The organism is Streptomyces sp. NBC_01445, assembly GCF_035918235.1.
In the GTDB taxonomy this organism is placed as follows: Bacteria; Actinomycetota; Actinomycetes; order Streptomycetales; family Streptomycetaceae; genus Streptomyces.
On record NZ_CP109485.1, the window covers coordinates 2,862,361 to 2,975,399 of the forward strand.

The window sequence follows — 113,039 nt, forward strand, 5'->3', positions numbered from 1 at the left end:
GCCTCCGCTGAAGAGGTTGCCGCGGCTGGCGCCGTCCAGGGTGAGCAGGCCGCCGTCGCCGGTGTGCTCGATGGCGCGGCGCTGGAGTTCGGCGGCGCTGGTGGGCCGGTTGGAGACCTGGACCTCGCGGGTGTCCTTCTCGTACCAGCGGAACGCGGGCACGTCGTAGTTGCTGCCGTGCAGGATGCCGAGCTGGCTGGCGCCCGTCTGACTGGACCAGTCGGTGCGCCAGGGCGTGAGGCGGTGGGTGCCGGCGCCCAGCCAGGCGCCGACGGTGGGCATCACGTCCTGGTTCACGGCGTCGCGCAGGACGTCGTGGCCGACGCCGTCGAGCTGGAGGAAGACGGTGCCGGGGGTGGACGGTCCCGCTCCGGCGCTCCCTCTGCGGCGACGCCGGTCGGCGAGGCGGTGCAGGCGGCGGCGGTAGGCGTCGTCGTCGCGTACGGCGAGGGCTCCCCCGGTGGCGGACGCCACCGCGGACATCACGGCGGCGACCACGACGGCGGTCTCGGGGTTCGCCTCGCCCCGGCCGTCGGGGACGATGGCCAGGGCGAACAGCAGCAGTCCGCCGTTGAGGAAGAAGACGACGAGGCCGAGGACGAGCGCGGGCACCAGGAGCAGAGCGCGCACGAGAAGCGGCCACACCAGCACGGACAGGACGGCGAAGGCCCCCGCGCCGAGCGCGGCGGTGACGCCGATGCGGGTGGCACTGTCGCCGTTGTCCGACTGGAGCTTGAAGTCCGGCAGGATCCCGGCGAGCACGAGCATCGTGACGGTGCTGACCGCCCACACCGCGATCGACCGCCAGCACATGCTGGCGAACCGCCGCCAACGCCCCTCGCCCACGCCTCGCTCACCCTCTCGTCGTCACGTCGTCGACCCCGCGCCAAGCGTGTCATACGAGCGCGATACGTCCGGGTTTTCCCCTGGCTGCGAACACAGGTGCCCGGCGCGGGCGGCGCGGGACGACCGTGGTGCCGGCTCAGCAGCCGTCGTAACCGGCCGTCGGCATCGACATCCGCCGGTGGACGCGCTTCTTCATCTCCGCGTTGTACGACGGCTCGGCGAGGCCCGCGGTCTCCAGGCGGACGCCGCGGCGCTCGCACTCGGCCGTGAACTCGTCGACCGAGCGCAGCGCGGCCCGCAGGACCCGGTCGCTCGGGGCGACGAACAGGTCGACGAGGCCCGCGTCGACGTCCGCCCACAGCACGTCGTGGTCGGAGCGCAGTGAGTGGACGAGGAGTTCTCTGGTCACGACGTAGCCCCGGTCGGCGGCCCAGCGGGCGCACATCGCGTGCTGGCTGCGCGAGTCCACGAGGAAGGGGTCGGCGTCCAGCTCCTCCAGCGGCGTCAGGCTGGCGATCGCCGTGACGCGGACCGCGCCGGCCGCGGTCTCTCCCGCCGTTTCACCCATGGTGTCCCCCTCACCTCCGGTTTCCCGACGACCCTACTCCTGCCCGTAGGCTCGGGGGGAGTCGCACGGAGGAGGTCCTGGAGGTGCCGGTGGAGATCACCTGGTGGGGTCACGCCACCTGCACGGTCGAGGACTCGGGGATCCGCGTGCTGACCGACCCGCTCTTCACGCGCCGCCTCGCCCATCTGCGCCGGCGCCGCGGGGCGCCCCCACCGCCCGAGGCCGCCGTCGCCGACGTCGCGCTCGTCTCTCATCTGCACGCCGACCATCTGCACGTCCCGTCCCTGGCCCGGCTCGCGCCCGGCACCCGGGTCCTGCTCCCGCGAGGGGCCCGGCGCGCGGTGCCCGGCCTGCGCAGGCTCACGCATCTGCGGCTCACGGAGGTCGAGCCGGGCACCCGCGTGGAGGTGGGCGACCTCGTCGTACGCGCCGTGCCCGCGTCGCACGACGGGCGGCGCATCCCGGTGGGACCGCACCGCTCCCCCGCGCTCGGGTTCGTGGTGAGCGGTGAGGCCCGTACCTACTTCGCGGGCGACACCGGGCTCTTCGACTCCATGGCGGAGGCGGTGGGCGAGGTGGATGTGGCGCTCCTGCCGGTCGGTGGGTGGGGGCCCTGTCTCGGGCCGCACCATCTGGACGCGGGCCGCGCCGCCGAGGCGCTCGCCCGGATCGCGCCGCGCAGCGCCGTGCCGGTGCACTACGGGACGTACTGGCCGATCGGCATGGACGCGGTGCGACCGCATGAATTCCACGCGCCGGGCGAGGAGTTCGTGCGGCGCTCCGCCCAGCTGGCGCCCGAGGTGACGGTGCATCTGCTCGGTCACGGCGAGAGTGTGCGGCCGGAGGTCGCCAGGTGAATCCGGTCAGTGGCGCGGGCCACGAGCTGCTCGCCGCCGCGGTGACACACGCGCCGCCGGAGTCCACCCAACAGGCGGTCGGATACCCGTCGCTGTTCCTGCTGATCATGATCGGGGCGCTCGTGCCGGTCATCCCCACGGGGGCGCTCGTCAGCTCGGCGGCCGTGGTCGCCTTCCATCAGACGGCACCGTTCTCGCTGCTCCTGGTGTTCGGTGTCTCCGCGTTCGCGGCGTTCCTCGGCGATGTGGCGCTGTACTGGCTGGGGCAGCGCGGCATGGATTCGAAGAACGGCTCGAAGTGGCTGGCCGCGATCCGCGACCGGGCGCCCGAGGAGCGGCTCGCGCAGGCGCAGGACAAACTCGCCGACCACGGGGTGATGGTGCTCGTCCTGTCCCGGCTCGTGCCCGCCGGGCGCATCCCCGTGATGCTGGCGTGCCTGATGGCGAGGATGCCGCTGCGGCAGTTCGCACGCGGGGACGTCCCGGCGTGCCTGGCCTGGGCCGTGACGTATCAGCTCATCGGCATCCTCGGCGGTTCCCTGTTCAGTGAGCCGTGGGAGGGCGTCGCGGCGGCGGTCGGCCTGACGCTGGTGATCAGCGCGGCGCCCGCCGTGTGGCGGCGGGCGCGCGGGGGCCGCTCAGACGGTCAGCACGCGTGAGGCGCCGACCGGCAGGTCCCACAGGTCCTTGCGCGCAAGTCCCGCCTTCTGCCAGGCGGCCCGTACGCGCGTGAGGGGTTCGAGGACCGGCTCGGCCGAGAGCAGGAACGTGGCCCAGTGCATGGGCGCCATACGGCGCGCGCCCACGTCCTGCGCGGCCTGCACCGCATCCTCCGGATCGCAGTGGACGTCCTTCAGCCACCAGCGCGGCTCGTAGGCGCCGATGGGCAGGAGCGCCAGGTCGATGCCGGGGTAGCGGCTGCCGATCTCCGAGAACCAGTGGCCGTATCCGGTGTCCCCCGCGAAGTAGACCCGCTGTCCCTCCAGGTCGGTGAGGACCCAACCGCCCCACAGGGTGCGGCAGGTGTCGACGAGGCTGCGCTTGGACCAGTGGTGCGCCGGGACGAAGTCGAAGCGCACGCCGTCCAGTTCCGCCGCCTCCCACCAGTCGAGCTCCGTGACGCGGGTGAAGCGGCGGCGGGTGAACCAGCGGCCGAGTCCGGCGGGGACGAACACGGGTGTGTCCCTCGGGAGCCTTTTGAGGGTGGGGGCGTCCAGGTGGTCGTAGTGGTTGTGGCTGATGACGACGGCGTCGACGGGCGGCAGGGCGCTCCAGGCGATGCCGGGCGGGGTGACGCGGGCCGGGGTGCCGAGGATCTTGCGGGACCAGACCGGGTCGGTGAGCACGGTGAGGCCGCCTATGCGCAGCACCCAACTGGCGTGCCCCGCCCAGCTGGCGGCGACGGTACGGGCGTCCACGGTCGGCAGCGGTCCCGGCTCGAACGGCAGGGCGGCGATCTCGTGCAGGGCGTCCGGCGGCGGACGCAGCGCGCCCTCCCTGGCGAACCGGGCGAAGGCGCGCAGTCCGGGCAGCGGCGCCGTCAGGCGGTCGGCGAACGACTTGGGCCACATACGTCCCCCGCCGAGCGGCTTCGGCTCGGCGGGGGGTACGAAGGACGCGGGGGCATCAGCTCGCTGTGCCGTCGACTCGGACTGTTGCGTCATCGAGGACTCTCCCATCCCTTGACGTCGGCCCTGAGATCGTCGAGAGCCGATTCCAACATGCTCAACGCCCGCTGTACGTGCGGCAATTCCAGAGGTTCCGGCGCGGTGAGAGACGTCATGCGCTCCTGCGGGGTTGAGCCGAGGAAGGGGCCGGTGGACAGGCGTACCCGCAGCGCGGCGAGGTTGTCGCCGAAGCGGTGGCCGCCGGGGGTGGGCATGCCGAGCCGCTCGGAGAGTCGGTCCTCCAGGTCCTGGGCGTCGCCGACGCCGCGGGCGGCGAGCGCGGGGCGCAGCCGGTCGAGGTCCGCGTACAGCTGGCGGCCGGCTTCGGGCGGCCGGGCGAGTCCGCCGGAGAGGAGCACCGCGCGGTGCACGGCGACAGCCACGCGCGCGTGGAGCGCGGTCGTGGCGCGCAGGCGCTCGGTGATCCCGGCGGGCTCGCCGAGCGCGTACGTCGCGGCCGCCGCGGCGGGGGCCGGGAGGACCGCGCCGAGCGCGGTGAGGATGTCCAGGACGCGGGCGCGCAGCGCGGCTCCGCGCGCGGTGGCGGGGAAGCGGGCGACGGCCGCGGGCAGGCCGGGCGGCAGGTAGGCGCCGGTGAGGTCGGTGACGACGGTGACGTGCTCGGGCAGCATCTCGGCGGGGCCGATCAGGACGGTGGCGCGGGCCGGGTCGTGGTGCAGGGTGTCGCGCCAGGTCTCGTCGCTGACGATGTGCAGGCCCTCCTCCGCGGCGGCCTCGACCGCCTCGTGCAGGATCTCGGGCGGCGGCACGGTCCCGGTCGGGTCGTCGGCGACGGACAGGACGAGGAGCCGCGGGTCGCCGCCCTCGGCGCGGACGCGGCGTGCGGTTTCGAGGAGGGCGTACGGATCGGGGACGCCGCCGCACTCGGCGGGCGTCGCCACGTGGAAGACGGACCGGCCGAGGAGCCGTGCCTGGGGCTCCCACCAGGCCGGGCAGGGCCGGGGCAGCAGCACGTCGCCGCCGATCGCGGCGGTCAGCGCGAGGAGCAGAGGTACGCCGCCGGGCGCGGCCGCGGTGCCGCCCGGTTCGGTGGGGAGCCCGCGGCGCTGCCAGTAGCCGCAGGCGGCGTCGAGGAGGGAGGGGGAGCCGCCGGGCGGCTCCGGGGCTGCCGGGTCCGCGGCGGCGGCCGCGGCGGCCAGCTCGGGCAGGACGGGAAGGCCGTCGTCCGGCAGCGGCGGCCCGTACCGGACGGGCCCGCGCCCCTCCAGGACCCCGTGGTCGTTCCCCCGCATGTGCCACCTCCACGCGCTGCCAGTCCGCACTGCCGGGACCTCATGGGCACCTCATACCCTCCCCAGCCTCTCCCGAGCCGCACGCTCGCGCGCGGCCTGCACTGGAGGGACGGTGGCCGCGTCCCGGGAGCGGGAGCACGTGGGAATGCGGCGAGGGGAGGGTCGCGCGGAGCTGGGCCGAGTGGGTGACGGGGCGCCGGCGGGGGCGGCGCCGGTCACCCGCGCGCGTCCGTTACCCCCGCGCCCGCTCCACCCTGCGCTCGTCCCAGACGGGCTCGTCGGACTCGCGCAGCCGGCCGTCGCTGCCGAAGACGAGGTAGCGGTCGAAGGAGCGCGCGAACCAGCGGTCGTGCGTGACGGCGAGGACCGTGCCGTCGAACGCCTCCAGGCCCTCCTGGAGCGCCTCCGCGGACTCCAGGTCGAGGTTGTCCGTCGGCTCGTCGAGGAGGAGCGCCGTCACTCCGGCCAGTTCGAGCAGCAGGATCTGGAAGCGGGCCTGCTGGCCGCCCGAGAGCCGCTCGAACTTCTGCTCGGCCTGGGCCGTCAGCTCGTAGCGCCGCAGCCGTCCCATCGCCGCGCCGCGGTCCTTGGCGTGGTCGAGCCAGAGGATGTCGAGCAGGGTGCGGCCCTGGAGCTCGGGGTGGGCGTGGGTCTGGGCGAAGTGGCCGGGCACGACGCGCGCGCCGAGCCTCCACTCCCCCGTGTGCGCGACCGTGTCGTCGGGGTTCCCGGCGAGCAGGCGCAGGAAGTGCGACTTGCCCGAACCGTTCGAGCCGAGGACCGCGACCCGCTCGCCGTAGAAGACCTCCAGGTCGAACGGTTGCATGAGGCCGGTCAGCTCAAGGCCCTTGCAGGTGATGGCCCGCACCCCGGTGCGGCCGCCGTGCAGGCGCATGGTGATGTCCTGCTCGCGCGGCGGCTCCGGCGGGGGTCCCGCCTCCTCGAACTTGCGCAGGCGGGTCTGCGCCGCCGCGTAGCGGGACGCCATCTCGTGGCTGACCGCGGCCGCCTGCCGCAGGTTGAGGACGAGCTTCTTCAGCTGGGCGTGCTTCTCGTCCCAGCGCCTGCGCAGCTCCTCGAAGCGCGCGAACCGCTCGCGCCGCGCCTCGTGGTACGTCGCGAAGCCGGCGCCGTGCACCCAGGCGTCGGCGCCGGCGGGGCCCGGCTCGACGCTGACGATCTTCTCGGCGGAGCGGGCGAGCAGTTCCCGGTCGTGGGAGACGAACAGGACCGTCTTACGGGTCTCGCGCAGCTTCTCCTCCAGCCAGCGCTTACCGGGCACGTCGAGATAGTTGTCCGGCTCGTCGAGGAGGAGGACCTCGTCGGTGCCGCGCAGCAGCGCTTCGAGGACGAGTCGTTTCTGCTCGCCGCCGGAGAGCGTGCGGACCTCGCGGAACTGGGCCGTGTCGTACGGGATGCCGAGGGCGGCCGTGGTGCACATGTCCCAGACCGTCTCGGCCTCGTAGCCGCGCGCCTCGGCCCAGTCGGACAGGGCCTGCGCGTACTCGAGCTGCGCCGCCTCGTCGTCGACGGTCATGATCAGGTGCTCGGCCTTGTCGACGGCCTTCGCCGCCTCCCTGATCCGCGGGGTCGCAACCGATACGAGCAGGTCGCGCACGGTCGTCTCGTCGCGCACCGAGCCGACGAACTGCGACATGACGCCGAGCCCTCCGCCGACGGTGACGGTGCCGCCGTGCGGCTTCAGCTCGCCGGAGATCAGCTTGAGGAGCGTCGTCTTTCCCGCGCCGTTCGGCCCCACGAGGGCCACCACGGAGCCCTCCCCCACCCGGAAGGAGACATCACCGAGCAGCGCCCGCCCGTCCGGCAAGTAGTACTCGAGGTGCGCGGCTTCCAGATGTCCCATGGTCCGCATTGTGGGCGCCCGGCCGGGTGAGGAGCAAAACGATTTCGGCACGCCCTTGGGGTGCGGGGTCCCACGACGGGTACACGTGCGCAATGTGCGCTGACCTCGACCATCTGACCACCTGGCGGACCGCGCCCCCTGCGGGCCCCGGCCTGCGCGGCCGGCTCGCTGCCCTTGACCTGCGTGTTTTCGAGTATGCGGCGCGCCGGCACTGGCCGGGCGGCGACCGTGTCCTGCCCCGGCTGAGCCGCAGTGCGAACCATGGGGTGCTGTGGTTCGCGGTGGCGGGCGCGCTGGCGGTGGGCGGTTCACCGAAGGCCCGCCGCGCGGCCGTGCGCGGGGTCGCCTCGCTCGCGGTGGCGTCCGCGACGATCAACACGCTCGGCAAGCGTTCGGTGCGCAGGCCGCGGCCCGCGCTCGACCCGGTGCCGCTGGTGCGGCGCCTGAAGCGGCAGCCGGTCACGACGTCGTTCCCGTCCGGGCATGCGGCGTCGGCGGCCGCGTTCGCCGCGGGCGTCGCGCTGGAGTCCCGCCCGCTGGGCGCGCTGGTGGCGCCCCTCGCGTTCTCCGTCGCCGCGTCCCGTGTCTATACGGGCGCCCACTTCCCGGGCGACGTCCTCGCGGGCGCCGCGCTCGGGGCGGGCGCGGCCTTCGCGGTACGGGGCCTCGTGCCGACCCGCGACCAGATGCCGTCGCCGGGCCGGCCGCTGGTGGACGACGTGCCGAAGCTGCCCGGCGGGGAGGGCCTGGTGATGGTGGTCAACACCGGTGCGGGCAGTCCGGACCAGGCGCGGACGCTGCGCGGCCTGCTGCCGCACGCCGAGATCGTCGAGGCCGAGGGATCCGATCTGCCGGCCGCGCTGGAGAAGGCGGCGACCCGGGCGCGGGCGCTCGGGGTGTGCGGCGGGGACGGCACCGTGAACACGGCGGCGGGCGTCGCCCTGCGCCACGGTCTGCCGCTCGCCGTGCTTCCGGGCGGCACGCTCAACCACTTCGCGTACGACCTGGGGATCGAGGACCCGGGTGATCTGTCGCGGGCCGTCGAGGCGGGCGACGCCGTGGCGGTCGACGTCGGCCGCTTCCGGTCGTCGGCCACCTCCGGGATCTTCCTCAACACCTTCAGCCTGGGCGTGTACCCGGAGCTGGTGAAGGAGCGCGAGCGCTGGTCGCGGCGGATCGGCGGCCGGCTCGCCGACGTGGTGGCCGCCACGCACGTGCTGCGCCGCGACCACCCGCTGCAGGCCGAACTGGACGGTACGCGGCGGCCGTTGTGGATGGTGTTCGCCGGGAACTGCACGTATCGCCGGATGGGGCTCACGGCGGGCCGGCGCGCGGACCTCGCGGACGGCCTGCTCGACGTGCGCGTGGTGCACGGCGGCCGACTGCCGGGCGTGCGACTCCTTGCGGCGGCGTTCGCGGGACCGCTGTCCCGCTCCCCGTTCCACGCCGCGGTCCGGCGCACGCGGCTGCGCATGGACCACATCAGTCCCGGCACGCCACTGGCCTTCGACGGTGAAGTCGGGCCGTGCGGACGGGAGTTGACCATCGACAAGCAGCACGAGGCGCTGCGGGTCTACCGGCCGCTGACCATACTGTGACACGTCCAAGTGGGTCCGCATCATGAGATGGGCATCTCAATATTCGGAGGGGCGGCGTACGGTGAGCCCACTGGGTTCACCGCTCACCGATCTTGCGAAGGGGTCCACCATGCCGAAGGAGACCGCTGTCTACACGCACGGCCACCACGAGTCCGTGCTGCGCTCCCACACCTGGCGCACCGCCGCCAACTCGGCGGCGTATCTGCTCGGTTCACTCAAGCCGCACATGAAGATCCTGGACATCGGATGCGGCCCGGGGACCATCACCGCCGACCTGGCTGCGCTGGTACCCGAGGGACATGTCACCGGCGTGGACCAGGCCGCGGGGATCCTCGACCAGGCCAGGGCGACGGCGGCCGAACGCGGCCTGACCAACGTCGACTTCGCGACCGCGGACGTCCACGCGCTGGACTACCCGGACGACACGTTCTGCGTCGTGCACGCCCACCAGGTGCTCCAGCACGTCGGCGACCCGGTGCAGGCCCTGCGCGAGATGCGCCGGGTCACCAAGCCCACCGGGTTCATCGCCGTCCGCGATTCGGACTACGCGGCCATGACCTGGTACCCGAACGCGCCGGCCATGGAGGACTGGCTGGACCTGTACCGGCGGGTCGCCCGCGCCAACGGCGGCGAGCCGGACTCGGGCCGGCGCCTCAGATCCTGGGCGCTGGAAGCCGGTTTCGACGCGACCGACATCAACTCGTCATCCTCCACCTGGTGTTATGCCACACCGGACGAGATCGACTGGTGGAGCGGCCTGTGGGCGGACCGCACCCTCGCCTCCGCGTACGCCGAGCGCGCGACGGAGAGCGGCCACGCGACGACCGGACAGCTGGAAGCGATCTCCGAGGCGTGGCGGACCTGGGGGAAGCAGCCCGACGCCTGGTTCTCGGTGCTGCACGGCGAGATCCTGTGCCGCAAGACGGATCGCGAGGGCGCTGCGAGCTGAGCCGAGCGATGCGGGACCCGTGCCGCCGGCCTCCGGTGACACGGGCCCCGCCGCCCGCGCATGACCGATCCCCGGAAACGATCACGCGTCCGCGCGTGGCCAACTACGCTCACCGCCATGGAGATCCTGGGAACCACGCTGCGAATCTGCGTCGAGGACCTGGAGTCCTCGGTCGCGTTCTACGAACGGCTCGCGGGCAGCCGGGCCCTGCGCTTCGAGCGCGGCGGTGTCTCCGTCGCGGCGGTCGGCTGCTTCCTCCTGATGAGCGGGCCGAAGGAGGAGATCGACGTCCTGCGCAAGGTCTCGGCGACGATCGCCGTCCCGAACGTCGACGAGGCGCACGCCGTCCTCAGCGCGTCCGGCGCACGCGTCCTCGCCGGGCCGGTCCCGACGCCCGCCGGCCGCAATCTGATCGCGATGCACCCGGACGGCTCCGTCTTCGAGTACGCCGACCGGCAGGGCCAGGCCCAGGCATAGCGCGAGGCCGCGGGCCCGTCACCGTATCCTCGCCCGGGCAGGCGGGAGTGAGGACGGTGGACATGGCGGGCAGCGACGGTGACGGCGGGGAGACCCGGGAGGCCGGGGAATCCGTGAGGAGGGGCGGCGCCCGGCCGCCGCTCGGCTCGCGCGCGCGGGACGCGATCCGGCAGCGCATCATCGACCGGCGCTACCCGCAGGGCTCCCGGCTCGTCGAGCGCGAGGTCGCCGAAGAGCTGCAGATGTCGCGTGTCCCGGTGCGGGAGGCGCTCCGCTCGCTCGTCACCGAGGGCCTGCTCGAACTTCTGCCGCACAGCGGGGTACGCGTACGGCGGCTGGCGCGGGCCGACGTGGAGCATCTCTACGAGGTGTGGGAGCCGCTGGCCGTACAGGCGTCCCGGCTCGCGGCCCGGCGCGTCGCGCGGGCCGCGCCGCAGGAGCCGGAAGGGCTCGGCGCGCTGCGCGGGACGCTGGACGTGGCGGAGCGCGCGGCCGCGGCGGACGAGGGGGCGCGCGAGGTGGCCGCGCACACCGCATTCCACGAGGGCATCGTGACCCTGTCCGGGAATCCGCTCCTTGCGCGCACCATGGAACAGCTCGGCTGGCAGCTGCAGCTGCTGTTCGGCCTGCGCGAGGAGCCCGCCCATATGCGGGCACAGCATGCGGTGATCTTCCGGCACATCGTCGCGGGCGACGAGGAGACCGCCGCGGCGAGCACGCTGCTGCACGTGCGCGACAGCCGGTCGGTGGCCCTGCGCTCACTCTTCGGTGACGAGGGCGATGACGGCCGGGGGGACGGCCACGGCGACGCTTTGTATACCAGCCTCTATTAGATTCTGTTCCGGTTGACCAGAATCCGGGCAGAACATGCAGGTCAGACCTGAGCGGAATCATCCCCTCCTTGCCCGCTCCCCCATCTTGGTATACAAAATGTCGGGCCAACCGATCCCTCCCGCCATCCGCCGAGGAGCCCCGCATGTGCGTCGAGAACTGCCCCCCGCCGTCGAACCGGCTGACCCGCCGAGGCGTACTCGCGGGTGCCGCCGCACTCGCGGGCACCACCGCCGCCCTCGCCGCCGCGCCCGGCGCGTCCGCCGCCGCCCCTATGACGCGCACGTCCGCCACCCGCTCCGGAAACGCCCCCCGCGGCGGTGACCTCGTCATCGACGGCGGCACGCTCCTCGACCCCGCGACGGGCAAGGTCACCGAGGACGCGGTCGTCGTCATCCGCGACGGCGTCGTCCGCGCGGCCGGCCCCCGGGCCCGCGTCGACGTCCCCGAGGGCGCCACCGTCCTCGACGCCCACGGCCAGTGGGTCCTGCCCGGACTCGTCGACTCGCACATCCACCTGAACACCGCCGCCGAGGCCGCCAAGACCCTCGCGCTCGGCGCCACCACCGCGCGCAGCGGTTCGACGAACTTCTACCAGGACATCGCCGTCCGCGAGCTCTCCCGGCAGGCCCCGGGCCTGGCCCCCCGACTGCGCGCGTCCGGCGTCTTCGTCACCCCCGACCTCGGTGACACGATCCTCGCGGACCCCGACCTCACCCCGCTCGCCCGCCTCAAGGGCGGCGTCACCTCGACCGAGGCGCTGCGCCGCGTCGTCGAGGTCAACCTGGCCCGTGGTGTCGACACCGTCAAGACGCGTGTGAACCCGCGCGCCGGCCTGGCCGAGCAGGACCCGCTGGAGCAGGTCTACAGCCGCGAGCAGCTCTCCACGATCGTCGCCACCGCCCGCCGCGGCGGCAAGGACGTCCTGTGCCACAGCTACAGCGAGATGGGCTGCCACGACGCCGTCATGGCCGGCGTCAAGTCCGTCGAGCACGGCGCGTTCATCAGTGAGCGGACCCTGCACGAGATGCGCCGCCGTGGTACGTACTTCACGCCCACGATGGTCGCGATCGGCGGCATGATCGGCGACCCCGACCCGGTTCTCGACGAGCGCGGCCGCACCTACCTGCCGAAGCTCAAGGCCGCCGCGAAGCTCGCCCACGAGCTGGGCGTGGGCCTGGTGTCCGGCACGGACTCGTCGGGCGGCTCGGTCGAGCCGATCGGCGCCGAGATCGAGATGATGCACTCGGCCGGTCTGTCCGCGCTCGACGCGATCCGCACCGCGACCACCAACGCGGCCCGTCTTCTCGGCTTCGAGGGCCAGGTGGGCCGTCTCGCGCGCGGTTACGCGGGCGACGCCATCCTGCTGTCCGGCAATCCGCTCGCCGACGTGTCGGTGCTGAAGAAGCCGGTGCGCGTGGTGCGGGCGGGTGTTGCCGTATGAGCGCCGTCGTCTTCAGGAACGTACGCCCGCTCGGTGCGGCGGAGGCCGTGGACCTCGCCGTCGTCGACGGGGTGATCGTCGACGCTCCCGCGCCCGAGGGTGCCGAGATCGTCGACTGCGGCGGCCGGATCGCGCTGCCGACCCTGGTGGACGCGCACATCCACCCGGACAAGACCGCGTGGGGCGAGCCCTGGGTGTCGCGCAAGCCCGCGTCGGGGATCGCCGAATTCGCCGCCGCGGACGCCGAGTTGTACCGCTCGCAGACCACGCCCCTCAAGGACCGCGCCCAGCGCCTGATGGCGCACGCGGTCACCCGGGGCACCCGGGCGATGCGGGCCCATGTCGATGTCGCGCCCGCTTTCGGCCTTGCCGGAGTCGAGGGTGTCGGCGCCGCGCGTGAGGCGCTGCGGGACGCGGTCGACGTGCAGATCGTCGCGTTCCCGCAGCACGGCGTCCTGCGGGCGCCCGGCACCGCGGAGCTCCTGGAGGAGGCGGCCCGCACCGGTGGCATCGACATCGTGGGCGGCATCGACCCGATCGGGTTCGACGAGGCGCTCGACGCCCAGCTCGACCTGGTCTTCGGGATCGCCGACCGGCACGGCGTGGGCGTCGACATCCACCTCCACGACCAGTCCGTCCCCGGCCTGACCGCGGTGCACGCGATCATCGACCGGACCAGGGCGCTGTCCCTCCAGGGCAAGGTCAGCATCAGTCACGCGTTCTGCGTGCCCAGCCTCGAAGGGGTCGCACTCGACCGCATGGGCGCGGAGTTGGCGGACGCGGGGATCTCCCTGACGACCGTGGCGCCGTCGCGGCCGCTGGTCCTGCCCACGCGCCGGCTGCGCGAGCTCGGGGTGCGGGTCGGGCTCGGCTCGGACGGGGTGCGCGACTCGTGGAGTCCGTTCGGCAACGCCGACATGCTGCACCGGGCGCATCTGCTCGCCCGGGCCCAAGGGGCGCGTCTGGACGAGGAGTTGGCCGACGCCTTCCGCGTCGCCGCCGATGACGGCGCCCGTGTCCTCGGCCTCCCCCACCTGGATCTGTCCCCCGGCTCGCCGGCCGACTTCTTCCTGGTGCGCGGCGAGTGCCTGCCCCAGGTCGTGGTGGACCTGCCCGCGCGTGACCTGGTGGTCAGGGCGGGCCGGGTCGTGGCCAGGGACGGCGAGCTGCTGCTCCCCTGACCACACGCGCCGCCGCCCGCCGGGTCAGGACTCCCCGGGCCGCATGCTGAAGTCGTACTGGGCGGGCAACCGTTCGCCCGGTGCGGCGAGGCGTGCCCACAGTTCGGCGATGACCTCCGAGCCCTCGCGCAGGTCGGCGACCTCGAAGCCCTCGTCGAACACGGCCCGTGCCGCCTCCTTGTCGCCCTCGGCGAGGAGGAGCCGAGCCTCGACGAGCCGGAAGCGGCCGCGGGCCCGGGTCGTGGCGTGCAGCCGGTCCCAGACGGTGCGGGCCGCTCCGGGACGCCGGGCCGCGAGCAGCGCGTCGATGGCCTCGCGGCCCAGCGCCGCGGTGGCCGCCGTCCAGGCCTCGCCGTCGTCGCGCCGCTCCTGGCACAGATCGTCGAAGGCCTCGGCGTAGCGGTCGGCCGCGCGTTCGCGATGGCCCGTCTCCTGGTCGGCGACGGCCAGGCAGCGCAGCAACGGCCAAAGAGACGGGGCGAGTTCCAGGCCGCGCTCCCAGCTGCGTACGGCCTGGGCCAGGTCGCCCGCGTGCCATTGGGCGACGCCGAGGTGGTACTCGGTGAGCGGCTGCGCGGGCGCCGTCTCCAGCATGTCCCGCCAGTGCGGCGCGACGAGGGTGGGCCCGGGCGGTCCGACGCGGCGCGGCTCGGGGATGGAGCCGGTGCGCAGGAGGTCGAGCCAGGGTGCCTGCGCCGGGCCGAGGGTCGACTCGGTGAAGGGGGTGCCCGGCAGCTTGAAGTCGCCGCGCAGCACTTCGAGGGCGCCCCACCCGGAGCCCTCCGCGAGCGACTCCTTCGGCTCCGCGTCGGCGTGCGGGCGCCAGGCCGCGTAGGCGGCGTCGACATCCGCCCTCGGCAGCGCGGCTTCGAGGCACTCCTCGACCTCGCCGCGCGCGGCCGCCCAGTCCTCGGCGGAGTGCACGGCGTCGGGCGCCGCGGACAGCGGCCCGTACGACTCCAGCCAGGCGAACTCGCCCTCGGCGTCCAGGCGTACGTGCTCCAGCTGTGTACGGGCGAGGCCCGCCTGTATCTCGGCGTAGCCGCGAGTGCCCGGCTCGGTCAGCCACTCCTGCCAGCGCCGCCCGCCCTCGCCGTGGCCCCACAGGAACAGCTTGCGGCCGCGCAGCAGGTCGGTCGAGGTCTGTACGAGCCCGTGCCCGTCGTCGTCGAGCGCGGCGATCCAGCGGCGCTGGCCGTCGGGGACCTCGTAGAAGTAGTCGGCCGGGAATTCGCCGCTGAGGGGGTAGGTGCGGTCCACGCCGTCGGACTCCGGGACGGGGACGCGGCGCAGGCTGCGCTCGTAGCCGAAGTGCCAGGCCTCGTCGGCGGGGGCGAGGACGCGGTGTTCCTCGGGGACGGCGATGTTCGACCACCAGTAGACGGGCGCGGGCCGTTCGTGGGGATTGCGTATCCGCACCCCGACGTGGAGGAAGTCGGATCCGGCGGGCAGCCACAGGTCCACCTGGAACGGCAGGTCGCGCAGGCGCTCCCACTCCCACAGGCGCAGCATGTCGCCGCCGTCGGGCGCGGTGACACGGGCGGCGTGCAGAGGTGCGCAGGACAGGGTGGTGTGCCCGGTCGCGCCGATGTTCCACTCGATGCCGCCGGAGAACCAGGCGCCGTTGAGGGCGAAGTCGGCGGGCTGGAACACCGGGTTGCGGTACAGGAGTTCGCGTCCGGTGGGCTTGTGGAACATCGAGTGGACACGGCCGCCCAGGCCCGGCAGGACCGTGACGCGCAGCCGGTCGTTCTCGATCACGAGCGTGTCGAGGGTGAGGGCGGCGCGCTCGCGCCCGTAGCCGTTCTTGAGCCGCTCCGGCAGGACGCTGCGCAGCTTCTCGTAGCCGATCTGGCGGGCCATGTCGCGCGGCATGCCCTGCTTGGAGCGGTCGTCGACTTCGTGGAGTTCGTCGAGGGGCCGCAGCGGCGGCAGCGGGTCGGGGGCACCCACCGCCACGCCGGGCAGGGTCAGTACGTCGCGTCGAAGGGTCGTCCGCTCGGCCTGCGAGTCCGTCAAGTCCGCCTCCCGGTTCATGGGGCCCGCCGTCCGCACGCGGTGTGCCCCGACGACCATGGAACAGGCTCGCCCCCGAGCTGACCAGGGGCTCTCCAGGTCAGAATTGAGCAAAGCCGCATTTACGGAAGAAGATCAGCCGGAAGCACCGGGCATCTCGGCCGTGAGCGCCCAGCGCTCGTGATCGCGCCAGGCGCCGTCCACGAAGATGAAGTCGGGCGAGTAGCCCTCCCGGCGGAACCCGGCGCGGCGGGCGAGCGCGATGGACGCCTCGTTGCCCGGCTGCATGTTGATCTCCAGGCGGTGCAGTCCGAGGGGGCCGAAGGCATACCGGACGACGAGGCCGAGGCCCTCGCTCATGATGCCGCGGCCCGCCGCGTGCGCGAACACGCCGTAGCCGAGGGCGCCGCTGCGGAAGCCGCCGCGGACGATGTTGTTGATGTTGATGAAGCCTGCGATGCCGCCACCGCCCCCGTCGTCCGTCCGCTCGCACACCAGGAATCCGCAACGGGTCGGATCGTCGATGAGTGCGCCCGCGTAGGCGGCGTAGGTGTCGGCGGCGGTGGGTGGGAAGAGCCAGGGGTGGTGCAGGTCCGCGCTCTCCCGCGCCCGCGCGGTGAACTCTTCTCCGTCCACGAGCGTGAAGGGGCGTATGCCCACGTGGGGGCCTTCGTCGAGGAAGCGGCGGCTGGTGGCAGACATCCGGCCAGCCTACGCCGCGGCCGTGGGGCGGCAGCGGGTTCGTGTCACTTGCGCCTGCTGATGCAGTAGCCGCCGCAGGTCGCCCCGATGACGGCGACGGCGCCGAGCGCCGGATGGAGCGGCATGGACACTTCGGGGATCAGCAGGCGGATCCTGACCTGCCAGGTGCTCTCGAAGACGAAGACGACGACGGGGACGACCCGCACGATGACGGCGATCCGGTCCGGTGAAGGTGCCGGTGACGCCGCTCCTGTCGGAGCTCGCCGTGTCCTTGGGACTCATCCGGGGACCCTTCCGTCGGAGCGACGCGTGCCTTCCCCGCCCAGCATGGACAGCCGGGCGGGGTTCGCGCACGGCGGGGTGTCCCTCCGGGGCGGGGCGCGCGGCCGTACGGGTGACGGCCGCGGCCCCGGGTCGCCCTACTGTCCGACGACCGGCAGCTCCAGGACGCCGGTGTCCTCGGGCGCGCTGGTGACGGTGACAGGCTTGATGCCCTTGTTGCCGCCGTACGCGTCGTCGCTCGCCGCGATGACGAACTGGAGGCGGTGCCCCGTCTCGTAGCGGTGGACGATGCCGGGCAGCGACACCGTGAAGGAACGGGTCACGTCCGGCACACGGACCGGTGCGACCAGTCGGTGGACGAGTGTCTTGCTGCCGTCCGGCGCGATGTCGTACAGCTTCGCGAAGAGGACGAGTTTGTCGGCGGCGTCGTCCGAGTTCTGGACGCGCTCGGTCTTCGGTGAGACGACCTTGAGGGTGGCCTTCGGGGAGCCCACGACGTCGGTCGTGCTGGTCAGCGGCTCGCTGGTCCAGCCGAGGTAGGTGCCCGCGGTGTCGCGCGGGGCGGGGTCGGGCAGGCCGATCAGGCCGGCGAGGGAGGACTCGGAGTGGCTGGTGGGGATCAGCCAGTTCGCGTACTCGCGGCTGCCGCGCGCGACCTTCGCCCGGTTGTCGACGAGCTTGCCGTCGCCGGACAGAAACAGCTTCCGGCTCAGGGCCGGGACGCTCTGCGCGGTGGCGTAGGTCCGGTCCGGGTCCGTGATCCAGTCGCGGTAGTAGGCGAACGCGGGGCCGGTGTCGACGTCCTTCTTGTGCTGGAGGTAGCGGTCGAACCAGGCGAGGATCCGCTTGCCGACGTACGAGGTCTCCAGGTTGCCCTGCGCGAGGTTGAGTTCGCCGCTCGCCGGATCCGTCAGGCCGCCGCTGTGACCCCAGGACTGCCAGATCATCTTGGTGGTCGTGCCCTGTGCCTTGAGGGTCCCGTACGTGGCCTGCGCCTCGTTCAGGTTGAAGAGGCTGTCGGACTGGCCCTGCACGAGCAGTGTCGGCGCCTTGACCCGCTTCAGGTACGAGACCGGGGAGACGCTGCGCGCGTAGTCGAGCATCGGTCCCGTCTTGTCGGACGGGTAGCGGCCGGAGTTCAGCGTGCTGATCGTCTCGCAGGCATCGGTGACGAAGTGCAGGCAGGTCAGCTTGTTGATCCGGGACGGGTCGAGGGACGGTTCGAGGAGGGGCTGGCCCTCACCGATCAGGTAGAAGCCGTTGGTCCACTGCCACTTGAAGGAGCCGGGGACGGAACGGTCGGCGGCGTTGTTCGGGTCGAGGGAGTACGCCAGGTCGTTCCAGGTGATCATCGGGACGAGCGCGTCCACGCGGTGGTCGACCGCCGCGGTGGCCAGCTGGATCGCGCCTCCGTACGAGCCGCCGATCATGCCGACGCGGGGGTCGCCCTTGCCGTCCTCGGTGACGTAGTCGGCCTTCGTGCCGTCGTCGGCCGCGCGGGTCCCGGCGAGGAAGTCGACCAGCCCGGAGGCCGCGGCGCCGTCGATGCGGGGGTCGTCGAGCGAGACGAGGCACCCCGACTTGCCGAAGCCGAGTCCGGAGTAGACGAGTCCGACGTAGCCGCGCGCGGCGAAGGCCTTGCCGATGGCGTCGGTCGAGCCGTCGGACTTGCTGCCGCCGAAGCCGTTGGTGGCGAGGACGGCGGGTGCGGTGTGGGTGGCGTCGACGCCGGCGGGCCGGTAGAGGTCGGCATCGACGACGCAGCTGCGGCCGCCGGCCTGGACGGTGAACTTCAGTGCGGTGACGGTGTATTCGCCCGTCTGCTGCGTCTGCGGCGTCGCGTTCGCAGGCGCTGCGAGGGCGAGGGGCGCGGCGACCATGGCGCCGAGGGCCAGCGCCAGGGGTGATCGCGGTCGGGATCGGGGCACGGCTACCTCCACGCTGAGGAAGACCCACCGGCTACCGACCGGTAAGTCTGGGCGTGGTCATGTTGTGACACGTGTCATACGCGGGTCAATCACCGGGACGCGTGTTTCTTGACGAAGATTCAGTAACCGAAAGATTCAGGCCAGCGCGGGCACATCCAGGCTCAACGTCCCGGCATCCGCGTCGAGTTCACCCGTGATGCCGAAGGGGATCGTCAGCGCCCCCTCGCAGTGCCCGAAGCCGAACTCCTCGACGACCGGTACGCCGAGACCGCCGAGCCGGTCGGCGAGCAGCGCGCGCAACCCGTCGTACGCGTCGCACTCCGCCCAGGATCCGAGCAGGATCCCCGAGACCCCGTCCAGCCAGCCGGCGCGCAGGAGTTGGGTGAGGTAGCGGTCGATGCGGTACGTCTCCTCGCCCGTGTCCTCCAGGCACAGCAGCCCGCCCGCGGCCGAGGGCCGGGCGTGCGGGTTGCCCAGGTCGGCGGCGAGCAGACAGAGGCAGCCGCCGAGCGTGACGCCGCGCGCGGTACCGCCCACGAGCGGCCGTCCGCCGTCCACCGACGTGATGGTCTGCACGGTCTCCGGTGCGAAGAGCGTGGCCTTCAAGTGGTCCTGCGCGCGGGCGCTCTTGAGGAAGTCCGCCGCCGCGACCATCGGTCCGTGAAGGGTCACGAGACCGAGCCGGGCGGCGAACGCCTCGTGCAGCGCCGTGATGTCGCTGTACCCGACGAACACCTTGGGCCCGGCCGCCCGCATCTCGTCCCAGTCGAGCAGGTCGGCCATGCGCTGCACGCCGTATCCGCCCCGCGCGCACAGGACGGCGTCGACGGACGGGTCGCACCAGGCCCGCTGGAGACCGGCGGCGCGCTCGGCGTCACCGCCCGCGAGGTAGTCGAACTGACCATGGACCGTGCGGACTTGGGGTTCGACGACGGGCTCGAGGTCCCAGCCGCGCAGGATGTCGAGACCTGCCTCCAGCCGTTCCTCGGGCACGGGTCCGCTGGGCGCGACGACGGCGACGCGCGCTCCGGGGGCGAGGCGTGCGGGTCGGGTCAGCGGTGTCGGTGACGTCACTTGGACAGCTCCAGCGTGGGGATCCCGGTCGGATGGAGGCCGAACACCTGGGCGTACAGGGAGAGTTCGGACTCCAGGACGCGGATCATGGTGTCCGCGCGCCGGAACCCGTGGCTCTCGCCCTCGAAGGCGATGTACGCGTGCGGGACGCGGCGCCCCTCCAGGCGGGCGAGGAAGCGCTCGCACTGCGCGGGCGGGCAGATCACGTCGTCGAGGCCCTGGAGCAGCAGGAACGGCGCGGTGAGCCGCTCCGCGTGCTCGGCCGGCGAGCGCTCCACGTACCGCGCGGGCACTTCGGCGAGCGGTCCGACGAGCGACTCCAGGTACTGGGACTCGAAGTCGTGGGTCTCGCCGGAGCCCCAGGCCGTGAGGTCGAGGATGGGGTAGAGGATCGTGCCGCAGGCGTAGACGTCGGTGCCGGTCAGGGACGCGGCCGTGGTCCAGCCCCCGGCGCTGCCGCCGCGGATCGCGAGCCGGTCGCGGTCGGCGGTGCCCTCGTCGGCGAGCGCGAGCGCCACGGCGGCGCAGTCCTCGACGTCGACGACGCCCCACTGTTCGCGCAGGCGGTTGCGATACTCACGGCCGTATCCGGTGGAGCCGCCGTAGTTGACCTCGGCGACGCCGATGCCGCGCGAGGTGAAGTAGGCGATCTCCAGGTCGAGTACGAGGGGCGAGTGCCCGGTGGGGCCGCCGTGTGCCCACACGACATAGGGCGGGAGTTCGTCGTCGGGCGCGGCGTGGGTGGGGCTGTGCGGCGGATAGATGTGGGCGTGGACGTCCCTGCCGTCGGGGCCCGCGAAGGTGCGGATCTGCGGCTCCGGGCAGTACGCGGGGTCGACGGCGTCGGTGTGCGCGGAGCCTACGACGCGCGCCCGGCCCGTAGCCGTGTCGAGCTCCACGACCTCGTGGCCGGTGCGGGGGCTGGCGGCGATGCCGACGACGCGGGTGCCGTGCACGGCGAGGGCCGGGCTCCACTCGGTCCAGGGTCCGGCCGTGTCCACGACCTCGCCGGTCGCCGGGTCGAGCACGCCGAGCGCGGTGGCGCCGACGCCGTGGACGACGGCGATCAGGCCGCTCTCCAGCGGGGCGAACCAGCGGTGGCCGATCTTCCAGAGCGGCCCCCCGAATTCCTCCTCGCGCGGGCACAGGGCCCGCGGTTCGCCGTCCGGGCCGACGCGATAGAGGTTCCACCAGCCGCTGCGGTCGCTGGAGTAGACGAGGGCGCCGTCCGGAGCCCACTCCACCTGCGCGACGGACTCTTCGGGCCCGCCGAACGCCGTCCTCGCCCCGCTGAACGTGCCTCCCTCGGTCACGTCCGCGACGACCAGCTCCGTGCCGTCCCACGGCATGCGCGGATGGTCCCAGGCGAGCCAGGCGGCGCGGCGGCCGTCGGGCGAGAGGCGGGGTCCGGTGACGAACCGGTGACGCCCGTCGGAGAGTTCACGCACGGCGGTGCGGTCCCCGGCCGCGCTTCCGTCGAGGGGCACCGCGGCGGCGACGCGGCGCACGTCGGTCGGCCCCTCCCCGGTGAACTCCTCCAGGACGCACCACACCTCGCCCCGGTCGAGGTGGATCTGCGGATCGGCCCAGCGCAGCCCGTCCCCCACCGCGGAGACGGGGGTGAGCGGGCGGGGTACGGCGCCGGGGGCGTCGGGCTCGTAGGCGTAGAGCCGCTGGTCGGCGAAGTCGACGAACACCACCAGCGGACCGCGCGGGCCCTCGGGGCGCCCGGCGCCGGCCCACGGCTGGCCGCCGTACTCGATGACGCGGCTGCGCACGTTCCACGGCGCGGGCAGCACGGTGTGCTCCGAGCCGTCGGCGCGCCGCCTGACCAGGGCCCGCCGGCCGCCCTCGCCGGGGCGGGGCTCCGTCCACCACGCCTCGTCGCCGACGAAGCCGACGTACTCGGGCTTCCCGTCGTGCGCCGCGGCGAGCGCGGCCGTGATCGGCGACGGCCACGATCCGTAATTCTGGATCAGCACCAACTTGTCCACGTCCCCCATGACTTCAGAGGCCCCCATGTTCTCCACGTGCAACGCCATTTCCTAGACCGTCTCCCCAACCGATGCCGAAACCCGCCCGACGGTGCCTACGCGGACCGCAGGAAGCGGTCGAGCACGCGGACGCCGAAGTGCAGCGCCTCCACCGGGACCCGCTCGTCCACGCCGTGGAAGAGCGCCTGGTAGTCGAAGCCCTCGGGGAGCTTCAGCGGCGCGAAGCCGTAGCCCGTGATGCCGAGCCGCGAGAACTGCTTGGCGTCGGTGCCGCCCGACATGCAGTACGGCACCACGTGCCCCTCGGGCGCGAACTCCTCGACGGCCGCGCGCATCCCCGCGAACGTCGGCGCGTCGACCGGCGCCTGGAGCGCGACCTCGCGGTGCTCGAACACCCAGTCCACATCGGGTCCGGTGAGCCGGTCGAGGGTCTCGCGGAACTCGTCCTCGCCGCCGGGCAGGTACCGGCCGTCGATGTACGCGCTCGCCTCGCCGGGGATCACGTTGATCTTGTATCCGGCGGACAGCATCGTCGGGTTGGCGCTGTTGCGGACGGTCGGCGCGACGAGCGCCGCGGCCGGGCCGAGCTTGGCGAGAAGTTCGTCGGCCGAGAAGTACGGGGAGTCCACGCCGGCGTCGATGCCGTACAGGGCGGCGAGTTCGGTGAGCGCGGCGGCCACGGTCGGGGTGAGCCGCACCGGCCACTCGTGCGCGCCGATCCGCGCGACGGCGGCGGCGAGCCTGGTGACGGCGTTGGCGTGGTTCACCTTCGAGCCGTGGCCCGCCTTGCCGTGCGCGGTGAGCCGGAGCCAGCCGGTGCCGCGCTCGCCCGCCGCGATCGGGTAGATCTGCTTGCCGTAGCCGTCGTGGAAGGTGAAGGCGCCCGATTCGCTGATGCCCTCGGTGCAGCCCTCGAAGAGGCCGGCGTGCTGGTCCGCGAGGAAGCCGGAGCCGTCCTCGGCGCTCGCCTCCTCGTCGGCGGTGAAGGCGACGACGATGTCCCGGCGCGGGCGCACCCCGGCGCGGGCCCATTGCCGGACGACCGCGAGGATCATCGCGTCCATGTTCTTCATGTCGACCGCGCCCCGGCCCCACACGACCCCGTCGCGGACCTCGCCGGAGAACGGGTGCACGCTCCAGTCGGCGGCCTCCGCGGGGACGACGTCGAGGTGGCCGTGGACGAGCATCGCGTCGGCGGACGGGTCCGTGCCGGCGATGCGCGCGACGACGTTCGTGCGCCCCTTCGTGCGTTCGAGGAGGGTGGGCTCAAGACCGGCTTCGGCGAGCTTCTCGGCCGCGTACTCGGCGGCCGGGCGCTCCTGGCAGTCGCCGCCCCCGCGGTTGGTGGTGTCGATGCGGATCAGCTCGGACGTGAAGGTCACGACCTCGTCGAGCGCCTGATCGTCCACCTGAAATGCCTGGTCAGCCATACTGTTCCTCCACCGCGGCCGAGACGATCGTGGTGACCGCCTTGAAGGTGCGGATGCCGTCGTACATGGTGTCGTTCGTGTAGGAGATCCTGCGCTCGCCGGTGCACCGGACTCCGGGCACCACCGTCGCGGCCATCGACAGGTGCTCGGCGTCGAATTCGAGCTCGATGGTGAACGGGCCGCCCTCGACGGGCTCGTGGCGCACGGCGAGCGCCGCCGCCTCCTTCGCCGCGGCCCTGACGTCGGCGGCGGTCCGCTTCGGCGTACGACAGACAGCCGCATACCGGGACACATAGTCCTTGACCGCGACCTTGCGGGCCTCTGGCGCGTAGCCGAGCGCGTCGTCGCAGGTGAGGTCGTCGCCCGTGACGAGGACGACGGGCACGCCGTACTCGGCGACGACGTGCGCGTTCAGCAGGCCCTCGCTCGCCCGTACGCCGTTGATCCAGACGCCGGTGATGGAGTTGGCGAGGTACGTGTGGGCGAGGACGCCCTCCGTGCCGGCGCCCGTGTGGTAGCCGATGAACGCGATGCCGTCGACGTCGCCGTGCTGGACACCCTCGACCATGGAGAGCGTCTTGTGGCGGCCCGTGATCATCTCCGCGCGCTCGTCGAGCTGCTCCAGGAGCAGATTGCGCATCGACCAGTGGGCCTCGTTGATGAGCACCTCGTCGGCGCCCCCGTCGAAGAAGCCGAGCACGGCGGCGTTGACGTCCGAGGTGAACATGGACCGGCAGCGCTCCCACTGCGGGGTGCCGGGCAGCACGTCCCCCGGCCAGGTCACGCCGGTGGCGCCCTCCATGTCGGCGCTGATGAGGATCTTCATGGCGCAACACGGTACGCGTCAGGGAACGCGCAGGCCAGAGCCACCCTGAGAGCCAGAGGTCCAGTCCACCGAAAGGCGGCGGGCACCCCTCCGGTCGGCGGATGCGCCGACGTCAGGACGCGGCCGGGTCCCGGCGCTCCTCCACCTCGTCCGACTTCATCGCCCGCGTCTCACTCTTGAGGATCCGGAGCGACTTGCCGAGCGCGCGCGCCGTGTCGGGCAGTTTCTTCGAACCGAACAGGCCGATGACCACGATCGCCACAATGAGCAGGTGCCAGGGCTCAAGACCGTTGCGGAACATTTTCGCCCCACCCTTCGTCTCTTCGGACGAGGTGGGCACCACGGACGGCACCCACCAAGAAGCTTGCTACATTGCGCAACTGTACAACCCCGGATCCGAGTGAGGGCGCACCCCATGGCAGGCACCCGTGAGCAGTTGGCACCCGCGCGCCGAGGCGGCGGCGCCAAGTCCCCCGCACGCGCGGCGCGACCGAGGCGCAGCCGCGTGCGCTTCACGCTCGCGATAGCCCTGTCCCTGCTCGTCCTCCTGACGGGCGGCGTGGGCTGGGTGTATCTGAAACTCGGCGGCGACATCAACACGTTCAGCTCGGACGGCATCTCCGGCGACCGCCCCGACGCCGACGCGTCGAAGGGGGAGAACGTCCTCGTCATCGGCTCCGACGCGCGCACCGGGGGCAACGAGGCACTCGGCGGGGGCGACAAGGGCGACATCGGCCGCTCGGACACGACGTTCCTGCTGCATGTCTACGCCGACCATCGCAACGCCGTGGCGGTGTCCGTCCCGCGCGACACCCTCGTCACGATCCCGCCCTGCAAACTGCCCGACGGCAGTTGGACCAGCACGCGGCCCGACACGATGTTCAACGCGGCGTACTCGACCGGCGAGACCGCCGGCGGGAACCCCGCCTGCACGCAGAACACGGTGGAGAAGCTGACGGGCCTGCGCGTCGACCACACCGTCGTCGTGGACTTCAAGGGCTTCGCCGCCCTGACCGACGTCGTCGGCGGCGTGAAGGTGTGCCTGCCGCAGCCCATCTACCAGCGCGACCTCAACCCCCATCGCACGACCCCCGGCAAGCTCCTGTTCCCGCGCGGCGAGCAGAGCGTCTCCGGGCAGAAGGCCCTCGACTACGTCCGCCTGCGGCACGGCATCGGCGACGGCTCCGACATCGGCCGCATCAAGCGGCAGCAGGCCTTCGTCGGCAGCCTGATCAAGGAGATCAAGAGCAACGGCCTGACGCCCACGAAGCTCCTGCCGCTCGCGAACGCGGCCACGCGGTCGATGACCGTCGACCCCGGCCTCGGCTCCGCCGACAAGCTCCTCTCCTTCGCGATGTCCCTCAAGAACGTCGACCTGCACAACACCAAGTTCGTCACGATCCCCTGGCGCTACGAGGGAAGCCGCGTCGCGGTCGTCGAGCCGGACGCCGACGCGCTGTGGGCGTCGCTCAGAGAGGACCGGACACTCGACGGGAAGGACGCCAGCGGCAAGAAGGGCGCCGGGCCGAGCGCCTCACCCGCGCCCTCCGCCGCGCCGGATCCGGGGGACGGCATCCGCGTCACGGTCTACAACGGAACGACCGTCATGGGACTGGCCGCCCAGGCCGCGCGCGCCCTTGAGGACGACGGGTTCACCGTCACCGGCACGGCGACCGCGAACACCCGGAACCAGACGACCACACTCATCCAGTACGGCCCCGGCGAGAAGGCGCGAGCGGGCACGCTCGCCCAGCGGTTCCCGGGCGCACGCCTCGAAGAGACCTCGACCACGGGCATCAAGGCGCTTCTCGGGCAGGACTACGCGGACCATCCGTCGACCGCCGCGACGGCGTCGCCGGAACCCACCGGCATACCGTCCGACGTCTCCGACGACGCCCGCTCCGCCGACGACAGCCTGTGCTCGAACCTGTCCTACGGATGACGCGCCACGGCTGGGCACCACGGCTGAACCGATGCAACCGACCGGGACCGTTCAGCGTCTTCACCTCTGTCTGTACAGTTGCGCAAATTCGCAACGCACAGCCAAAGCACAGCCAAAGCACAAGCACCACACATCACCGAGGGGAACGACGCACACGTGGGCATCATCAGCTGGATCATCCTCGGCCTCGTCGCCGGAGTCATCGCCAAGGTCCTGCTCCCCGGCCGCGACCCGGGCGGCCTGATAGGCACCACCCTCATCGGCGTCGCGGGCGCGTTCGTCGGCGGCTGGATCTCGTCGCGGTTCCTGGACCGCCCGATCGACAACCAGTTCTTCGACGGGACCACCTGGATCGCGGCCATCGGCGGCTCGCTCGTGCTGCTCATCGGCTACCGCCTGCTCTTCGGCAACTCGCGCGACTGACGGGCCGGTCGATCCCCCATGGGCCCAGGCCCGCCGGCGTCACCGTCCGGGCCGGTGCGCCTCACGAGCATCCCTCCCCGTTCGGCGCACGGCGCCGGTGAGGTGCTGCTCCACGACGAGGGCGGCGCGCTCGTCGGCCAGGTCCGCTTCCGGCTGTGCGCGCCCTGCCGCACGGGCCGGCTCCTCGGCATCTGGATCCTGGAGTCACGCCGACAGGAGGGGCTCGGCCGGCGGGCGGTGCGGGTCGCGCTGGCCCAGGGTCACGGCCACCGCTGGAACACCACCCTCCAGACCCGCCCGGGGCGCGGCTTCTTCCTCGCGGTGACCGCGCACGAAGGCGTCCCCCTCGGGCGCGGCCGGCCTCTCTGCCCGCATCTCCTGGGCCCCTTCGGCGACGCCCTGCGCCGCCTCGGCCTGCGGCGGCTAGTGTGTCCGCCCCACGACGAGCCAGCGTGAGGGGAGCTCGATGCGGGTGCCGTCCGGTGTGTACTCCGTGGTGGTGAGCGGGAGTTCGCCGCTCGCGAGCACATCGAGGCCCGCGGTGCGTACGTAGTCGGGGACCGCCGCGTCGGACACCTCGCCGGGTGCGATGCCGTGCGCGAAGACCGGTGCCAGCTTCGCGGGCGGGCCCGTGGGGCTCTGCGCGAGAGACATCAGGACGGGCCGGGCGGCCTCGGCGAGCTCCACGACGAAGGCACGGCCGCGCTCGCCGACGAGCGCCGCGATGCCGTCGACGAGGGCCTGGCGGTCGTCGGTCTCGCACTGGTGGAGCACGCCCCGCATGTACACGTTCGCGTCGCCGAGCTCGGAGTGCAGCTGGTGGGCCTCGGTCTGCTCGGTGGCGTCGAGCTGCCGGAAGTCGGCCCGGCCCGCGGGGTCGGCGCGCCGGGCGTGGCCGAGGGCGGCGTCGGAGAGGTCGGCGCCGACGACGCGGGGGCAGCGGTCGGCGAGGAAGCGCGTCTGGGTGCCGTTCCCGCAGCCGAGGTCCACGACGGGAAGGCCCTCCGTCAAGTGCGGCTCGAACAGGGCGAGATGAACCTTCGCGGTGAGGGCGGGCTCGGCGTCCCAGAAGACTCCGCCGGGTTCGCCGGGAGCCTCACGCCAGAAGCTCTCCCAGGCGTCCTTGTACCGACTCGTCACGCTCATCTGCAGCTCCCGGGGTGCGGTGGCACGGCAAGATCGGTCTACCGCGCCCCGGGCCCGCCCACAAGCACCCGGCGCATACCTTCACGCCGCATTCGATACGGGTACGCCCGATGCGCTCCCTCGCCAACTACGCTCGCGGCAGAGCCAGTTCGAACCACACGGTCTTGCCGGAGCCCGTACGACTCGTGCCCCACTCCCTGGCAAGGGCGCTCACGACGCGCAGGCCGCGCCCGAACTCGTCGCCCGGGCCCGCGTTGAGCAGCGTCGGCAGCCTCTGGTCGTCGTCCTCGACCTCGCACACGAGGGTCCCCGAGCGCACCAGGCGTACCTCGACGCTGCGGGTGCGGGCGTGCCGTACGGCATTGGCGACGAGCTCCCCGGCCATCATTTCCGCGGGGCCGGTGAGCGCGCCGAGTCCCCAGGCCGTGAGCTGGTCGCGGACGAGGGCGCGCGTGCGGCGCACCTCGGCGGGGTCGGGGGTGACGCTCCAGTCGGCGACGTCCTCGGGCGCGATGCCGTTGAGCCGAGCCATGAGGAGGGCGACGTCGTCCTTGCGGCCGCCGCGGCCCGCGTCAGCAAATGTCACAGCCAGGGATCTGATGATGGTGTCGCAGGCGGCGTCCATGGAGGCCGCGGGGTGGGCGGCGGACTCGCAGAGCGTGGCGAGGCCGACGCCGATGTCCTCGCCGCGCACCTCGACGAGGCCGTCGGTGCACATGACGAGCCGGTCGCCGGGCGCCATCGGGACGCGGACCGATTCGAAGGGGACGCCGCCGACGCCGATGGGCGCGCCGGTGGGCAGTTCGAGCAGCTCGCTGCGGCCGTCCTCGGCGCGGACGAGGACCGGCGGGATGTGCCCGGCGTTGGCGAGCTCCAGCTCGTTCGCGATCGGGTCGTAGACCGCGTACAGGCAGGTCGCGAGGTAGTGCTCGCCGAGGCGCTGAGCGAGGTCGTCGAGGTTGCGCAGGAGCTGGGCCGGCGGCAGGTCGAGGGCGGCCATGGTCTGGACGGCGGTGCGCAACTGGCCCATCATCGCCGCCGAGTTGAGCCCGTGGCCCATGACGTCGCCGACGACGAGTGCGGTCCGCGAGCCCGGCAGCTTGATCGAGTCGAACCAGTCGCCGCCGACGCGGCCGAGGAGCGTGCCGGGCAGATAGCGGGTGGCGATGTCGCAGCCGGGCATGTGCGGCTCGATGTGCGGCAGCATGCTGTCCTGGAGGGTCTCGGCAACGCTCTCCTGGTACGTGTACATGCGGGCGTTGTCGAGGACGAGGCCCGCGCGGGCGGCGAGTTCGGCGCCGGTGACGCGGTCCATGTCGTTGAAGACCGGGCGTTCCCGGTGGCGCAGCAGGATCATGAACCCGAGGACGACGTTGCGCGCCTTCAGGGGCACCACCAGCATCGAGCGGTCGGTGATGAGGGGCCTGATGTCGCGCTTCTCGAACTGCGACGCGATCGCGTTGCCCATCTCCTCGGTGATGCGCGGGACGAGGACGGGCTGCCCGGAGGTCATGCACTGGAAGAACGGCGTGTGCGCGGGGAACGGCATGGACTCGCCGACGGGGACGACGTCGTCCCAGCGGCCCGGCTCGTCCGTGTGCTCCAGGGCGACGCGGTGCCACAGGGTGGTCGCGTCGGGCGGGCCTTCGGGGAACCCCTCGCCCGCGACGACCTGTTCGCGCAGATAGGTGCCCGCGACGTCCGTGAAGCGTGGTACGACGGCCCGGCTGACCTCGATGATCGTGCGGGACAGGTCGAGGGACGAACCGATGCGCCCGCTCACCTCGTTGAGGAACTCCAGGTGTTCGCGGACTGCGGCGTACTCGAGGTCGTCCGCGTCGTCGTCGGGTGCGCGGCGCGGCGCGGGCAGTCCGGCGGCGGCCGCGCGGGCGGCCTCCTCCCTGCGGGCCTTGCGCTCGGTGCGCCGGGGCACGCCCCAGTCGGCGGTGACGGGTACGCGGTCGTGGAGGCTGAACTCCAGTACGGGATAGCCGAGTTCGAGCACCTGGGAGACGATGCGGGCGCTCTCGCCGACACTCATGCTGGGCAGGATGGCGGGGAGTCCGCGGGCCAGCTCGTCCGCTCCGGGGAAGTCGGTGTGCAGGGCGAAGCCGGGCGCGATGCGCTCCAGGGGATGCCCGTCGGGCACGTCGTCGGCGTGCAGCCGGCCGGCGTCGGCGGCGAGTACGAGCAGCTTCTCGGGACCGGGGCCGACGAGCGGGTAGGCCCACCACAGGACGTCGATGCGCTCCCGGCGCGGAGCTTCGAGGCGGGCGCGGCCCGCGGCGGGGTACGAGGCCCGCCCCTCGAGCGAGGACTCCAGGCCGGGGCCGAGCCCGTCGTACGCGCCCTCTTCCCCGTACGCCTCGGAGTCGGGGCCGTCGGGCAGTGCGCCGGAGACGGGCAGCAGGTCGGTGGCGGGGCGGCCGACGGCGTCCTCGCGCGCGGGGCCGAAGAGGCGGCGCGCGCCGGTGCTCCAGTGCGAGACGAGTCCGGACTCGCCGACCACGACGACCGCCAGGGGTACGCGGCCGGGCACGGGGCTCTGCGGGGCCGTCCCGGTGCCACTGTGCATGGCCTGCGCTCCCTTCCCCGCGCGGCGACCGAGCGTCATTGGTTCGGCCCTTTCCCGTTCCACGGTACGCGGTACGGGGGTACAGGGGGCTGCATCGGCCGAATTGAACGGGCGTTGCGCGCCGGGGCCGGGCACGCTGCCCGGCCCCAACACTCAGTCCTCGTGGCCCAGTTGCAGGTCACGCTCCGTGCGGCCGCCGCCCGCCATGTGCAGCACCGTGGCGACCGGCGGGTAACCGGCGGCGATCACGGTGTACTCGCCCGACGACAGGTCGACGAAGCGGAACGTGCCGTCGGCGCCCGTCGTGAGGGTGTCGACGACGTTGCCCGCCGCATCGAGGAGGGTCACCCGCGCGTCCTCGACGGGGCGTCCGCCGCCGGCCCTGACCGTGCCGCGCAGCACGGCGCCGCCCGCGAGTTCGACGTCCTGGCGGGTCTCGCGCGCGGCCATCACGGTGACGGGGAGCGCTGCGGGGCGGAACGCGGGCGCGCTCCCGGCGAGCGTGTACTCGCCGGCCACCAGCTCCGTGATGACGTAGCCGCCTTCGCGCCCGCTGCGGGTCGTGGAGACGACCTCGCCGTGGACGTTGGTCAGGGTCACGGTGGCGTCGCGCACGGGCGCACCGTCTGCGGTCAGCACACTCCCGGCGAGCCGCCCGGCGCCGCCGAGGACTACGTCGAGGTCGACGGGCCGCTCCCCCACGGTGACGGTCACGGCCTGGGGCTGGTGTCCGCCCGCCGCCGCGATCAGGACGTAACTTCCGGCGCCGGGCGTCGACAGGGCGTACCGGCCGTCGTCGCCGCTCGCGCCGCGTCCGATCTGCTGGCCGCCGACGTCGATGAGGGTGAGCGCGGCGCGCGGCACCGCGGTCCCGTCGGGGTGCTGGACGATGCCGCAGACCGGCACGCCGGCGCCGTACGAGGTCCGGGCCTGGGACGGGACTGAGGTGGTCTCGCCGCTCGGGGCGCTGTGGGGGGCGGCACTGGACAACAGGGGTGTCTCCTTGAGGAAGAAGGCGATCACGAGGCCGAGGACGAGCACCGGGACGAGGTAGAGGAAGATCCGGGGCATGGCGTCGGCGTACGCCTGGATGTAGCCGTCGCGCAGCGCGCGCGGCAGGGCGTGGACGAGCTGCGGGGTGATGGACTCCGGGTCGGGCAGGCCCGCCCCCTTGGGCAGCCGGTCCGCGAGGGCGTCGGCGAGCCGGTCGGCGAAGAGCGTGCCGAAGATCGCGGCGCCGACGCTGCCGCCGATCTGCCGGAAGTAGTTGTTGGCGCTGGTCGCGGTGCCGATGTCGGCGGGGCGCACGGCGTTCTGCACGGCGAGGATCAGCACGGGCATGATCAGGCCGATGCCTGCTCCGAGTACGGCCATGTAGAGGCTGTAGTGCAGTCGCGGGGTGTCGACTTCGAGGCGGGACAGGAGCCACATGCCCGCCGTCGACAGGGCCCCGCCGAGGATCGGGTAGATCTTGTAGTGCCCGGTGCGGCTGATGAGCTGGCCGGAGACGATCGAGGCGATGACGATGCCGCCCATCATCGGCAGCATCAGCAGCCCCGACTCGGTGGCGCTCGCGCCGTCGACCATCTGGAGGAAGGTCGGCAGGTAACTGGCCGCTCCGAAGAGGGCGATGCCGATGACCATGCCGACCAGGCTGGTGATGTTGAAGACAGGGTCGCGGAACAGCCGCAGCGGGATGATGGGTTCGGCGGCGAAGTGCTCGGCGACGACGAAGAGCACAGCCGTCACGGCCGCTCCGGCGGCGAGCCCCAGGATGACCCGTGAACCCCAGGCGTATTCGGTACCGCCCCAACTGGTCAGCAGAACGAGGCAGGTCGATGCCGCCGCGAGGAGCAGGGCCCCGAGGATGTCGAGTTCGGCCTTGACCCTGGGCCGGGGCAGTTTGAGTACGACGGTGACGACGGCGAGCGTGACCAGGCCGAAGGGCACGTTGATGTAGAAGCACCAGCGCCAGGTGAGGTGGTCGGTGAAGTAGCCGCCGAGCAGCGGGCCCGCGACGGACGCGAGGCCGAACGCGGCGCCGATGAGGCCCATGTAGCGGCCGCGTTCGCGAGGCGGCACGATGTCCGCGATGATCGCCTGCACGCCGATCATGAGCCCGCCGGCGCCGATGCCCTGGACGGCGCGGAACGCGATGAGTTCGTCCATGTTGCGCGACCAGCCGGCCAGCGCGGAGCCGACGACGAAGACGGCGATGGCGAACTGAAAGACGCCCTTGCGGCCGAAGAGGTCGCCGAGTTTGCCGTAGATCGGCAGGCCGATGGTGGCGGTCAGGAGATAGGCGGTGATCGCCCAGGACATCTTGTCGAGGCCGTGCAGCTCGCCGACGATCTTCGGCAGCGCGGTGGCGACGATCATCTGGTCGAGCGCGGCGAGCAGCAGCGCCAGCATGAGCCCGAAGAAGACCATGCGGACCCGGCTCGGGCCGAGGCCGTGATCCGGGAACTGCCGCTGCTCCACGGCCGGTTGGGGCTCGGGGGCCGGGGTCGGTTCCGTCGCCGGCACCGGCCACGGCTCACTCGTCACCAGCGTCGTCGTGCCCACCTGTCGCTCCCCTCGTCGCGCCTGCGCCGCATATTTCTCGCATTACGCGACAACTGCGGGCAAGCGCGACGAGCGGCGGCTCCGGCGGGTTCCAGGCGCGAATGCGCCGGTGGGAGCCCTACGGCGTACAACCGCGCGCGAACGGAAAACCACTCGAAACGGTGAGCACTACATCGGGGTACTGCACCGGCGCACTACACCGGGGTTACTTCTCCACCTCGGCGGCGAGCTTCGCGAGGACGGCGTCGTAGATGCGGCCGAGGCCCTTGGGGGCGAAGGTCTTCTCGAAGAAGCCGCCGATGCCGCCCGCGCCGTTCCACACGGTGCTGACGACGACGCGGGAGGCGCCCTCGCCGGAGGGGGTCACACGCCAGGTGGTGACCATCGAGGAGTTGCGGTCCTTCTCGACGAGCTCGCCGTCGGTGGGCTCACTGACCTCGAGGAGGCAGTCGCGGACCCGCTTGCTGGTGGCCTGGAGCTTCCAGTGGACGAGCGTGCCCTCGCCGTCACCGCCCTCGCGGACCTCGTACTCGCTGAAGTGCTCGGGCAGCAGCTTCGCGCGCGTGCCGCTGTAGTCGGCGAGCGCGTCGAATACGTCGTCCGGCTTGGCGGCGATGACCCGCTCCGTGATGGCCTCGACCTGCGCCATGGCACTTCCTCCAGCAGTCGGTGTTCTCGGTGTTCGAGAGGGAGGCCCAAGCCAACCACCCTCCTGGGTGGCCACCAAAATCGGGGTCGCACGATCAAGGGAACATGTGTTCTATTCTGTGCCCAGTGCTAGCTAGGAGGCGTCATGCGCTGGGAGAACCTCACGGAGAATCCGGCCGAAATCCCGACAGGGAGGGTCACGGACGCCGCGCTCTTCGGCGCGGACAACGTGATCACCCGCACGTTCAACACGCCTGAATTCGCGGGCGTCACGTTCCACGAGATCCGGGCCAGGTCGATCGTGAACCGCGTGCCCGGCGCCTCGCGCATGCCGTTCGAGTGGACGGTCAACCCGTACCGGGGCTGCACGCACGCGTGTGTCTACTGCTTCGCCCGCAAGACGCACAGCTATCTGGACCTCGACACGGGCCTCGGCTTCGACAGCCAGATCGTCGTGAAGGTGAACGCGCCGGATCTGCTGCGCCGCCATCTGGCCTCGCGCCGCTGGCACGGCGAGCACATCGCGATGGGCACGAACGTGGACTGCTACCAGCGCGCGGAGGGGCGCTACCGGCTGATGCCGGGAATCATCGAGGCGCTCAGGGACTACGCGAACCCGTTCTCGATCCTCACGAAGGGCACGCTGATCCTGCGCGACCTCGACCTGCTGCGGCAGGCCGCCGAGGTCACCGACGTCGGCGTCTCCGTGTCCGTCGGCTTCGTCGACCGCGAGCTGTGGCGCACGGTCGAGCCGGGCACGCCCGCGCCGGAGCGGCGCCTCGACGTCGTCCGCGCCCTCGGCGAGGCCGGCGTCGGCTGCGGGGTCCTGATGGCCCCCGTGATCCCGTTCCTGGGCGACCACCCCGGGCAGCTGCGGGAGACCGTACGGGCCGTCGCGGCGGCCGGGGCGACCTCCGTGACGCCGCTCGTGCTGCATCTGCGGCCCGGGGCGCGCGAGTGGTTCATGTCCTGGCTCGGCCACCACCACCCGCACCTCGTGCGGCGCTACGAGCGGCTGTACGCGGAGGGCGCGTACGCCCCGAAGTGGTATCAGCGCCGGATCACCCGTCAGGTGCACGAACTGGCCGAGGAGTTCGGCATCGGCCCCTCGCGCGCGGAGGCCCCGCGACGCCTGCGCGCACGCCAGGAGCCGGAGCCCGCCCCCGCGGCCACCCAGCTCACGCTTCTCTGATCGCGCCCCTCCCGGACACGTACACGCCAATCGGGTCAACTCTGCATAGAACAGGACGTTCTCGGCATGGATTCGGGGACCATGCCGCGGGGGCCGCGCGCTCGCGGCCCCGAACCCTCCATCCTGGGAGGCCCGATGAAGAAACGCGTAGCCGCCGTGTGCGGCGCCGCCACCATGGTGGCCGGCATGCTCGCCGCGGCTCCGGCCGCCGCCGCCCCGACCCTTTCCGTCCAGCGCGCAGCCCTCACCTGGAAGGACTGCGGCACCAAGAAATACCCGACGCTCCAGTGCTCCTCGGTGCGGGTGCCGCTCGATCACAACCGCCCCGCCGGCAAACAGATCACGCTCGCCCTGTCCCGGGTCCGGCACACCGCGAAGACGTCGCAGGGCCCGCTCCTGGTGAACCCCGGCGGCCCCGGCGGCAGCGGCCTGGCGCTGGCGGGCTTCGTGGCACGCGAGCTGCCGAAGAGCGTCGCCGCCCAGTACGACGTCGTGGGCTTCGACCCGCGCGGCGTCGGCAAGAGCAAACCGGCCCTGAACTGCCGGCCCAAACACTTCGCCACCGTGCGCCCGCCCAGCGTGCCGTCCACCCCGGCGATCGAGCGCGCCAACCTCGACCGCGCGCAGGCGTTCGCGAAGGCGTGCACCACCAAGTACGCGAACGTGCTCCCGTACTTCGACACGGTGAGCGCCGCCAGGGACTTGGACGCGATCCGCGCGGCGCTCGGCGCGCAGCAGCTCAACTACTTCGGCTACTCGTACGGCACCTACCTGGGCGCCGTCTACGCCAAGCTCTACCCGCAGCGCGTGCGCCGCCTGGTGCTCGACTCGATCGTCGACCCGGGCGGTGTCTGGTACGACGACAACATGGGGCAGGACCACGCGTTCAACGCCCGCCACCAGGCGTTCCTCGCCTGGGTCGCGCGGCACGACGCGACGTACAAGCTCGGCAAGGACCCGGCGCAGGTCGAGGCCGAGTGGTACGCGATGCGCAACGCCCTGCAGAAGAAGCCGGCGGGCAAGAAGGTCGGGGCCGCCGAACTGGAGGACACCTTCCTGCCGGGCGGCTACTACAACGGCTACTGGCCTTATCTGGCCGGGGCGTTCGCGGCGTACGTGAAGGACAAGGACCCGGCCCCGCTCGTCAAGACGTACAAGGAGCTCGGCGCCGTCGACGCCTCGGGCAACAACGGCTACAGCGTCTACACGGCCGTGCAGTGCCGCGACGCCGGGTGGCCGCGCGACTGGAACCAGTGGCGCGACGACAACTGGCAGGCGTACGAGAAGGCGCCCTTCTCGACCTGGAACAACGCCTGGTACAACGCGCCGTGTGCGTTCTGGCCGATGAGTCCGCTGGCGCCGACGGACGTGTCCAACGACGAGCTGCCGCCGACGCTGCTCTTCCAGGCCACCGACGACGGCGCCACGCCCTACGAGGGCGGGGTCGCCGTCCACCGCGAGCTGCGCGGCTCCAGCCTGGTGGTCGAGCAGGGCGGCGAGAACCACGGCGTCAGCCTGAGCGGGAACGCCTGCCTGGACCGGTACCTGGCCGACTATCTGCGGACCGGGAAGGTGCCGCGCGGCAGCGGCGAGGCCGACGCGACGTGCAAGAAGCTGCCGGAGCCGAAGCCGCTCGCGAAGAAGGGCAGGGCCGCCGGTCCACCCCCGTCACGCGGCATGCGCCTGCACGGGCTGATGGGCTTCCGCGGCTGAGCAACTCCCTGTGATGCACACCCTGGCCGGGGCGGTGTCCGCCGGGTCACGATGGGCGCATGAGCACCCCTCGAACCCACGACACCGCCCTTGCCGCGTTCCCGGCGGCGGACATCCACGTCCGGGACATGGCCGACGCCGACTGCGAGGCGGTGGCGGGGATCCGGATCCGCGGCTGGCGGACGGCGTACGCGGGCCTGATGCCGGCGTCCTATCTGGCCGCGCTGAGCATCGAGGAGGACGCGGCGCGCAGCCGCGAGCGTCTCGCGCAGGCCGGCTCGTCGGTGGTGAACGTCGTCGCGGAGCGCGCCGGCGACCTCGTCGGCTGGGCCTGCCACGGCCCGTCCCGCGACGACGATCTCCCGCCCGGGGAAGCCGAGTTGTACGCGATCTACGTGCACGACGGGCAGCTGTCCACCGGCGTGGGCCGCACCCTCCTGGACACCTGCCTGGACCGCTGCGCCGACGCCGGCTACGAGCGGATACGACTGTGGGTACTCAAGGGCAACGCTCGCGCCCGCAGGTTCTACGAGCGCGCCGGGTTCACCCCGGACGGCGCCGAGGAGCCGTTCGAGGTGGACGGGGAACCTGTACCGGAAGTGCGCTACGTGCGCGCCGTCCGCCGCTGACGCTCGGGCTTCAGCTCCAACGCTGCTCGGGCAGTCGCGCGAGCGCGCGCACCGCGGCCTCCGCGAGCGCCGGGTGGGCGAGGGCCGCGGTCAGGGCGGGACGGGCGCGGGCGTCCCCGAGGCTGCCGAGCCCCTCCACGCACGCGAGCGCGACCGCGCGGTACGGATCGCGGGGACCGAGGCGCCGCTCCAGGGTGGTGATCAGCGCGGGCGCGGACTCGGGGGCGCGCAGCGCGGCCAGGAGCCGCACCGGGTGCAGCGCGTACGCGACCCGCAGCTCGTTCGTGGCGAGCGCCGCGGCCGCGCGCGCGGTGCGCGGGTCGCCGAGCGCGGCCAGAGCGTGCGCGGCCGTGGCACAGCGTGCCGGGTCGCGGTGGTTGAGGAGCAGGACAAGCGCCTCGAAGGCCCGGCGGTCCCCGGCCGCTCCGAGGCGGTACGCGGCCAGCTCACGCGCCCACAGCGGCTGCCCGGGCTCGGTCAGCACGGCCGCCAGCTCGTCGAGGTCGCCGGTCGCCGCGATCCGGTCGAACAGCGGGGAGGCGCCCGACTCGGCCCGTAAGCGCTCCGTCACCGATCGCAACTCTTCGTCCATGCGGTCCAGCGTAGACAGGCCTCGGGCCCCGGCGACGTAGATCACAGAGACTGATGAACGCCGAGGGCTGGCGCGCTCGTTACTCGCCGGTTAACCTCAATTGAGCGGGGCACACTCCCCGCACCCCACTCCTGGCGGCCTGGTGACGCAGCCGCCGAGAGTGTCAGTCGGTTCGGTGCCTCAGGTACCGCAGTACGGCGCGGCTCCGGGACAGAGCCCCGCCGGATCTCCATCTCACCGGTTCACCGGACGCCTGTGTGCGTCGCGTCCGGGCTCGAATCCCCGCACTCGGTACGCCCGTAGGCGTATCCGCTTGTGCCCCTCAGTCGTCACTCCTCCCTCCTGGAGTCCTCAGATGGACGCTCCCCTGTCCCCCGCTTCCCCGGCCACCCTCCCGACCGTCGCGGTCGTCGGTCTCGGCACGATGGGCACCGGCATCGCCGAGGTGCTCGCCCGCGCCGGCCGTGAGGTCATCGGCATCGACATCAGCGAGGCCGCGGGCGCGCAGGCCGTCGCCGCGCTCGAGGCCTCGACGGCGCGTGCGGTGCGCCGCGAGCGCCTCACCGAGGACGAGCGGCGGGACGTCCTCGCCCGGTTCCGCACCTTCACGGACCTCCAAGCCGCGGCCGACGCCGACCTCGTCATCGAGGTGGCTCCCGAGTCGTACGACATCAAGCAGCAGATCTTCCGGGACCTCGACGCCGTCGTGCGGCCGGAGACGATCCTCGCGACCGGCACGAACGCCCTGTCCGTGACGCGGCTCGCCGCCGACTCGGCCCGCCCGGAGCGGGTCCTCGGGCTGCACTTCTTCAACCCGGCGCCCGCGATGAAGCTCGTCGAGGTGGTCTCGTCGGTGCTCACCGCGCCCACGGCCGTCGCGGCGGTCACGGATCTCGCCGTCGAACTCGGCAAGGAGCCCGTCGCGGTGGGCGACCGGCCCGGCTTCGTCGCCGACGGCCTGCTGTTCGGCTACCTCAACCAGGCCGCCGCCATGTACGAGGCGAAGTACGCCTCGCGCGAGGACATCGACGCCGCGATGAAGCTGGGCTGCGGCCTGCCCATGGGCCCCCTCGCGCTGCTCGACCTCATCGGCATCGACACGGCGCGCACGGTCCTCGACGCCATGTACACCGAGTCCCACGACCGCCTGCACGCGCCGGCGCCCGTCCTCAAGCAGCTCAGCGAGGCGGGTCTGACCGGCCGCAAGTCGGGGCGCGGCTTCTACACGTACGCGGAGCCGGGCAGCTCCGAGGTCGTGCGGGACGCGCTCACCCCGCTCGCGGGCGAAGTCGTGGACGGCGCGCGCACCATCCGCTCGGTCGGCGTCGCGGGCTCCGGGACCATGGCGTCCGGTATCGCGGAGGTCTTCGCGAAGGCGGGCTACGACGTGGTGCTCGCCGCCCGCAGCGAAGAGAAGGCCGAGAAGGCCAAGTCCCGTATCGGCAAGTCTCTTTCGCGCTCTGTCGACAAGGGCCGCATGACCGCGGAGGCGGCGGCGCAGACCCTGGACCGGATCACTCCGGCGGGTTCGTACGACGCCTTCTCGGACGTCGACCTGGCGCTCGAAGCCGTCGCCGAGGACCTGGAGATCAAGCAGCAGCTGTTCGGGACGTTCGACAAGGTGTGCAAGCCGGGCGCGGTCCTCGCCACGACGACCTCGTCGCTGCCCGTCGTGGCCTGCGCCCGCGCGACCTCGCGCCCGCAGGACGTCATCGGCATGCACTTCTTCAACCCGGCGCCCGCGATGAAGCTCGTCGAGGTCGTGCGGACCGTGCTGACCGGCGACGACGTGCACGCCACCGTCCGTGAGGTGTGCACGAAGATCCGCAAGCACCCGGTGGACTGCGGTGACCGCGCGGGCTTCATCGTGAACGCCCTGCTGTTCCCGTACCTGAACAACGCGATCAAGATGGTGCAGGAGCACTACGCGACGCTCGACGACATCGACGCCGCGATGAGGCTCGGCGGCGGCTACCCGATGGGGCCCTTCGAGCTCCTGGACGTGGTCGGCCTCGATGTCTCGCTGGCCATCGAGAAGGTCCTGCACCGCGAGTTCCGCGACCCGGGCCTGGCCCCCGCGCCGCTGCTCGAGCACCTGGTGGCCGCGGGCTGCCTCGGCCGCAAGACCGGCCGCGGCTTCCGCGAATATGCCCGGCGCTGACCAGCCCACGGGCAGCGGCACCGGACGGCCCACCGACTGGGGCGGCCTGCTCCGGCCGCCCGGTCTCGCTCCCCCCGCCCGTGCCCCGGGTGGGGGGAACCCCGCTCGGGCGCACGCCACCGCGCATATGCAGTACGTTCATGGCATGTCCAAGGCCGCCAAGTCCTCCCGAACGACGCCCACGCCCGACGCTCCTGAGAGCGCCGCGGGCTCCCGTGCCGCAGCCCAGCGGCTCAAGATGCGCCGGGAGCTGGCGGCCGCGGCGATGGAACTCTTCGCGACCAAGGGCTACGAGGCCACGACGGTCGACGAGATCGCGGCCGCGGCGGGTGTGGCACGGCGGACCTTCTTCCGCCACTTCCGCTCCAAGGAAGAGGCGATCTTCCCGGACCACGACGACACCCTGATCCGGGCGGAGGCGGTCCTCAACGCGGCGCCCGCGCACGAGCATCCGCTCGACACGGTGTGCCGCGGCATCAAGGAAGTCATGAAGATGTACGCGGCGTCGCCCGCCGTGTCCGTGGAGCGCTACCGCCTCACACGCGAGGTACCCACCCTGCGCGAGCGCGAGATCGCCTCGGTGGCCCGCTACGAGCGGCTTTTCACCCGCTATCTCCTGGGCCACTTCGACGAGCACGCCCACCAGCACGGCAATGACGACCCGCTGCTCGCCGAGGTCGCCGCGTCCGCCGTCGTCACCGCCCACAACCACGTGCTGCGGCGCTGGCTGCGGGCCGGCGGCCAGGGTGACGTGGAGAACCAGCTCGACCACGCCTTCGCGATCGTCCGCAAGACGTTCGGTACGGGCATCGGGGCGGGCCGGGACACCGCCACCGCTCCGGCGGCCTCTGCGTCCACGGGTGGCGACGTGCTGGTCACCGTGGCGCGCACGGACGCGCCGCTGGACGAGATCATGGGAACGATCGAGAAGGCGCTGCGGGAACGCGGCTAGCCGCCCCGTCGGCACTGCATGAACTGTGCTGGCCCCAGGGGCTGTTGACGCCCCATCAAGAAGACCGGCCCGCGCGGCGCGCTCTCCGGCGCGGCTCCCGCCCGGAGAACGCCGCTGCCCCCAGCCGGTCGTCCGGCGCCCTCTCCGGCGCGGCCTCCCGCCCGGAGAGCGCCGCCACCCCCGGCCGTCCGGCGCGATCTGTGCGCCCGGCTTCCGGTAGGCGGCGGCACTCTCCCCACCGAGCAGGGTCGGGGCCCCGTCCGGCCGCAGGTGCGCGATCCGCGCGCCGCCCTCGCCGCTCCACCTCGCCGCCCGCATAGCGGGCCCCCTGGAGGCCGCTGTGGACCCTCTCCGGGGCCTCTGAGACGCAGGCCAGAGCCGCCGTCGGCCTCCGGTGCCATCGAGCCGCACCACCTCTGACCTGCACTGATCGATCATCGCTCAAAAACTTGTGGCACCCAGTGTCTTGCCGACTGGCACGCGGTGCCATACGTTGAAGGTGTCCGGGCGGCCGGCGTGCAGAGAACTTCCGTACGTCGGCTGTCCCCGCAAGCCACCCAATCCGTGGCGAGCGCGCCCGGACGCCTGCGTCACAGGCAAACTTCTCGCGCCGACCAAGCGCTGCCGTAGCAACACCCCGCCGAACCGACGGCACCTCTCCACCCACACAGCAGCACTCCACACCGACGTAACCCTCAACGTCCCCCTGGGACGCATCGCCGGAGGCAACATCGTGAAGGAAATCCTGGACGCGATTCAGTCGCCGGAGTCGACCTCCGCCGACTTCGCCGCTCTGCCGCTCCCCGAGTCGTACCGCGCCATCACCGTGCACAAGGACGAGGCGGAGATGTTCGCCGGCCTCGACACCCGGGACAAGGACCCCCGCAAGTCGATCCACCTGGACGACGTGCCGGTCCCGGAACTCGGCCCGGGCGAGGCGCTCGTGGCCGTCATGGCCAGCTCCGTGAACTACAACTCGGTCTGGACCTCGATCTTCGAGCCGGTGTCCACCTTCAGCTTCCTGGAGCGCTACGGACGCCTGTCGGAGCTCACCAAGCGCCACGACCTGCCGTACCACATCATCGGTTCCGACCTCGCGGGCGTCGTGCTGCGCACCGGTCCCGGCGTCAACGCCTGGAACCCCGGCGACGAGGTCGTCGCGCACTGCCTCTCCGTCGAGCTGGAGTCCTCGGACGGCCACAACGACACGATGCTCGACCCCGAGCAGCGCATCTGGGGCTTCGAGACGAACTTCGGCGGCCTCGCCGAGATCGCGCTCGTCAAGTCCAACCAGCTGATGCCGAAGCCGGACCACCTGAGCTGGGAAGAGGCCGCGGCCCCCGGCCTGGTGAACTCCACCGCGTACCGCCAGCTCGTCTCGCGCAACGGCGCCGGCATGAAGCAGGGCGACAACGTCCTGATCTGGGGCGCCAGCGGCGGACTCGGCTCGTACGCCACGCAGTTCGCGCTGGCCGGCGGCGCCAACCCGATCTGTGTCGTCTCCAGCCCGGAGAAGGCCGCCATCTGTGAGGCCATGGGCGCCGAAGCGGTCATCGACCGCAACGCCGAGGGCTACAAGTTCTGGAAGGACGAGCACACCCAGGACCCGAAGGAGTGGAAGCGCTTCGGCAAGCGCATCCGTGAGCTCACCGGCGGGGAAGACGTCGACATCGTCTTCGAGCACCCCGGCCGCGAGACCTTCGGCGCCTCGGTCTACGTGACCCGCAAGGGCGGCACGATCGTCACCTGCGCCTCGACGTCCGGCTACAACCACGAGTACGACAACCGCTACCTGTGGATGTCCCTCAAGAAGATCGTGGGCTCGCACTTCGCCAACTACCGCGAGGCGTGGGAGGCGAACCGCCTGGTCGCCAAGGGCAAGATCCACCCGACGCTCTCGAAGGTGTACTCCCTCGAGGACACCGGCCAGGCCGCCTACGACGTGCACCGCAACCTCCATCAGGGCAAGGTCGGCGTCCTCGCGCTGGCCCCGAAGGAGGGCCTGGGCGTCCGCGACCAGGAACTGCGCGCCCAGCACATCGACGCCATCAACCGCTTCCGCAACATCTGAACCCCCGAGGAGTAGCGGAACATGACTGAGCGCCAGAAGGACCGGCCGTGGCTGATGCGCACGTACGCCGGTCACTCCACGGCTGAGGCGTCCAACGAGCTGTACCGGCGCAATCTCGCCAAGGGCCAGACGGGTCTGTCGGTCGCGTTCGACCTGCCGACGCAGACCGGCTACGACCCGGACCACATCCTCGCCCGCGGCGAGGTCGGCCGGGTCGGGGTGCCGGTCTCGCACCTCGGTGACATGCGCAGGCTGTTCCAGGACATCCCCCTGGAGCAGATGAACACCTCGATGACCATCAACGCCACCGCCATGTGGCTCCTGGCGCTCTACCAGGTCGTCGCGGAGGAGCAGGGCGCGGACATCACCCAGCTCCAGGGCACGACGCAGAACGACATCGTCAAGGAGTACCTGTCGCGGGGCACGCACGTGTTCCCGCCGGCTCCCTCCCTGCGGCTGACGACGGACATGATCGCGTACACGGTCCGGCACATGCCGAAGTGGAACCCGATCAACATCTGCAGCTACCACCTCCAGGAGGCGGGGGCCACACCGGTCCAGGAGATCGCGTACGCGATGTCCACCGCCATCGCCGTTCTCGATGCCGTACGCGACTCAGGACAGGTCCCCGCCGAGAAGTTCGGGGACGTCGTGGCCCGCATCTCCTTCTTCGTGAACGCGGGTGTCCGCTTCATCGAGGAGATGTGCAAGATGCGGGCGTTCGGGCGGATCTGGGACCAGATCACACGCGAGCGGTACGGCATCGAGAACGCGAAGCAGCGCCGGTTCCGCTACGGAGTCCAGGTCAACTCCCTGGGCCTGACCGAGGCGCAGCCGGAGAACAACGTCCAGCGCATCGTCCTGGAGATGCTGGCCGTGACGCTGTCCAAGGACGCACGCGCCCGCGCCGTCCAGCTCCCGGCCTGGAACGAGGCGCTCGGCCTGCCCCGCCCCTGGGACCAGCAGTGGTCCCTGCGCATCCAGCAGGTCCTCGCGCACGAGAGCGACCTGCTGGAGTACGAGGACATCTTCGCGGGATCGCACGTCATCGAGAAGAAGGTCGACGAGCTCGTCGCCGACTCGTTCGCCGAGATCGAGCGGATCCAGGAGATGGGCGGCGCGATGGCCGCCGTCGAGTCCGGCTACCTCAAGTCGCAGCTCGTCTCCTCGCACGCCGAGCGCCGGGCACGGATCGAGGGCGGCGAGGAGAAGATCGTCGGCGTGAACATCCACGAGTCGACCGAGCCGAACCCGCTCACCGCCGACCTGGACGCCGCGATCATGACGGTGGATCACCAGGTCGAGTCGCGGGTCGTGCGGGCCATCGACGAGTGGCGCACCACGCGCCAGGAGTCGAGCGACCGGCAGGGCATGGGCGACCCGTACCACTACCCGACCACCCAGCAGGCCGTGGAGCGCCTGAAGGAGGCCGCGGCCGGCACCGAGAACCTGATGGAAGCCACGCTCGAATGCGCCCGAGCGGGTGTCACCACCGGCGAGTGGTCACAGGCACTGCGCGAGGTGTTCGGCGAGTTCCGCGCCCCCACAGGCGTCTCGTCGGCACCGGTCGCCGTCACCGCCGAGGCGGGCACGCCGCTCGCCCTCGTCCGCGAGAAGGTCCGCCGCACCGGCGACGAGCTCGGCGGCAAGCTGCGCCTCCTGGTCGGCAAGCCGGGCCTCGACGGGCACTCGAACGGCGCCGAGCAGATCGCCGTACGCGCGCGTGACGCGGGCTTCGAGGTGGTCTACCAGGGCATCAGGCTCACGCCCGAACAGATCGTGTCCGCCGCGCTCGCCGAGGACGTGCACTGCGTCGGCCTGTCGATCCTCTCCGGGTCGCACGCCGCGCTGGTGCCCGACGTCCTCGACCGGCTGCGCGAGGCGGGCGCCGCCGACATCCCCGTGATCGTCGGCGGCATCATTCCCAACGGCGATGCCGAGGACCTGAAGCGCGCGGGCGTGGCCGCCGTCTTCACCCCCAAGGACTTCGGCATCACGGAGATCATCGGACGTATCGTCGACGAGATCCGGCAAGCGAACAAGCTCGACCCTCTGGAGGTCCCCGCATGACCGCGCCCATCAACCGTCTCCGTCCCCGCCGCTCGTGTCTCGCGGTCCCGGGATCGAACCCGCGCTTCCTGGAGAAGGCCCAGGGTCTGCCCGCCGACCAGGTCTTCCTTGACCTGGAGGACGCCTGCGCGCCGCTCGCCAAGCCGGAGGCCCGGCACACCATCGTCAAGTTCCTCAACGAGGGCGACTGGACGGGCAAGACGCGTGTGGTGCGTGTGAACGACTGGACGACCGAGTGGACGTACCGCGACGTCGTCACGGTCGTCGAGGGCGCGGGCCAGAACCTCGACTGCATCATGCTGCCGAAGGTCCAGGACGCCCAGCAGATCGTCGCGCTCGACCTGCTGCTCACGCAGATCGAGAAGACGATGGGCTTCGAGACCGGCAAGATCGGCATCGAGGCGCAGATCGAGAACGCGCAGGGCCTCAACAACGTCAACGCGATCGCGACGGCCTCCCAGCGCGTCGAGACGATCATCTTCGGCCCGGCCGACTTCATGGCCTCCATCAACATGAAGTCCCTGGTCGTCGGCGAGCAGCCGCCCGGCTACGACGCCGACGCCTACCACTACATCCTGATGAAGATCCTGATGGCCGCCCGCGCCAACAACCTCCAGGCGATCGACGGCCCCTACCTGCAGATCCGCAACCAGGAGGGCTACAAGGCGGTCGCGAAGCGCGCCGCGGCCCTCGGTTTCGACGGCAAGTGGGTGCTGCACCCGGACCAGGTCGCCGCGGCGAACGAGATCTTCTCGCCCTCGCAGGAGGACTACGACCACGCCGAGCTGATCCTGGACGCGTACGACTTCTACACGTCCGAGGCCGGCGGCAAGAAGGGCTCCGCGATGCTGGGCGACGAGATGATCGACGAGGCCAGCCGCAAGATGGCCCTCGTCATCTCCGGCAAGGGACGCGCCGCGGGCATGCAGCGCACCTCCAAGTTCGAAGCGCCGGAGGCCTGAGCACCATGCAGTTCGGACGCACCTACGAAGAGTTCGAGGTCGGCGCGGTCTACAAGCACTGGCCCGGAAAGACCGTCACCGAGTACGACGACCACCTCTTCTGTCTCCTGACGATGAACCACCACCCGCTCCACATGGACACGAACTATGCGGAGAACACGACGGACTTCGGCAAGAACGTCGTCGTCGGGAACTACATCTACTCGCTGCTCCTCGGCATGTCCGTCCCTGACGTGTCGGGCAAGGCGATCGCGAACCTCGAGATCGAGTCGCTGCGCCATGTCGCGCCGACCTTCCACGGCGACACGATCTACGGCGAGACCACGGTCCTCGACAAGACGCCGTCGAAGTCGAAGAACGACCGCGGGATCGTCTACGTGGAGACCAAGGGCTACAAGCAGGACGGCACGCTGGTCTGCGTGTTCCGCCGCAAGGTGATGGTCCCCACCGAGACGTACATCAAGGAGCGCGGCGGCGAGCAGCCCGGCCGCCCCCAGCTCAAGGAGCAGGAGAAGTAGCCATGGCGCGACTCGCCCAGACCGCCGGTCTCACCGACGTCCAGCAGGAGATCCTCTCCACCGTCCGCGACTTCGTGGACAAGGAGATCATCCCGGTCGCGACCGAGCTGGAGCACCGCGACGAGTACCCGCAGCAGATCGTCGACGGCCTCAAGGAGTTGGGCCTGTTCGGCCTGATGATCCCGGAGGAGTACGGGGGTCTGGGCGAGTCCCTTCTCACGTACGCGCTGTGCGTCGAGGAGATCGCCCGCGGCTGGATGTCGGTCTCCGGCATCATCAACACGCACTTCATCGTGGCGTACATGCTCAAGCAGCACGGCACGCAGGAGCAGAAGGACTACTTCCTGCCGCGCATGGCGCTGGGCGAGACGCGCGGCGCGTTCTCGATGTCGGAGCCGGCGCTCGGCTCGGACGTGTCGGCGATCTCGTCGAAGGCGGTGAAGGACGGCGAGGAGTACGTCCTGAACGGCCAGAAGATGTGGCTGACGAACGGCGGCTCGTCGAATCTGGTGGCCGTCCTGGTCAAGAGTGACGAAGGACACCCGGAGGGCACGGCGCCCCACAAGTCGATGACGACCTTCCTCGTCGAGAAGGAGCCCGGCTTCGGAGAGGTCCGTCCGGGCCTCACCATTCCGGGGAAGATCGACAAGATGGGTTACAAGGGCGTCGACACGACCGAACTCATCATGGACGGACTACGCATTCCGGCCAATCGGGTGCTCGGCGGCGAGACCGGCCGAGGGTTTTACCAAATGATGGACGGAGTGGAAGTCGGCCGCGTGAATGTCGCGGCACGTGGCTGCGGTGTCGCGCAGCGTGCGTTTGAACTGGGAGTTTCCTACGCCCAGCAACGCCACACGTTCGGCAAGCCCATCGCCCAGCACCAGGCCATCCAGTTCAAGCTCGCGGAGATGGCTACCAAGGTCGAGGCCGCCCATGCGATGATGGTCAACGCAGCACGCAAAAAGGATTCCGGGGAACGAAACGACCTCGAAGCAGGGATGGCGAAGTACCTCGCCTCCGAATACTGCAAGGAAGTGGTCGAGGACGCCTTCCGGATCCACGGCGGCTACGGCTTCTCCAAGGAGTACGAAATCGAGCGCCTCTACCGCGAGGCCCCGATGCTCCTGATCGGTGAAGGTACCGCCGAGATCCAGAAAATGATCATTGGCCGCCGCCTGCTCGAGGAGTATCGATTCCAGGGCTGAATGTCCGCTACAGGGTGTTTTGTTCGAGAAGAAGATCACACCCTGTCAGCACTCTTCAGCCGCCGACTCAGCTTCCTGGCTTGCCCAGTTGTGGCTCGCAACCGATAGCATCCCGGAAAAGCCGCCGTCCCCCCGTACAGAGCGCGGCATCATCCGCTACGAAGGTCATCCATGCCCCACAGCCAAACCTCTGCACCACGCGACGGCGTCCTGGGTGGACGCATTGCGCGCGGAGCATCGCCGTGGCTCCTGCCGACCGTCGCCACAGCCGCCCTGAGCCTGGCCCGTTCGCGTCGCTCCAAGAAGGCCGCCGCAGTAGCCGTACCCGCCACCGCTCTGGCGGCCGGCATGCTGTGGTTCTTCCGCGACCCCGAGCGTGAGATCGCCCCCGGCCGGGTCATCTCCCCGGCCGACGGCGTGGTGCAGAGCATCATGCCGTGGAAGGACGGGCGGACCCGGGTCGCGATCTTCATGAGCCCGCTGAACGTCCACGTCAACCGCGCGCCGCTGGCGGGCACGGTGACGTCCGTGGAGCACATCCCCGGCGGGTTCGTCCCGGCGTTCAACAAGGAGAGCGAGAACAACGAGCGCGTTGTCTGGCACTTCGACACCGAGCTCGGCGACATCGAGATGGTGCAGATCGCCGGTGCGGTCGCCCGCCGGATCGTCCCGTACGTCCCGCAGGGCACCAAGCTCGAGCAGGGCGAGCGCATCGGTCTGATCCGCTTCGGGTCGCGCGTCGACATCTACCTCCCCGAGGGTGTCGAGGTCGCACTCGAGGTCGGCCAGAAGACCGTGGCTGGGGTGACTCGCATTGACCGTGACTGATCCAGAGACGCAGGCCGGGTGGGTGCCCGAGGCCGAGGAGGCGGACGAAGCGGAGGAAATGCCGCTTTCACTGCGCCTGTCGATAGCGGACACCCTCACGCTCGGTAACGCCACGTGCGGCTTCATGGCGGTGTACTTCACCACCACCGGCATCCTGATCCCGCACCTCCAGGGCAGCCAGGAGTCGGGCATGGCCCGGCACAGCGCGGCCACGGCCGTGATCCTGATGCTGGCCGCGGCGATCTTCGACCTGTTCGACGGCCTGGTGGCGCGCAAGCTCCGCTCGTCGCCGATGGGCGCCGAGCTGGACAACCTCTCGGACCTCATCAGCTTCGGCCTCGCACCCGCGTACTTCGTCCTCGTGTACGGCATGGTCGCGGACGACGCGCATCAGCGGGTGGCGGCGGTGGGCGCCATCGTGGTGCTCCTGGCCGTCGTGCTCAGGCTCGCGAGATTCTCGTGCGTGACGGTGAAGGACGGCACCTTCCAGGGCATGCCGAGCCCCTTCGGGGCGCTCACGGTCGTGTCGATCGTGCTCCTCGAGCTGCCGTTCGTGGCCACGGTCCTCGCGATCATCGGTACGGCCTGGCTGATGGTGAGCCGTGTCGAGTACCCGAAGCCGCGCGGTCCGCTTGCGGTCGCGATGCTGGGGTGGATCGTGGCGGCGATGGGGCTCCTGGCGGCCTGGGCGTTCGACGCCCCCGGCGGCCAGCTGCTGCTCCAGACCGGCTGCGCGCTCCAGCTGGTCCTCGGCGCCGTGATCCCGCTGTTCGCGACGGCCCGGAGGGTGAACAACTTCCGGGACAACCGCCGCGAGGCACGCGCCGCGCAGCTGCCGTAACCCGTACCCGTACAGCCGAAGGGCCCCGAACCGCTTGGTTCGGGGCCCTTCGGCTGTCTCAGGGAGCGGGGTGCAGGCCGGTGCCGGGCAGGCCCGGGCGTACCAGGACCTTCACGTGGTCGTCCGGCTGCCGGAGCGTGTCCAGGGCCGCGGACACGCCGCCGAGGCCCACCCGGCCCGTCACGAGCGCGACCGCGTCGATCGTGCCGTCCGCGATGCGGTCCAAGGTCCTGCCGAACTCCTCCGGCGGGTACGCCATGCACATGGTTACGGTGATGTCCTTGTAGAGGCCGACGACGGGGGTGAAGACGTCCTCCGTCATGCAGGCCCCGATCAGGAGCACCCGCGTCTGACGCGGCGCCCTGTGCAGGATCTCGTTGAACATGCCGGCCCGGCCCGAGCACTCCAGGACCGTGAGCGGCGTGTCCGCGGGCGCGGCCGCCCGCCAGGCGTCGAAGGGGTCCTGTGCGGCCGGGTCGACGCACACGTGCGCTCCGAAGCGCTCGGCGAGAGCACGCCGCCTCGGGGACGGCTCCGATACGACGACGGGCGCCACGCCCCGCTCCACGAGCGCGGCGACGGCTCCGAGGCCGATCGGCCCCGCCCCGATGACGACGGCCCCGGAGCCGGGCTCGGGCGCGGCCCGCGCGACGTTCCCGAAGCCCACGGCGAGCGGCTCGGTTCGCGCTGTGGCTGACGTCGCACACCCCGGACCACGCGCGGCTCATCGAGCGAGCCTGGAACCTGGCCGCGGTCCGGGAGAGCCATGAGCGGTTCGCGGAGCGCTTCGGTGACCTCCGCGCGGCAGAAAACGCGTCCGGCGACGCGGCGGCTTTCGTGGCCAGGACCCGGCTGGTGCACGCCTGGCGCGGGACGTTCGAGCGGGATCCGCGGCTTCCGGGCGCGCTGCTGCCGGACGACTGGCCGGGCCGCGCAGCGACCCGGCTGTTCGTCGACGCGTGGCGGGCGCTGCGGGAGCCCGCCGACCGCTACTGGCGCGGCCTCACCGGGGATCAGGCCACAGGCGGTGTGTAGCCCTTGGCGACCTCCGACTCCTGCGCCTCGCGTACGACCTTCATCCCGCCGGTCACCGACTTGTCGGGCTGAAGGATCACCGACTGGTTCGAGGAGGGGGCCTTCGGGTCGCTGAAGTTCTGGGTGACGCCGAAGCCGTTGTCGAAGGCGTCGATCGTCAGGAGCGCCTTGTCGACGCCTTCGCGGGTGAGGTCCTTGCTCGCGCAGGCCTTCTTCAGGGCGTCACCGAAGACGGAGGCCGCGGTCCAGCCGGCCACGACGCCGTTGTCGAGGGAGTCCTTCGGATAGGCCGCCTTGTAGTCCGCGACCAGCTTCTGCGCCTTGGGTGTCTCGGCGCCGATGGGCAGGGACGGGGACGCGACGTAGTAGTTCTTCATCAGCGCGGGACCCGCCTGGGTCGCGAGGAGCTGCGGGGCGAAGGCGGAGTTGTTGCCGATGACGGGCACGTCGAAGCCGCCGGCCGCGGCGACCCCGACGAGGGAGGCCGCCTGGCGCGGGCCCGCACTGATCACGATGCCCTTCACGCCTGCCTTCTTCAGGGCGGCGACCTGTGCCGTCATGTCGTTGTCCGTCGGCTTGATCTTCTGCTCGACGACGGTCAGGCCGGACTTCCCCGCCATGTAGCGGGAGCCCTTGAGCGCGCTCTCGCCGTAATCGCCCTCGAAGTAGACGTGCCCGAGCTTGTCGCCCTTCTTGAGGCCCTTCTCCTTCATCAGGAAGTCGATCGCGTTGATCGTCTCCAGGTCGTACGTGGAGCCGATGACACGCACGTACGGGCTGCCGAGCAGGCTCGCCGACCAGGCCTGCGGCAGGACGAGGCCCTTGTCCTGGCCGTCGATGCGCTGCTTGACCGCGGCGACGAACGGCGAGCCGATGAACTGGGTGAAGCCGAGCACCTTCGGGGCCAGTTCGGTGTATCCGGCGACGGCCTTCTGCGGGTCGTAGCCGTGGTCGCGGACGGTGAGGGACAGCTTGTAGCCGCAGATGCCGCCGGCCGCGTTCGTCTGCTTCACGTACAGCTGCTGCGCCTGGGTGACGCTCTTGCCGAGGGTGGCGTAGACGCCCGTCATGTCGGTGAGGGCGCCGAGCGTGATCGTTTTCCCGGAGATGCCCTCTCCGGTCCTGACGCCGCCCGCGCCCGCCTTGCCGCCCTTGTCGCCGTCACCTCCGGTGTCCTTCGCCTTGGAGCTGCACGCGGTGAGTGCGAGCAGGGTGGCGGCCGCCAGCGCGGCGGCCCTGAGGGTGGTTGCGCGGGACGTCATGTGTCCTCCTGGGGAGTTGGCCTGCCGTGCCGGGCGGTGATCCTCACCAGGCCGCCGGGCAGGAAGAGCACCACCGCCACGACGGCGGCGCCGTAGAGGTACCGGGCCGCCTCGCCCGGTGCGATCCCGCCGGTCCCCGGCGCGGAGACGAGCGGGAGCAGATCGCTGTAGCGCGTGAGGATCTGGGGCAGCAGCGAGACGAAGGCCGCGCCGATGACGGCGCCCGACACCGAGCCGAGCCCGCCGATGACGATCATGGCGAGGTAGTCGAGGGACAGCGTCATGCCGAAGTACTCGGGCACGGTCCGCTGGAAGACGAGCGCGAGGAGCACCCCGGCGAGGCCCGCGTACATCGACGACAGGACGAAGACCGACGCGCGGTAGCGGGCGACGGGCACACCGATGACCCCGGCGGCGACGCGGTGGTCGCGGATCGCGTTCATGGCGCGTCCCGGGCGGCCGCGCAGCACGCCGCGCGCGAAGAGTCCGCCGGCCAGGAGCAGTACGAGCCCCAAGTACCAGAGTTTCTCCGCGGACCCGAACGGCACGGCGGCGACGACGAGTTCACGGTCGTCGAAGGTGAGCCCGAACAGGTGCAGGGGCGGTACGTCGCGTCCGTTGAAGCCGCCCGTCAGGTCGCGGGCGTTGAAGAGCACGTGCTGGCCGATGAAGATCAGGGCGAGGGTGGCGATGCCGAGGTAGGCGCCGCGCAGACGGCCCGCGATGGGGCTGAAGACGCCGCCCGCGACCCCGGCGACGAGGACCGCGAGGACGGCCGCGAGCCAGGTCGGCAGCCCGAGCCCGGTCAGGCCGTCGGCTCCGTCACCGTCTCCGGCGAACACGCAGTACCCGTACGCCCCCACGGCCAGGAAGAACGCGTGGCCCATGGAGAGCTGGCCGGTCGCGCCGGTGAGGAGGTTGAGGCCGGTCGCGCCGATCGCGGCCGCCATCGCGAACAGGCCCGCCTGGAGCCAGAACCGGTCGACGTAGAAGGGCAGGGCGAGCAGGAGGACCGCCCCCGCGGCCCACACGTAGGTGCGGCGGCGGGCCAGGAACGCGGGCCGGCGGACGGACCTGCGCGCGGGCTGCTCGGTGCGGGTGACGGCCTCAGACACGGGCGGGCTCCTTCGTGCCGAAGAGGCCGGCGGGCCTGATGAGCAGGATGGCGGTCATCACGAGATAGGGCGCGACATCGCCCAGCCCGCGCCCCATGAAGGAGAGTTCGCTCTGGTAGCCGGTGGCCATGGACTCGGTCACACCCACGAGGAGGCCACCGACCAGTGCGCCGGTGGTGGAGTCGAGGCCGCCGAGTATCGCGGCGGGGAACGCCTTGAGGGCGGCGAGCGACGTGGCGCGTTCCAGGCCGGGGGTCGGGAAGACGGTGAGGAAGAGCGCGGCCACGGCCGCGAGTCCCCCGGCCACGGCCCAGGCGCCGAGCGAGACCCTGCCCAGGCGTACGCCCATCAGCGCGGCGGTCTCCTGGCTCTCGGCGGCGGCGCGCATCACGACGCCCCACGACGTGTACCGGAACGCCAGCAGGAAGACCGTGATCAGGAGCGCGGCGACCACGAACGCGGCGATCCGCGTGTGGGCGACGGAGACCTGGCCGACGGTGAGCACGTCGTCGCCCCACGGGTCGCCGAGGGAGAGGACGTCGGTGCCGAGGCGGCGCGTCAGCTCCGTGGTGAGCAGGATGTCGACGCCGATGGTGACGATGGCGAGGACGGCGTGGTCGGAGCCCCGGTAGCGGCGCATCACGAGGAACTCCACCGCGGCGCCCACGACGGCGGCGCCCGCGATCCCGGCGAGCAGCGCGGGCCAGAACCCGAGGCTCTCGTGCAGCGACGCGGTGATGTATCCGCCGGCGAGGAGCAGCGAGGCGTGCGCGAAGTTCACCACTTCGGTGGCGCGGAAGATGACGACGAAGCCGAGGGCGATCAGGGCGTAGACGGCTCCCAACGAGACACCGTTGAGGAGGAGTTCGACGAAGGTGCTCACGACGCGGTTCCCTCTCCCAGGTAGGCACGGACGACGGCGGGGTCGTTCTGTACGTCGTCCGGGGTGCCGTCGGCGATGAGCCGGCCGAAGTCGAGCACGGTCACGGCGTCGGCGAGCCGCATCACCACCCCCATGTCGTGTTCCACCAGGACGATCGAGATGCCGAGGCTGTCGCGGACCCCGGCGATGACACCGGCGGTACGGGCGCGCTCCCGCGCGGTCATCCCGGCGACGGGCTCGTCGAGCAGCAGGAGGCGCGGCTCCATGCACAGGGCGCGGGCCAGTTCGGCGAGCTTCTGCTGCCCGTACGGCAATGAGCCTGCGGGGCTGGCGAGTTGGTGCTCGATGCCGACGAACGCGGCGATCTCTCTGACGCGTTCGCGGTGCCTGCGCTCCTCGCGGGCGGCGGCGGGCAGCCGCAGGCCGGCGGCCAGGAACCCGGCGCTGGTCAGCCGGTGCCGGCCTAGCATCAGGCAGTCCTCGACGGTGTCGCGGGGCGGCAGCGCGAGGTTCTGGAAGATCCGGGCGACGCCGAGGCCGGCGATGCGGTGGGCGGACATCCCGGTGAGCTCGTGCTCGCCGAAGCGGACGCTGCCGGCGGTGGCGCGGTAGACACCGGACAGCACGTTGAAACAGGTCGACTTCCCAGCGCCGTTGGGCCCGATGAGGGCGTGGACGGTACCGGGGCGGACGGTGAAGCCGACGGCGTCGAGGGCGGTGAGGCCCGAGAAGCGGACGGTGAGGTCGCGGACGTGGAGGGGCGGGATGTCGGGCGTGCCGGGGGCGGGCCGCGCGTCGATCGGGTTCCGGCCCGACTCCTGCTGCATCCGTGCGGGCTCCGGGGTCATCGCGGGCCTCCCCAGCGGGGCAGGGACGGGAGCGTCTCGGCGCCGCGGGTCGCGTCGGCGGCCGCCGTCTCGTCCACGACCCCCAGGTAGCGGCGGCGGATCTCGTCGGACGCGGCGAGGTCCGCCGCCGGGCCCTCGACCGCGACCTCTCCGACGTCGAGGACGTATGCCTGCGAGGCGAGGCGGAGCGCGAGGGCCGCGTTCTGCTCGACGAGCAGGACCGAGGTGCCCTGCGCGTTGATCTCCAGGACCGTCTCGGCGATCCGCGCGGCCATCAACGGCGCGAGGCCCAGGGACGGTTCGTCCAGGAGCAGCAGGCGCGGCGAGGCCATCAGGGCCCTGCCCACGGCCAGCATCTGCTGCTCCCCGCCGGACAGGAGCCCCGCGCGCTGGGCTGCGCGGTCGGCGAGGACCGGGAACAGTTCGTGGACGCGGCGCAGGGCGGTCGCCTTCGCGGCCCGGGAACCGGCGGAGCCGAGCGCCCCCGCGCGCAGGTTGTCGGCCACGGTCATTCGGGCGAACACCCGCCTGCCCTCCGGGACTTGGGCGATTCCGGCGGCGACGACCCGGTCCGGGGCGAGCCCGTCCAGGGGCCGGCCGCAAAAGCGGATCGTGCCCGCGGTGACCGCGCCGCGCTGGAAGCCGAGGGTGCGCGAAATCGCCCTCAGGAGCGTCGACTTGCCGGCTCCGTTGTTCCCGAGCACCGCGACGACGGCGCCCTCGGGCACATACAGGGACACGTCGCGCAGGGCGCGTACGGGCCCGTAGCCGACGGACACGCCGTCGACGACCAGTCCGGAATCTGCCACCCGTACCCCCTAGGTGCCGTGTCTCAGGTGCCGCCGCTCAGGTGCCGCCGCTCGCCACATGGAGCGGGCCGGTGCGCCGCGTGGCGCTCACCCCAGCACCGCCGGGGCGGCCCGTCCACGGGCCGCGGGCGAATCGCTGCGGGTGACCAGCGCTCACCGGCGTCGGTTGTGCACGGGCACAACACCCCGCGTCAGGGGCCTGCCGGGCGCGGCCGTGCGGTGACATCCTCCGCACGGGACCACCTCGCGACGCCCTTGCCGCGGTGGACCGTGGGGAGGGGCGATGAGCAGGCGCAGGCCTCGCACCGGCCAGGACTGGAGACTTCTGAGGGAGACGTGCACGGAGTTGCTGGAGCGGGTGCCGGAACTGGTGGACGAGCATCTGCGCCAGCTCTCCGCGTACTCGGAGGTGTACGGGCGGGTGCTGCCGTACGACGTCCAGTGGCGCGAGGCCGAGGAGGCGATGCGCATCGGCATCGAGACGATCGTCGCCCCGCGCACGACGCCCCGGCGGGACCTGGAGTACGCGGAGGAGTCGGGCCGGCGCCGGGCCGGTCAGGGGCTGCCGGTCGACCTGCTCGTGCACGCGTACCGCAACGCGGGCTATCTGGTGTGGGACGCGCTGCTCGAGAGCCCCGCCGGGCAGGACCCGGAGAAGCTGGCCGTGCTCATGCGGTCGGCGACGATGGTGTGGGCGGCGGTGGACGCGCAGGCCGCGGCGGCGGCCGAGGCGTACCGCGCTACCGAGATGGAGCTGCGGCGGCGCACGGACGAGCAGTTGCAGGCGCTCCTCGACGCGCTCCTCGAGGGCAGGCCCGCGCCGGGCCTGGCGGCGCGGGCCGCCGCCGGCCTCGATCTGCCGGAGCATGGCCCGTACGCGGTGGTGGTGCTGCGCGTCGACCGGCGCGACGGGCGCGAGGCGTTCCACCGGCGGATCCAGAACCCGGGCTTCCGGTTCATCTGGCGGATGCGGACGGACTGCGAGGTCGGTGTGGTCGCGCTCGGCAGCGGCGAGGGGCTGGACGAGCTGACGGCGCTCCTTGACGGGCGGTGCCCGGGGCCCGGCGGGGTCAGCCCCGTGGTGGCCGGGCTCGCGGAACTGGGGCACGCGCGGCGCCTGGCCGAACTCGCCCTGCGCACCTGCCCGCCGGACGCGACCGGGATCGTCCGGCTCGACCGGCGCATGCCGACGGCCCTGGTGGTCAGCCAGCCCGAGCTTGCGGGCCGCCTGGTCACGGACGTGTTCGGCGAGGTTCTCGCGCTGGAGCCGGGCGACCGGGCGGTGCTGCTCGAAACGCTCGACGCGTGGCTGTCCTGCGAGGGCTCGGCGGGCCGGGCGGCGGGCCGTCTCTACTGCCACCGCAACACGGTCTTCAACCGGCTGCGCCGCCTCGAACAGCTGACGTCCAGGTCACTGTCCCGGCCGCGCGACCTGATGGAGATGACCCTGGCCCTCGACGCCTACCGGCTCTCGCCGGGGTGAGGACCAGCCCTCACCCCGGCGCGCGTCGGGTCACACCAGGAAATCGCGGGCGATCCGCTCCGCCACGGTCTCCAGGATCGGGCCTGCCTCGGCGATGCAGCGGGCCACGTCCGGCTCCACGTCCGTGAGGGCGTAGGCGCGGCGGATGCCCGCGCGGCCCAGGGCCTCCGGGGGAAGGGCGAGGCGGCCGCAGACCGCCACGACCTCGACGCCCGCCGCGCGGGCCGCCGCGGCGACGCCCGCCGGGGCCTTGCCGTGGAGCGTCTGCTCGTCGAGGGAACCCTCGCCCGTGATGACGAGGGTGGCGCGGGCGAGCGCGGGCGCGAAGCCGAGGACGTCGAGCATGACCTCGATGCCGGCCCGGAAGCCCGCTCCCAGGCCGACGAGGGCGCCGTAGCCGATGCCGCCGGCGGCTCCGGCGCCGGGCGATTCGGCGCATTCGAGTGCCTTCGGGCCGATCGACTTGGCCAGGACCCGCGCGAAGTGGGCCAGCGCCGCGTCCAGGTCGGCGACGTCGTCCGACGTCGCGCCCTTCTGCGGGCCGTACACCGCGGGCGCGCCCTTCGGGCCGGTCAGCGGGTTGTCGACGTCGCTGGCGAGGACGATCTCCACGTCGGCCAGGCGCGGGTCGAGCCCCGAGAGGTCGGCCGTGGCCAGGTCGGCGAGGGGCCCGCCGCCCGGGCCGACGGGCTTGCCGTCCGCGTCCAGGAAGCGTGCGCCGAGCGCGGCCAGCATTCCGGCGCCGCCGTCGGTCGTGGCGCTGCCGCCCACGCCGAAGACGATGGAGCGGGCGCCCGCGTCGAGCGCCGCGGCGAGCAGTTCGCCGGACCCGTACGTGGTCGAGGTCAGCGGCGCGAAGACGCCTTCGGGCAGCAGCTGGAGCCCGGACGCCTCGGCCATCTCGACGACGGCCGTGCCGTCCCGCAGGGCGTACGCCGCCGTGACCTCGTCACCGAGCGGCCCCGTGACCCGGACCTCGCGGCGCTCGAAACCGGCCGCCACGGCCGCGGCCACCGTGCCGTCCCCGCCGTCCGCGACGGGCACGGACTCGACCGTCACCCCGGGCGCGATCCGCCGCAGGCCGGCCGTGACCCGCTCCGCGACCTGCACGGCCGTGAGCGAGCCCTTGAACTTGTCCGCGGCGATGAGCACGTGCTCCGCCGTCACTCCAGCGTCCGCCACCTTGCATTCCCCTTGCTTTCGCGCCTTGCTCGCGCAAGGCAGTCGCGCCGCTGCGACCTTAACCGGAGGTGGGGGCCGCTGCCCATGGCTGTCCGGTCCGCGAAACGGCGCTCCCGGACAATAAGTCCCGCTATACATACTCAAACCGGGGCACCATGAGCGCGGAAATGATCGATCAGCCGGGCGCGGTGCCGGACGATCCGACGCACGGCCCGGAACGCCTCGCCCCACCGCGGCCCCTCATCGGGTACACCAAAGACATGACCCCAGTGGGCAGCGACCTCCAGGACCGGGTGCTCGGCGGCTGGCTCGGCCGGATCGCGGGCAACATGCTCGGCAAGCCGGTGGAACAGGGCGAGCACTGGACCCGGGCGCGCATCGACAGCTATCTGCGGCGGGCCGCCGCCCTGCCGCTCACCGACTATCTGCCCGAACCCGCCGACGAGTCCGACGGCCTCGCGCTGCGCCCCGAGTGGCGGCGGTGCGTACGCGGACGGATCCACGGCAGCTGCCGGGACGACGACGTGGACTACGCGATCCTCGGCCTGCACCTCCTGGAGACGCACGGCTTCGCCTTCTCCACGGAACAGGTGGGTGATCTGTGGCTGATGAGGCTGCCGTATCTGCAGACGTTCACCGCGGAGCGGGCGGCGTACCGCAATCTCGCGAACGGGCTGAAGCCGCCGCTCACGGCGACGTTCGACAATCCGTACCAGGAGTGGATCGGCGCGCTGATCCGTGCCGACATCTTCGGCTGGACCTGTCCGGGCGACCCGCACCGCGCCGCCTCCCTCGCGCGCCGCGACGCGGTCCTGTCCCATACGGGCAACGGCGTGTACGGCGCGATGTGGGCGGCGGCGCTCGTCGCGGCGGCGTTCACGGCGCCGGGCCCGCGCGCCGCGCTCGACACCGCACTCACCGTGATCCCGGCGAGCAGCCGACTTGCCCGTACGGTGCGCCGCACTGCCACGCTCCACGAGTCGCGGCTGAGCTGGGAGGAGACGCTCGCGACGCTGGAGGAGGAGACGGCCGGGCTCGGCTGGATCCACACGGTCCCGAACGCGGCCGTCATCACGGCCGGGCTCCTGTACGGCGACGGGGACTTCACCCGCACCCTCGCGCTCACGGTGCGCGGCGGCCTGGACACCGACTCGAACGGCGCGACGGCCGGGTCCGTGGCCGGTGTGCTGTGCGGGGCTGCGGCGATCCCGGCGCAGTGGAAGGACCCGCTGGAGGACCGGGTGCGCAGCGCGGTGTTCGGGTTCGACGGCGCGCGGATCAGCGAACTCGCGGCACGTACGGTCGAATTGGCCGAGGCCTGATCCGGCGGCCACGGGCCCCGGCACACGGTCGTTAGGCTTCCCTCATGACTGCCTCTGCCGAGTTCGCCGCGTACATCGCGGGCCTCCCCCGCGTCCTGTGCGGCGCCGCCGCACTCTTCCGTGACTCCGAGGGGCGCGTGCTGCTCGTCGAGCCGAACTACCGCGACGGGTGGGCGCTGCCGGGCGGCACCGTCGAGTCCGACACCGGGGAGACCCCGCGCCAGGGCGCCCGGCGCGAGACCGCCGAGGAGATCGGCCTCGACGTGGAGCTCGGCCGGCTGCTCGCGGTCGACTGGGTGTCCGGCACGGCCGCGCGTCCGCCGCTCGTGGCCTATCTGTACGACGGCGGGGTCCTGGACGAGGACCGCTTCAAGGCGATCAAGCTCCAGGAGGAGGAACTGCTCTCCTGGCGCCTCGTGGACGGGCCCGACCTGCCGGAGTATCTGCCGGGCTCACTCGGCCGCCGCGTCCTCACAGCCCTCGACGTCCTCACGCGGGGCGAAGGAACGGCCGAACTGGAGGACGGCAACCGCGTGAGCTGACCCGGCCCGGTGCGACGCGCGCCGATATCGCCTCGCGGTCCGCCCGGAGGGGCGCCTACCCTCGGCGGCATGAGCACGCAGCCTCTCGTCGCGATTCTCAGTGGTGCAGGCATCTCCACGGACTCCGGGATCCCGGACTACCGCGGGCCGAACGGTCTGTGGCGGCGCGACCCGGAGGCGGAGAAGCTCGTCACGTACGAGTACTACATGGGCGATCCCGAGATCCGGCGCCGGTCGTGGCAGATGCGGCGGAAGAACCGGACCCTTGCCGCCGAGCCGAACGGCGCGCACCGGGCCGTCGCCGATCTGGAGCGGGCCGGTGTGCCCGTGCGGGTGATCACGCAGAACGTGGACGGGCTGCACCAGCTCGCCGGGATGCCCGCCCGCAAGGTCCTCGAACTGCACGGCTCCGCACGGAGTTTCGTGTGTACCGGCTGTCATGCGCGTGGGCCCATGGAGGACGCCCTCGCCCGGGTCGAGGCTGGGGAAGACGATCCGCCGTGCCTGGAGTGCGGGGGGATCCTCAAGTCGGCGACCGTGATGTTCGGGGAGCGGCTCGATCCGGTGGTGCTTGGTGAGGCCGTCGCGATCACCAAGGCGTGTCAGGTGTTCGTCGCCGTGGGGAGCAGCCTTCAGGTGCAGCCCGCCGCCGGGCTCGCCGGTGTTGCCGCGGATCATGGGGCACGGCTCGTCATCGTCAACGCCGAGGCGACGCCGTACGACGAATTGGCCGACGAAGTCATCCGCGAACCCATCGGCACCGCGCTGCCGAAGCTGCTGCGCCGACTCGGCATGGCGCACCCCTAGGGCCAGTCCGGCGGACCCCGCGACGCCGAGCTGATCCGCCGGACAGGCCCTAAGGGCGGATCCCGTCGCAAGCGATGGACAGATGCCGCGGCCCGCGCAGCACGGCGTTCTGCCGGTACGGCGGCGGGTCCTCGAGCAGACGTGGGTTCTCCAGCCTCCGGGCCAGTTCCGACAGAGCGAACTGGGCCTCCAGCCGGGCGAGAGGTGCGCCGAAACAGCTGTGGATGCCGCTGCCCAGGCCGAGATGCTGGATGTCCCCGCGGTCCGGGTCGAAGCGGTCCGGATTCTCGAAGCGCTGAGGGTCGCGGTTGCCGGACGCCAGGACCAGCCAGAGGGAGGCGCCCTTGGGGATGGTGACTCCGCGGACCTCGATGTCGGCGAGGGTGGTGCGCTGCGGCACCAGTTGTACGGGCGGCTCGAAGCGCAGCAGTTCCTCGACGATGGGCACGGCCAGCCGTGGATCCGCACGCAGCCGCTCCAGGACATCGGGGTTGCGCAGCAGGGTCAGCATTCCGTTGGTGATCAGGTTGACGGTCGTCTCGTGGCCCGCGATCAGCAACAGCGCCGCAGTGCTGAGGAGTTCCATCGTGGTCATCGAGCCGTCTTCGCCCTTGGCCGTCGCCAGCTCCGAGAGCATGTCGTTCCCGGGCTTCTTGCGGCGCTCCTCGATCAGGCCGGCCAGGTACATGCCCAGTTGCATCCGGGCGTCGTGCGAGGTCTTGCCCCGCTCGGTGGGATCCGCGTCCGGGTCGGGGTCCAGGCTCGCGGCGATCGTGTCCGCCCAGGTGTGGAAGCGCGCCTCGTCCTCGCGCGGAATCCCGAGCAGCCGGCAGATCACTGTCACGGGGAAGGGGTAGGAGAACTGGTCCACCAGGTCGATCCGGCCCGGATCGCCGAGGCCGTCGATGAGGCCGGAGACGATGCCATGGAGTTCTCCGCGCATCCCGTCGACCCGGTGGGGGGAGTGCGGCGGGCCGAAGGGCCGGTTCGTCATGCGTCGCAGCCGGTCGTGTTCCGGAGGGTCGAGCCGCAGGAAGCTCGGCGGCAGGGCGCTCTCGTCCTCCTGGGACGACTCGGCCAGCGGGTCGCGGGCGGTCGAGGCCAGATTGCGGGCGTCGGAACTGATCCGGGGATCGTGCAGGAGGCTGCGGATCTCGTAGTAGGTGCTGACCACGTACGGCCCGTCCTCTTCGTGGAGGACCGGCGTCTTCCGCAGCTCTTCGTAGATCGGGTACGGATTGGCCCGGTTGGCGTAGTCCAGGATCTGGTGCAGGGGGGATTGCGTCATGGCGAGTCCTCGTGGCCGTGCTGCGGGTCAGTGCGCAGGGGTGAACGTCATCCGGCGGTCGGCCGGCGAGTATCCGCTGAGGGTCACGGTGGGGCCGTGAGTGGGGACCGACGGGTCGGGGTAGTCCGCGTCCATCGGCTGCTGACCCTCCGAGCGCCGGTCGACCGTGAGGAACGGCGGCGGGAACGGCGCGGTGGTCTCGATCAACTCCTGGTAGAACGGCATCCACCGGCCATGGTCGAAGGCGACCGCACCGATGACGCGCCCCTGGTACCCGTAGACGCCGACGAAGCGGTGCTCCTCGAGCAAACCCTGGGAGATGAAGATCTCCGTCCCCAGTGACGGCACCCCGACCGACTTGATGTTGACTCCGAACTGCGAGGACCAGAAGGCAGGCATCCACATGTGGGGGAGCCGGTCGGTACTTTCGCTCAGCATGTTGTGCGCCGCGATCCCGGCCTGGGCCACGGCATTGCCCCAGTGCTCCAGGGACAGGAACTGGTAGCCGAACAAGGCGTGCGGGGAGCGGGCGACGTCGCCCGCCACATAGATGTCGTCGGTCACGATTCCCCGGATGTCGAACGCGCGGCAGCCGGCGTCGCACGCGATCCCGCGAGGGCCCGCCCCGAGTCCGGATCCGGCGAGCCAACCGGTGTTGCGGGTGGCGCCGAGTGAAACAACCACCACGTCGGTCTCCACGGTGGAGCCGTCGGACAGGTGCGCGGCACGCACACGTCCCGAGGCGTCGCCCTCCAGAGCGGTCACCATGACTCCGCACCGCAGGTCCACGCCGTGCTGGCGATGGAGTCCGGCGGCGACCGCGCCGACCACCCCGCCGAGTGCGCCGGCCAGGGGCGCCGCGGCGCGCTCGGCGACGGTGACCGGGAGGCCGCGTTCGCGGCAGGCGGAGGCGATCTCCGAGCCGGTGAACCCGGCGCCGATGACGAAGACCCGCTTGGGTCCCTCGTCGAGCCGCCGTGCGAGCGCGGCTGCGTCGTCGCGGGTCCGCAGCACGAAGACGCCGTCTAGTTCCGCCTCGGCCTCGCGAGGCCACGGTCGCGCCCGTACCCCGGTGGCGATCAGCAGCCGGTCGTACGGCACTTCGTCGCCGTCGGCCAGCCGCACCCGCTTGGCGGGCATGTCCAGGCCGGTGGCCGGGACCCCGAGCCGCCAGGTCGCGTCGACGGACCGGCGCCTGGGCAGCGAGGTACCGTCGGCGGTCGCCTTGCCCAGCAGCACCTGCTTGGACAGCGGGGGTCGGTCGTACGGCTCGTAGGGCTCGTCACCGATGATGGTCAGGGAGCCCGCGAAGCCCTTGTCACGCAGGGTTTCCGCAGCCCGCAGGCCGGCCAGCGAGGCGCCGACGACGACGATGCGGCCTTCGCGCTTGAGCCGTTCCAGTGATCCGTCACCGTTCACCGGACACCGCCTCGGCCGGGGCGTCCACCGCATCGACCAGGATGGCCTGAACGGGGCACGCTGCGGCGGCCTGGGCCAGCTTCTCGCGCTGCGCCTGGTCGGCCTCCGGGTGGTACAGCAGCGCCTCCTCGCCGTGCATGGCGAAGACCTCGGGCGCGAGGAACGCGCACTGCGCATACCCCTGACAGCGGTTCAGGTCGACGGCAATCCTCACCACGGGATCGGTCCTCTCCAACGGCCCGCTCAGCCCCCTGTGACCACCCTCGGTGTCCGGACGGGATGCGGCGACGAGAAGGCGACCGTTCGAGTGAGCGGTGTGGCCGGCTCAGGTCGATGTGGCCGGCTGTGGCCGGGCGGGACGCCGACGCCGCAGGATGTTCAGGCTGACGAGCAACGCCCAGGCCGGGAAGACCAGTTCGGACCAGGGCAGGTTCGCTCCCACCACGAGCAGCGTAAGGCCCGCCAGGTAGCCGAGGGCGACGAGCGGGCGCGGGACGGTGCCGAGCCGGCGGCCGATGGTCGAGGTCGTGATGATGAACACGGCCGCCATCCGCATGGCGTACGTGGTCAGCAGGGCGTAGGCGAAGTGCCGGCCGAAAGGAGGGTTCTGCTGACTCTCGTCGAGCACGGTTCCCGCTGCCGCGGCGGCGCCGAACAGGGTGGCGACGAAGACCAGGCCGCTGCCCAGGAACACGGTGGAGACGAACCGGTCCTCACCCTCGCCGGCCTGCTCGCGCAGGGCGCCCATGAACCACAGGAAGGCGATCCCGGCGAACGGGAGCAGCGCCAGCGCCGTCCGCACCGCGCTGCGCTGTCCGGCATCGACGGTTACCTCGCCCCCGCCGTTGCCGCCGGGCAGAGCGATGCGCATCAGGACGATCGCCGCGGCCATCAGGATCGCGAACACCACCCCGGCCACCCCGGCGGCCCAGGGTGTCGCGAGGCGCTCGTGCTGTCGCTCCATGGTCTCCCGCTTTCTGCCTGGTCCTCCTTCGTACAGACACCAGCGATCCGGGGCTCGCGCCACCGGGGTCACTCGGGAGGAAGACAGCGATGCGCCAAACAGGCCATGGGTACCGGGGACGCGATGACGGACGCCGTCGCGCGGGTCGAGGCGGGCGAGGACGATCCCGCCTGTCTGGTGGGCGGGGGGATCCTGAAGCCGCCGACCGTGATGTCCGGGGAGCGGCTCGGCCCGGTGACGCTGGGCGAGGCGGTGTCGATCGCCAAGGTGCGCCAGGTGTTCTTCCCCGTCGGCAGCAGCCTCCAGGTGCAGCCCGCCGCGGGAGTCGCGGGCCTCGCGGGCCTCGCGGCGGACAACGGCGCGGGTCGTCATCGTGAACCCCGAGCCGACGCCGTACGACGACCAGGCCGCCGAGGTCGTGCGGGAGCCGATCGGGACGGCGCTTCCTCGGCTCCTCGGCGAGCTGACCCCGTAAGGGATCCCGCGTAAGGGATCCGGAGTAAGGGATCCGGAGTAACGGATCCCGCTAGAACAGCGCCGCGCCCTGTTCGAAGTCGAGGAGGCGCTGCTTGCGTTCCAGGCCACCGCCGTAGCCGGTCAGGCCGCCGCTCGCGCCGATGACGCGGTGGCAGGGGACGATGACGCCGACGGGGTTCTTGCCGTTGGCGAGCCCCACGGCGCGGGACGCGTTCGCGTTGCCGAGGGCCTCGGCGAGCTCCCCGTAGGTGCGGGTCTCCCCGTACGGGATGCGCTGGAGCTGCTCCCAGACGCTGCGCTGAAAGGGCGTCCCTTCGAGGCGCAGTGGCAGGTCGAACTCTTTCAACTCGCCCCGGAAGTAGGCCTCCAGCTGGTCGATGACCGCCCCGAAGGGCCGGCCGTCGCGCTCCCCGAAGGTCTCCTCGGCGGGGCGGTGGCGCTGGTCTGTCATGTAGAGGCCGCTGAGTGTGCCGTCGGTGGCGACGAGCGTGAGCGGCCCGTAGGGGCTGTCGAGGACGTGGTGCTTCTTGCCGGTCATGATGCCGAGTCCCTTACGCGGGGAGGAAGTTGATCGGATGGTCGTCGGTGGCCCACAGGTACTGGACGGCGTACGCGCGCCAGGGGCGCCAGGACGCGGCGCGCGCGGTGAGGGCGGCCGGGGTGTGGGGCAGCCCCAACTCCTGTGCGGCGCGCCGCATTCCGAGGTCGGTGGGCAGAAAGGCGTCAGGGTCGCCGAGGGCGCGCATCGCGATGACCTCGACCGTCCAAGGACCGAATCCGGGCAGCGCCATGAGCCGGGCACGGGCCTCGTCCCAGTCGCTCTCCGGGCCGAGGACGAGGGTGCCCTCCGCGAGTTCGCGCACCAGTGTGGTCAGGGTGGTGCGGCGGCTGCGCGGCAGGGCGAGCGCCTCGGGGTCGAGGGCCGCGAGGGACGCCGGTGAGGGGAAGAGATGGGTGAGGCCGCCCTCAGGGTCGTCGACGGGCTCGCCGTGCGCGGTGACGAGGCGCGCGGCGTGGGTGCGGGCGGCGGCCGTGGACACCTGCTGGCCGAGTACGGCGCGGACCGCGAACTCGGGCTCGTCGACGGTGCGCGGCACCCGGCGGCCGGGCGCCTTGTCGACGAGCGGGGCGAGCAGCGGGTCCGCGCGCAGCTGCTCGTCCACGGCGACGGGGTCGGCGTCCAGGTCGAGCATGCGGCGGCAGCGGCTGATCGCGACGGTCAGATCGCGCTGGTCGGTGAGGACGAGGCGGCAGCCGATGTGGTCGGGGGTGGGCGTGAGGGTGACGATGCCGTGCCCGTAGGGGAGGCGCAGCGTGCGCCGGTACGCACCGTCGCGCCACTCCTCGACGCCCGGTACGGCGGTCGCGGCGAGGTGGCCGAAGAGGTTGTCGGGGTTGAGCGGGGCGCGGAACGGGAGGCGCAGCGTGATCGCGCCGGGTGCCGTGGCACCGTTCCTGGGCGCGCGGGTGCGCAGCTCGCTCGGGGAGAGCGCGAAGACCTCGCGGACCGTGTCGTTGAAGGTGCGGATGGAGGAGAAGCCGGCGGCGAAGGCGATGTCGGCCATCGGCAGGTCGGTCGTTTCCACGAGGATGCGCGCGGTCTGGGCACGCTGGGCGCGGGCCAGGGCGAGCGGGCCCGCGCCCAGCTCGGCGAGGAGCTGGCGCTCGACCTGGCGGGGGCTGTAGCCGAGGCGTCCGGCGAGGCCGGGGACGCCCTCGCGGTCGACGACGCCGTCGCCGATGAGGCGCATGGCGCGGGCGACCAGGTCGGCGCGCTGGTTCCACTCCGGGGAGCCGGGGCTCGTGTCGGGGCGGCATCGCTTGCAGGCCCGGAATCCGGCCTGCTGGCAGGCGGCGGCGCTGGGCAGGAAGGTCATGTTCTCGGGCTTCGGAGGCACTACCGGGCAGCTGGGCCTGCAGTAGATCCGGGTCGTCAGGACGGCGGTGAAGAACCAGCCGTCGAAGCGGGCGTCCTTGGACTGGACGGCCCGGACGCATCGGTCGGTATCGGTGTGCATGCAGTAAGCATCGCCGATGGCCACCGCCCTGGCTGGCGAGAATCCGACATCGACGTGCGGGCCGCGCGGGCCCTCGGCGGGGAGCGGTCAGTCGGCGAGGGCGTCGGCGAAGGCCGCGTACGCCCTGTCGTCGAAGAGGACGAACCGGACTTCTTCGACGGGTGGCGTGGCGACCTCTCGCACGGTGCGGACCGCGATGCGCGCCCCGTCGTCCAGCGGCCAGCCGTAGATCCCGGTCGAGATCGCGGGGAAGGCCACGGTCCGGGCGCCGAGCCCGGCCGCCACACGCAGCGACTCGCGGTAGCAGGAGGCGAGCAGCTCGGACCGGTCCAAGGACGCGGACCAGACCGGGCCGACGGTGTGGATCACATGGCCGGCGTCCAGATTCCCGGCCGTGGTGGCGACCGCCTGCCCGGTGGCCAGACCTTTGCCGTAGGACGAGGCGCGGAGTCTGCGGCACTCGGCGAGGATCTCGGGGCCGCCGCGCCGGTGGATCGCGCCGTCGACCCCGCCGCCGCCGAGCAGCGAGGAGTTGGCCGCGTTCACAATGGCGTCGGCGGTCTCGGCGGTGATGTCGCCCTTGACCAGGGTGATTCGGGTCATGACGCGCGGATCCTCCTCCACACGGCCTTGGCCGCGTTGTGCCCGGACATGCCGTGGACGCCCGGCCCCGGCGGGCTCGCGGACGAGCAGATGAAGACGGCGGGGTGCGGCGTCGTGTACGGCGACAGGGACAGCTTCGGCCGCAGGAGCAGCTGGAGCCCGCTCACCGCGCCGCAGGCGATGTCACCGCCCACATAGTTCGCGTTCCGCGCGGCCAGCTCGGGCGGTCCCGCCGTGGCCCGCGCCAGGATCCGGTCGCGGAACCCGGGCGCGAAGCGCTCCAGCTGCCGCTCGACGGCGTCGGTGAGGTCGCCGTCCCAGCCGCTCGGGACATGCCCGTACGCCCAGAAGACGTGCTTGCCCGCCGGCGCCCTGGAGGGGTCCATGACGCTGGGCTGGACCGTGATGAGGAAGGGCTTGTCCGGGGCACGGCCCTCGCGGGACGCGGCGTGCAGGGCCGCCGCGATGTCGCGGCTGCCGGGCCCGACCTGGACGGTGCCCGCGCTCCTGGCCTCCTTCGCGGTCCACGGCACGGGTCCGTCGAGCGCGTAGTCGAGCTTGAAGACGCTCGCGCCGTACCGGAAGCGCTCGTAGTAGCTGCCGAGCCCGGCGATGCGGGCGAGCGCCGTGGGCGAGGTGTCGAAGATGTAGGCGCGGGCGGGCGGCAGGTCGTCGAGGCGCTTGATCTCGTAGTTCGTGTGGACGGCTCCGCCGAGGTCCTCGAGGTACGCGGTGAGCGCGTCGGAGATCGACTGTGAGCCGCCGCGGGCGACGGGCCAGCCGCGCGCGTGGCCGGCGAGCGCGAAGACGAGGCCGACGGCTCCCGTTCCGAGGCCGCCGAGCGGGGCGATGGCGTGGGCGACGAGGCCGGAGAACAGGGCGCGCGCCCTGTCGTCGCGGAAGCGGCGCATCAGCCATGTGGACGGCGGGAGCCCCGTGAGCCCGAAGCGGGCCAGGGTGAGCGGGTCGCGCGGCAGGGAAGTGAGCGGCAGCGCCATGAAGTCCCGTACAAGCGCGTCCCACTTGGGCAGGAGGGGCGCGACGAGACGGCGGTAGGTGCCCGCGTCGTGCGGCCCGAACGAAGCGGCCGTCTCGGCGACGGAGCGTGACAGCACGGCCGCGCTGCCGTCCGGGAAGGGATGCGCCATGGGGAGCTCGGCGTGCAGCCACTCCAGGCCGTACCGGTCCAGCGGCATGCCCCTGAACGCGGGCGAGTTGATCCCCAGAGGGTGAGCGGCCGAGCACGGGTCGTGGCGGAATCCGGGGAGGGTAAGCTCCTCGGTGCGCGCGCCTCCGCCGACGGTGTCCCTGGCCTCGAAGACGGCCACGGAGAGGCCTCGGCGGGCCAGCTCCACGGCAGCGGTCAGTCCGTTCGGTCCCGCACCCACGACGACGGCATCGAGCATCGACGGCACCTTCGGACTCCTTTGTCAGCCGAGGCCACTGGCCGCCAGGATATGCCGGAGGGCTGACAGAGCCGGGGCGCGGGGCGTTCCCGGACGGGCTGCGCGCAGGTGCGCCGAGGGTCGTCGCAGGTCATGGGCGCGGGCCCTGCCAGGGCGCCCGGCCGCCGGGTCACTCGCCGCCGAGCAGGTCCACCACGCGCCGGGCGGTGGCCTTGTCCCGGGCCGCCGTGAACGGCAGTGCGTTCCCCCCGGTGATCCGGAAGGGCTCGCCCGCCTTCGTCCGGTGCGTGCCGCCCGCCTCCTCGACGAGCAGCAGCCCCGCCGCGTGGTCCCACGCGGCCTCCCACGAGAAGGCGGTGGCGTCCAACTCGCCGCGGGCGACGGCCAGATACTCAAGGCCGGCCGAGCCGCACGGGCGCGGGCGCACCCCGTCGGTCCACAGGCCCAGGAGGTCGCGCTTCTGCGCGTCCGTCGTGTAGTCGGGGTGCGACGTCGCCACGTCGATGGGCTCGTCCGCACCGGGCGAACCGGCGTGCAGCGCCTCGCCGTTGAGCCAGGCGCCCTTGCCGCGGACCGCTACGGCGAACTCGCCGAGCGCGGGTGCGAACGTCCAGGAGGCGAGGACCGTGCCGTGCTGGGCCAGCGCGACGAGCATGCAGAACCCGGGGTCGCCGTGGACGAACTGGCGGGTGCCGTCGACCGGGTCGACGATCCACACCGGGGCGTCCTCGCCTATCGCGTCGTAGACCGCGTAGTCGGCGTGGACCGCCTCCTCGCCGACGACGACGGAGCCTGGCAGCAGGGCGCTCAGCTCGCGGGTCAGATACTCCTCGGCCAGCCGGTCGGCGGTGGTCACGAGGTCGTGCGGGCCGCTCTTCTGGGCGACGTCACCCTCGGCGAGCTGCCGGAAGCGGGGCATCACCTCTGCGGCGGCAGCGGCGCGCACGGCGCGCTCCACCTCGGTGACCCCGTGTACGAGAAAGTCGTCGATGCTTTCCGTCGTTTCCTGTGCTTCGATCATGCCTCCATGAGAGCACGCTCCACTGACAACCCGTACCCGCCCGGTGTACGAGGGGTGGAATCCCGTTGAATACCGCGGAACCCCACCCCTGGTACATCGATCCGTACGCCGCCTGATCCGTCAGCGGCCGACGGCGTACCCCTGCATCCCGCGCGGGTTCGCCGCGGCCGACAGGACGCCGGTCTCCGGGTCGCGGGCGACGGCGCACAAGCGGCCCTCCGACCAGGGCTCGCCGACCGTCACGTCGTGGCCGCGGCGGCGCAGCTCCTCGATGACGTCCTCGCCGATGCGGGACTCGACGGTGACGCTGCCGGGCCGCATGCCGCGCGGGTAGAAGGAGCCGGGGAAGGAGTCGTTGTGCCAGTTCGGGGCGTCGACGGCGCCCTGGAGGTCGAGCCCGCCGCGCACGGCCGCGCGCAGGGCGACGGCGAGGAAGAAGTGGACCTGCCACTGGTCCTGCTGGTCGCCCCCGGGCGTGCCGAACGCGAGGACCGGCACACCGTCCTTCAGGGCGAGCGAGGGTGTCAGGGTCGTACGGGGACGGCGTCCCGGCGTGAGCGAGTTCGGCAGGCCCTCGTCCAGCCAGGCCATCTGGAGACGGGTGCCGAGCGGGAAGCCGAGCTCGGGCACGACGGGGTTCGACTGGAGCCAGCCGCCGGACGGCGTCGCGGCGACCATGTTGCCCCAGCGGTCGACGATGTCGAGGTGGCAGGTGTCGCCGCGGGTCGCGCCGTCCGCGGCGACCTCCTGGTCACCGCTCTTGGCGACGGTGGGCTCACCGGCTCCGGCGCCCGCTACCCCCATGGCGTCGAACCCGCCCTCCCCCGCCGCCACGGCGTGCGCGTGCGCGGAGATCCGGGGCTCGGTGCCGCGCGGGCTGCCCGGCCGCAGATCGTGGGACGCCTTGTCGCCGACGAGGGCGCGGCGCGTGGCGTTGTACTCGTCGGACAGGAGCTCGGCGACGGGCACGTCCTCGGGACCGGCGTCCCCGTACCAGGCCTCGCGGTCGGCCATGGCGAGCTTGCAGCCCTCGATGAGCAGGTGGACGTACTCGGCGGAGCCGTAGGCGGGCAGCTCGTCGGGGAGCAGGGCGAGCTGCTGGAGGAAGGCGGGGCCCTGGCTCCAGCCGCCGGCCTTGCACAGGGTCCAGCCGTTCCAGTCGTACGTGGCGGGCGCCTCGTAGGTGGCGGACCAGCCGGCCAGGTCGGCGGCGGTGAGCGTGCCGGTGTGGTGGGTGCCGCTGGTGTCCATGGTGGGCCGGCCGGCCTGCCGGACGAGGGCCTCGGCGATGAAGCCCTCGCGCCAGATCGCGCGGGCGGCCTCGATCTGCGCGACGCGGTCGTCGCCCGCGCTCTCCTCGGCCTCCTCGATCACGCGCCGCCACGTCGCGGCGAGCTGGGGATTGCGGAACAGCTCGCCGGGCTTCGGTGACGCGCCGTCCTTGAGGTAGACCTCGGCCGAGGAGTGCCACTCGTTCTCGAAGAGGGCGCGCACGGTGTCGACGGTCTCGCCGACGCGCTCCACGGGCGCGTGCCCGTCCTCGGCGTACCCGATGGCGTAACTCAGCACCTCGGACAGGGACTTGGTGCCGTGGTCCTTGAGGAGGAGCATCCAGGCGTCGAAGGCGCCGGGCACGGCGGCGGCCAGGGGGCCGGTGCCGGGGACGAGGTCCAGGCCGAGGGAGCGGTAGTGGGCGACGGTGGCCCCGGCGGGCGCGACGCCCTGCCCGCACAGGACGCTGACCTCCCCGTCGGCGGGAGCGAGGATGATCGGGACCTCGCCGGCGGGGCCGTTCAGGTGCGGTTCGACGACGTGCAGGACGAAGCCCGCGGCGACGGCGGCGTCGTAGGCGTTGCCACCGCTCTCCAGGACGGCCATGGCCGACTGGGAGGCGAGCCAGTGGGTGGACGAGACCATGCCGAAGGTGCCTTGGAGGGTCGGCCGGGTGGTGAACAAGGGTGGTGCTCCTCGGACGTCAGGCGGATGCGGGGCGGCTGTGAGGGATCGTACGAAGTGACTCGTCGGTGTCCGCGGTTCGGGGTGCCGCGGCGTCGGGGGCGGTGCCGTCGTCGGCGACGAGGTGGCAGGAGACCTCGCGGCCGCCGTCCGTGCCTTCGAGGGTGCGCAGTGCCGGGACCTCGGTGCGGCAGCGGTCGACGGCGAGCGGGCAGCGCGTGTGGAAGCGGCAGCCGGGCGGCGGCGCGAGCGGGCTGGGCAGTTCGCCGCTGAGGACGATGCGTTCGCGGGTGCGCTGGGTGACCGGGTCGGGCACGGGCGCCGCGGACAGGAGGGCCTGCGTGTAGGGGTGCTTGGGGTCGGCGAACAGCTCGGCGGTGGGGGCCTGTTCGACGATCTGGCCCAGGTACATGACCGCGATCCGGTCGGCGAGGTACTCGACGGCGGCGAGGTCGTGGGTGATGAACAGGCAGCCGAAGCCGCGGTCGCGCTGGAGGTCGGCGAGCAGGTTGAGGACGGACGCCTGGACGGACACGTCGAGGGCGGAGGTCGGCTCGTCGGCGACGAGGAGCGCCGGGTCGACCGACAGAGCGCGGGCGATGGAGATGCGCTGGCGCTGGCCGCCGGACAGCTCGTGCGGGTGCCGGTCGGCGTGCTCGGGGCGCAGGCCCACCTGGGCGAGGAGTTCCGCCACGCGCGCCCGTGCCGCCTCGCCCTTCGCGATGCCGTGCAGCCGCAGCGGTTCGGCGACGATCTGCCCGACGGTCATGCGCGGGTCGAGGGACGACGAGGGGTCCTGGAAGACGAGGTGGAAGTCCTTGCGCAGGGGGCGCAGGGCGCGCCGGGACATGGTCGTCACGTCGGTGCCGTTGATGCGTACGGTGCCGCCGGTGGGCTCGTCGAGGCGTACGGCGCAGCGTCCGACGGTGGACTTGCCGCTGCCGGACTCGCCGACGAGGCCGACGACTTCGCCGCGGCCGACGGTCAGGGTGACGCCGTCGGCGGCGCGTACGGTGCCGCCGGACGCGGTGAAGTGCCGCTCCAGGGCGTCGAGTTGCAGGACCGGGGTGCTCACTGTGCGGCCTCCTGGAGGGTGTTCGGGTGCCAGCAGGCGGCTCTGTGCGGGGCGCCGGCTCCGGCGTCGTCGGTGACGGACTTGAAGCCGGGCCTCGCCGTCGTGCACTGCTCGTCGGCGCGGGCGCAGCGCGGGGCGAAGGTGCAGGCGTCGGGCTGGGAGTCGAGGCTCGGCACGAGGCCGGGGATCTCGGGCAGGCGCCGCTTGCCGCCCCCGTCCGCGGCGGCCGAGGCGCCGGGCCGCAGGACCGCCGAGAGGAGTCCGCGGGTGTACGGGTGGCGGGGCGCCGCGAACAGCTCGTCCACGGGGGCCTGTTCGACGGGCCGGCCCGCGTACATGACGAGGACGCGGTCGGCGATGTCGGCGACGACGCCGAGGTCGTGCGTGATGAGGACGATCGCCGTGCCGAGGCGTTCGCGCAGCGACTGGAGGACCTCCAGGATGCCCGCCTGCACAGTGACGTCGAGGGCGGTCGTCGGCTCGTCGGCGATGAGGACGGCCGGGTCGCAGGCGACCGCGATGGCGATCATCACGCGCTGGCGCATACCGCCTGAGAGCTGGTGCGGGTACTCGTCGACGCGCTGGGCCGGGGCGGGGATGCCCACGAGGTCCAGGAGTTCGACGGCACGCGCGCGTGCCTCCTTCTTGCTCAGCCCCTGGTGCCGGCGGAGCACTTCACCGATCTGCCGGCCGATGGTGAGCACCGGGTTCAGGGAGGTCATCGGCTCCTGGAAGATCATCGCGATGTCCTTGCCGCGGATCTTCCCGTACGCCTTGTCGTCGCCGCCCGCGAGTTCGCGTGTCCCGAGCCTGATCGACCCGGTGATGTGCGCGGTGGGCGGGAGCAGGCCCATGACGGCCATGGAGGTGACGGACTTGCCGCAGCCCGACTCGCCCACCACGGCGAGGACTTCGCCGGCCGCGAGGTCGTACGAGACGTGGTCGACGGCGTGGACGGTGCGGGTGTCCGAACGGAAGGACACCGAGAGGTCGCGGACACTCAGCACGGGGTCGGGGCTCATCGGGTCGCTCCACGGGGGTCGAGGACGTCGCGCAGGCCGTCGCCGAGCAGGTTGAACGCCAGGGTCGCGGCGACGACGGCGAGGCCGGGGAAGACCGCCATCCAGGGCGCGGGCGCGAGGAAGGACTGGGCGGACGACAGCATCACGCCGAGGGACGGCTCGGGCGGCTGCACGCCGAGACCGAGGAAGCTGAGCAGGGCCTCGCCGATGATCGCGGCGGGGATGCCGACGGTGGCCTGGACGACGAGCGCCGAGGTCGCGTTGGGCAGGACGTGGCGGAACAGGACGGTGCCGTCCCCTCCCCCGTTGGCGACGGCGGCGGCGACGTAGTCGACGTGCTTGAGCCGCAGGGTCTCCGCGCGGGTGATGCGAATGACCGCCGGGATCTGCGAGATCCCGATCGCGATGGTCGCGTTGGTGAGGGACGGGCCGAGCACCGCGGCGAGACCGACGGCGAGGACCAGGAAGGGGAACGCGAGCATCGTGTCGGTGACGCGCGAGACGACGCTGTCGGCGAGCTTGCCGTAGTAGCCGGCGAGCAGTCCCAGGGGGACGCCGACGACGAACGCGAGGATCACGGCGAGGACGCCGACCTGCATGGACGCGCGGGCGCCGAAGACGACGCGGGACAGCTGGTCGCGGCCGAGGTCGTCGGTGCCGAGCCAGTGCGACCAGTCGGGCGCGGCGAGCACGTTGCCGAAGTCGGGCTGCGCGGGGTCGTACGGGGCGATCAGCGGCGCGAAGAGCGCGGCCAGGACGAACACGCCGGCGATGACACCGCCGGTCATCGCGAGCCGGTTCTTGCGCAGGGCGCGCAGCTTGGCGCTGCCCGCGGCGCGCGAACGTACAGCTGTCAGGGAAAGGGCCGTGGTCACTTGGCGCCTCCGAGCCGGATGCGCGGGTCGATGACCGAGTACGCGACGTCGACCAGCAGGTTGATGAGGATGTAGGCGGCGGAGGTGCACAGCACCACGCCCTGGAGGGTCGCGTAGTCGCGGGTGAAGACGGCGTCGATGGTGAGCTTGCCGAAGCCGGGCAGGACGAAGATCTGCTCGGTGACGACAGCGCCGGAGATGAGGTGGCCGAGCTGGAGTCCGAGCACGGTCACCACGGTGACCAGGGAGTTCCTCAGCGCGTGGCCGCCGATGACCTCGCGGCGCGACAGGCCCTTGGCGCGGGCGGTGCGCACGTAGTCGGCGGAGAGGGAGTCGAGCATCGCGGCCCTGGTCTGCCGCATGACGACGGCGGCGAGCCCGGAGCCGAGAACGATCGCGGGCAGCACCATGCGGCGCAGGTTGTCGAGCGGGTCGGTGCCGAAGGGGACGTATCCGGAGGCGGCGAAGACCGGGACGGCGATGGCGAAGGCGAGGACCAGGACCATGCCGAGCCAGAAGGTGGGGACCGAGAGGCCGAGCAGGGCGAGGCCGTTGGCGATCCACTCGGCGGGCCTGCCACGGCGTACGGCGGCGACGATGCCCGCGCCGATGCCGAGGACGACCGCCAGCAGGAGCGAGAGCGCGGCCAGTTCGAGAGTGACGGGCAGGGCCTGGCCGATGGCGTCGGACACCGGCAGGCCGGTGCGTGACGAGGTGCCGAGATCGCCGGTGAGGGCGTGCCCGATGAAACGGCCGTACTGGATGACGATGTTGTCGTCGAGCCCGTACTCGGCGCGGATCGCGGCGAGCGCGGCGGGGCTGCGCTCCTCGCCGGCGAGGGCGAGGGCCGGGTCGCCGGGCAGGGCACGGATCCCCGCGAAGACGACGATCGAGACGAGGAAGAGGGTGATGACGGACTGGCGTACGCGGGTCAGCACGTACGCGGCCATCGGATGGCCCGCGAAGAGGGCGGACCGCCCCTTCGGCAGGGCTATGTGGCTGGTCGTCACTTGGCGTACCCCGCATCCTTCACGCGGACGAGGCCGTCGCCGTAGACGCGGATGCCCGCGACGTCCTTCCCTGCGACGACGTAGTTCTTCTGGCGGTAGAGGTAGACGAGCGCGTGGGCGTCGTTCGCGCGGCGGGTCAACTCGCCGTAGATCTTGGCGCGTTCGGCGGGGTCGGCCTCGGTGCGGCCGCGCTCGATCAGGGCGTCGGTCTCGTCGTCCGAGAAGCCGTAGGCGTTCATGGCACCCTTCGTCTGCAGGAAGCTGGCGATGTTGCCGTCGGGATCGAGGCGCCCGGACCAGCCGCTGGTGAAGGCGTCGTAGTGACCGGAATCGGTCTCCTCGAGCATCGTCGCGTACTCGGTGGGGCGCAGGGAGACGGCGAAGCCGGCCTCCTTGGCCATGGCCTGGACGACCTGGCCGAGACGGCTGTTCTCGGGCGTGGTGGAGGTCTTGAGTTCGATCTTGAGCGGGGTCTTCACGCCTGCGGCCTTGAGCAGCCGCTTCGCCTTGGCGACATCGCGCTTGGGGCAGGCGGAGGCCGCGACGCCGGGCGCGATGGCGGATTCGGGCGAGACAGGTCCGCAGGCGGGCTCGTACATGCCCTGGAAGACGACCTTGTTGATCAGGTCGCGGTCGATGGACAGCTCGAAGGCCTCCCGGACGCGCACGTCGCGGGCGAGGGGGGTGTCGAGCTTGCCGGGCTTCTGGCCGAGGCCCTTGACGTTGCCGACGTTGAGCCCGATGCCCTGGTAGCCGAGCGAGGGCGAGTTGAACAGCTGGAGCTTGGGCTCGGTGAGCGCGCTCTTCACATCGACCGGGGCCATCTGGTCGCCGATCTGGACGTCTCCGGAGCGCAGGTTGGCGAGGCGGACGCTGCCGTCGGGGATCGGCTTGTAGATCACCTTGTCGAGGTGGACGTCGCGCGCGTCGTAGTAGTTCGGGTCCTTGGCGAGCACGATGCGGTCGCCGCCGACGCGCTCGACGAACTTGAACGGGCCGACACAGGAGGGGTGGTTCGTGAAGTTCTTGCCGTACTTCTTGAGCGCTGCCGGGGACATCACCATGCCCGAGCGGTCGGCGAGTACGGCGGTGAGCGGGACGTAGGCCTGCTTGAGGGTCAGCTTCACGGAGTACGCGCCGGTGGCCTCGGCGCCCTTGAGCGGGGCGAGTTCGGTCGCGCGGGCCGATCCCGGCAGGTCGCGGTGGCGCAGCAGCGAGGTGACGACGGCGGCCGCGTCGAGGGAGGTGCCGTCGCTGAACTTCAGGCCCTTGCGGACGGAGAAGGTGACGGTGCGGCCGTCCGCCGAGGTCTTCGGCAGAGCGGTGGCGAGCTGCGGGACGACCTTGCCCGCCTCGTCGACGTCGTAGAGCTTCTCGCACATCCCGGCGAAGACCGTGCGGCCTACGAGGGTCTGGGCGAGCGAGGGGTCGAGTTTGTCCGGGTCCGCGTTGAGGGCGACGGTGAGCGTGCCGCCGTCCCGTACGGGCCGGTCGTCTGTCATGCGCTCCCCGCCGACCTCGGTGGCCGAGGACTGGAGGGAGCCGCAGCCCGCCGTTGTGGACAACACCAGGGCAACTGCCGTGACGGCAACCGCTGTTCGGCGCACGAGGAGATACCTCCGCCAGGGGACGAGTGTGCGGGACATCCTGTGGATGATCCGTGTGTGATCAAGGAATACCGCAGAACGTATTTCGCATACAGTCCACAGGCAAGAGGGTTGTCCGCATGGCGGAACACATTTGATGAAGATTGAATAACCGGTCCCGACAAAGAAGGTCACAAGACCCCAACCGGCCGGAACGGGCACGCCCGACCGGAACGGGCACAGGATGTCGGGTCCGAGACCATGGGCCCTCCCTAGCGTGAGCGATGTCAACAGGAAGGAGCCCGGGGTGCTTGACCGGCTCAACGAGGCCATGGACCACATCGAGCGCCACCTCGACCAGCGCATCGAGATCACCGAGCTGGCCCGGATCGCGGCGACGTCGGAGTACCACTTCCGGCGGATGTTCTCCGCACTCGCGGGGCTGCCGCTCTCCGAGTACATCCGGCGCAGGCGGCTGACCGTCGCGGGCGCGGAGGTGCTCTCCGGGGAGCGGACGCTCCTCGAGATCGCGGTGCGTTACGGCTACGGCTCGGGCGAGGCGTTCGCGCGGGCCTTCCGGGGCCTGCACGGCGTGGGCCCCGGCGAGGCCAGGCGGACCGGTGCGGCCCTGCGGTCCCAGCCCCGGATGTCCTTCCGGCTCATCGTCGAAGGGAGCGGCACCATGCGATACCGAGTGATGGAGAAGCCCGAGTTCTACGTGGTCGGCAGGAAGGCACGGGTCCCCCTCGTTCACGAGGGCATGAATCCGGCGATCGCCGACTTCATCCGGGGCATCGACAAGGAGACCGTGCGCCGGATCCACGCGCTGTCCGACCAGGAACCCGAGGGGATCGTCTCGGTGAGCGACGACCTCGACCCGAGCCGCGCGGAGGGCACCGAACTCGACTACTACCACGCGGTGGTGGCCTCCGCCGCAGGCCCTGACGACCTGGACACCCTCATGGTCCCGGCGGGCACGTGGGCCGTCTTCGACAGCTCGGGCCCGTTCCCGCAGACCCTCCAGCACCTGTGGCGTGACGTGTTCACGCAGTGGTTCCCGTCCAACCCGTACCGGAGCCGTCCGGGCCCCGAGATCCTCAGCACGCGCCTGTCACCCGACGCGGCACAGGCGGACGCCCAGCTGTGGATCCCGGTCGAGCGGGAGTGACGCGAGCGACCCCGCATGTCACTGCGTACGTGCGGTGACAAGGCCCGATCCGGTCCCGGGCCCCGCCTGGGCGGCCGGCACGGCCGTGGGCCCGGCGTGTGTGCCACGCTGCTCCACGCCGCGTCCACGGGCGCGGGCCTCCTCGACGACGTCGACATCGCCTTGGTCGTCCATCTGATCGCGTACGGCGCCTTCGCCGCGATCGACCGCATCGAGCCCGCCCTGCCCCTGCCCGCCCTCATGGTGAGGCCCTGACCGCGTACGCGGAGGCCTCTTTGGGGTGAAGGCCCGGTGATGCGGACGCACTGAACTGCGCATGGTGCGCATGAGGGGCAGGGGGCGGTGTTGTCCCGGGGCAACTCGTGTGACACTGGCGTCCCCTCCCCCTCGCACAAGGGGCGTACGCCGTGCGTTCTCTCCCTCTCCCCCTCGCGCTGACCGTGCGGGTCCTGCCGGTCGTGGTTCTCGCGTGCGCCGGCTGGGCCTGGACCTCGGGCCCGATGGCGGATTCGTCCCGGCAGCCCGCCGCTGCCCCGCAGCCCTCGACGAAGCGTGCCGCGCAGTCGGCGGCGTCCGCGACCAGCCGGGCCTACGACAAGCCGCCCGAGCCGTGCTCCGCCGTCACGGCGAAGACGGTCGCGGAGCTGGTGCCTAAGGCCGACCCGGCGGGCAAGGAACTCGCCGCCGCCGACCGTTCGCTGCGCCGCGGCTGCTCGTGGAGCGCGCTGAAGGACTACGACTACCGCTGGCTCGACGTCTCCTTCGAGATCAAGGAGTCGGCCGCCGCGGCGGACACCGCCTTCACCGCGCGAGGCAAGGGCGACACGGCGCCCGGCCTCGGTGACGAGGCCCGGATCACCGTCGCCCTCACCTCGCACGACAAGCAGAACACCCGCGAGGCGGTGGTGACGGTCAGGGCCGGCAACGCCCTGGTGACCGTCACCTACAACGGCAGCGACTTCGAGTCCCACGGCGCGCCCCCGACGGACGGCATCTACAAGGGCGCCCTGAAGGCGGCCGGGGACGCGGTGGCAGAGCTGACCGGCAAACCGACCGGTTAGATCCGGACCCCACGCGCCTTGGCCAGGGCCACGTAAAGGATCAGCGAGGACCCGAGCCCGACCGCCCAGCCGTAGTCCGCGAGTGGCTTGAGGAACGGGATGAGGCCGTCCACCGGGAACGGTCCCTGCTTGGAGCCCTGCGCGTCGACCGTCGAGTACGAGCCGCCGACGGCGAGGACACCGCCCACGGCGAAGGCGATCACCGCGTTCCAGTTCCAGCCGCCGGAGTACCAGTAGCGGCCGTTCGGCAGATACAGGTCGGCGAGGTGGAGCACGGTGCGGCGGATGATCCAGTAGTCGGCGATCAGGATGCCGGCGACGGTGCCGAGCAGTCCGCCGACGACGCCGAGCCAGGTGAAGATGTACAGCTCGGGCGTGGAGGTCAGCTTCCACGGCATGACGAGGACGCCGATGACACCGGTGATCAGCGCGCCGGTGCGGAAGTTGATGAGCTTGGGCGCGAGGTTCGCCAGGTCGTACGCGGGTGACACGACGTTCGCCGCGATGTTCACGGAGATGGTCGCGACAAAGACCGTGATGAGCGCGAACAGCAGCCCGAAGACGTTGTCGGTCTTGCCGGCCAGCGCGACCGGGTCCCAGATCGCGGCGCCGTAGACCTTCTCGGACCCGGACGTCACCAGGACGGACATCAGGGCGAAGAGGGTCATGGTCGTGGGCAGGCCGAGGGTCTGGCCCCAGACCTGGGCGCGCTGTCCTTTGCCGAAGCGTGTGAAGTCCGGGATGTTGAGGCTGAGCGTGCTCCAGAAGCCGATCATGCCCATCAGGCCGGGGAAGAAGATCTTCCAGAAGTCGGGTCCCCAGCCGACCTTGGACGGCTCGTCGAGGAGCGGGCCGAAGCCGCCCGCCTTGTTCGCGATCCACACGAGCAGGACGACGGCGCCGACGAGGACGAACGGCGCCGCCCAGTTCTCGAAGCGGCGCAGGGTGTCCATGCCCCGGTAGATGATGGCGAGTTCGAGGACCCAGAAGAGGACGAAACAGAGCCACAGGGTCCACGGGTAGCCGCCGACGTGCGAGACGTCGGCCCAGCCGCCGAAGACCTTCCCGAGCAGGACGAACACGCCCTGCCCGCCGATCCACGTCTGGATGCCGAACCAGCAGCAGGCCACCGCCGCCCGGATCAGCGCGGGCAGGTTGGCGCCGCGCAGGCCGAACGAGGCGCGGGCGAGGACGGGGAAGGGTATGCCGTACTTGGGTCCCGCGTGCCCGGTGAGCAGCATCGGCAGGAGCACGATGACGTTGGCGAGCCCGATGGTGAGGACGGCCTGCTTCCAGTCCATGCCGAGCGCGACGAGGCCGGACGCGAGGGTCCAGGACGGGATGCAGTGGGCCATGCCGATCCACAGGGCCACGAAGTTGTAGGTGGTCCAGCGGCGTTCGGCGAGGGGGACGGGGCGCAGGTCGTCGTTGGCGTAGCGGCTGTCGGACGGGTAGGCGTCGGCGCTGAGGTCGATGCCGCCGCCCGCGGGCAGCGTGGGTGGCGCGGTGTCGGTCATGAGCAGGCCATTCGTTCGGGAGCCGGGGGCTCGGACAGCGGGGAGGTGCGAACGGGCCGTGCGGGTGCGGGCGGTGGGGACCCTGGCGGGGAGAGGGACCGGGGGTGTACGGAGGTGGGGCTCAGGCGTTCACCACGCCTCAGGAGTTCACCGCCGGAATCACGTGCTCCCCGTACGCGTCGATCACCTCCTCCTTCGCGTCGTGCATGGCGTAGAGAGCGAACTGGTCGACGCCGAGGTCCCGTAGGGCGCGCAGCTTCTCGACCTGGTCCTGTGCGGTGCCGATGAGGCAGAACCGGTCGACGATCTCGTCCGGTACGAACGCCGTGTCGGGGTTCCCGGTCCTGCCGTGGTGGGCGTAGTCGTAGCCCTGGCGGGCCTTGATGTAGTCGGTGAGTTCGTCGGGGACCATCGAGGAGTGCTCGCCGTACTTGGTGACGAGGTCGGCGACGTGGTTGCCGACCATGCCGCCGAACCAGCGGCACTCCTCGCGCGCGTGGGCGAGGGCCTCGGGCGAGTCGTCGGCGGTGACGTACGCGGGCGCCGCCACACAGATCTTCACCTCGGACGGGTCGCGGCCCGCGCCGGCGGCCGCGTCCCGCACGGCCTTGATCATGTACTGGGTGAGATACGGGTCGGCGAGCTGGAGGATGAACCCGTCGGCCTCCTCGCCGGCCATCTTCAGGGCCTTGGGCCCGTACGCGGCCATCCAGACCGGCAGTTGGGCACCGTCCCGCACCCACGGGAAGCGGACGACCGTCCCGCCGAGGTCGGCCTCGTCGCCGCGGCCGAGCGCCCTGATGACCTTCATGGCCTCGCTGATCCGGGCGAGCGTGTTGGGCTTGCGTCCGGCGACGCGCATCGCGGAGTCGCCGCGGCCGATGCCGCAGATGGTGCGGTTGCCGTACATGTCGTTGAGGGTGGCGAAGGTGGAGGCGGTGACCTCCCAGGTGCGGGTGCCCGGGTTGGTGACCATCGGGCCGACGGTCAGGTGCGACGTCTCGGCCAGGATCCGGCTGTAGATGACGAAGGGTTCCTGCCACAGCACGGCCGAGTCGAAGGTCCACCCGTGGGTGAAGCCCCCGCGCTCGGCACGCTGCATGAGGGAGACGACGCCGGAGGCCGGGGGGTCGGTCTGGAGGACGAGTCCGAAGTCCATGGGATCCACCACGTTTCTAGTTCAGGTACTGGCAGGTGGAGCGCGCGGTGTACACGCCGTGACCGGCACGGCCCGTGAACTCCCGCTCGGAGATGACGAGTTCGCCGCGCGAGAGCACGGTCTCGACGCGGCCGGTGATCCGCTTGCCCTCGTACGCCGAGTAGTCGACGTTCATGTGGTGGGTGTCCGCGGAGACGACCTGCTCGGCGTGCGGGTCGTAGATGACGACGTCGGCGTCGGCGCCGGGCGCGATCGTGCCCTTCTTCGGGTAGAGGCCGAACATGCGGGCCGGTGTGGCGCAGGCGATCTCGATCCAGCGGCGGCGCGAGATGTGTCCGTCGACGACGGCCTGGTGCAGGAGGTCCATACGGTTCTCGACGCCCGGCATGCCGTTGGGGATCTTCGAGAAGTCGCCGCGGCCCAGTTCCTTCTGCCCGGTGAAGCAGAAGGGGCAGTGGTCGGTGGAGACGACCTGGAGGTCGTTCGTGCGCAGGCCGCGCCACAGGGCCGCCTGGTGGTCCTTGGGCCGCAGGGGCGTGCTGCACACGTACTTGGCACCCTCGAAGTCCGGCTCGGCGAGGTTGTCGGTGGACAGGAAGAGGTACTGGGGGCAGGTCTCGCCGAAGACGTTCAGGCCCTCGTCGCGGGCGCGCGCGATCTCGGCGAGCGCCTCCCGCGCCGAGACGTGCACCACGTACAGGGGCGCGCCCGCGACCTGGGCGAGCTTGATGGCGCGGTGCGTCGCCTCGGCTTCGAGGAGCGCCTTCCTGACCTCGCCGTGGTAGCGCGGGTCGGTCTCGCCGCGCTCCAGGGCCTGCTGCACGAGGACGTCGATCGCGATGCCGTTCTCGGCGTGCATCATGATCAGGCCGCCGTTGTCGCCGGCCCGCTGCATGGCACGCAGGATCTGCCCGTCGTCGGAGTAGAAGACTCCGGGGTATGCCATGAACTGCTTGAACGACGTGACCCCCTCGGCGACGAGCAGGTCCATCTCCTTGAGCGTGTCGTCGTGCACATCGGAGACGATCATGTGGAAGCCGTAGTCGATCGCGCAGTTCCCGTCGGCCTTGGCGTGCCAGGCGTCCAGGCCCTCGCGCAGGGTGTGCCCGACGGTCTGGATGGCGAAGTCGACGATGGTGGTCGTGCCGCCCCAGGCCGCCGCACGGGTGCCCGTCTCGAAGGTGTCGGCGGCGAAGGTGCCGCCGAACGGCATCTCCATGTGGGTGTGCGCGTCGACGCCGCCCGGGATGACGTACTTCTGGCGGGCGTCGATCGTCCGGTCCGCGGTCCAGGATTCCGCGGCGTCGCTGCCGGCCGCGGCGAGGGCGGCGATGCGCCCGTCCTCGATGAGTACGTCGGCGTGGATCTCGTCGGCGGCGGTGACGACGAGTCCGCCGCGGATGACGGTACGGCTGCTGCTCATGCTCCCTCTTCCGTGTCTACGCTGCCTACGGGTTGGTCAGCGGCGTGTATGCGCCCGGGGCGCGGTCGCGGTAGAACTGCCAGCGGTCGCGGACCTCGCGCAGCTTCGCCATGTCGAGGTCACGGACGACGAGTTCGGGCTCCTTGTCGCCCGCCACCTCTCCTACGAACTGGCCCTCCGGGTCGACGAAGTAGCTCGTCCCGTAGAAGTCGTTGTCGCCGTACTCCTCCTGGCCGACGCGGTTGATCGCGCCGACGAAGTACTCGTTCGCGACGGCGGACGCCGGCTGTTCCAGCTGCCACAGGTAGCCGGAAAGGCCGCGCGAGGTCGCCGACGGGTTGAAGACGATCTGCGCGCCTTCGAGGCCGAGCGCGCGCCAGCCCTCGGGGAAGTGCCGGTCGTAGCAGATGTAGACGCCGACCTTCCCGACGGCCGTGTCGAAGACGGGCCAGCCGGAGTTGCCCGGACGGAAGTAGAACTTCTCCCAGAATCCCCTCACTTGAGGGATGTGGGTCTTGCGGTACTTGCCGAGGTAGGTGCCGTCGGCGTCGATCACGGCGGCCGTGTTGTAGAGGACGCCGGGCTGCTCCTCCTCGTACATGGGCAGGACCAGGACAATGCCGTGCTCGGCGGCGAGTGCCTGGAAGCGGCGGACGGTGGGACCGTCGGGGATCGCCTCGGCGTACTCGTAGAACTTCGCGTCCTGCACCTGGCAGAAGTACGGGCCGTAGAACAGCTCCTGGAAGCAGAGGACCTTCGCCCCCTGCGCGGCGGCGTCGCGGACGGCCTGTTCATGGACCTGGATCATGGACTCTTTGTCGCCCGTCCAGGCGGTCTGGAAGATCGCGGCGCGGATCACGGTGCTCATCGGGGACCTCCGGTCGCTCGGTGTGCCGTGAGCCTAGGAAGTCTCTGCCGCGTACCGGAGTTGCACCGTGTCACGTCTGGAGCCGTACGGCGTTCCACGCTGTCACCCTCTCTGCGCGTCGTGGGCGAGGAGGGCGATGTGGACGGACGCGGCCTGCTCGAAGTCGTCGAGGTCGAGCCCGAGGAGCGACTCGATGACCTCCAGCCTGCGGTAGAGGGCGGGGCGGCTCATGTGGTGGAGCTGCGCCGTGCGCGACTTGTTGCGCCCCGTCGCGAGGTAGGTCCGCAGGACGGGCAGCAGGCCCGGGTCGTCGGCGTACAGGAGCCCGTCCAGCTCGCGTTCGGTGAAGGCCTGGACGTGCGGGTCGTCGCGCAGGAGCCGTACGAGGCCCCGCAGGCGTACGTCGCGAAGGCGCACGACGGGCGGGACGTCCGGGGTGCCGGCCGCGGCCTGCGCGATGTGCAGGGCCTCGCGCAGCCCGGCGGGCACGTCGTCCCAGGCGGTACAGGGCTCGGCGGCGGCCACCACGACCGGCTCCCCCGCCCCTGCGCGCAGTCGGGCCGCGAAGTGTTCGGTGAGCGGTCCCGGGGCCTGGTCGCGGGCGAGGCTGAGCAGGACGGCGGTGGCCCCGTCCGCGAGTTCGGCGGCGAGTCCCGGCAGCCCCAACAGGCGTAGTACGCGGTCGAGTTCGGCGGGGTCGCCGTCGCGGACGACGAGCGGGGCGAAGGTGCGGCGGTTGACGGGGAGGCCGGCGGCCCTGGCCCGGGGCAGGAGCTGGCGGGCGGGTACGACGCCGGAGACGAGGTCGGTGAGGATGCTCTGCGCGGACTGCTCCTCCCAGGTGTGGGCGGCGCCGCCGAGCATGCGGTGCAGGACGAGGGCCTCGGCGGCGCGTTCGGCGAGGAGCCGTCCGGTGGGGCCGTCGCCCCGGTAGCCGCACAGCACGACGCTGCCCCAGCGCTCGCCGCGCCCGTCGAGGTCGGCGCGGTACCAGTCGGCGCCGTCGGCGCAGCCCGCCCGGCGCGCGATGCGTTCCCAGTCGCGCAGCACGTCGTCCACGGCGGACCGCTCACCGGCGGTGGCGAGGACGCGGTGGGCGAGATTGGCGACGACGACGGGGCAGCCGCTGTGCGCGGCGACCTCGTCGAGGAGCCGCTGGAGCGGGGCGCCCGCCGTGATGAGTCCGGTCAGCGCGGTGCGGATGCCCTCGGAGAGGCTGACGGCGGCGAACTTCCGTCGGACGAGCCTCGACTGGACCTCCTCCGTGAGTTCGGCGAAGGGGAACGGGCGGTGCAGGACGACCATCGGCAGGCCGTACCGCTCGGCCGCGCGCCGCATGTCCTCGGGGGGCGCGGGGAAGGCGCGGCCGAGCCCGAGGACGACGGCGGCCGCCTCGGCGCGGTGCAGGGACTTGATGTACTCGGTCCTGGCGTGGGCGTTCCCGGCGAGGAGGACTCCGGTGGTGAGGACCATCTCGCCGCCGCTGAGCATCACCCCGACGTCGGCGGCCTCGGCGACGTGCACCCAGCGCACGGGCCGGTCGAGGTGGCCGGCCCCCGCGACCACCTCGGGGTCCCCGGCAGCGATTCGCTCCAGGGCGAGTATCTGCCGTACGGACAGGGCGTGTTCGGCGTCGGTGACGGTCATCGGGGCCCCTTCCTTACCACCACTGCCTCAGGCCGGCAGACCCGCTGCCTCGGGCTAACAGACGCTGCGCAGGGCCCGTTCCAGGATGGCCGCGCCCTCTTCCGCCTCGGCGACCGTGAGCGTCAGCGGCGGCGCGATGCGCAGCACGCTGGTGTTGTGCCCGCCGCCCTTGCCGACGAGGAGTCCGGCCTCGCGGGCCGCCTCGATCGCGCGCGACGCCGCGTCCGGGTCGGCCTCGTCCGTGCCGGGTTTCACCAGCTCGATGCCGATCATCAGGCCCCGGCCGCGCACTTCCCGTACGCACTCCGTCGTGGCTCCGACGGCCCGCAGCCGCTCGATGAGGAGGCCGCCGACGCGGCGGGCGTTGCCCTGGAGGTCGTGTTCGAGGAGGTAGATGAGATTGGCGAGGCCGGCGGCCATCGTCACCGGTGAGCCGCCGAACGTCGAAATGGAGTTGGAGTCCAGGCAGTTCATGACCTCGGCGCGCGCGACGACGCCCCCGATGGACATGCCGTTCCCGATGCCCTTGGCGAAGGTGAGGATGTCGGGGGGACCGTTCTGCCCGTGCGCCTGCCAGCCCCAGAAGTGCTCGCCGGTGCGGCCCCAGCCGGTCTGCACCTCGTCGGCGATCCACAGGATGCCGTGCTCCTGGAGCACCTCGCGGAACGCCGCGTACAGGCCGTCGGGCGGCGACGTGAACCCGCCGACGCCCTGGATGGGTTCGGCGATGAGCGCGGCGACGCCTCGGGTCTGGCCGAGGATGTCCCGCAGGTCGTCGACGCAGGCCTCGATGAACTGGGCGTCGGTCAGCTGGGCGTACGGGCCCCGGCTGCGCACCCCGCCGTGGACATACAAGGTCTGGAGCGGCGAGAGGCTGGTCGGGGACCAGCCGCGGTTGCCGGTGATGCCGACGGCGGAGAAGGAACGGCCGTGGTAGCTGTTGCGCATCGCGAGGATCTGGTTCGAGCGGCGGTACGCGGTGGCGAGCAGCAGCGCCGTGTCGTTGGCCTCGGTGCCGGAGGTGGTGAAGAAGACGCGGGCGTCCGGGATGCCGGACAACGAAGCGACGCGCTCGGCGAGTTCGACCATCTGCCGGTTGAGGTAGAGGGTCGAGGTGTGGATGATCCGTCCGGCCTGCTCGCTGACCGCCTTGGTCACCTCGGGCAGGGCGTGCGCGGTCATCGTCGTCAGGATGCCGCCGAAGAAGTCGAGGTACTTGTTCCCGGCGGCGTCCCAGACGTGGCGGCCCTCGCCGTGGGTGATCTCGATGGGGCGGTCGTAGTACAGGGCGAGCCAGTCCGGCAGGACGGCGCGGTGACGGGCGTGGAGGTCGGGGGTCATCAAGGTCGCACGGGTCCCTTCGTCGGCTCCTTCACGAGTGACAGTGGTCATGGCTGCACCAGCCCTTCGTATGCGTCGGGCCGGCGGTCCCGGTAGAACGCCCACTGCTGGCGCACCTCGTCGATGAGGCCGAAGTCGAGGTCCCGTACGAGGAGTTCCTCGTCCTTGTCGCTCGCGGCGTCGCCCACGGTCTGCCCGCGGGGGTCGACGAAGTAGCTGGTGCCGTAGAAGTCGTTGTCTCCGTACTCCTCCACGCCGACGCGGTTGATCGCGGCGATGAAGTACTCGTTGGCGACGGCCGCGGCGGGCTGTTCCAGCTGCCACAGGTACCCCGACAGGCCGCGGCTCGTGGCGGACGGGTTGTACACGAGCTGGGCGCCGTTGAGCCCGAGCTGGCGCCAGCCCTCCGGGAAGTGCCGGTCGTAGCAGATGTAGACGCCGACGCGGCCGACGGCGGTCTCGAAGACGGGCCAGCCCAGGTTTCCCGGCTTGAAGTAGTACTTCTCCCAGAAGCCCTTCACCTGCGGGATGTGATGCTTGCGGTACTTGCCGAGGTACGTGCCGTCGGCGTCGATCACGGCCGCGGTGTTGAAGTAGAACCCGGACTGCTCGACCTCGAAGACCGGCACGACGACGACCATCCCGGTCTCGCGGGCCAGCGCCTGCATGCGGGTCACCGTCGGCCCGTCCGGCACGGGTTCGGCCCACCGGTAGTGCTCCGCCTCCTGCACCTGGCAGAAGTAGGGGGCGTTGAAGACCTCCTGGAAGCCGATGATCCGGGCGCCCTGCCGGGCTGCCTCCCGCGCATGTTCCTCATGCTTGGTGATCATGGATTCGGTGTCGCCCGTCCAGGTCGCCTGGACCAGCGCGGCGCGTACGACGTGGGCCATGTGCCGCTCCTTTGCCTGTTGCCCCCGCCGGGGGACGTCAGAGAGCCTCTACGCCCGTAGACACAGGCCGTAGAGGGACGAACGTAAGCCTCACCGGCGGCCTTGCCAAGACCATCGCCGTTAACCGACGGAATCGATCATGTTTCGCACCCGTGCGGGTGACGAGTGAGCGGGCGAGGGTCTTTGGGGGAGCCGGGGACCGACGACAACACCGCGAGGTGCGGTGCCAGACCCCGCGAGCCCGGCCTGATCCGAACGAGAGGCCCTACGTGGGGAACCCGGCGACCCTGAGGGCGTGCACGACGTCCCAGTACCGCTCGTCGGATACTCCGCGCGCCGCCTCGACGAGCAGCGGGACGAGGCGGCCCGGGTCGTCGTGCACGCTGCGGGCGGCCTCTTCGGGGGTGCGTACGCGGATGTAGGCGTCGAGGAGCGCGCGGGTCTCGCGGTGGCGGCCCTCGCCGGTGAGGCGGAGCACGGACGCGCCGATCTCGGTGGCGGGGCGGGCCACCCCCTGGCGCAGGATCTGCTGCGCGTCGGCGGTGCGTCCCGCGGCGGCGAGCGCGTCGGCGGCGGCCACGAGGAGGTCCGCCGGGAGCGAGGCCGTCTCCCAGAGCAGGGTCGCCCAGTCGGCGCCGAGGCCCGCGCGGTTCAACTCGGCGGCGAGCAGCGGGAATCGGGCGGCGGGCCAGTGGGCGGCCTCGACGAGCGCGCCGTGTGCCTCCCCGCCGCGGCCCTCGGCGCGCAGCCGCAGGAGGGTGCCGACGCAGGCGGCGATGGCGGCGCGAGCCTCGCTGTCGAGGCGCTGCGGGGCGGGCGGTGCCGCCTCCTGCCCCTCGACGGCTCCGGCGAACCGGGCACCGCGCGGGCTCGCGGCGGAGTCCCGTAACGGGCCTTGAGCGGCTGGGGGTGTGGGGTCGACGGTCGACTCGGTCGCACCAGCGACAGGGGCCTCGGCCTCGTCGAGCATCCCGGCGAAACGGGCGCTGCCACGGGGGCGGCGCTTGCGTTCCTTGGGAGGCTTGGAGCGTCCCGGAGGGTTGGGAGGTGCCGACTGCGGGTGCTGCTGCGGTACGGGGAGGGGTGACGGCCGTGGCGGAGGTGGCGGCTGCCGGTCCAGGTCCGCGATCCTGCGGTGGAGCTCCGCGCAGCGGGCCGTCGCGCGTTCGTGGTCGTCGCGCGCCCAGGCCAGGTCGAGGCGCATCGCCTCGGCCTGTTCGCGCGTGGCGGCCGTGTGCAGGAGCTGCGCCAGTTCCACCTGCCGCTCGGCGGCGTACCGCTGCTCGCGGAGCATCACATCGAGCCGGTCACCGAGCAGGTCGCGGCCGCCGGGCCGTGCGTCGAAGGCGGTGAGCGAGGCGCGGTGCAATGCGCGGGCCCGTACGGCCTCTGCCCCTACTCCCGCGTCCGCCGCCGCCTCGTAGGACCCGCCGCCCACGCCCAGATCCTGGAGCAGGGCTTCCATGACATCCCAGGGGGGCACCTCGGCGCCGGTGAGGCAGGCCCGCATCCCGTCGGGGTCGCGCTGCCAGAAGATGCCGCACCAGCCGGCGTCCTGGTCGAGCCGGGCCAGCAGGTTCCGCAGGTACACCGCGAACTCCCGGACCTGGTCAGGGAGTTGTTCCACTTCCATCACACGCCGCCCGATCCCTCCGCAGAGTGGAGTCTTCCGGTTCGGAAGAAAACACCCTCCGTGTTTCGGGGGCGCTACGGGCGCTTTTCCGGGGCGGCACCGCCCTCACTCGCCGCAGCTAGACAGTCACCAGCGAGCAACTCGCGACGATCTCGTCCATGGAGAGGCCGAGAGTCCGGGCGAGGGCCGCGACCGTGAAGAACGCGGGCGTGGGCGCCCGGCCGGTCTCGATCTTGCGGAGCGTCTCGGCGGACAGACCCGCGCTCGCGGCGACCTCCACCATGCTCCGCCCGCGCCGGGCCTCGCGCAGCAGGAGGCCGAGCCGCTCACCGCGCTCGCGCTCTTCGGGGGTCAAGGGGGTTCGGACCATGGGACCAGTCTACTGGCAGAACCCCCATTCAAATACCGGTATTGTAATTGGCATGGTGGAACTCAAGACAGACACATCGATCGACGAGATGCGGGAAGCGGGCCGGGTCGTGGCCCAGGCGCTCGCTGCGGTCCGCGAGAAGGCGGCCGTCGGGGTCTCGCTCCTGGAACTGGACGCGGTGGCGCACGGCGTCCTGCGCGCGGCCGACGCGGGCTCCCCGTTCCTCGGCTACCGCCCCTCGTTCGCCCCGACCCCCTTCCCCGCGGTCCTGTGCGCGTCGGTGAACGACGCGATCGTGCACGGCATCCCCGACGGGTACCGGCTGCGCGACGGCGATCTCCTCTCGGCCGACTTCGGCGCCGAGCTGGGCGGCTGGGCCGGCGACTCGGCGATCAGCTTCACGGTCGGCAAGGCACGCCCCGAGGACCTGCACCTCATCGAGACGGCGGAGCGCGCGCTCGCGGCGGGCATCGCGGCGGCGGTCGTCGGCAACAGGATCGGGGACATCGCCCACGCCATCGGGAAGGTGTGCCGGGCGGAGGGATACGGCATCCCGGACGGCTTCGGCGGGCACGGCATCGGCCGCAAGATGCACGAGGACCCGCCCGTCCCGAACGAGGGACGGGCGGGCCGGGGCATGCGCCTCAAGCACGGCATGGTGCTCGCGATCGAGCCGATGGTGATCGCCGGCGGCATGGACGACTACTACGCGGCCCCGGACGGCTGGACCCTGCGCACAGGAGACGGCACCCGCGCCGCCCACGCGGAACACACGGTGGCGATCACGGACGCGGGGCCGCGGATCCTTACGGCGCTCTGAGCGCGCCGCCCGCCCGGCTCCGGCTCAGTTGTCCTGAAGGAACTTCTTCGCCAGGGAGTCGCCGAGGGTCACCGCCGCGCCGTGGCTCTCGATCGGGGACGTCTGGTTGTTCTTGAACACGATGTACGTGACGCCGGAGTCCGTGCCGCCGGTCTCCGGGTCCGGGTCGATGCCGAGGGCCTTCGCGGTGGCGTAGGACGCCTCGCCGATGATCTGGTTCGGGCCGGTGTCGCCGACGACCGCGTACTCCACCTTGTTGTTGTAGATGACGGCCACGACGCCGCCGCCCTTGATGCCGGCTCCCGCGTAGTTCCAGATGCTGCTGGAGCTGGGCACGACGACGTAGGGGAGCTTCTCGGCGCTCAGCGCCTTGCCGTCGGACTGATGGAAGGCCGTGTCGTCCTGGAACCAGGGGTCTGTGTCGGCGTTGCACTGCGTGGTGATCTGGCCGTCGCAGTCGATGTCCATGTCGGCCTTCCAGAAGACCGCGCCGTTCTTGCCGCAGACCGGCACGGTCGCCGAGGTCTCCTCGTCGGTGCGGTACTTGCCGTTCGATATCTGCGAGCAGGACGTGACCTTGGCGAGCAGGTCGGCCGCGCTGACCGTGCCTTCCTGGGCGCGCTGGGGGCCGGTCTCGCCGGCGGTGGCGTTCGTGGGGAGGAGAGCCGTGGCGAGCAGCGCGGCTCCGGCGGAGGCGGTGAGGGCGAGCGTTCGGGTACGCACGTGGGGGACCCTTCTGTTAGGAAAGTTTCCTTACCTTCGGGGCCCAAATCTGGCGCCGCCACAGGTAGGTGTCAACCCCTCGAATACGCCAAGAGGCCCGCGTTTCCCGCCAGTTGACGTCTCTCCCACGTCAGCCGACGGGACCCGCGGGCCCCTCACCGCACGTCTGGTCAGCCGCCGGAGGCGGGCCTCACCACCATCGCCGAACCGCCGCCGCGCCGCACCTTCTCGGCCGCGGCGAGCCACTTGCCGTTCTTCAGGCGCTGCACGCCCGTCGCCGCGCCGATCTCCGGGTTCTGCTTGAAGACGTGGCCGAGCGCCTCCAGGCGCGCTCTCGTCGGCGAGTCCCACAGGCCCGGTTCGAGCTCCGTCGCCGCCGCGTTGCGCTGGCTGGCGCGGGGCGCCGCGATCGCGTCCACCAGGGGCAGCCCGCGGTCGACGAAGCCGGTCAGCGTCTGCAGGACGGTCGTAATGATCGTCGCGCCGCCGGGCGACCCGAGCGCCACCACCGGCTGGTCGTGCCGGTCGAGGACGATCGTCGGGGAGATCGACGAGCGCGGGCGCTTGCCGGGCCCCGGCAGGTTCGGGTCGTGGACCGCGGGGTTGGCCGGCGCGAACGAGAAGTCCGTGAGCTCGTTGTTGAGCAGGAAGCCGCGGCCCGGGACGGTGATGCCGCTGCCGCCCGTCGACTCGATCGTCAGCGTGTACGCGACGACGTTGCCCCACTTGTCGGCGGCCGTCAGATGAGTCGTGTTCTCGCCCTCGAAGGTCGTCGGGGCCGCCTTGTCGCCGGGCTCACCGCACTGGCCCGGGTGCCGCGGGTCCCCCGGCGCCAGCGGGCTCGTCAGGACCGCGTCGTCCTTGATGAGGCACTCCCGCGAGTCGGCGAACCGCTGCGAAAGCAGCTCCTTCGCCGGTACGTCCTCGAAGTCGGGGTCGCCGACCCAGCGCCCGCGGTCCGCGAACGCGATCCGGCTCGCCTCGATGTAGCGGTGCAGATACTGCTCCTGCGTGGCCTTCGACAGGTCTGTGCGCTCAAGGATGTTGAGCGCCTCGCCGACGGTCGTACCGCCCGAGGACGACGGCGCCATCGAGTAGACGCCCAGCCCGCGGTACGAGGTCTTCGTCGGGGCCTGGAGCTTCGCCCCGTACGCCCTGAGGTCCTTGACGGACAGCCGGCCGGGCCGCGCGACCCGGCCCGACGCCGGGTCCACGGGCGGCTTGTTCACGGTGCGTACGACGTCCTTGCCGATGTCGCCTCGGTAGATGGCGCCGACGCCTTCGTGCGCCAACTCCTCGTAGGTGCGGGCGAGATCAGGGTTCTTGAACGTGGAGCCCACGACGGGGAGCGCGCCACCCGGCAGGAACAGCTCGGCCGTGGCGGGGAAGTCCTTGAACCGCGCCTGGTTCGCCTCGGTCTGGGAGCGGAACGTGGCGTCGACCGTGAACCCGTCCCGTGCCAGCTTCTGCGCCGGCCGAAGCACCGAGCCGAGCCGCTCGCTGCCCCAGGTGTCGAGCGCGGTCTGCCAGGTGGCGGGCGTGCCCGGCGTCCCGACGCTCAGGCCGCTCGTCACCGCGTCGTTGAAGTCGAGGGGCTTGCCGTTCTCCAGGAACAGGCCCGAGTCGGCGGTGAGAGGGGCCGTCTCGCGGCCGTCGATCGTGTGCACCTTGCGGGTCTTCGCGTCGTAGTACACGAAGTAGCCGCCCCCGCCGACGCCCGCGGAGTACGGCTCGGTGACGCCGAGCGCCGCGGCCGTGGCGACGGCGGCGTCCACCGCGTTGCCGCCCTTGCGGAGGACCTCGATCCCGGCGGCGGACGCGTCCGCGTCGACGCTGGAGACCGCGCCGCCGTAGCCGACGGCGAGCGGCACCTTCTGTGCGGACGCGTGGGGCGAGTGGTTCGCGTCGGACGCCGGGGCCGCGGCGGCACCGACCGTCACCAGCGTGGCCGCGACAGCCAGCCCCGAGAGATTCCGAAGACTTCGCAGGCTCCGCGGCTTCCCCGGATACCCAGGATTCATCCGATTCCGCGCAACAGGACGTCTCATCCGTACCTCCAGTCAACAGCCCTCCGCGCAGCGTAACTTCAGTTCCGCATGGCGTCAGGACCCCCTCGAACAAGGATCCGTCCGCCCGCTAGCATGCGCCCCCATGACTGAAGACGTGCGCAACATCGTCCTCGGCGTGATCGCAGCCGGGATCAGCGCCGCCCTTGGCTGGCTCGCCCGCACCTACTTGTGGAAGCGCAAACTCCGCCGCAGGCAGGCCTTCTTCGGGCTGCCCGACAACTCCGAGTCGCTCCTCGTGGTCAACCGCGAGGCGGGCGGCCCCGAGCTGACGGTGAAGCGTCACGACGTCTTCGCCCTGCTCGAACTCTCGGCGATCATCAAGGACTGCGGGGCGCACGCGCAGGTCGTCGCACACGACACGACCCAGCAGGGCTTCGGGGAACGCACCGAGTTCTGCGTGGGCGGACCGGCGTCGAACCGCCGGATGGCCGCCCATATGCACAGCCTCCTGCCGGGCATCCGCGTCAACACGGACCCGGAGCCCGGCCCCGACCGCGGCGCGTTCCAGATAGGCAGCGAGCGCTACCGCCTGGAACCGGGGATCACGGAGTACGTGCTGCTCGCCCGGCTGACAGCGGGCCAGGGGCAGGGCTCGCGCCCGGTCTTCCTCTTCTGCGGCCAGCTGCCGATCACCAACCAGGCGGCCACCCGCTATCTCGCCCGCCACCACGAGCGACTGGCCCGCAAGCACGGCGGCAACGCGTTCGTGCTCCTCCTGAAGGTCGTCAACTCCCAGGCGTACGGCCCCGATGTGGTCGAGCTGGTCGGCGACGTCACCCGCGCCGCCCAGGCGCCGGCCCCCGCGGCCACGCCCCGCGCCTCCTCGCACCGGGCGAAGTGACCCGCTCCTGACCTGGGGCGCGGCGGACGCCGTTGAACAACAAAACATCGTTACCCGTACGTAACTTACCGATGGGTTACCTACGGTAAGACGCCACGGTTACCGTCGGGTCACTTTGCACTGACACGAGTGAGGAGTGACCCGTGGGACAGCCGCGACACCCGCGCAGAGCGCTGCGTACGACCACTGTTGGTGCCGTGTCCGCGACCCTGATCGCCGGGGCGGCGCTGGGCCTGGCCCCCGCCGCGCAGGCGGCGCCGGGGCCGGGCGTGCGCTTCGTCGACATCACCGGCGCCGGCAGCACGGTCCTGAAGGCCAACGTCGTAGCCCCCTCCGACACCTCGCGCAGATACCCGGTCGTCGTGCTCCCCACGAGCTGGGCCGTGCCGCAGATCGAGTACCTCGCCCAGGCCAAGCAGCTCGCCGACTCCGGCTATGTCGTGGTGAGTTACAACTCGCGCGGCTTCTGGCAGTCCGGCGGCGAGATCGAGGTCGGCGGCCCCGAGGACATCGAGGACGCCTCGAAGGTCATCGACTGGGCCCTCGCCAACACCCAGGCCGACCCGGACAAGGTCGGCATGGCGGGAGTCTCCTACGGCGCGGGCATCAGCCTGCTCGCCGCGGGACACGACAAGCGCATCAAGGCCGTGGCCGCGCTCAGCGGCTGGGGGAACCTGATCGACTCGATCTACTCGGGCCGCACCCAGCACTTCCAGGCCGCCGCCCTGCTCTCCGGCGCCGGCTATCTCACGGGCCGCCCGAGCCCCGAACTCCAGCAGGTCATGAAGGACTTCCTCGGCTCGAACCTGGCCAAGGAGGACGACATGATCGCCTGGGGCAAGAAGCGCTCCCCCGAGACGTACATCGACAGCATCAACAAGAACGGCGCCGCCATCCTGCTCGGCAACGCCTGGGGCGACACCATCTTCCCGCCCAACCAGTACGCGGACTTCTACGAGAAGCTCACCACGCCCAAGCGCCTGGAGTTCCGCCCCGGCGACCACGCCACGGCCGAGGCGACCGGACTGCTCGGGCTGCCCAACGACACGTGGGAGGACACGCACCGCTGGTTCGACCACTACCTCAAGGGCGCCGGCAACGGCGTCGACCGCGAGCTCCCCGTCCGCATCAAGTCCCGCTCCACCGGCGCGTACGAGAGCTACCCCGACTGGAAGTCGGTCGGCGCGACGAAGAAGAAGATCGCCCTCGCGGGCACGACCACGATCCACACGAACGTCGACTCGGGCGCCAACGGCGGGCTCCTGGAACTGTCGAACATCCTCGACCAGTTCCTGCGGCTGCCCCCGACGGCCTCGGTGCCGCTGCTGCCGCGCCGCTGGGCGGGCGTGTGGCAGTCCGAGAAGTACACATCCGAACAGCATGTGCGCGGGACGGCGAAGCTGCACACCACGCTCACCCCGACCAAGGAGAGCGGAACCCTCGTCGCGTACCTCTACGACGTGGGCCCGCTCGGCCTCGGCAAGCTGGTCAGCAACGCGCCGTACACCTTCCACGGCAAGACACCCGGTGCTCCGTTCGGCGTGGACCTGGAGTTGTTCTCCACGGCCTACGACGTCCCGGCAGGGCACCGGCTCGCCCTGGTCGTCGACACGGTCGACCCGCTCTATATCGAGCACAACCCGACCGGCGCACAGCTGACCTTCTCCTCGCCGAAGGACGACCCGTCATACGTGTCGATCCCCCTGCGCAAGCAGTGATCTCCGGCTGCTGCCGGGCGGGCATGGCCCTGTGGTCTCTGCAAGGAGCCCCTGCTACTGCACCCCCGGCAGCAGCGTCCCCGGTTCGGCCGGGGCGACGTCGACCGCCTCGACCTTGGGGTTGCGCCGCTGGCGCTTGGACACCCACTGGGCGAACCACGAAAGGAGCATGCACATCCCGATGTAGATCGGAGAGATCACCATCACCACGGGGATGAAGGGCAAATCGTAGTCGAGGTTCGAGGCGATGAGCTTCCCGGCGTGGAGGAACTCCTCGTAGGTGATGAGATAGCCGAGCGAGGTGTCCTTCAGAGCGACCACCAGCTGGCTGATGATGGCGGGCAGCATGGCACGTACGGCCTGCGGCACGAGGACGTGCGTCATGACCTGGGTCTTGCGCATGCCGAGCGCGAACGCGGCCTCGCCCTGGCCGCGTTCGACGGAGATGACGCCGGAGCGGAAGACCTCGGCGAGCACCGAGCCGTTGTAGAGGGCGAGCCCGGCGACGAGGGCGGGCAGCGGCTGGACCTTCAGCGCCACGAAGATGAAGAAGATCATCACCAGGACGGGCATCGCGCGGAAGAACTCCACGACGAGCGTGGCGAGCCAGCGCACCGGCCGGTGGTCGGACAGGCGCCCCACCGCGAGCACGGTCCCGAGCACGAGGGAGAGCACGGCGGCCATGGCGAACGCTTTCAGCGTGTTGCCGAGCCCGCGCAGGAGCAGCTCCTGGATGCCCTTGTACTCGAACGGCATCCACTTCGTGTACGTGAACTGGTCGGTGTCGAACAGGAGGTAGAAGATCCAGGCGAGCAGCCCGAGCACGATCAGCGTGGACAGCACCCCGTACAGCCGGTGCCGGCGCTCGGTCCTCGGTCCCGGTACGTCGTAGAGGGCCGTCGCGTCGTGGGCAAGAGCTTTCATCGGGGAACTCCCCAGCGCTTCTCGAGCACGTTGAAGATCGCGCTGATGGTGAGGGTGATGATCAGGTAGCCGACGGCGATCCAGAAGAACGTCCAGATGATGTTGTAGCCCAGCTCGCTGAGGGTCTTGTAGGTACCGAGCAGCTCGTTGACGCTGAACGCGCCGGCGATCGCCGAGTTCTTGGCGAGGGCGATGAGGGTCGAGCCGACAGGCGGGATGACCGACCGGAAGGCCTGCGGGAGAATGACCATCGACAGCGTCTGGCCGAACGTCATGCCGAGGCTGCGGGCCGCCTCGCCCTGTCCCCTCGGCACGGTGTTGATGCCGGAGCGCAGGGCCTCGCAGATGAACGCCGAGGTGTAGCAGCCGAGCGCGAGGATCGCGAACACCTTGAAGGGCAGCACGAGCCCGAAGCGCGGCAGGCCGAGAAGTACCGCGAAGAACAGCAGGGTCAGCGGGGTGTTGCGCAGGATGTTGACCCAGACCGTGCCGAAGACACGGAAGGAGCCGACGGGCGCGACCCGGAACGACGCCATCACGAAGCCGAGGACGAGCGCGAGGATCGAGGCGTAGACGGTCAGTTCGACCGTCCCGAGGAACCCCTTGGCGAAGGTGGAGAAATTGCTGGTCAGTACGGACACGAGGCCTCCTCAGTTCGCCGGGTAGCGGTCGATGGGGGGCGGCTTCGGCGCGGGTACTCCGGAGAGGCCGAGCGTCGCGTCGTACGCCTTCTTCCAGTCGCCGTCGTTCTCGCGGGTCTGGAGCGCGGTGTCGATCGCGAACCGCAGCGCGTTGTCGCTCCTCGGTACGCCGATGCCGTAGGGCTCCTTGGAGAACGGCTTGCCGACCAGCTTGAGTTCGTCGGGCGCCTTGGCCGCGAAGCCGAGCAGGATGGCGTCGTCGGTGGTGACGGCGTCGACCTGGTAGGTGAGCAGGTTGTCGACGCAGACCGAGTACGTGTCGTACGCGACGAGCACCGCCTTCGGATAGTCCTTCTGGATGCGCTGGTAGGGGGTCGAGCCGGCCGCGGAGCAGACACGTTTGCCGTCCAGGTCCTGCGGTCCGTTGATGTCGTGCTCGTCGGTGCGGACGAGGAGCGACTGGCCGGCCATGTAGTAGGGGCCGCCGAAGCCGACGAGCTTCTTGCGGTTGTCGTTGATCGTGTAGGTGCCCACGTAGTAGTCGATCTGGCCGTTCTGCAGTGCGGTCTCGCGGTTGGCCGAGGCGATCGTCCTGAAGTCGACCGACGAGGGGGCGAAGCCGAGGGACGCGGAGATCATCTTGGCGATCTCGATGTCGAAGCCGGAGTAGACGCCAGTGGCCGGGTCCTTCTCGCCGAGGTAGGGCTGGTCCTCCTTGGCCCCCACGACGAAGTGCCCGCGCTTCTTCGCCTTGCGCCACGTCTTCGAGTCGGTCAGCTCGAACCCTTTCGCCACCTGGTACTCGGGCAGTTGCGCGTCCGACGGGCCCTTGGCCGGCGGGCTGCCCTCCTTGCCGCAGGCCGCCGCGGCCAGGGCGGTGAGGGCGAGGGCGGCGACGGCGCGGAACACACGTGTCTTGCGCAGCATGGATCGGTCCACCCCCGTCAGTGCTTGAGGATCTTGGAAAGGAAGTCCTTGGCCCGCTCGCTGCGCGGGTTGGTGAAGAAGTCCTCGGGGGTGCGGTCCTCGACGATGCGGCCGTCGGCCATGAACACGACGCGGTTGGCGGCGGAGCGGGCGAAGCCCATCTCGTGGGTGACCACGACCATGGTCATGCCGTCGCGGGCGAGCTGCTGCATCACCTCAAGGACCTCGTTGATCATTTCCGGGTCGAGGGCCGAGGTCGGCTCGTCGAAGAGGAGGGCCTTGGGGTCCATGGCGAGGGCGCGGGCGATGGCCACGCGCTGCTGCTGGCCGCCGGAGAGCTGGGCGGGGTATTTGGCGGCCTGCGAGGCGAGCCCCACCCGGTCGAGGAGTTCTTGGGAGCGCTTGTCGGCCTCGTCCCGCTTGCGGCCCCTGACCTTCGTCTGGGCGAGGGAGACGTTCTGCAGGACCGTCTTGTGCGCGAAGAGGTTGAAGGACTGGAAGACCATCCCCACCTCGGCCCTCAGATGGGCGAGGGCCTTGCCCTCCTCCGGAAGCGGTTGTCCGTCGAGTCGGATGTTCCCCGACTGGATCGTCTCGAGCCTGTTGATCGTCCGGCAGAGCGTCGACTTTCCCGATCCAGAGGGGCCGATGACCACCACCACCTCCCCCTTGCCGACGGTGAGGTTGATGTCCTGGAGGACATGCAGCTCCCCGTAGTACTTGTTGACGTCACGCAGCTCGATCAACGGATCGACGGCCATGGCAAGACCTGCCCACTCTCAGCTGTGTCGGTCCGCGCAAACTACCCACGTCAATTTGGGACTTGACCGGCGACACGCACGTATGGCCATTAACCGTATTTGCGGTTCTACGTCTCCGAGGCCTCGGCGTAGAACTGCGACAGTTCGGGCGCCCCACTGGTCGCCCATTCGTGGCCCGCGGCGACGACGTCGACCTCGCGGCCGGAGGGGAGCCGCACCACCGGCTGCCCGTTGGGCCAGATCACCCATGCCGCCTCCGGCACCTGGCGGACGAGGACCGTACCGAGGTACAGGCCCGCGTCGTTGCCGAGCCACGGCAGCGCTTCCTCGTCCTCGCGCCAGCGCGGCACCAGTTGGTCGAGCGCCTCCAACGACGCGACGGAGTCGTCCAGTTCGACCCCGGCCTCGTGCGCCTGCGAGCGCAGCAGCTCACACTCGGAGAGAAGTTCGGCGATCCCCTCGGCCCCGCCGTCACCCTCGGTGAAGACGGCCACGCCGAAGGCGGAGCCGTGCTTCCTGCGCCAGTTGTCCAAGAAAGGGATGTTCATACCGCTCACCCTGACATCCCCGCAGGCCGTCGCACCACAGGGCGCGCTGAGCTCCATTACGGAGAGTTCGGGCCACGTTCGCACGCGGCTCATTGACGCGAACCTGTCTCCTCTTTAGCTTCATGGCTCACCTGTCACGTCTCACCCACCAGTGGAGGGAGTCGGTCGTGCGCCGACGCGTCTGGGGAACGGCAGCTGTACTGGCGCTCTTTACGGGCTTCGCCCCAACCGCCGTCGCGCAGGCCGCCCCGCACAGACCCGAGCCGCTCCCCCTGGAGCGGCTCTTCGACAACAGGGCGGTCAGCTCCGACGACGGGGCCGGGGAGGCCGACTTCGACGGCTCGGGCAGCTCGCTCTCCGCCGCTGACCTGTCGGAGGCCGGCTGGACTCCCGGTCGCGCCTTGGGTGTTGAGGGCGCCCGCCTCACCTGGCCGCGCACGGCGGCGACCGGCCCCGACAACGTGCGCGCCGACGGCCAGCCCGTCCGCGTGCACGGCCGGGGCGACGCGCTCGCCTTCCTGGTGGCCGGAACGGGCGGCGACGCGGCCGGTAGCGGCACCGTGCGTTACCGGGACGGCTCGCGCTCCACGTACCGCCTCACCGCGCCCGACTGGCGCACGGGCCCGCTCGCCACCAAGTCCGTGGCGCTCCCCCACCGCAACACACCCGGCGGCCAACTCGCCGAGCAGACACGGCTGTACGTCGTCACGGTGCCGGTCGCCAAGGGCCGCACGATCGCCTCCGTGGACCTGCCCCGGGACCCGGGCACCCCCGATCTGCATGTCTTCGCCCTGTCGGTGCGCTCGCCCGCGCCGGGGTGGACCGGGACCTGGTCGGCGTCCACCGCCGGATACGCGGCCGTCGGCCCCTGGGCGGACCGCACGGTGCGGCTCGTCGTGCACACCAGCGCGGGCGGGCCGCGCGTGCGGATCCGGCTCGACAACACGTTCGCGTCGGCGCCGGTGCGGGTCGGGAGCGCGACGGTGGCCGTGCAGGACGCGGGCGCCGGGGCCAAGGGCAAGCCGGTGCCGCTAACGTTCCGGGGCGCGGCGGGTACGGAGATCCCCGCGGGGGCGCAGGCGTTCAGCGACCCGGTGGGCTTCGATGTGCCGGCCGGCGCGAATCTGCTGGTCAGCTTCCATCTTCCGGAGGCGGTCGCCACGGCGCCGGTGCACAGCCAGGCGATCCAGCGCTCGTACGTGAGCCTGCCGGGCGATCACGCGGCGGAGGCCACAGCGGCCTCGTACACGTCGACGATCACATACTGGCCGCTGCTCACCGGTGTCGACGTGAGCGGCGGACCCGGGTCGGTCGTCCTGCTCGGCGACTCCATCACGGACGGCGTGAAGTCGACGCCGGACGCGAACCACCGCTGGCCCGACGTGCTCTCCACCCGGTTGCGCGAGCAGCACGCGGTGCCGCACTACGGAGTCCTGAACCAGGGGATCTCGGCGAACCGGGTGACGGGCGACCGCTATCCGGGGGACGGCGTCTCCACGGACACGGGCGGTGTGAGCGCGCTGCACCGCCTCGACCGTGACGTGCTGTCCCAGACGTCGGCCCGCACGGTCGTCGTCTTCCAGGGCGTCAACGACGTACGGGCCGGCTTCAGCGGGGCCCAAGTCGTCGCCGGGCTACGGGAGATCGCGGCGCGCGCCCACGCGCGGGGCCTGCGCGTGGTCGGGGCGACGGTCACTCCGTGCGAGGGCGAGACCCTGTGCACAGCCACGGCGGACCGGGAACGGGAGGTCGTCAACGCGTATGTGCGGGACAGCGGGGGCGACTTCGACGCGGTGGTCGACTTCGACGCCGTGGTGCGCGATCCGGCGCATCCCGCGCGGATGCGGCCCGAGTACGACAGCGGGGACCATCTGCACCCGGGGGACGCGGGGCTCGACGCGATGGCCCGGGCGGTGGATCTCGGGGCGCTGAAGCCGTAGAGCTCCGGCCCAGCCCCCTCGGATCACAGAGGTCCTAGACCTCCAGGTCCACGACCACCGGGGCGTGGTCCGAGGCGCCCTTGCCCTTGCGCTCCTCGCGGTCCACGTACGAGTCCTTCACGGACCCCGCGAACGCCGCGTTCCCGTAGACGAGGTCGATGCGCATGCCGCGGTTCTTGGGGAAGCCCAGCTGGCGGTAGTCCCAGTAGGTGAAGGGGTGGTCGTACTTCAGGGGCCGCGGGACCACGTCGGACAGGCCCGTCTCACGGAGCGCGGCGAGCGCGGCGCGCTCCGCCGGGGTGACGTGCGTGGCGCCGTCGAAGAGGGAGATGTCCCAGACGTCGTCGTCCGTCGGCGCGACGTTGTAGTCGCCCATCACGGCGAACGGGCGGGAGCCCCCCGCGTCGCCCGCGACGGCCGCCTTGAGCGCCTCGAACCACTGGAGCTTGTACGCGTAGTGCGGGTGGTCCACCTCGCGGCCGTTCGGCACGTATACCGACCAGACGCGCGCCGGACCGCACGTGGCGGAGATCGCGCGGGGCTCGTGGGCGCCTTCGTAACCGGGGTCGCCGGGCAGGCCGGTCACGACGTCCTCCAGGCCGACGCGGGAGATCAGCGCCACGCCGTTCCACCGCCCGTTCGCGTTCACCGCGGACTCGTAGCCCAGCTCGCGCAGCTCGTCCGCGGGGAACTGCTCGGCCGTGCACTTGGTCTCCTGGACGCACAGCACGTCCGTCCCGGTGCTCTCCAGCCAGGCGAGGAGCCTGGGCAGCCGGGCGGTGATCGAGTTCACATTCCACGTAGCAATCCGCATGCCCACAACCTACCGGGCGGGTACGACAACGCCCGCCGAACCCGGGACGGCCGCCGGCGGGGCGCGATGGACAGCACGCGACAGGCAGCACGCGATAGGCGGCGCGATAGGCAGGCTACCTTGCAAGTTTCTCTGTTTGAAAGTTAGCCTGTCGAAGCATCTCCCCCGGATCCGCAAGGAGCACCCCCCATGCCCGCCACCACCCTCGACGAGCGCACCGCCCTCGTCCTCATCGACCTCCAGAACGGCATCCTCGGCCTGCCGACCGTCCACCCCGCCGACGGAGTCCTGAAGAACGGGGCCACGCTCGCGGACGCCTTCCGCGCCAAGGGCCTGCCCGTCGTGCGGGTCCGCGTCGCCTGGTCCCCCGACGGCGGCGACCTGCCGGTGAGCCGGTCGGCCGCCCCCGGGCTCACCCAGGCGCCGCCCGCCGCGTTCTCCGAGTTCCCGGACGAGCTCGGCCCGCTCGGCGACGACATCGTGATCACCAAGCGGCACTGGGGCGCCTTCACCGGGACGGAGCTGGACCTCCAGCTGCGCCGCCGCGGAGTGACGCAGATCGTGCTCGCGGGGATCTCGTCCTCGATCGGCGTCGAGTCCACCGCCCGCTCCGCCTTCGAGCTGAGCTACCACCTCACGGTGGTCGAGGACGCGACGACCGACACGGACGCCGCGTCCCACGAGCACAGCTTCGGCAAGATCTTCCCGCGGATCGCGGAGCTCGCCACGACCGAAGAGATCGTCGAACTCCTCGGCCGGTAACGGGAGTTCACAGCCCGCCAGGGTGCTCAGAGCGTCGCGTACTCCTCCGGCGTCAGCCGCAGGTTGTCCGTCCCGCCGAGCGCCCTGATCTGCCCGTCGTAGATGGGCCAGGCCAGGTCGGTCAGCAGCGCGTCATGGATGTCGTACGCGCGCTGCGGGCCGACCTCGCGGAGGTAGTCGATGACCTCGGCGATCTTGTTCCAGGGGGCCATGACGGGCACGAGGAGCGTCTCGACAGGCTGGTCGGGGACGGTGAACGCGTCGCCGGGGTGGAAGACGCGGCCGTGGTCGATCAGATAGCCGACGTTCGTGATGCGGGGGATGTCCGGGTGGATGACGGCGTGCAGTTCGCCGTGGACCTGGATGTCGAAACCGGCCGCCTCGAACGTGTCGCCGTGCCCGACCGTGTGCACCCGGCCCGGGAACGCCGTCGAGATCTTGTCGGCGACGGACTTCAGGGTCCAGATCTCGGTGGCCGGGTCGGCTTCGAGAGCCACCCGCAGCCGGGTCTCGTCGAAGTGGTCGGGGTGCTCGTGCGTCACGAGGATCGCCTCGGCGCCGACAGCCGCGTCCTCCTCGCAGAAGCCGCCCGGGTCGATGACGAGCGTCCGCCCGTCCTTCTCCAGGCGGACGCAGGCATGGATCTTCTTCGTGAGCTTCATAGGAACCATCCTGCGCTCCCGGCCCGCGTCCGGCCCGTCCCGGCACCCGGTCGTCTACTCCTGCGGCGTGGTCTCCTCGCGGATCACGGCCTGGGCCACCTTGAACGCCGAGTTCACCGCGGGCACGCCGCAGTACACGGCGGCCTGGAGCAGCACTTCCTTGATCTCGTCGGCGGTGAGGCCGTTGCGCAGGGCGGCGCGGGTGTGGAAGGCCAGCTCTTCGAGGTGGCCGCCGGCGACGAGCGCGGTGAGCGTGACGCTGCTGCGCATGCGGCGGTCGAGGCCGGGCCGGCTCCAGATCTCGCCCCACGCGTAGCGGGTGAGGAACTCCTGGAAGTCGCCGGAGAAGGCATCCGCCGAGGCCAGCGCCCGGTCGACGTGCGCGTCGCCGAGCACCTCGCGGCGCACCTTGAGACCGATGTCGTGCCGGTCGGGCCGGACCTCCGCCTCGGGCTGGGCCTCCGTGGGCCCGATCTCCGCCACGGGGGCGACCGGCGGGGGCGGCGGCGCGAGGACGGGCTTGACGGGGGCGGCGGGGATCGCGTGCTGCCCGGTCTCGTACGCGGGCTGCCAGGCGGTGGAGAAGTGCCGTACGAGGAGGTCGGTGACGGCGGCGGGCTGCTCGACCGGGGCGAGGTGCGAGGCGGCGGGCACGACGGCGAGCCGCGCGTCCGGTATGCCGGCGACGAGTGTGCGCGCCTGGGCAGGGCCCGTCACCTGGTCGTCGGAGCCGACGAGGACGAGCGTGGGGACGCCGATGGAGCCCAGCTCGGCCCGTACGTCGAAGGACGCGAGCGCCTCGCAGGCGGCGATGTAGCAGCCCGGGTCGGTGGTGCGCACCATCTGCACGGCCCAGTCGGTGATCGCGGGCTGGGCGGCCGCGAAGCCGCTGGTGAACCAGTGCTCGGGGGACGTGCGGGCGATGGGGTCGAGGCCGTTGCTGCGGACTATCACGCCGCGCTGGCGGAACTCGTCGGCGGTGCCGAAGCGGGGCGAGGCCGCGATCAGCGCGAGGGAGGCCACGCGCTGGGGGTGGCGCAGCGCCAGCTCCGCGCCGATGGCGCCGCCCAGGGAGCAGCCCGCGTAGCCGAAGCGCTGCACGCCGAGTTCGTCGAGCGTGGCCAGGAGCCGCGCGGCGAGGTCGGCGACGGAACCGGCCGGGTGGGCGGGGGCGCCGCCGTGCCCGGGCAGGTCGAAACGGAACACCCGCCACTGCCGGGCGAGCTCGGGTACCTGCCGGTCCCACATGTGCCAGGTGGTACCCAGTGAGGGACCCAAGATCAGGACTGGGGCGTCTTCTGGCCCGTCAAAGCGGTATTGCAGGGTGTTCTTCGGTGTCTCACTCACGCCCTGCACGGTCTCACATCTCACAATTTCTCACACGACTGGGTGGACACCCCGTGCAGGCCATCCCACCTTGTGGAGGCTTCGCGAAGATCCTCCACGTCCGGCTTGACGTACCACCGCTTGGCGGCCTTCACGTTCGTGTGACCGGCCCACGGCAAGGGCGGATCCCGCTCACCGGCAAGGGACTTGGTGTCCTTTTCCGCGATGTGCCGACCAAACCCGCCGCAGGCCGCAGTCGACCGGGCGCGGGCCATGACGCCGACGGGTGAAAGATCATCAGACGGAGCCGATCGGAACCTCGGTTGACCTTCACCTTGGGGGAGGCCACAGCATCGGTGGGGCCGTGCGATGTGCTCGGCATGAGTGAGGAGTGCGCATGGGGTTGCTGAGCATCGGGGCGTTCGCGAAGGCGTCGCGGCTGTCACCGAAGGCGCTGCGTCTTTACGACGAGCTCGGCCTGCTGCCCCCCGCTCGCGTCGACCCGGTGACCGGCTACCGCCTCTACGCGCCGGAGCAACTGGACCAGGCTCGACTGGTCGCCTGGCTCCGACGCCTGGGGATGTCCCTGACCCGCATCCAGCACGTCTGCACGCTGGAGGCGGGCCCGGCGGCCCAGGAGGTCCGCGCGTTCTGGGCCCAGGTCGAGGCCGACACCGCCGCACGGCGGGACCTGGCCACCTTCCTCATCAACCACCTGTCCTGGAAGGACCCTGCCATGTCCCCGACCACCAAGCCCCTGGGAATCCGTTACGCCGCACTGTCCGACACGGGCCTTGCCCGCGAGAGCAACCAGGACACCGCCTACGCCGGGTCCCGCCTGCTCGCCGTCGCCGACGGCTACGGCAGCCAGGGCGCCCCCGCGAGCGCGGCCGCCGTTGAGGCACTCAAGTACCTCGAAACCGACGGCGTCCCGGCGGGCGATCTCCTCAACGCCCTTGAAGACGCCGTCGAACAGGCCAAAGAGGCCGTGCGCGGCGTCGCCCGGACCGGGTCTTCACCCGAGGAGGCCGGCACGACACTCACCGCGATGCTCTGGACCGGCTCACAGCTGGCCCTCGTCCACATCGGCGACTCCCGCGTCCACCTCCTGCGCGACGGAGAGCTGTTCCAGATCACGCATGACCACACCATGGTGCAGTCGATGGTCGACGAGGGCCGCCTCACCCCGGAAGAAGCCGCCTCCCACCCCCAGCGCTCGCTGTTGATACGAGCCCTGGGCCAAGGAGCCGACGCCACCCCCGACCTGCGCCTCCACGACGCCCGGGAGGGAGATCGATACCTGCTCTGCTCCGATGGTCTGTCGACCGTCGTGCCGACCGAGGAGATCCACCGGGTTCTCTCCGAGATCAGGGAGCCCGAGCAGGCGATCCGCGAACTCGTCGCCCTCGCCAACGGCTCCGGCGGTCCCGACAACGCCAGCTGCGTGATCGCCGACGTCATGGAGCTCCAGCAGTAGGAGCGTGCAGCATGCACGTCGAGTTGCGCCGGAAGGTGGATACCGTGATGAGTGATCAACGACATCATCGTGGCGTGGGACCGCATTGAATCCTGGTCGAAGGTCGGCGCACCGAACTCTTACGCGTGGCTGCGCCCACCTGCCACACCGGAGCAACTCGCGGCAGCGCAGGCCCGGATGGTCGTTCCCCGGGTTGAGGACGCACGGGTCGTCGTTCAGCAGGCGCCACTTGTAGGGGAACCCGTTGCCGCCCATCCGGCGAGGGCGCGGGGCTCGCCGTGTTCTCGCTGCTCGTCGTGGGCGGTACGTGGTGGATCACGCGCTCACCGGCCCCTGTCCCCCGCGGGAACGGGCGCCGGTCAGCGCGGCCCGCGCTACGGCGTCGTCGTCGACACCACGTACACGAAGGGCTTCGCCGGGTTCTCCCGGTTCACCACGATGTCCAGGGTCGGCTCGGGGTTCTTCTGCTTGTGGGTGAGGCCGCGGTACGGGCCGGGGCCGTCGAAGGTCCAGCCGACGACCTTCTGGTTGCGCGGGCTGATGGTGACCTCGTCCTCCTGCAGCTTGGACGAGCTGGTCCCGATGGTCTTCAGGAACTTGTCGAGGCCCGAGTCCGTGGTGCGGAAGCGGACGTAGAGGCGGCTCGTCCTGAGGTTGTTCGTCTCGTAGTACGCGACGCCCTTGGCGGAGGAGACCGGTATCGGCACCTGGTACAGCCGGCGCTGGACCTTGGAGGGCCAGCCGATGGTGAGGCCTGTCGCGGAGTACTTGGCCTCTTTGTCCTTGCCGCTGTTCCGGCTCTGGTTCGCGGAGATCACCAGATAGCCGGCGGGCACGCCGATGAGCAGCACGATCGTGAGCAGCGTCAGCGCGCGGCGGCGGATGACCCTCCGGCGGTTCCCAGGGGGGCGCTGCCCTTCGTCGGGGGACGAGGGCTGGCGTGGCACGGTCATTACTTGGGTCCCTGGGTCTCGCCGGCGGCGCTCGCCGGGCTTTGCGGGCCGAGGCCGAAGCCCTTGCCCTGGTGGTAACGCTCGTAGCGCTCGTACCGTTCCACGCGCCGGCGCTTGGCGCGGCGGAAGCGGCGGGCGACGAGCCGTGCGAGGTCCGCGGCGCCGACCATACCGGCCTCGGGGCCGAGCTGGGCGCGGGCGATGCGAGCCTCGGGGCGGTAGCCGCGGCCGGTGAGGTGGCGCCTGAAGGCGTCGCGGGCCGGGCCGATCAGCAGGTCGTCGGCCGCGGAGACGCCGCCGCCGATGACGAAGCAGGACGGGTCGAGGGCGGCCGCGAGGTTCGCGATGCCGACGCCGAGCCACTGGCCGATGTCCTGGAGCAGCTCGATGCACATGGCGTCGCCCTCGCGGGCGAGCTCCGTGATGAGCGGGCCCGTGATGTCGGAGACGTTGCCCTTGACGCGCTCGATGAGCCCGTACGCGACCGGGGAGTCCGCGGCGGCGAGCTCGCGGGCCTCGCGCACGAGGGCGTTGCCGGAGCTGTACTGCTCCCAGCAGCCACGGTTGCCGCACGGGCAGCGGTGGCCGCCGGGGACGACCTGCATGTGGCCGAACTCACCGGCGACTCCGAACTTGCCTCGCTTGACCTGGCCGTCCTCCAGGATCGCGCCGCCGATGCCGGTGCCCAGCGTGATCATGACCAAGTGGTCCTCGCCACGGCCCGCGCCGAAGCGCCACTCGGCCCAGGCGGCCGTGTTCGCGTCGTTGTCGACGAGTACGGGGACGGAGAGGCGGCTGGAGATCCGGTCCCGGAGGGGCTCGTTACGCCAGGACAGGTGGGGCGCGAACAGGATGCGGTTGCGGTCCGCGTCGACCCAGCCGGCCGCGCCGATGCCGACGGCGTGCACGTCGTGCCGGTCGGAGAGGTCGAGCACCAGCTCCGTGATCGTGTCCTCGACGACCTTGGGGCTCTTGGACTTGTCCGGAGTCTCCGTGCGCAGGGTCTCCAGGATGTTGCCGTCGGCGTCGACGACACCCGCCATCACCTTCGTACCGCCGATGTCGATACCGACGGTCGGGACGCGCGGCGCCGTCAGGTGGGAACGGCGCTCACGCGTGCCGACGGTCCGCAGGACGGTGGCTCGTGCGGAGCCGCGGTGGGCGAGGTCGCGGTAGGTGCTCATCGCGCCGATTGTGCCATTTCGCTGCCGCGGGGGCGTATCCGAGCGGTACCGGTCACTCGTGGTGGGCGTGGCGCTACCGCAGGTCCCTTTTCGTCTGCGGGTCCGATGTGGCGGGTCGTGCCCCGCGGCGGAGCCGCAAAGTGGCACAGCCACGCGCCCCTACGGGGCGCACTGCCTACGGAGCGCCATGCCTACGGAGCCTCCCGGCCCTCCAGCTCGTGGCGCAAGTCGTCCAGTTCGCTGCCGCCTGCCATTTGGCGGGTCAGTTCGTCGAGGGTGATCTCGTCGCGGGCGTAGCTGCCGAACATCGTGCCCCTCTTCAGGAGGACGAAGCGGTTGCCTACGAGGTACGCGTGATGCGGGTTGTGCGTGATCAAGACCACGCCGAGGCCCGCGTCCCGCGCGGCGGCGACGTACTTCAGGACGACGCCGGACTGCTTGACGCCGAGGGCGGCGGTCGGCTCGTCGAGTACGAGGACCTTGGCACCGAAGTAGACGGCGCGGGCGATCGCCACGCACTGGCGTTCACCGCCCGAGAGGGTGCCGATGGGCTGGTCGACGTCGCGCAGGTCGATGCCCATGCGGAGCAGCTCCGCGTGGGTCGTCCTGCGCATCAGGTCAACGTCCAGCCGCTTGAAGGGCCCGGAGCCCTTCGTCGGCTCGGAGCCGAGGAAGAAGTTCCGCCAGACCGGCATCAGCGGAACGACGGCGAGGTCCTGGTAGACCGTGGCGATACCGCGGTCGAGGGACTCGCGCGGATTGGCGAGCCGGGTCTCCTCGCCCTCGATGCTGAAGGAGCCGGAGTCGTGCCGGTGCAGACCCGCGATGATCTTGATGAGGGTCGACTTGCCCGCGCCGTTGTCGCCGAGGACGCAGGAGATCTCGCCCGCGTGCACGACGAGGGAGACGTCCTCCAGGGCCCGGATGTTGCCGTAGTACTTACTGACGCCATCGAGCTCGACCAGCGCCGTACGCTCTGCGGTCTCGGTCATTTCGTCGCCTCCGCGCGCTTGCGGACCCACGCGTTGAGCAGGGTCGCGAGGAGCAGCATCGCCCCGAGGAAGAACTTGAACCAGTCCGGGTTCCACTCGGCGAACACGATGCCCTTGCTCGTCATGCCGAAGATCAGGGCGCCGATGGCCGCGCCGACCGCGGAACCGTAGCCGCCGGTGATCAGACAGCCGCCGATGACGGCCGCGATGATGTAGATCAGCTCGTTGCCGACGCCCTCGCCGGACTGCACGACCTCGAACGAGAACAGCAGGTGCTGCCCCGAGATCCAGGCGCCGAAGGCGACGCCCATGTACAGGCCGATCTTGGTCTTGTTGACCGGGACACCGACGGCGCGGGCCGCATCCTCGCCGCCGCCGACCGCGTAGATCCAGTTGCCGACGCGGGTGCGCAGCAGGATCCAGGTGGCGACGACGATCAGGGCGAGCCACCACAGGATGGTGATCTTGAAGTCGACTCCGCCGACGGTGAGCGTGGAGGCGAAGACGTCCTTCGCGGAGGAGAAGCCCTCCATGTCGGAGATCGACTTGGTGGAGACGGTGCCGCTGATCAGCTTGGTGAAGCCGAGGTTCATGCCGGTCAGCATCAGGAACGTGCCGAGCGTGATGATGAAGCTCGGTGGGTCCGTGCGGGTCAGCATGACGCCGTTGAACACGCCGATGGCGAGCGTGAACAGGAGCGAGACGCCCACACCGACCCAGACGTTGGCCGTCATCTGGTAGCTGAACATCGACGAGACCAGCGCGGACGTGGTGACCATGACACCGGCGGAGAGGTCGAACTCGCCGCCGATCATCAGCAGGGCCACGGGTACGGCCATGATGCCGATCGTCGACGACGCGTACAGGACCGTGGCGAGGCTGGAGGCCCGCAGGAAGCTGTCCGCGAAGATCGCGAAGAAGAGGAAGACGGCGATGGCGCCGACGACCGAGCCGAGTTCGGGCCGGCCCATGAGCTTGCGCAGCGGTGACGTCTTCAGGAGCCGCTCGTCCGTCAGCGGCGGGGTCCCTGGTGCGGCGGCGCTCATCGTGTCCCCCGGTTCGTGTACTCCTCGAGCTTGGCCGCCTGGTCCTTGGTGATGATCTGCGGTCCGGTGAGGACCGGCTTGCCGCCCCCGAGGACGTCCGCGTTGTAGCGGTAGAGCCAGAGCAGGTCCACGGCCTCGTACCCCTGGAGGTAGGGCTGCTGGTCGACGGCGAAGCCGAGTGTGCCGTCCTTCAGGCCGCCGGCGACCTTCTCGTTGAGGTCGAAGGTGTCGATCTCGGCCTTGCTGCCCGCGTCCTGCTTGGCCTTCACGGCGGTGGCGGCGAAGGGCGCGCCGAGCGTGACGACGGAGTCGATGGACTTGTCGGCCTGGAGCTTGGCGCCGATGGAGGACTGGACGTCGGGCATGTTGGTGCCCTCGACGTACAGGTTCTGCATCTGGCCCTTGAAGGTCTCCTTGGCGCCGGCGCAGCGCTGCTCGTGGCCGACGTTGCCCTGCTCGTGCAGGATGCACAGGGCCTTCTTGCGGCCGCGCTTGTTCAGCTCCTCGCCGACGGCCCGGCCCGCGATCGTCTCGTCCTGCCCGATGTGCGTGAGCGCGCCGAACTTCTTGGACTCCTCGGAGCCGGAGTTCACGGTGATCACGGGGATGCCGGCCTTCTCGGCGCGGGCGACGGCGGCCTTCATGGCGTCGGGCTTCGCGAGCGTGACGATCAGGCCGTCGACCTTCTTGTCCACGGCCGCGTCGACGAGCTGGGCCTGCTGCTGCGCCTCGTCGCTGTGCGAGTACAGGAAGTTGATGTTGTCCTTGATCGCGGCCTGCTTGGCGCCGCTCTGGACGATGTCCCAGAAGGTGTCGCCGTCGCCTGAATGGGTCACCATGGCGACAGTCCAGCGCGGGGTGTTCACCGCGGCCCTGCCCTGGGCCGAGGCCGCCTTCCTGGCGTCCTCCGCCCGCTTGCCGCCGGTGCTGCTGCATCCCGCGAGGGTGAGACCGACTGCTCCTGCGAGGGCGATGCTCACCCAGCTCCGAAACCGTGCCACGAGGCCGTGCCCTTCTTGCTGTGCTACCTGATACACCGGGGCCGGCGGACCGGCCCCGGGGGGCACTTCTTCCGCCCCGGACGCCTCAGTATCCCCGACCGCATCTGTCCGCCGCCGTGCAGGTCCCGGGGGACGCGCCGGGCTTCCGGCCTGGGGTCCGGGGGCTGTCCCCCGGGCGGACACAGCAGGCACTGGGATCATGCATCCGTTCACCGGGTACCGCGCGCGGTGTACTTCTCAAGCTTCGGCACGTCCTTCTCGGTCACGATCGCGGGGCCTGTCAGGACCGGCTTTCCGCCGCCGATGACGTTGGCGTTGGTGCGGTAGAGCCACAGTTCGTCGACTGCGAGATAGCCCTGCAGGTAGGGCTGCTGGTCGACGGCGAAGCCCACGTCCTTGGCCTTGAGGCTCTTCACCACGGCCGCGTTCAGGTCGAAGGTGTCCACCTCCGCCTCGCTGCCCGCGTCCTGCTTGGCCTTGACGGCGACGGCAGCGGTGGGGGCGCCGAGCGCGACGACCGCGTCGATGTCCTTGGCCGCCTGGAGCTTGGCCTCGATGGACGACTGGGACGCGGGGGCGTTGGTGCCCTCGACGTTGAGGTTCTCGACGGTGCCCTTGAAGGTCTTCTTGACGCCGGCGCAGCGCTGCTCCAGGGAGACGTTGCCCTGTTCATGGATGACGCAGAGCGCCTTCTTCCTGCCCCGCGCGTTGAGTTCGCTGCCGACTGCCTCGCCGGCCACGGACTCGTCCTGCCCGATGTGGGTGAGCGCGCCGAACCGCTGCGAGAACTCGCCGCCGGAGTTGATCGTGACGACCGGGATCCCGGCGTCCTTCGCCTTGGCGAGTACGGCCTTCATGGCCTCGGGCTTGGCCAGGGTGACGACGATCCCGTCGACCTTCTTGTCGATCGCCGACTGGACCAGCTCGGCCTGCCCCTTGGCCTCTTTGTCGTTCGAGTAGAGGAACTGGACGTTGTCCTTGGCGGCGGCCTGCTTGGCGCCG

At 71.4% G+C, this 113,039-nt stretch carries 102 protein-coding genes and 2 pseudogenes (2 of these 104 only partly in view); 38 read left to right on the forward strand and 66 right to left on the reverse strand.

All coding sequences use genetic code 11. The features are described 5' to 3' along the window. A protein-coding gene (locus tag OG574_RS13170) for a phage holin family protein (protein ID WP_326778456.1) crosses the window boundary here: on the reverse strand, positions 1-813 show its beginning. The gene continues 1,269 nt to the left of window position 1, outside the view; 813 of the gene's 2,082 nt are visible here — the first part of the coding sequence; the start codon lies at positions 811-813; the stop codon falls past the left edge of the window. A gap of 169 nt (positions 814-982) precedes the next feature. After that, on the reverse strand, positions 983-1,414 hold the full coding sequence (locus OG574_RS13175) for a hypothetical protein (RefSeq protein ID WP_326773376.1): 432 nt from the start codon (positions 1,412-1,414) through the stop codon (positions 983-985). Positions 1,415-1,497: 83 nt separating this feature from the next. On the opposite strand from OG574_RS13175, the gene OG574_RS13180 reads away from it, so the two are divergent. Together OG574_RS13180 and OG574_RS13185 are read left to right on the forward strand one after the other, a co-directional pair. Further along, positions 1,498-2,271 (forward strand): MBL fold metallo-hydrolase, encoded by a 774-nt coding sequence (locus OG574_RS13180; protein WP_100591552.1) that lies wholly within the window; start codon positions 1,498-1,500, stop codon positions 2,269-2,271. Next, positions 2,268-2,930, forward strand: a complete 663-nt coding sequence (locus tag OG574_RS13185; protein WP_326773377.1) for a DedA family protein — start codon at positions 2,268-2,270, stop codon at positions 2,928-2,930. The genes OG574_RS13180 and OG574_RS13185 overlap by 4 nt, the downstream gene beginning before the upstream one ends. Here the strand turns inward: OG574_RS13185 and OG574_RS13190 are convergent. The 3 genes from OG574_RS13190 to OG574_RS13200 all read right to left on the reverse strand — a co-directional run bounded on the left by OG574_RS13190 (position 2,910) and on the right by OG574_RS13200 (position 7,055). After that, a complete protein-coding gene (locus OG574_RS13190) occupies positions 2,910-3,935 on the reverse strand; it encodes an MBL fold metallo-hydrolase (protein WP_326773378.1) in 1,026 nt (341 codons plus the stop codon). The genes OG574_RS13185 and OG574_RS13190 overlap by 21 nt on opposite strands. Beyond that, positions 3,932-5,191, reverse strand: a complete 1,260-nt coding sequence (locus tag OG574_RS13195) for an aminotransferase class I/II-fold pyridoxal phosphate-dependent enzyme (RefSeq protein ID WP_326773379.1) — start codon at positions 5,189-5,191, stop codon at positions 3,932-3,934. The genes OG574_RS13190 and OG574_RS13195 overlap by 4 nt, the downstream gene beginning before the upstream one ends. A 232-nt stretch (positions 5,192-5,423) precedes the next feature. Continuing rightward, positions 5,424-7,055 carry an ATP-binding cassette domain-containing protein gene (locus OG574_RS13200; RefSeq protein WP_326773380.1) on the reverse strand — a complete coding sequence of 544 codons (1,632 nt, stop codon included), beginning with the start codon at positions 7,053-7,055 and terminating at the stop codon, positions 5,424-5,426. Between the two features lie 92 nt (positions 7,056-7,147). Between OG574_RS13200 and OG574_RS13205 the strand changes: the two genes are divergently transcribed. The 6 genes from OG574_RS13205 to OG574_RS13230 all read left to right on the forward strand — a co-directional run bounded on the left by OG574_RS13205 (position 7,148) and on the right by OG574_RS13230 (position 13,535). Continuing rightward, positions 7,148-8,653 carry a bifunctional phosphatase PAP2/diacylglycerol kinase family protein gene (locus OG574_RS13205; RefSeq protein WP_326773381.1) on the forward strand — a complete coding sequence of 502 codons (1,506 nt, stop codon included), beginning with the start codon at positions 7,148-7,150 and terminating at the stop codon, positions 8,651-8,653. Positions 8,654-8,762: 109 nt separating this feature from the next. Beyond that, positions 8,763-9,602: a class I SAM-dependent methyltransferase gene (locus tag OG574_RS13210; protein WP_326773382.1), complete on the forward strand. Its 840-nt coding sequence runs from the start codon at positions 8,763-8,765 to the stop codon at positions 9,600-9,602. Positions 9,603-9,719: 117 nt separating this feature from the next. Continuing rightward, complete coding sequence (locus OG574_RS13215; RefSeq protein WP_100591547.1) at positions 9,720-10,079, forward strand: VOC family protein; 360 nt, start codon at positions 9,720-9,722, stop codon at positions 10,077-10,079. Positions 10,080-10,141: 62 nt separating this feature from the next. Beyond that, positions 10,142-10,912 (forward strand): GntR family transcriptional regulator, encoded by a 771-nt coding sequence (locus OG574_RS13220; protein ID WP_326773383.1) that lies wholly within the window; start codon positions 10,142-10,144, stop codon positions 10,910-10,912. A 143-nt stretch (positions 10,913-11,055) separates the two neighbouring features. Then, positions 11,056-12,354, forward strand: coding sequence for an amidohydrolase family protein (locus OG574_RS13225; protein WP_326773384.1), 1,299 nt, complete (start codon positions 11,056-11,058; stop codon positions 12,352-12,354). Then, the gene (locus tag OG574_RS13230) at positions 12,351-13,535 is read left to right on the forward strand and encodes an amidohydrolase (RefSeq protein WP_326773385.1); all 1,185 of its coding nucleotides are present in this window, start codon (positions 12,351-12,353) and stop codon (positions 13,533-13,535) included. Before OG574_RS13225 ends, OG574_RS13230 begins: the two co-directional genes overlap by 4 nt. Before the next feature lie 24 nt (positions 13,536-13,559). Here the strand turns inward: OG574_RS13230 and OG574_RS13235 are convergent, their stop codons facing one another. The 9 genes and pseudogenes from OG574_RS13235 to tatA all read right to left on the reverse strand — a co-directional run. After that, complete coding sequence (locus tag OG574_RS13235; RefSeq protein WP_326773386.1) at positions 13,560-15,554, reverse strand: DUF5107 domain-containing protein; 1,995 nt, start codon at positions 15,552-15,554, stop codon at positions 13,560-13,562. A gap of 132 nt (positions 15,555-15,686) precedes the next feature. Further along, positions 15,687-16,253, reverse strand: coding sequence for a GNAT family N-acetyltransferase (locus OG574_RS13240; protein WP_326773387.1), 567 nt, complete (start codon positions 16,251-16,253; stop codon positions 15,687-15,689). 44 nt (positions 16,254-16,297) lie between these two features. After that, positions 16,298-16,459 (reverse strand): DUF1049 domain-containing protein, encoded by a 162-nt coding sequence (locus OG574_RS13245; protein ID WP_326773388.1) that lies wholly within the window; start codon positions 16,457-16,459, stop codon positions 16,298-16,300. A gap of 213 nt (positions 16,460-16,672) precedes the next feature. Further along, positions 16,673-18,415 carry a CocE/NonD family hydrolase gene (locus OG574_RS13250; RefSeq protein ID WP_326778457.1) on the reverse strand — a complete coding sequence of 581 codons (1,743 nt, stop codon included), beginning with the start codon at positions 18,413-18,415 and terminating at the stop codon, positions 16,673-16,675. Positions 18,416-18,598: 183 nt separating this feature from the next. After that, complete coding sequence (locus OG574_RS13255) at positions 18,599-19,537, reverse strand: S66 peptidase family protein (RefSeq protein ID WP_326773389.1); 939 nt, start codon at positions 19,535-19,537, stop codon at positions 18,599-18,601. Then, entirely contained in the window at positions 19,534-21,540 is a 2,007-nt protein-coding gene (locus OG574_RS13260) for a dipeptidyl-peptidase 5 (RefSeq protein WP_326778458.1), read from the reverse strand. Before OG574_RS13260 ends, OG574_RS13255 begins: the two co-directional genes overlap by 4 nt. Positions 21,541-21,626: 86 nt before the next feature. Then, positions 21,627-22,961, reverse strand: a complete 1,335-nt coding sequence (locus tag OG574_RS13265; protein WP_326773390.1) for a M20/M25/M40 family metallo-hydrolase — start codon at positions 22,959-22,961, stop codon at positions 21,627-21,629. Then, positions 22,954-23,787 carry a M55 family metallopeptidase gene (locus tag OG574_RS13270; RefSeq protein WP_326773391.1) on the reverse strand — a complete coding sequence of 278 codons (834 nt, stop codon included), beginning with the start codon at positions 23,785-23,787 and terminating at the stop codon, positions 22,954-22,956. Before OG574_RS13270 ends, OG574_RS13265 begins: the two co-directional genes overlap by 8 nt. Before the next feature lie 145 nt (positions 23,788-23,932). Beyond that, positions 23,933-24,088 (reverse strand): annotated as a pseudogene (gene tatA / locus OG574_RS13275) (Sec-independent protein translocase subunit TatA); the annotation flags it as partial. A 114-nt stretch (positions 24,089-24,202) separates the two neighbouring features. Between tatA and OG574_RS13280 the strand changes: the two are divergent. The 3 genes from OG574_RS13280 (at position 24,203) to OG574_RS13290 (ending at position 26,608) form a co-directional block, all read left to right on the forward strand. Further along, the gene (locus tag OG574_RS13280) at positions 24,203-25,729 is read left to right on the forward strand and encodes an LCP family protein (protein ID WP_326773392.1); all 1,527 of its coding nucleotides are present in this window, start codon (positions 24,203-24,205) and stop codon (positions 25,727-25,729) included. Between the two features lie 156 nt (positions 25,730-25,885). Further along, complete coding sequence (locus OG574_RS13285) at positions 25,886-26,152, forward strand: GlsB/YeaQ/YmgE family stress response membrane protein (protein ID WP_100591537.1); 267 nt, start codon at positions 25,886-25,888, stop codon at positions 26,150-26,152. Between the two features lie 54 nt (positions 26,153-26,206). Next, positions 26,207-26,608, forward strand: coding sequence for a GNAT family N-acetyltransferase (locus tag OG574_RS13290; RefSeq protein ID WP_326773393.1), 402 nt, complete (start codon positions 26,207-26,209; stop codon positions 26,606-26,608). Here the strand turns inward: OG574_RS13290 and OG574_RS13295 are convergent. The 4 genes from OG574_RS13295 to OG574_RS13310 all read right to left on the reverse strand — a co-directional run bounded on the left by OG574_RS13295 (position 26,576) and on the right by OG574_RS13310 (position 33,087). Beyond that, complete coding sequence (locus OG574_RS13295; protein ID WP_326773394.1) at positions 26,576-27,298, reverse strand: class I SAM-dependent methyltransferase; 723 nt, start codon at positions 27,296-27,298, stop codon at positions 26,576-26,578. The two genes, OG574_RS13290 and OG574_RS13295, sit on opposite strands and share 33 nt — an antisense overlap. Positions 27,299-27,425: 127 nt before the next feature. Then, the gene (locus OG574_RS13300; protein WP_326773395.1) at positions 27,426-29,873 is read right to left on the reverse strand and encodes an ATP-binding SpoIIE family protein phosphatase; all 2,448 of its coding nucleotides are present in this window, start codon (positions 29,871-29,873) and stop codon (positions 27,426-27,428) included. Between the two features lie 153 nt (positions 29,874-30,026). Continuing rightward, entirely contained in the window at positions 30,027-32,438 is a 2,412-nt protein-coding gene (locus OG574_RS13305) for an MFS transporter (RefSeq protein WP_398374710.1), read from the reverse strand. 205 nt (positions 32,439-32,643) lie between these two features. Then, positions 32,644-33,087, reverse strand: coding sequence for an SRPBCC family protein (locus tag OG574_RS13310; RefSeq protein WP_326773396.1), 444 nt, complete (start codon positions 33,085-33,087; stop codon positions 32,644-32,646). A gap of 144 nt (positions 33,088-33,231) precedes the next feature. Here OG574_RS13310 and OG574_RS13315 point away from each other — a divergent pair, with 144 nt between their 5' ends. From OG574_RS13315 to OG574_RS13325, 3 genes are all read left to right on the forward strand, one after another. Continuing rightward, entirely contained in the window at positions 33,232-34,278 is a 1,047-nt protein-coding gene (locus OG574_RS13315) for an Rv2578c family radical SAM protein (protein WP_326773397.1), read from the forward strand. Positions 34,279-34,413: 135 nt separating this feature from the next. Then, positions 34,414-35,991, forward strand: a complete 1,578-nt coding sequence (locus OG574_RS13320; protein WP_326773398.1) for an alpha/beta hydrolase — start codon at positions 34,414-34,416, stop codon at positions 35,989-35,991. A gap of 59 nt (positions 35,992-36,050) precedes the next feature. Beyond that, positions 36,051-36,620, forward strand: coding sequence for a GNAT family N-acetyltransferase (locus OG574_RS13325; protein WP_326773399.1), 570 nt, complete (start codon positions 36,051-36,053; stop codon positions 36,618-36,620). A gap of 10 nt (positions 36,621-36,630) precedes the next feature. Here OG574_RS13325 and OG574_RS13330 read toward each other — a convergent pair whose 3' ends face one another. Then, on the reverse strand, positions 36,631-37,212 hold the full coding sequence (locus OG574_RS13330) for an adenylosuccinate lyase (protein WP_100591529.1): 582 nt from the start codon (positions 37,210-37,212) through the stop codon (positions 36,631-36,633). Positions 37,213-37,567: 355 nt separating this feature from the next. Between OG574_RS13330 and OG574_RS13335 the strand changes: the two genes are divergently transcribed. The 9 genes from OG574_RS13335 (at position 37,568) to pssA (ending at position 48,823) form a co-directional block, all read left to right on the forward strand. Next, entirely contained in the window at positions 37,568-39,373 is a 1,806-nt protein-coding gene (locus OG574_RS13335) for a 3-hydroxyacyl-CoA dehydrogenase family protein (RefSeq protein ID WP_326773400.1), read from the forward strand. Between the two features lie 127 nt (positions 39,374-39,500). Then, positions 39,501-40,325 (forward strand): TetR family transcriptional regulator, encoded by an 825-nt coding sequence (locus OG574_RS13340; RefSeq protein ID WP_199841634.1) that lies wholly within the window; start codon positions 39,501-39,503, stop codon positions 40,323-40,325. Between the two features lie 733 nt (positions 40,326-41,058). Further along, the gene (ccrA, locus tag OG574_RS13345; protein ID WP_116507969.1) at positions 41,059-42,396 is read left to right on the forward strand and encodes a crotonyl-CoA carboxylase/reductase; all 1,338 of its coding nucleotides are present in this window, start codon (positions 41,059-41,061) and stop codon (positions 42,394-42,396) included. 21 nt (positions 42,397-42,417) lie between these two features. After that, positions 42,418-44,466: a protein meaA gene (locus OG574_RS13350; protein WP_326773401.1), complete on the forward strand. Its 2,049-nt coding sequence runs from the start codon at positions 42,418-42,420 to the stop codon at positions 44,464-44,466. Next, positions 44,463-45,428, forward strand: a complete 966-nt coding sequence (locus OG574_RS13355; protein WP_326773402.1) for an HpcH/HpaI aldolase/citrate lyase family protein — start codon at positions 44,463-44,465, stop codon at positions 45,426-45,428. The genes OG574_RS13350 and OG574_RS13355 overlap by 4 nt, the downstream gene beginning before the upstream one ends. Positions 45,429-45,433: 5 nt before the next feature. Then, positions 45,434-45,946 (forward strand): MaoC family dehydratase, encoded by a 513-nt coding sequence (locus OG574_RS13360; protein WP_100591523.1) that lies wholly within the window; start codon positions 45,434-45,436, stop codon positions 45,944-45,946. A gap of 2 nt (positions 45,947-45,948) precedes the next feature. After that, positions 45,949-47,154, forward strand: coding sequence for an acyl-CoA dehydrogenase family protein (locus OG574_RS13365; protein ID WP_100591522.1), 1,206 nt, complete (start codon positions 45,949-45,951; stop codon positions 47,152-47,154). Between the two features lie 171 nt (positions 47,155-47,325). Next, positions 47,326-47,982 (forward strand): phosphatidylserine decarboxylase, encoded by a 657-nt coding sequence (locus OG574_RS13370; protein WP_100591521.1) that lies wholly within the window; start codon positions 47,326-47,328, stop codon positions 47,980-47,982. After that, the gene (pssA, locus tag OG574_RS13375) at positions 47,969-48,823 is read left to right on the forward strand and encodes a CDP-diacylglycerol--serine O-phosphatidyltransferase (RefSeq protein WP_100591520.1); all 855 of its coding nucleotides are present in this window, start codon (positions 47,969-47,971) and stop codon (positions 48,821-48,823) included. The genes OG574_RS13370 and pssA overlap by 14 nt, the downstream gene beginning before the upstream one ends. A 58-nt stretch (positions 48,824-48,881) precedes the next feature. Here pssA and OG574_RS13380 read toward each other — a convergent pair whose 3' ends face one another. Further along, positions 48,882-49,490: a zinc-binding dehydrogenase gene (locus OG574_RS13380; RefSeq protein WP_326773403.1), complete on the reverse strand. Its 609-nt coding sequence runs from the start codon at positions 49,488-49,490 to the stop codon at positions 48,882-48,884. 77 nt (positions 49,491-49,567) lie between these two features. On the opposite strand from OG574_RS13380, the gene OG574_RS13385 reads away from it, so the two are divergent. Continuing rightward, positions 49,568-49,858 (forward strand): PaaX family transcriptional regulator C-terminal domain-containing protein, encoded by a 291-nt coding sequence (locus tag OG574_RS13385; protein ID WP_326778460.1) that lies wholly within the window; start codon positions 49,568-49,570, stop codon positions 49,856-49,858. Here the strand turns inward: OG574_RS13385 and OG574_RS13390 are convergent. The 5 genes from OG574_RS13390 to OG574_RS13410 are packed head-to-tail and all read right to left on the reverse strand — an operon-like array spanning position 49,837 to position 54,775. Then, complete coding sequence (locus OG574_RS13390) at positions 49,837-51,120, reverse strand: ABC transporter substrate-binding protein (protein ID WP_326773404.1); 1,284 nt, start codon at positions 51,118-51,120, stop codon at positions 49,837-49,839. The genes OG574_RS13385 and OG574_RS13390 overlap by 22 nt on opposite strands. After that, positions 51,117-52,235 carry a branched-chain amino acid ABC transporter permease gene (locus tag OG574_RS13395; RefSeq protein WP_442816819.1) on the reverse strand — a complete coding sequence of 373 codons (1,119 nt, stop codon included), beginning with the start codon at positions 52,233-52,235 and terminating at the stop codon, positions 51,117-51,119. Before OG574_RS13395 ends, OG574_RS13390 begins: the two co-directional genes overlap by 4 nt. Then, a complete protein-coding gene (locus tag OG574_RS13400) occupies positions 52,228-53,118 on the reverse strand; it encodes a branched-chain amino acid ABC transporter permease (protein ID WP_326773405.1) in 891 nt (296 codons plus the stop codon). Before OG574_RS13400 ends, OG574_RS13395 begins: the two co-directional genes overlap by 8 nt. Then, positions 53,115-53,945 carry an ABC transporter ATP-binding protein gene (locus tag OG574_RS13405; RefSeq protein ID WP_442816924.1) on the reverse strand — a complete coding sequence of 277 codons (831 nt, stop codon included), beginning with the start codon at positions 53,943-53,945 and terminating at the stop codon, positions 53,115-53,117. The genes OG574_RS13400 and OG574_RS13405 overlap by 4 nt, the downstream gene beginning before the upstream one ends. 17 nt (positions 53,946-53,962) lie before the next feature. Then, positions 53,963-54,775 carry an ABC transporter ATP-binding protein gene (locus OG574_RS13410; RefSeq protein ID WP_326773406.1) on the reverse strand — a complete coding sequence of 271 codons (813 nt, stop codon included), beginning with the start codon at positions 54,773-54,775 and terminating at the stop codon, positions 53,963-53,965. Positions 54,776-55,058: 283 nt separating this feature from the next. Between OG574_RS13410 and OG574_RS13415 the strand changes: the two genes are divergently transcribed. After that, a complete protein-coding gene (locus OG574_RS13415; RefSeq protein WP_326773407.1) occupies positions 55,059-56,258 on the forward strand; it encodes a PucR family transcriptional regulator in 1,200 nt (399 codons plus the stop codon). Between the two features lie 30 nt (positions 56,259-56,288). Here OG574_RS13415 and OG574_RS13420 read toward each other — a convergent pair whose 3' ends face one another. Continuing rightward, positions 56,289-57,440, reverse strand: a complete 1,152-nt coding sequence (locus tag OG574_RS13420; RefSeq protein WP_326773408.1) for a glycerate kinase — start codon at positions 57,438-57,440, stop codon at positions 56,289-56,291. Positions 57,441-57,700: 260 nt separating this feature from the next. Between OG574_RS13420 and OG574_RS13425 the strand changes: the two genes are divergently transcribed. The 3 genes from OG574_RS13425 (at position 57,701) to OG574_RS13435 (ending at position 60,111) form a co-directional block, all read left to right on the forward strand. Continuing rightward, positions 57,701-58,762: an ADP-ribosylglycohydrolase family protein gene (locus OG574_RS13425; protein ID WP_326778463.1), complete on the forward strand. Its 1,062-nt coding sequence runs from the start codon at positions 57,701-57,703 to the stop codon at positions 58,760-58,762. A gap of 44 nt (positions 58,763-58,806) precedes the next feature. Further along, on the forward strand, positions 58,807-59,304 hold the full coding sequence (locus OG574_RS13430; RefSeq protein WP_326773409.1) for an NUDIX hydrolase: 498 nt from the start codon (positions 58,807-58,809) through the stop codon (positions 59,302-59,304). 69 nt (positions 59,305-59,373) lie between these two features. Continuing rightward, positions 59,374-60,111, forward strand: coding sequence for an SIR2 family NAD-dependent protein deacylase (locus OG574_RS13435; RefSeq protein WP_100591508.1), 738 nt, complete (start codon positions 59,374-59,376; stop codon positions 60,109-60,111). 49 nt (positions 60,112-60,160) lie between these two features. Here the strand turns inward: OG574_RS13435 and OG574_RS13440 are convergent, their stop codons facing one another. The 4 genes from OG574_RS13440 to OG574_RS13455 all read right to left on the reverse strand — a co-directional run bounded on the left by OG574_RS13440 (position 60,161) and on the right by OG574_RS13455 (position 63,782). Continuing rightward, positions 60,161-61,399: a cytochrome P450 gene (locus tag OG574_RS13440; protein WP_326773410.1), complete on the reverse strand. Its 1,239-nt coding sequence runs from the start codon at positions 61,397-61,399 to the stop codon at positions 60,161-60,163. 27 nt (positions 61,400-61,426) lie between these two features. After that, a complete protein-coding gene (locus OG574_RS13445) occupies positions 61,427-62,851 on the reverse strand; it encodes an NAD(P)/FAD-dependent oxidoreductase (RefSeq protein WP_442816820.1) in 1,425 nt (474 codons plus the stop codon). Next, entirely contained in the window at positions 62,808-63,032 is a 225-nt protein-coding gene (locus OG574_RS13450) for a ferredoxin (protein ID WP_326778464.1), read from the reverse strand. The genes OG574_RS13445 and OG574_RS13450 overlap by 44 nt, the downstream gene beginning before the upstream one ends. A gap of 111 nt (positions 63,033-63,143) precedes the next feature. Beyond that, positions 63,144-63,782 carry a hypothetical protein gene (locus tag OG574_RS13455; protein ID WP_326773412.1) on the reverse strand — a complete coding sequence of 213 codons (639 nt, stop codon included), beginning with the start codon at positions 63,780-63,782 and terminating at the stop codon, positions 63,144-63,146. A gap of 123 nt (positions 63,783-63,905) precedes the next feature. On the opposite strand from OG574_RS13455, the pseudogene OG574_RS13460 reads away from it, so the two are divergent. Continuing rightward, positions 63,906-64,257: pseudogene (locus tag OG574_RS13460) on the forward strand (NAD-dependent deacetylase); the annotation flags it as partial. A 51-nt stretch (positions 64,258-64,308) separates the two neighbouring features. Here the strand turns inward: OG574_RS13460 and OG574_RS13465 are convergent. The 11 genes from OG574_RS13465 to OG574_RS13515 all read right to left on the reverse strand — a co-directional run bounded on the left by OG574_RS13465 (position 64,309) and on the right by OG574_RS13515 (position 76,891). Continuing rightward, positions 64,309-64,797, reverse strand: a complete 489-nt coding sequence (locus OG574_RS13465; protein WP_326773413.1) for a methylated-DNA--[protein]-cysteine S-methyltransferase — start codon at positions 64,795-64,797, stop codon at positions 64,309-64,311. 13 nt (positions 64,798-64,810) lie between these two features. Next, positions 64,811-66,277, reverse strand: coding sequence for an AlkA N-terminal domain-containing protein (locus OG574_RS13470; protein WP_326773414.1), 1,467 nt, complete (start codon positions 66,275-66,277; stop codon positions 64,811-64,813). Positions 66,278-66,364: 87 nt separating this feature from the next. Beyond that, on the reverse strand, positions 66,365-66,880 hold the full coding sequence (locus OG574_RS13475; RefSeq protein ID WP_326773415.1) for an O-acetyl-ADP-ribose deacetylase: 516 nt from the start codon (positions 66,878-66,880) through the stop codon (positions 66,365-66,367). Further along, entirely contained in the window at positions 66,877-68,286 is a 1,410-nt protein-coding gene (locus tag OG574_RS13480; RefSeq protein WP_326778465.1) for a phytoene desaturase family protein, read from the reverse strand. The genes OG574_RS13475 and OG574_RS13480 overlap by 4 nt, the downstream gene beginning before the upstream one ends. A 169-nt stretch (positions 68,287-68,455) precedes the next feature. Continuing rightward, the gene (locus OG574_RS13485; RefSeq protein ID WP_326773416.1) at positions 68,456-69,307 is read right to left on the reverse strand and encodes an inositol monophosphatase family protein; all 852 of its coding nucleotides are present in this window, start codon (positions 69,305-69,307) and stop codon (positions 68,456-68,458) included. 120 nt (positions 69,308-69,427) lie between these two features. Next, entirely contained in the window at positions 69,428-71,263 is a 1,836-nt protein-coding gene (locus OG574_RS13490) for a gamma-glutamyltransferase family protein (protein ID WP_326773417.1), read from the reverse strand. Positions 71,264-71,282: 19 nt separating this feature from the next. Continuing rightward, positions 71,283-72,338 (reverse strand): ABC transporter ATP-binding protein, encoded by a 1,056-nt coding sequence (locus tag OG574_RS13495; protein ID WP_326773418.1) that lies wholly within the window; start codon positions 72,336-72,338, stop codon positions 71,283-71,285. Further along, positions 72,335-73,360, reverse strand: a complete 1,026-nt coding sequence (locus tag OG574_RS13500) for an ABC transporter ATP-binding protein (protein WP_326773419.1) — start codon at positions 73,358-73,360, stop codon at positions 72,335-72,337. The genes OG574_RS13495 and OG574_RS13500 overlap by 4 nt, the downstream gene beginning before the upstream one ends. Next, positions 73,357-74,217 (reverse strand): ABC transporter permease, encoded by an 861-nt coding sequence (locus OG574_RS13505; RefSeq protein WP_384248624.1) that lies wholly within the window; start codon positions 74,215-74,217, stop codon positions 73,357-73,359. The genes OG574_RS13500 and OG574_RS13505 overlap by 4 nt, the downstream gene beginning before the upstream one ends. A gap of 14 nt (positions 74,218-74,231) precedes the next feature. Then, on the reverse strand, positions 74,232-75,185 hold the full coding sequence (locus OG574_RS13510) for an ABC transporter permease (RefSeq protein ID WP_100591799.1): 954 nt from the start codon (positions 75,183-75,185) through the stop codon (positions 74,232-74,234). 56 nt (positions 75,186-75,241) lie between these two features. Further along, on the reverse strand, positions 75,242-76,891 hold the full coding sequence (locus OG574_RS13515) for an ABC transporter substrate-binding protein (protein ID WP_326773420.1): 1,650 nt from the start codon (positions 76,889-76,891) through the stop codon (positions 75,242-75,244). Between the two features lie 247 nt (positions 76,892-77,138). Here OG574_RS13515 and OG574_RS13520 point away from each other — a divergent pair, with 247 nt between their 5' ends. From OG574_RS13520 to OG574_RS13530, 3 genes are all read left to right on the forward strand, one after another. Next, positions 77,139-77,999 (forward strand): AraC family transcriptional regulator, encoded by an 861-nt coding sequence (locus tag OG574_RS13520; protein ID WP_326773421.1) that lies wholly within the window; start codon positions 77,139-77,141, stop codon positions 77,997-77,999. A gap of 15 nt (positions 78,000-78,014) precedes the next feature. Beyond that, positions 78,015-78,254, forward strand: a complete 240-nt coding sequence (locus tag OG574_RS13525; protein WP_326773422.1) for a hypothetical protein — start codon at positions 78,015-78,017, stop codon at positions 78,252-78,254. A gap of 152 nt (positions 78,255-78,406) precedes the next feature. After that, entirely contained in the window at positions 78,407-79,060 is a 654-nt protein-coding gene (locus tag OG574_RS13530; RefSeq protein ID WP_326773423.1) for a hypothetical protein, read from the forward strand. Here the strand turns inward: OG574_RS13530 and OG574_RS13535 are convergent. The 9 genes from OG574_RS13535 to OG574_RS13575 all read right to left on the reverse strand — a co-directional run bounded on the left by OG574_RS13535 (position 79,057) and on the right by OG574_RS13575 (position 89,908). Beyond that, positions 79,057-80,577: an NCS1 family nucleobase:cation symporter-1 gene (locus tag OG574_RS13535; protein WP_326773424.1), complete on the reverse strand. Its 1,521-nt coding sequence runs from the start codon at positions 80,575-80,577 to the stop codon at positions 79,057-79,059. The genes OG574_RS13530 and OG574_RS13535 overlap by 4 nt on opposite strands. Positions 80,578-80,716: 139 nt before the next feature. Next, positions 80,717-81,736 (reverse strand): TIGR03842 family LLM class F420-dependent oxidoreductase, encoded by a 1,020-nt coding sequence (locus OG574_RS13540; RefSeq protein WP_326773425.1) that lies wholly within the window; start codon positions 81,734-81,736, stop codon positions 80,717-80,719. 16 nt (positions 81,737-81,752) lie between these two features. Next, positions 81,753-83,159 carry a dihydropyrimidinase gene (gene hydA / locus OG574_RS13545; RefSeq protein ID WP_326773426.1) on the reverse strand — a complete coding sequence of 469 codons (1,407 nt, stop codon included), beginning with the start codon at positions 83,157-83,159 and terminating at the stop codon, positions 81,753-81,755. 25 nt (positions 83,160-83,184) lie between these two features. Next, a complete protein-coding gene (locus OG574_RS13550) occupies positions 83,185-84,027 on the reverse strand; it encodes a nitrilase-related carbon-nitrogen hydrolase (RefSeq protein ID WP_326773427.1) in 843 nt (280 codons plus the stop codon). Between the two features lie 102 nt (positions 84,028-84,129). After that, complete coding sequence (locus tag OG574_RS13555) at positions 84,130-85,674, reverse strand: PucR family transcriptional regulator (RefSeq protein WP_326773428.1); 1,545 nt, start codon at positions 85,672-85,674, stop codon at positions 84,130-84,132. A gap of 54 nt (positions 85,675-85,728) precedes the next feature. Next, complete coding sequence (locus OG574_RS13560; protein ID WP_326778467.1) at positions 85,729-87,015, reverse strand: aspartate aminotransferase family protein; 1,287 nt, start codon at positions 87,013-87,015, stop codon at positions 85,729-85,731. Between the two features lie 47 nt (positions 87,016-87,062). Continuing rightward, positions 87,063-87,905 carry a nitrilase-related carbon-nitrogen hydrolase gene (locus tag OG574_RS13565; RefSeq protein WP_100591488.1) on the reverse strand — a complete coding sequence of 281 codons (843 nt, stop codon included), beginning with the start codon at positions 87,903-87,905 and terminating at the stop codon, positions 87,063-87,065. Between the two features lie 265 nt (positions 87,906-88,170). Next, the gene (locus tag OG574_RS13570; protein ID WP_326778468.1) at positions 88,171-89,538 is read right to left on the reverse strand and encodes a hypothetical protein; all 1,368 of its coding nucleotides are present in this window, start codon (positions 89,536-89,538) and stop codon (positions 88,171-88,173) included. Positions 89,539-89,656: 118 nt separating this feature from the next. Beyond that, positions 89,657-89,908 (reverse strand): helix-turn-helix domain-containing protein, encoded by a 252-nt coding sequence (locus tag OG574_RS13575; RefSeq protein WP_100591486.1) that lies wholly within the window; start codon positions 89,906-89,908, stop codon positions 89,657-89,659. A gap of 52 nt (positions 89,909-89,960) precedes the next feature. Between OG574_RS13575 and map the strand changes: the two genes are divergently transcribed. Next, positions 89,961-90,728: a type I methionyl aminopeptidase gene (map, locus tag OG574_RS13580; RefSeq protein ID WP_326773429.1), complete on the forward strand. Its 768-nt coding sequence runs from the start codon at positions 89,961-89,963 to the stop codon at positions 90,726-90,728. 24 nt (positions 90,729-90,752) lie between these two features. Here the strand turns inward: map and OG574_RS13585 are convergent, their stop codons facing one another. Both OG574_RS13585 and ggt read right to left on the reverse strand, forming a co-directional pair. Then, on the reverse strand, positions 90,753-91,451 hold the full coding sequence (locus OG574_RS13585; RefSeq protein WP_326773430.1) for a glycoside hydrolase family 75 protein: 699 nt from the start codon (positions 91,449-91,451) through the stop codon (positions 90,753-90,755). Positions 91,452-91,621: 170 nt separating this feature from the next. Further along, positions 91,622-93,499 carry a gamma-glutamyltransferase gene (gene ggt / locus OG574_RS13590; RefSeq protein WP_398374681.1) on the reverse strand — a complete coding sequence of 626 codons (1,878 nt, stop codon included), beginning with the start codon at positions 93,497-93,499 and terminating at the stop codon, positions 91,622-91,624. Between the two features lie 103 nt (positions 93,500-93,602). On the opposite strand from ggt, the gene OG574_RS13595 reads away from it, so the two are divergent. Both OG574_RS13595 and OG574_RS13600 read left to right on the forward strand, forming a co-directional pair. Continuing rightward, positions 93,603-94,361, forward strand: a complete 759-nt coding sequence (locus tag OG574_RS13595) for a hypothetical protein (protein WP_326773432.1) — start codon at positions 93,603-93,605, stop codon at positions 94,359-94,361. 143 nt (positions 94,362-94,504) lie between these two features. Further along, positions 94,505-96,079, forward strand: a complete 1,575-nt coding sequence (locus OG574_RS13600; RefSeq protein ID WP_326773433.1) for an alpha/beta fold hydrolase — start codon at positions 94,505-94,507, stop codon at positions 96,077-96,079. 54 nt (positions 96,080-96,133) lie between these two features. On the opposite strand, the gene OG574_RS13605 is transcribed toward OG574_RS13600, so the two are convergent. The 5 genes from OG574_RS13605 to OG574_RS13625 all read right to left on the reverse strand — a co-directional run bounded on the left by OG574_RS13605 (position 96,134) and on the right by OG574_RS13625 (position 99,880). Then, positions 96,134-97,003: an amino acid ABC transporter permease gene (locus OG574_RS13605; RefSeq protein WP_326773434.1), complete on the reverse strand. Its 870-nt coding sequence runs from the start codon at positions 97,001-97,003 to the stop codon at positions 96,134-96,136. Then, on the reverse strand, positions 97,000-97,644 hold the full coding sequence (locus OG574_RS13610; RefSeq protein ID WP_326773435.1) for an amino acid ABC transporter permease: 645 nt from the start codon (positions 97,642-97,644) through the stop codon (positions 97,000-97,002). Before OG574_RS13610 ends, OG574_RS13605 begins: the two co-directional genes overlap by 4 nt. 9 nt (positions 97,645-97,653) lie before the next feature. Further along, entirely contained in the window at positions 97,654-98,571 is a 918-nt protein-coding gene (locus OG574_RS13615) for a glutamate ABC transporter substrate-binding protein (protein WP_326773436.1), read from the reverse strand. Between the two features lie 17 nt (positions 98,572-98,588). Beyond that, a complete protein-coding gene (locus OG574_RS13620; RefSeq protein ID WP_326773437.1) occupies positions 98,589-99,332 on the reverse strand; it encodes an amino acid ABC transporter ATP-binding protein in 744 nt (247 codons plus the stop codon). 107 nt (positions 99,333-99,439) lie between these two features. Then, positions 99,440-99,880 (reverse strand): DUF6278 family protein, encoded by a 441-nt coding sequence (locus OG574_RS13625; protein WP_326773438.1) that lies wholly within the window; start codon positions 99,878-99,880, stop codon positions 99,440-99,442. 122 nt (positions 99,881-100,002) lie between these two features. On the opposite strand from OG574_RS13625, the gene OG574_RS13630 reads away from it, so the two are divergent. After that, positions 100,003-101,820, forward strand: coding sequence for an SGNH/GDSL hydrolase family protein (locus OG574_RS13630; protein WP_326773439.1), 1,818 nt, complete (start codon positions 100,003-100,005; stop codon positions 101,818-101,820). A gap of 34 nt (positions 101,821-101,854) precedes the next feature. Here the strand turns inward: OG574_RS13630 and OG574_RS13635 are convergent, their stop codons facing one another. Continuing rightward, the gene (locus OG574_RS13635; RefSeq protein ID WP_326773440.1) at positions 101,855-102,634 is read right to left on the reverse strand and encodes an exodeoxyribonuclease III; all 780 of its coding nucleotides are present in this window, start codon (positions 102,632-102,634) and stop codon (positions 101,855-101,857) included. Between the two features lie 189 nt (positions 102,635-102,823). On the opposite strand from OG574_RS13635, the gene OG574_RS13640 reads away from it, so the two are divergent. Then, positions 102,824-103,396 carry an isochorismatase family protein gene (locus OG574_RS13640; RefSeq protein WP_100591475.1) on the forward strand — a complete coding sequence of 191 codons (573 nt, stop codon included), beginning with the start codon at positions 102,824-102,826 and terminating at the stop codon, positions 103,394-103,396. Positions 103,397-103,422: 26 nt separating this feature from the next. On the opposite strand, the gene OG574_RS13645 is transcribed toward OG574_RS13640, so the two are convergent. Then, entirely contained in the window at positions 103,423-104,058 is a 636-nt protein-coding gene (locus OG574_RS13645) for an MBL fold metallo-hydrolase (RefSeq protein ID WP_326773441.1), read from the reverse strand. Between the two features lie 54 nt (positions 104,059-104,112). Continuing rightward, positions 104,113-105,405, reverse strand: coding sequence for a bifunctional 3-oxoadipate enol-lactonase/4-carboxymuconolactone decarboxylase PcaDC (gene pcaDC, locus OG574_RS13650; RefSeq protein ID WP_326773442.1), 1,293 nt, complete (start codon positions 105,403-105,405; stop codon positions 104,113-104,115). Positions 105,406-105,781: 376 nt separating this feature from the next. Between pcaDC and OG574_RS13655 the strand changes: the two genes are divergently transcribed. Beyond that, positions 105,782-106,861, forward strand: a complete 1,080-nt coding sequence (locus OG574_RS13655) for a protein phosphatase 2C domain-containing protein (protein WP_326773443.1) — start codon at positions 105,782-105,784, stop codon at positions 106,859-106,861. Positions 106,862-107,235: 374 nt separating this feature from the next. Here OG574_RS13655 and OG574_RS13660 read toward each other — a convergent pair whose 3' ends face one another. The 6 genes from OG574_RS13660 to OG574_RS13685 all read right to left on the reverse strand — a co-directional run. Beyond that, positions 107,236-107,814: a sugar kinase gene (locus tag OG574_RS13660; RefSeq protein WP_326773444.1), complete on the reverse strand. Its 579-nt coding sequence runs from the start codon at positions 107,812-107,814 to the stop codon at positions 107,236-107,238. Beyond that, on the reverse strand, positions 107,814-108,998 hold the full coding sequence (locus OG574_RS13665) for an ROK family glucokinase (protein WP_326773445.1): 1,185 nt from the start codon (positions 108,996-108,998) through the stop codon (positions 107,814-107,816). The genes OG574_RS13660 and OG574_RS13665 overlap by 1 nt, the downstream gene beginning before the upstream one ends. 191 nt (positions 108,999-109,189) lie before the next feature. Then, entirely contained in the window at positions 109,190-109,990 is an 801-nt protein-coding gene (locus tag OG574_RS13670; protein ID WP_326773446.1) for an ATP-binding cassette domain-containing protein, read from the reverse strand. Then, positions 109,987-111,036 carry an ABC transporter permease gene (locus OG574_RS13675; RefSeq protein WP_326773447.1) on the reverse strand — a complete coding sequence of 350 codons (1,050 nt, stop codon included), beginning with the start codon at positions 111,034-111,036 and terminating at the stop codon, positions 109,987-109,989. The genes OG574_RS13670 and OG574_RS13675 overlap by 4 nt, the downstream gene beginning before the upstream one ends. Then, positions 111,033-112,037, reverse strand: a complete 1,005-nt coding sequence (locus OG574_RS13680) for a sugar ABC transporter substrate-binding protein (RefSeq protein WP_326773448.1) — start codon at positions 112,035-112,037, stop codon at positions 111,033-111,035. The genes OG574_RS13675 and OG574_RS13680 overlap by 4 nt, the downstream gene beginning before the upstream one ends. Positions 112,038-112,246: 209 nt before the next feature. Then, positions 112,247-113,039, reverse strand: the 3' portion of a protein-coding gene (locus tag OG574_RS13685) for a sugar ABC transporter substrate-binding protein (protein WP_326773449.1). 197 nt of this gene lie beyond the right edge of the window; 793 of the gene's 990 nt are visible here — the last part of the coding sequence; its start codon lies off the right edge, out of view; it ends in the stop codon at positions 112,247-112,249.

Bases quoted from the DNA above. Each gene is read 5' to 3' on its own strand.
- OG574_RS13175 (WP_326773376.1), bottom strand. From the start codon at position 1,414: ATGGGTGAAACGGCGGGAGAGACCGCGGCCGGCGCGGTCCGCGTCACG.
- OG574_RS13190 (WP_326773378.1), bottom strand. From the start codon at position 3,935: ATGACGCAACAGTCCGAGTCGACGGCACAGCGAGCTGATGCCCCCGCG.
- OG574_RS13195 (WP_326773379.1), bottom strand. From the start codon at position 5,191: ATGCGGGGGAACGACCACGGGGTCCTGGAGGGGCGCGGGCCCGTCCGG.
- OG574_RS13200 (WP_326773380.1), bottom strand. From the start codon at position 7,055: ATGGGACATCTGGAAGCCGCGCACCTCGAGTACTACTTGCCGGACGGG.
- OG574_RS13205 (WP_326773381.1), top strand. From the start codon at position 7,148: ATGTGCGCTGACCTCGACCATCTGACCACCTGGCGGACCGCGCCCCCT.
- OG574_RS13210 (WP_326773382.1), top strand. From the start codon at position 8,763: ATGCCGAAGGAGACCGCTGTCTACACGCACGGCCACCACGAGTCCGTG.
- OG574_RS13215 (WP_100591547.1), top strand. From the start codon at position 9,720: ATGGAGATCCTGGGAACCACGCTGCGAATCTGCGTCGAGGACCTGGAG.
- OG574_RS13220 (WP_326773383.1), top strand. From the start codon at position 10,142: ATGGCGGGCAGCGACGGTGACGGCGGGGAGACCCGGGAGGCCGGGGAA.
- OG574_RS13225 (WP_326773384.1), top strand. From the start codon at position 11,056: ATGTGCGTCGAGAACTGCCCCCCGCCGTCGAACCGGCTGACCCGCCGA.
- OG574_RS13230 (WP_326773385.1), top strand. From the start codon at position 12,351: ATGAGCGCCGTCGTCTTCAGGAACGTACGCCCGCTCGGTGCGGCGGAG.
- OG574_RS13240 (WP_326773387.1), bottom strand. From the start codon at position 16,253: ATGTCTGCCACCAGCCGCCGCTTCCTCGACGAAGGCCCCCACGTGGGC.
- OG574_RS13250 (WP_326778457.1), bottom strand. From the start codon at position 18,415: ATGGTCGCCGCGCCCCTCGCCCTCGCAGCGCCTGCGAACGCGACGCCG.
- OG574_RS13260 (WP_326778458.1), bottom strand. From the start codon at position 21,540: ATGGGGGACGTGGACAAGTTGGTGCTGATCCAGAATTACGGATCGTGG.
- OG574_RS13265 (WP_326773390.1), bottom strand. From the start codon at position 22,961: ATGGCTGACCAGGCATTTCAGGTGGACGATCAGGCGCTCGACGAGGTC.
- OG574_RS13270 (WP_326773391.1), bottom strand. From the start codon at position 23,787: ATGAAGATCCTCATCAGCGCCGACATGGAGGGCGCCACCGGCGTGACC.
- OG574_RS13280 (WP_326773392.1), top strand. From the start codon at position 24,203: ATGGCAGGCACCCGTGAGCAGTTGGCACCCGCGCGCCGAGGCGGCGGC.
- OG574_RS13295 (WP_326773394.1), bottom strand. From the start codon at position 27,298: ATGAGCGTGACGAGTCGGTACAAGGACGCCTGGGAGAGCTTCTGGCGT.
- OG574_RS13300 (WP_326773395.1), bottom strand. From the start codon at position 29,873: ATGCACAGTGGCACCGGGACGGCCCCGCAGAGCCCCGTGCCCGGCCGC.
- OG574_RS13310 (WP_326773396.1), bottom strand. From the start codon at position 33,087: ATGGCGCAGGTCGAGGCCATCACGGAGCGGGTCATCGCCGCCAAGCCG.
- OG574_RS13315 (WP_326773397.1), top strand. From the start codon at position 33,232: ATGCGCTGGGAGAACCTCACGGAGAATCCGGCCGAAATCCCGACAGGG.
- OG574_RS13320 (WP_326773398.1), top strand. From the start codon at position 34,414: ATGAAGAAACGCGTAGCCGCCGTGTGCGGCGCCGCCACCATGGTGGCC.
- OG574_RS13325 (WP_326773399.1), top strand. From the start codon at position 36,051: ATGAGCACCCCTCGAACCCACGACACCGCCCTTGCCGCGTTCCCGGCG.
- OG574_RS13330 (WP_100591529.1), bottom strand. From the start codon at position 37,212: ATGGACGAAGAGTTGCGATCGGTGACGGAGCGCTTACGGGCCGAGTCG.
- OG574_RS13335 (WP_326773400.1), top strand. From the start codon at position 37,568: ATGGACGCTCCCCTGTCCCCCGCTTCCCCGGCCACCCTCCCGACCGTC.
- OG574_RS13340 (WP_199841634.1), top strand. From the start codon at position 39,501: ATGCAGTACGTTCATGGCATGTCCAAGGCCGCCAAGTCCTCCCGAACG.
- OG574_RS13350 (WP_326773401.1), top strand. From the start codon at position 42,418: ATGACTGAGCGCCAGAAGGACCGGCCGTGGCTGATGCGCACGTACGCC.
- OG574_RS13355 (WP_326773402.1), top strand. From the start codon at position 44,463: ATGACCGCGCCCATCAACCGTCTCCGTCCCCGCCGCTCGTGTCTCGCG.
- OG574_RS13360 (WP_100591523.1), top strand. From the start codon at position 45,434: ATGCAGTTCGGACGCACCTACGAAGAGTTCGAGGTCGGCGCGGTCTAC.
- OG574_RS13365 (WP_100591522.1), top strand. From the start codon at position 45,949: ATGGCGCGACTCGCCCAGACCGCCGGTCTCACCGACGTCCAGCAGGAG.
- OG574_RS13370 (WP_100591521.1), top strand. From the start codon at position 47,326: ATGCCCCACAGCCAAACCTCTGCACCACGCGACGGCGTCCTGGGTGGA.
- OG574_RS13390 (WP_326773404.1), bottom strand. From the start codon at position 51,120: ATGACGTCCCGCGCAACCACCCTCAGGGCCGCCGCGCTGGCGGCCGCC.
- OG574_RS13405 (WP_442816924.1), bottom strand. From the start codon at position 53,945: ATGCAGCAGGAGTCGGGCCGGAACCCGATCGACGCGCGGCCCGCCCCC.
- OG574_RS13415 (WP_326773407.1), top strand. From the start codon at position 55,059: ATGAGCAGGCGCAGGCCTCGCACCGGCCAGGACTGGAGACTTCTGAGG.
- OG574_RS13425 (WP_326778463.1), top strand. From the start codon at position 57,701: ATGACCCCAGTGGGCAGCGACCTCCAGGACCGGGTGCTCGGCGGCTGG.
- OG574_RS13430 (WP_326773409.1), top strand. From the start codon at position 58,807: ATGACTGCCTCTGCCGAGTTCGCCGCGTACATCGCGGGCCTCCCCCGC.
- OG574_RS13435 (WP_100591508.1), top strand. From the start codon at position 59,374: ATGAGCACGCAGCCTCTCGTCGCGATTCTCAGTGGTGCAGGCATCTCC.
- OG574_RS13440 (WP_326773410.1), bottom strand. From the start codon at position 61,399: ATGACGCAATCCCCCCTGCACCAGATCCTGGACTACGCCAACCGGGCC.
- OG574_RS13445 (WP_442816820.1), bottom strand. From the start codon at position 62,851: ATGCGGTGGACGCCCCGGCCGAGGCGGTGTCCGGTGAACGGTGACGGA.
- OG574_RS13455 (WP_326773412.1), bottom strand. From the start codon at position 63,782: ATGGAGCGACAGCACGAGCGCCTCGCGACACCCTGGGCCGCCGGGGTG.
- OG574_RS13465 (WP_326773413.1), bottom strand. From the start codon at position 64,797: ATGACCGGCAAGAAGCACCACGTCCTCGACAGCCCCTACGGGCCGCTC.
- OG574_RS13470 (WP_326773414.1), bottom strand. From the start codon at position 66,277: ATGCACACCGATACCGACCGATGCGTCCGGGCCGTCCAGTCCAAGGAC.
- OG574_RS13475 (WP_326773415.1), bottom strand. From the start codon at position 66,880: ATGACCCGAATCACCCTGGTCAAGGGCGACATCACCGCCGAGACCGCC.
- OG574_RS13480 (WP_326778465.1), bottom strand. From the start codon at position 68,286: ATGCTCGATGCCGTCGTCGTGGGTGCGGGACCGAACGGACTGACCGCT.
- OG574_RS13485 (WP_326773416.1), bottom strand. From the start codon at position 69,307: ATGATCGAAGCACAGGAAACGACGGAAAGCATCGACGACTTTCTCGTA.
- OG574_RS13500 (WP_326773419.1), bottom strand. From the start codon at position 73,360: ATGAGCCCCGACCCCGTGCTGAGTGTCCGCGACCTCTCGGTGTCCTTC.
- OG574_RS13510 (WP_100591799.1), bottom strand. From the start codon at position 75,185: ATGGCCGCGTACGTGCTGACCCGCGTACGCCAGTCCGTCATCACCCTC.
- OG574_RS13515 (WP_326773420.1), bottom strand. From the start codon at position 76,891: ATGTCCCGCACACTCGTCCCCTGGCGGAGGTATCTCCTCGTGCGCCGA.
- OG574_RS13525 (WP_326773422.1), top strand. From the start codon at position 78,015: ATGTCACTGCGTACGTGCGGTGACAAGGCCCGATCCGGTCCCGGGCCC.
- OG574_RS13535 (WP_326773424.1), bottom strand. From the start codon at position 80,577: ATGACCGACACCGCGCCACCCACGCTGCCCGCGGGCGGCGGCATCGAC.
- OG574_RS13540 (WP_326773425.1), bottom strand. From the start codon at position 81,736: ATGGACTTCGGACTCGTCCTCCAGACCGACCCCCCGGCCTCCGGCGTC.
- hydA (WP_326773426.1), bottom strand. From the start codon at position 83,159: ATGAGCAGCAGCCGTACCGTCATCCGCGGCGGACTCGTCGTCACCGCC.
- OG574_RS13550 (WP_326773427.1), bottom strand. From the start codon at position 84,027: ATGAGCACCGTGATCCGCGCCGCGATCTTCCAGACCGCCTGGACGGGC.
- OG574_RS13555 (WP_326773428.1), bottom strand. From the start codon at position 85,674: ATGACCGTCACCGACGCCGAACACGCCCTGTCCGTACGGCAGATACTC.
- OG574_RS13560 (WP_326778467.1), bottom strand. From the start codon at position 87,015: ATGACCCCCGACCTCCACGCCCGTCACCGCGCCGTCCTGCCGGACTGG.
- OG574_RS13565 (WP_100591488.1), bottom strand. From the start codon at position 87,905: ATGGCCCACGTCGTACGCGCCGCGCTGGTCCAGGCGACCTGGACGGGC.
- OG574_RS13570 (WP_326778468.1), bottom strand. From the start codon at position 89,538: ATGGAAGTGGAACAACTCCCTGACCAGGTCCGGGAGTTCGCGGTGTAC.
- OG574_RS13575 (WP_100591486.1), bottom strand. From the start codon at position 89,908: ATGGTCCGAACCCCCTTGACCCCCGAAGAGCGCGAGCGCGGTGAGCGG.
- map (WP_326773429.1), top strand. From the start codon at position 89,961: ATGGTGGAACTCAAGACAGACACATCGATCGACGAGATGCGGGAAGCG.
- ggt (WP_398374681.1), bottom strand. From the start codon at position 93,499: ATGAGACGTCCTGTTGCGCGGAATCGGATGAATCCTGGGTATCCGGGG.
- OG574_RS13595 (WP_326773432.1), top strand. From the start codon at position 93,603: ATGACTGAAGACGTGCGCAACATCGTCCTCGGCGTGATCGCAGCCGGG.
- OG574_RS13605 (WP_326773434.1), bottom strand. From the start codon at position 97,003: ATGAAAGCTCTTGCCCACGACGCGACGGCCCTCTACGACGTACCGGGA.
- OG574_RS13615 (WP_326773436.1), bottom strand. From the start codon at position 98,571: ATGCTGCGCAAGACACGTGTGTTCCGCGCCGTCGCCGCCCTCGCCCTC.
- OG574_RS13620 (WP_326773437.1), bottom strand. From the start codon at position 99,332: ATGGCCGTCGATCCGTTGATCGAGCTGCGTGACGTCAACAAGTACTAC.
- OG574_RS13625 (WP_326773438.1), bottom strand. From the start codon at position 99,880: ATGAACATCCCTTTCTTGGACAACTGGCGCAGGAAGCACGGCTCCGCC.
- OG574_RS13630 (WP_326773439.1), top strand. From the start codon at position 100,003: ATGGCTCACCTGTCACGTCTCACCCACCAGTGGAGGGAGTCGGTCGTG.
- OG574_RS13635 (WP_326773440.1), bottom strand. From the start codon at position 102,634: ATGCGGATTGCTACGTGGAATGTGAACTCGATCACCGCCCGGCTGCCC.
- OG574_RS13640 (WP_100591475.1), top strand. From the start codon at position 102,824: ATGCCCGCCACCACCCTCGACGAGCGCACCGCCCTCGTCCTCATCGAC.
- OG574_RS13645 (WP_326773441.1), bottom strand. From the start codon at position 104,058: ATGAAGCTCACGAAGAAGATCCATGCCTGCGTCCGCCTGGAGAAGGAC.
- OG574_RS13655 (WP_326773443.1), top strand. From the start codon at position 105,782: ATGGGGTTGCTGAGCATCGGGGCGTTCGCGAAGGCGTCGCGGCTGTCA.
- OG574_RS13660 (WP_326773444.1), bottom strand. From the start codon at position 107,814: ATGACCGTGCCACGCCAGCCCTCGTCCCCCGACGAAGGGCAGCGCCCC.
- OG574_RS13665 (WP_326773445.1), bottom strand. From the start codon at position 108,998: ATGAGCACCTACCGCGACCTCGCCCACCGCGGCTCCGCACGAGCCACC.
- OG574_RS13670 (WP_326773446.1), bottom strand. From the start codon at position 109,990: ATGACCGAGACCGCAGAGCGTACGGCGCTGGTCGAGCTCGATGGCGTC.
- OG574_RS13675 (WP_326773447.1), bottom strand. From the start codon at position 111,036: ATGAGCGCCGCCGCACCAGGGACCCCGCCGCTGACGGACGAGCGGCTC.